A 100,819-nucleotide genomic window follows, 5' to 3' on the forward strand; every position below is an offset into this window, starting at 1 on the left:
TAGAGGATGAACGCCTCGTGGCCCACGGCTCCCAGGTCGTCCTGGTCGACCACGAGATCGGCGCCGCCACCGCCGCCCGGGTCGGCGGCCAGTTGGTTCAGCCGCATGTGCGTCGTGCTCCGCCGGGCCGCGTCGGCCTTCAGCTTCTCCCACTCGTCCCAGGCCATGCGACCCGCACCCTCCCGCGTTCCCTGCTGTCCCCGTGATCCCCGTGATCCCTGCACCGCGGTGGCCGGTCACGGCCCATGAGCGGCCGTCCCCCTTACCGCGTCCTTACCGTAGCAACGGTGCCGTGAACGTCGATCACTCGAAGGACACCTCACATCAATGCTTCACACTTGCCCCGCCGGCACTCGCTCGTACCGCAGGAGTACGACGCCGTTGCCGAAGGTGCGGGTCTCCGTGAGCCGGAGCGCGGTCAGGGCGTCCGTCTGTGGGAACAGGGGTTTGCCGGCGCCGATCAGCACCGGATGGACGTAGATCCGGAACTCGTCGACCAGGTCGTGCCGCAGGAACGCGGCGGCGAGGTCGGCGCCGCCCAGGCCCAGGTCCCCGCCCGGCTGCTCCTTGAGCGCCCGGACCTCCTCCGGTACGACGTCCCGTACCACGGTGGTGTTCCAGTCGGCCCGCTCCAGCGTCCGTGAGTACACGATCTTCGGAATGTCCCGCCAGATCCCGGCGAACTCGGCCTCGGTGGGGGTGCTCGCGGGGTCCTGGTCGGCGGTCGGCCAGTAGGCGGCCATCAGCTCGTGCGTCACCCGGCCGTCCAGCAGGGCGCCGAAGCGGCTGATCTCCTCGTTGAAGTGCCGGTGCAGTTCCGCGTCGACCCGGTGCCAGTCGATCTCGCGGTGCGGTCCTTCGATGTACCCGTCGAGGGACACCGACATCATGAGCACGATCTTTCTCATGGCAGCACGCTCTCAGCTCTGGGTCCCCGACGAGGTGCCGCTCGAGGCGCCGCGCGGGAAGGTCACCTCTACGCGGCGGTTCTTCCGGCGGCCCTGCTCCGAGGTGTTGTCCGCGATCGGGTAGTCCTCGCTGTAGCCACGCACCTCGAAGGTGACGTCCGTCGAACCGAGCGCCGCCGCCAGCTCGTCGTGGACGATCTCCGCGCGCTTCTTGGAGAGGGTCAGGCCGTGGGCGTACGAGCCGAGGTTGTCGGTGAAGCCGAAGACCCTGACCGTCGTCGCCTTCTGGGCCTTGATCTCGTCCGCGATCGCGTCGATGCGGGCGCGGGCGTCCGGGTTCAGTTTCGAACTGTCCTTGGGGAAGAGGACTTCGGCCTGCAGCGCGAACGTCACGTCCGAGTTGGTGTCCTCACGCCGCTCCTCCCCGCCGAGGTCCTCCACCACCGACTTGATGTCCAGCACCTTGGCGGGGGCGAGGGTGGCGCCGTCGGCGAGTTTGAGGCCGGGGCTGGTGGCGTCCACCGAAGGAGGCGGCGAGGTGGTCACGCTGCCCGGGGGCGCGCTGGGGTCGGTGCCGTCGGCGTACGCCGGGCCGGGGAGCCCGAGGGCGACCAGTACGGCGAGGGCCGTGAACGTCGTCGCGGCGGAGCGGGGCTGGAGGGCCATGGCTACTCGCCCTCGGAGATCTGGATGGAGGCGGGGGGCATGCCGCCGACCTGGAAGTCGACGTCGATGACGCCTGCCGGGGGTGCCGGGAACTGAGCGAACCACTGGGCGCTCGCGCCCGCACGAACACCGCCGGTGAACTGCGTGCACAGGCAGCGGCCCGAGGTGTCCCGAAGGATGAGGTACTTCTTCTTGCCTTTCTGGTCAATCAGACTGGCCCCGGCGATGGATCCGCCGTTCCTCGCCAACTCGCTTTCGTCCCCGCGCCATTCGGCCGCCACCCAAATGGTGCCCGTGTTGTTCGTGACGGTCCCCTCAACGGTGACGAAGTCCCCCGTGTCGCGCTTCGCGGAGGTGACCGTCAGCACCAGACCGTTCTCGCCCTTGACCTCGGCGAGCGGTGGATCGGACTGCGGCGCCTTCGGCTGCGTCGTGCTGCCGCCGCTGCTGCTCTTCGCAGGGGTCGACGAGGACGAGGAACCCTTGTCGGACGCATCGTCACCTCCCCCACCACAACCGGCCACCGTGAGGAGCAGCCCAGTCGTGATCGCCACCGCGCTCAGCGCCCTGCGGCCCTTCATGGTGTGCCGAAAGTCCATCGGTACGGCTTCCTCTCACTCGGCCAGATGCACAGAGAACAGCACGGACGCGTCCGGAAGGTCGACCGGATCGAAATTTCCGGGGTCGATGTTGACGGTCTCGCCGTCGCAGTTCAGCTCGACGGGCTTCTTGGGATCCGCGGCCGGGTCGAAGTCACAGCGCGGCTGGATGACGGCGACGGCGTGCGCGGTCGCGTGCTTGGTCTCGGTGCCGGGAATGATCGACCTGCCGACCGTGTAGTTGGTCTGGATGTCGGCCTCATACCCGGGATAGCCGTTCCTCTCGACAGCCTGCAGACCTCGAAGCGTCGAGTCGTTCTCGGCGGCCAACTGCTGGGCCGCGGCGTCGGCTCCCAATCCGTCGGGACCCTGTATCCCGTCGAGCCAGTCCAGCCAGTTGTCGGCGTGGCCGACGGCAGTCCCCAACTTGTCCATGAGTTCGTCGCGTGCGTCCTGTGCCGCCGCCAACGCGGCAGCGTCCGCCGCGGATTGAGCTCCATTGCGGGCGGACGCTGCTTGAGCGAAGGCAAAGAAGGCGAATGCGGCGAAGAGCAGGATCCCCGTCAGCCAGATGTAGATAGGGAGGGTCTGACCCCGATCACCCAGCGGGTATGGGACGGTCAGCCGCCGATGACGTTGGTGACCGCACGCATGATCGCCCCCGAGATCGCACCGTCGAGACCCAACCCGTCGATCATTGTGAAGATCCCCGCAATGATGATCATCAGGCCCGCGTACTCCACGAACCCGGCCCCCGCGTCCCGCCGCTCGCCCCGCATCCGAGAGACGACAGTCCGCTTCCAGCTGTCGAACTTGCCCATCGTCACTGCCCTCTCCTGCGACACCAAAGCCAACCCGGGCACCGTACGTGAGAACCCGCCTACTCCGAGTGGGCCCAGGGGCCCAACTTCCGTGCCCCGGAGTCATCGGCTCCACCCCCCACGCGCCGTACCCAGCCAGTGCGCGATCGCCTCGCTGCGCGAGGAACTGTGCAGTTTCGCGAAGATGCGGTTGATGTGGTTCTTGACGGTCTTCTCACTGATGAAGCAGGCGGCGGCGATCTGACGGTTGTTCATGCCGGCGGCGATGAGGTCCATCACCTCCACCTCCCTCGAACTCAGGTCGAAGTCGAGCCGGTCGGGCGCGCGTTGGCGAAGCCTTGCTCCCTGGCCGGGGCGATCCCTTGAAGACTGTCCCACAAACGATTGCAGATGCGAAGAGATTTCGTTCGGTTCGTACGAAACACCGAGCGAATCCGGGAGGACGCGTGGACGGCGTCCCACATCCCGTACCGCGGTGAGCAGTTCGGCCGTCGTGAACTCGCCGTGGACGAGATAACCGACCGCGCCCCGGCGTGACGCCTCGGCCACGACCTCGGGTTCGCGGCTGTACGTCAGCATCATCACGGGGGCGAGCCGGGCCAGGTCGGGCAGTGCGGTGAGCCCGTCCGTGCCGGGCATGCGGACGTCGAGGAGGACGACGTCCGGCGGATGGGCGGTCGCCGCGGTCACGGCGTCCTCGCCGTTCACGGCCTGGGCGACGACCTCGATGTCCGGCTGGCCGCCGAGCAGCGCGGCCAGTCCGGCCCGGACGACGGGGTTGTCGTCGGCCACCAGTACACGGAGGGGCGGGCCGATAAGTGCCTGGTCAGGCATGTGCGGCCTCCTCTTGGGGGGTGTGGGGAGGAGTGGGAGCGAGGGGAAGGACCAGATGGACCTCCGCCCCTCCTTGCCCGGTGCGGTCCAGGTCGATGCGGCCGCCCAGGGACGCGGCGCGTTCCGCCATGCCGAGCAGGCCGAAGTGGCCGGTTCTGGTCAGGTCGCCGAGGGTGGCGCCGGGAGGGGGGCCCACTCCGTCGTCCCGCACCCGTACGGCGAACTCGGCTTTGCGGGGGTCCACCTCAACTTCCACCGTCACCGCGTTCGCGTGCGCGTGCCGGTGCGCGTTCTCCAGCGCCTCGGACACGATGGCCAGGACGTGGCGGGCGGTCGCGCAGGGCAGGACCGGGCGCTCCCCCCGGTGGTGGAGTTCTGTGGAGAGGTGGGTACGCGCCTCGAACGCCGCTACCAGGTGCGCGAGTTCGGACAGGAGGTCCGATTCCCGGGTGGTGAGATTCGTATGGCGGCGCAGGTCCGACAGCAGGTCGCGCGACTCCGCCGCCGCCCGGCGGGCCGCCCCCGCGACCGTCGTCGCCTGAAGCCTCAGCGTGCCCGGGTCCGCGCCGTCCGCCGAGGCCGAGGCGGCGAGCGCCTCCGCCGCCAGGGCGAGCCCGTGCAGCGTCTTCGCCACCGAGTCGTGCATCTCGCGTGCCAGTCGCGCCCGTTCCGACTCGACGGCCTCGGCGACGGCCAGGCGGGAGTTCGCCTCGGACAGTGCCTGGCTCGCCGTGCCGAAGCGGAACATCAGGTTGCGCAGGGTGACGCCGATGATGCCCGCGCCGACGCAGAACCCCGCGATCAGGAAGGTGTTGGCGCCTGCTCCCGGATGGTGCTGCCAGGCTCGGTACACCGTCACCAGGACGATCAGCTGCAGACCCGTGAAGACGCCCGAGCCGCGCCAGCCGTACAGCAGGCCCGCCAGCAGCGGGGTGCAGACCGTCGCGTACGCGAGGGGGGACGCGGGGGACGCCGTCAGGAGCAGCACCGCGCCGAAGGTCAGGTCCACGGCCATCAGGGTGGGGTGCGCGAGGAGGCGGGGGCCGAAGCGGTCCCAGTCCCTGAGCATGGCGTACGAGCCCATGACGCCGAGGACGGCGGCGGCCAGGACCGTGTAACGGGACAGGCCGTCGGTCGCGTTGGCCATCGCGAAGGGGGCGCCGATCGCGATCGCGGCGAGGCGGACGGCGAAGGCCTGGCGGCACAGCGCCTGGAGGGCGTTGAGCTGGAGCCGGACGTTGCCGGGGGCGGGGGCGTCGTCGGCCAGATAACCGGGGCCCGCGCCACCGGGCCAGCTCGACGCCGCCGTCTCCCCGGCTTCCCCCGTCCGCTCCCGTTGTCCCGACGACGCGGCCTCCCCCGTCCGCGCCGCGGCGCCGGCTCCGCGTGACTGCGGGTGCTCGGCGGGGCTCGTGGAGTGCTCCGCCGTCCACGGCCGGACCAGCCGGGTCCACAGCCGGCCCGGCGGGGCCCACGGGCGGCCGGGCAGGGCCACGGGGAGACCTCGCCGCGCACCCGGCCGGGAGAGTCGGGGCGCATGAGGCGACAGCCAGGGCGGGGGCGTACGGCGGGTGTTCATCAGCGGCCCAGGATCGAGCCGAAGTTCGTGCCCGACCCCAGGAACATTCCCGTGGCGATCAGGATCATCGTCGCCGGGAGCATGAAGACGAGGGTGACCATCGTCGCCTTGGGGATGGTCTTGGCCGCGCGGCGGCGGGCGTTCTGGGCGTCCGTGCGGCGCATGTCCGTGGCGAGCTGGATCAGGGTCTCGGCGATCGGGGAGCCCAGTTCCTCGCCCTGCTGAAGCGCCGACACGAACTGGGCGACCTGCTCGGAGGAGTTGCGCCTGCGCAGCTCGTCGAAGGCTTGGCGACGGCTGATGCCCATGTCCATCTGGCGCAGAGTGATGCGCAGTTCGTCCGCCCACGGCCCTTCGTACTTCTCCGCGACGCGGTCCAGGGCCTGGCGGAAGCCGAGGCCCGCCGAGACGACGACGGCGAGGACGTCGAGGAAGTCGGGGAGGATGCGGTCGATGGCCTCCTTGCGTTCGCGGACGGCCTGCCAGATGAGGGCGTCGGCGGCGACCAGGCCGAAGGTCAGCGAGAGCGCGGCGAACAGGAGCCGGCCGTTGGTGAGGAAGATCAGGCCCAGCAGGACGCCGAAGACGCCGTACACCGCGCGGCGCGCGGCGTAGCGGTTGAGCGTCAGGCCTCCGGGGTTGCCCGCCATGTCTATGCGCCGGCGTTTGGCGTCGACGCGGCGGGGGCCCATCAGGCGCAGCACCGTGGGGGCGAAGCGCATGCCGAGGCGGTCGACGGCGGACTCCGCCTTGGAGACGCGGGTTCCGCCGACCTCCAGGGCGAGCGCGAGGTCGCTGGGCAGTTTGGCGTCGGCGCGGATCATGCGGATGCCCAGCAGGGCGCCCGCGACGGCGGCGGCCGTCAGGAGGGCGAGCAGCAGGGGGAGCAACGTGATCCCTCCTTCCTCAGACTTCGATCTTGCCGAGGCGGCGGATGACGAAGAAGCCGACGGTGTACAGGCCCAGTGAGATCAGGACGAGGGCCTGGCCGAGGCCGGAGCCCGTGACGCGGGCGAGCGCGCCCGCGTTCGAGGAGTTGATCAGGAGCAGCGAGCCGAGGCCGAGCAGCGGGACCGTGAAGGCCGTCGCGTTGACCTCGGAGAGCATGGTGCGGACCTCGCGGCGGGTCTCCTTGCGGTCCTCCAGTGTCTGGGTGAGGTTGCGCAGGGAGCTGACGACCGAGCCGCCCGCCTTGTTGGCGAGGACCAGGGTGGTGACCAGGACGATCAGTTCGCGGGAGGGGAGCCGCTCGGAGAGCTCGCCGAGGGCGTCGTCGATGGTGCGCCCCATCATCAACTGGTCGGCAACGTGGGCGAGTTCTTCGCCCGCCGGATTCTCCAGCTCCTCTGCGGCCATCGCCAGCGCGGTCCGCATGGCAAGGCCGGCGGCGGTCGCGTTGGCCAGCAGTCTTGCCACGTCGGGGAGTTGTCCGATGAATGCCTCGATGCGTTTCTGTCGCTGCCAGTTGAGGAATATGACCGCGCTCCACACCCCGACCAGGGCGGCGATCGGGCCGAAGAAGGGGGCCAGCGTCGAGGCGGCGATCAGCCACAGCGCGACGACGACGGCGGTGACGTAGGTGGCGAACTCGCCCGCCGTCACGTCGAGGCCCGTCGCCGACAGACGCAGGTGGATGGTGCGGCCGAGACGGGTGCGGCGCAGCCGCCGGTCGACGGCGGCGAAGCGGCGTACGCGGCCGGCGGCCGTGCGCAGCGGGCCGCCGCCGGCGAGGCGGTCCACGAGGGCCTGGCGCTGGGCGCGCCCGGAGGCGTACGTGTGCACGCCCGCGACGGCGAGGGTGCCGCACAGGACGGTGGCGCCGAGGGCCAGGACGGCGGGGTCGTTCACGGCTCGCTCCGCTCGGTCGTGGGGGTCATCCGATGGCCTGCCTGGGGTCGAGTGCGTCCAGTACCTCGACGACGCCGAAGGCGGGCGGCAGCGGTTCGTTGGCGACGTACAGCTTCTCCGCGACCGGGCGGGGCAGCGGGAGGTGTTCGAAGCGGCCGTGGACGACCCGGTCGGGGCCGACGGGGCGCGGGACGAAGCGGGTGACGGGGACGACCCGGAACTGTTCGCGGCCGTGCGAGACCAGCAGGGCGATCTCCGTGATCCTGCGGGAGCCGTCGGCGTGCCGGGACAGCTGGACGACCACGTCGACGGCCGAGTTGATCTGGTCCTTCAGCGCCTCGAAGGGGATCAGGACCTCGGACATCGAGCCGAGGGTCTGGAGCCTCATGAGGGCGTCCTCCGCGGAGTTCGCGTGGACCGTCGCGAGCGAGCCGTCGTGGCCGGTCGACATGGCCTGCAGCATGTCGAGGGTCTCTCCGCCGCGGACCTCACCGACGATGATGCGGTCGGGGCGCATGCGCAGCGAGTTGCGGACCAGGTCGCGGATGGTGATCTGGCCCTTGCCCTCGACGTTCGGGGGCCGGGACTCCAGGCGGATGACGTGTTCCTGCTGGAGCTGGAGCTCGGCGGAGTCCTCGATGGTGATGATGCGTTCGTGGGACGGGATGAGTCCGGAGAGCGCGTTGAGGAGGGTGGTCTTCCCGCTGCCCGTGCCGCCGCTGACGATCACGTTGAACCGGGCGCGCACGAACGCCGCGAGGAGCATCAGCATCTGCTCGTCGAGCGAGCCGAGGCCGATGAGCTCGGGGAGTGTGTACGCGCGGGGGAAGCGGCGGATGGTGAGGGTGGGGCCGGTGAGGGCGAGCGGCGGGATGATGACGTTGACGCGTTCGCCGGTGGGGAGGCGGGCGTCGACCATCGGGTTGGACTCGTCGACGCGGCGGTTGACCGTGGAGACGATGCGTTCGATGGTCTGCATGAGCTGTTCGGTGGAGGCGAAGCGGAGCGGGAGCTGTTCGACCCGGCCCGCCCGTTCCACGAAGATCGAGTCCGGTCCGTTGACCATGATCTCGGTGATCGACGCGTCGGCGAGCAGGGGTTCGAGGACGCCGAGCCCGAGGGCCTCGTCGACGACCCGGCGGATCAGCTGGGAGCGTTCGGCGGAGGAGAGGACGGGGCCTTCGCGGCTGATGATGTGGCCGAGCACGCGCTCCAGGCGCACCCGTCGTTCGGCTGCCGCCAGGCTCGACATCTCGGCGAGGTCGATCTCCTCGAGGAGCTTGGCGCGGTAGACGGCGACGAGGTGTCCGTCCTCGCGGGCGGGGCCTTTCTCGTCGGGGGTGGCCAGTCGCGATCGCAGGCTCATGGGTTCAGCTCCTCCCGGTCGGTCGTGGGTTCAGTCGTCGGTGGGCATGGTGGCGCGGCGGGTGACGGTGTAGGGGCCGAAGAGGGGGATGACCCCGGGGACCCGGACGGTGACGGTGGCGGTGGTGAGGTCGGGGCCCGGTGCGGGGTCGACGCGCGGGTCCAGCCAGCCGCTCACCGCGGCCTGTCCCGCCGCCCCGCCGTCGCCGCCCTGGGAGGCGACCCGGGCGGCGGCCCGCGCTCCGGAACCGGCCTGGTTGATCCCGTATCCGATGAGGCCGAGCTGGATGGTGGCCATTCCGATCACCAGCAGGATGGGCAGGAATCCGGCGAACTCCAGCATGGAGACGCCCCGGTCGTCACGGAGGCGACGCCGCGGCCGCCGCTTCGACGCGGGCCACCGCTTCCGCGTCCGCGTCAGTTCCACCAGGACCGTCATCCGGCGTCCCCCTCCAGCGCCGCACCCGCCGCCCCTCTCACGTGCCACCCGGCGTCGAAGCCCGGGAAGAAGAGCGGGACGTCGACGTCGACGGTGGCCCTCATCACCGAGCCCGCGGGAGCGCAGCCGATGTCCGCGCCGCTCCAGGAGCCCGGCAGATGCCTGCTCCCGGCCGTCCGGCACGCGCCGCCGACGTCACCGTCGACCGCGTACGCCGCCGTGGCCGCGCGCGCCGCCTCGTCCGCCGCGTTCCCGGCCAGCGAGTACGAGTAGCCGTACAGCACGCACTGCCACAGGATCGTCATCACGACCAGCAGGATCGGGAACATGCCGGCGAATTCCAGGGTCACCGCGCCCCGGTCGCCGCCCCTCCTGCGCAGCGCCGACGCTCCCCGGTCCGGGGATGCCTTGCGGCGCCGGCCGCCGCCCCCGCCCTCCTGGGCGACCACCAGTCCCAGTTCCGCCGCAAGTGACCACAGCGCCTGTTTGACGGTGGAGCGGGCGTCCAGGTCCTGGAGGCGGCCCGCGTCCACGACGGACTGGAGCTCCTTGAAGGCGGCGGGGACCGCCGCGCTCGCGACTTTGGTGCCGGTGACGCGTTGGACCAGCGAGGGCTGGATCTCCGTACCGCGGGCGAACCGGTTGACGACCGTGGTCGTCTCCTCCGCCTTGCGGATCTGGAGACGGTCCCACATACGGACCATGCGTTTGGCCGCGCGGACGGCGACGACGTCCGGGGTGACGAGGAGCAGCGCCTGGTCGGCCATCTCCACGGCCGCCGCGGTCGCGGAGTTCATCTGGGAGCCGCAGTCGACGATCACGACGTCGTGGCGGGAGCGCAGAACCGACAGCACCTGGCGGGTCACCCGGTCCGTGACCTCCTCGCCGCGTTCGCCCTCGGCGGGGGCGAGCAGCAGGCCGACGCCACTGTCGTGGAGGTAGACGGCGTCCTGGAGGACGCGCGGGTTGATGTCGCTGATCCCGGCGAGGTCGGCGACCGACCGGCGGAACTGCACGTCGAGGTACGAGGCGACGTCGCCGGACTGGAGGTCGAGGTCCACCAGGGCCACGTCCCGCCCCGACGCCTTCGACGCCAGGGCGATCTGGACCGCCGTCACGGTCGTGCCGACGCCGCCCTTCGCGCCGGTGACCGTGACGACGGTGCCACCGGGGCCCGTATACAGCTCGGGCGTACCGCTGCCGAGGTGGCGCCGCATGCCGAGCGACCATCCGGCGGCGGCCTGGACGCGTTCGGCGAGGGCGTCGTAGCCGAGCGGCAGGCCGATGATCCCGCGGGCGCCGGAGTCCATGGCGGCGGTGAGGACGCCGGTGCCGGGGTCGGCCGTGATGAGGACGACGCCGACCGCGGGGAAGCGCAGCACCAGATCGCGGATGAGGTCCAACGCCGGTACGGGGCCGATGCGTTCGTGGACGAGGACGACCTCGGGCAGCTCGTCGAGCGACTCCGCCGCGAGCCGGGCGAGGGTGTCGAGGAGGGCGGTGGAGTCGGCGACGGGCGGGGCGGGTTCGGCGTCGGCGAGCTGGCTGAGCAGGGTGGTGAGTGCTCGGGCGGAGTCGATGTCGCCGACGGCCGGGAGGATACGGATGGTCATCGGCACGGCCCCGGGGGCGTGGACCTCATGCGCGGCCTCCTACTTGTCCTGGTCGAGGGTGTACGTACGCTCGCCGGGGGCGACGGTGGTGTCGGAGCCGCCCGCGACCAGGGCGAGCCGGACGTGGGTCGCGAAGGACTCGGCGTACGCGACGCGTTGGGCGTCGGCGGTGTCGAGCGCGAAGGTGATGGGGACGGCCTGGGTGGCGGTGCGGCTGCGTTCGGCGCTGGACTGGCCGGGGTCGAGGGCGGTGAGTCTGCCGACGTCGATGACGCGCGCGTTCGCCACGATGACCTTGGACTGGTCCTTCTGCTTGTCGTTCTCGGCCTTGAAGGTGGCGTAGATGTTGACCCGCGCTCCCGGATCGATCTTTCCGGCCACGCCGGTCGCGGCGTCGATCATGATGGCGATCTCCTGCTGGCCGGCTTCCAGCGCGGGCCGGTCCACGATCATGTCGCTCTGGAGCAGTGAGCCCTTCTCCAGTTTGGTGACGGCGATCTTCCCTCGTATCCGGGAGAGGTCGGTGACGGCCGTGGAGGACAGCCAGCGCTCGGGCATCGAGATCTTCTGGAACTGGTCGGCCGTCAGTTCCTTGTAGGGCGCGATGTCGTCCTTCAGGCGGTACGCCGAGACCTCCGGGCCGACCTTGGAGTTCACGTCGCGGATCACCGAGAGCACTCCGGCGAAGGCGCCCAGGGCGCACAGGACCGAGAGGACCAGCAGGATGACGCCGCGGCGCTGGCGTGAGTTCATGACGCGGACAACCTCGATCGTGGGGCGGGGACGGCGGGGTCGAGCGGTCGTGCCTGGTGCTGTTCAGTTGCTGTTGAGATGTCGTCGTGGAGCCGTGGAGCCCTGGTGCTGCGGAGCGGTGCCGCTGCGGAACCGTGAGCCTGTTCCGTGCGGCCGACGCGTCCGATGTGACCTATGTGGCTTATGTCATGCCCCGGGGCAGGGCACGCACTGGAGAGGATGCCCGCACCGCGGCGGCCGGAAGCTCCGAGGGCGGTGGCAGCGGCGCGGCACAGAACCCGCAGCGGTCACCGATGAGTTCGAGTCCGCACCAGTGGCACTCCTCCCGCCGGACGGACGACACGAGCTGGTAGAGCACGGAGACGTCGTACAGACCGGCGGCGAACTCGGCGAGCTTGGTGGTGCCCCACCAGCGCCCCGACTCCTCCGGCAGCGGCACGGTCGCCACGCCCTGCACGCGCCAGGCGGGCGCGAGGGTCGCCGTGACCCAGTCCGAGGGCGGCTGCCCGGCGGCCACGAGCAGCCGGGTGCCGAACTCGGGCCCGGTGATGTCGTCCTGGCCGATCCGCGCGAGCTGGGGCCGCGGCGTGGCCAGCACGGCGAACTGGGCCCCGGGCACCCATGACTTGGCGTGCGACTTGAGGGTCACCGGCACCCGGTCGAGCTTGGCGACCGAGCCGAGCAGGGCACCGGCGTAGATGTAGTGGGCGAGCAGCCGGGCGGCGGAGGCGAGCACGCCCGGACTGAAGTCACAGCCGGACAGCTGGCGCAACTGCTGCGCGAGCAGGGCGAGTCCGAGCGGCGGCAGGTCGATGCCGAGCAGCGCGATCCGGTCGCTCTCCAGGACGGAGCGGACGGTGTGCAGGCGCCGGATCACGGCCGCGTCGACCGAGGCCGGGTAGAGCGCGATGACGTACCCGTGCTGCTCGATGAGCGCGTGCATTCCCGTGAGGGAGTCTTCGAGGGTGTCGAGGGGCTGGACGACCGCGGGCGGAGTCTGCCGGTCGTGCGGCGGCAGCACCAGGTCGGAACTGGTGACGGCTATCGCGGTCGGCACGCTGCACACACCCCGTTCGCCGCGGCGAGGTGGTCAACCACCGCCACGGATCGCCCCTGTTTCGTCATGGACCGCCACAGTCGGCCGCAGTTCGTCACTGTGACGCCCCCTCGCATCTCGCATCAGCACCATATCCACGGCATGCCCCGCTCAACACCGAATCCGCCAGATCATCTCACCGAAGGTGCGGGCATGATCAACGGAGAGTAAGGCGAATACGCGACAAGTCGCCCGCTCCGCACGGGGGTTGGGAATTCCGGCCGTTCCCCGAGGTCTTGACAACAGGATTGGTCTGGACCAACTTGTAATCCAGCGGTGGCCACCGTTCCGTATCCCTCCCCATCCCTCCCCCACCTCCCCGGAGGACCCAGTGGACCGCGTCACACGCATGCCCGCACGGAGATGGGCGGTCGGCCTCGCCACCGCAGTCACCGCCTCCGTCCTCTCCCTCACCGGCCTGGCGGGCCAGGCCCAGGCCGCCGACGTCAACAACGCCAGGAACGGCGGTTACGAGTCGGGCCTGAGCAACTGGACCTGTTCCGCGGGCAGCGGTACGACGGTCTCCTCACCGGTGCACGGCGGGTCGGCGGCGCTCAAGGCGACGCCGGCCGGGCAGGACAACGCCCAGTGCACCCAGTCCGTCGCGGTCAAGCCCAACTCGACGTACACGCTGAGCGCGTGGGTGCAGGGCGGGTACTCCTATCTCGGTGTGACCGGTACGGGCACCACGGACGTGTCGACCTGGACCCCGGACTCCGCCTCCTGGAAGCAGCTGTCCACCACCTTCACCACCGGCGGGTCGACGACCTCGGTGACGGTCTACACCCACGGGTGGTACGCGCAGGCCGCGTACTACGCCGACGACCTCTCGGTCTTCGGCCCCGACGGCGGCGGAGGCGGCGACCCGGCCCCCACGGTCCCCGCGACGCCCGCCGGCCTGGCCGTCTCCTCCACCACGTCCTCGTCCGTCTCCCTGACCTGGAACACCGTCTCGGGCGCGACGGGCTACAACGTCTACCGGTCCGGCACGAAGGTGACGGCGGTGACCGGGACCTCGGCGACGGTGACCGGACTGACGGCGTCTACCTCGTACCCCTTCCAGGTCACGGCGACCAACTCGGCCGGTGAGTCGGCCAGGTCGGCCACGGTGACGGGCACGACGAACGCGTCCTCGGGCGGCGGGGGCACCACGCTGCCGAAGCACGCCGTCACGGGCTACTGGCAGAACTTCAACAACGGCGCGACGGTCCAGAAGATCTCCGCCGTCCAGTCCCAGTACGACATCATCGCGGTGGCCTTCGCGGACGCGACCGGCACACCGGGCGCGGTGAGCTTCAACCTGGACTCCGCCGGCCTCGGCGGCTACACGGTCGACCAGTTCAAGGCGGACATCAAGGCCAAGCAGGCCGCGGGCAAGAAGGTCGTCATCTCCATCGGCGGCCAGAACGGCACGGTGTCCATCAACGACCCGACGTCCGCCGCGAACTTCGCCAACTCCGTCTACTCCCTCATGCAGACGTACGGCTTCGACGGCGTCGACATCGACCTGGAGAACGGCCTCAACGCGACGTACATGACGCAGGCGCTGCGCTCCCTGGCGTCCAAGGCGGGTTCGTCCCTGATCATCACGATGGCCCCGCAGACGATCGACATGCAGTCCACCTCGAACGCCTACTTCCAGACCGCCCTGAACATCAAGGACATCCTCACGGTCGTCAACATGCAGTACTACAACAGCGGTTCGATGCTGGGCTGCGACGGCAAGGTGTACTCCCAGGGCTCCGTCGACTTCCTGACCGCCCTCGCCTGCATCCAGCTGCAGGGCGGCCTCGCCCCCTCGCAGGTCGGCCTGGGCCTGCCGGCCTCGACGAGCGGCGCGGGCAGCGGTTACGTCTCCCCGACCGTCGTCAACAACGCCCTTGACTGCCTGGCGAAGGGCACCAACTGCGGTTCCTTCAAGCCCTCCAAGACCTATCCGGACCTGCGCGGCGCGATGACCTGGTCGACGAACTGGGACGCCTCCGCGGGCAACGCGTGGTCCAACTCGGTGGGAGCACACGTGCACGGGCTCGGCTGACGCGCCTGCCTCCACGCCCCCTGAGCACGGCCCGCCCCGCCCGGAACTGTCATCGCCTCCCGGCTCGTTGCCAGGTGCGAACGGTTTCGGCGGTGGCGGGCCGCGGGGTTGTTTCGGCGACCTGCCCTGGGTCGGCGGAGCCGTAGCCGGTGAGGTATTCCGCAGGGCTCCGACGACTCGTCGAAGGGGCCCTGCGGAACGAAAGCGTCACCATCAGGTCGCGGGCGGCGTCGCGGACCTGGGAATGTGTTCGCTATGGATTCCGAGCCGGGTGACGCTCCGGCGCGCCACTACGACCCAGGGGGCTGGTCGGCCCAGTACGCGGGCCGAATGCTAGTGGTCTGCCCGCAGTGCGCGCGGGCCGAATGCCTGTGGTCTGCCCGCAGTGCGACGGCTGCGCGCTCGTGGTGCCCCGACCCGGGCTTCCTGCACCCAGGTACTTCGGCGAGCTTTTGTTCCAGCCGCGCCGTCTGGCTTGCGGAGGATGCGGTGCCGTCGCCGAATGGGAACCCGAGGTGCGGGGCACCGGCCTGGTCGGCGCGGTACCCAGCTGCCTCCGCCTCGGCACCGACCCCGACGGCAACGCCTACATCGCCATGGCCGGCGCCGAGGACACCTACCTCACCGACACCCGCGAAGCGCTCCGCACCATGATTCTCGACATCGAGGCGGGCAGGGCCGACCACCTTCTCTGAGCCGCCGGACGGCTATCCCGTCGGCCGGTAGTACCCCAGCACCCACGCCAGCTGTGCGAACCACCCGCGCAACAACTCCCGCGGCTTCGCGGTCACCACGCACTCGTAGACCCTGCCGTCCAGGTGGACCACGGCGACCATCAGGGCCTTGCCATTGGGGCTCGCCTTGTAGTGGACGCTGCGGATCTCGGCCCAGGGGAAGTCGACCGTGATGTCGTACATCTCGAAGGCCACACCCGACACGTCGACAACGACCGAGTTGTGCTTGTCGACCGCCAGGAACTCCGGGCCGGGCGCCGCGGGCCGTGACGGCTGCGGGGCGTACTGCGGCGGGGGCGGGCCGAAGCCGGGTGGGGTGGAAGCGGGCGGCTGGTCTGTCACTCCGGCAACCTACCCCGGCGTACGCAGACCCCCTCCGAGGAGGGCTCCCCGTGGGCTCCCAGCGGCATCCACGTGGGCTCCCTCTGGACCTTCTTTCCGTCCACTGAAACATTTCCGGGGGGCCGGCGCATCAATGAGGTGAAGGCGGCGGTACGAGAGACACGGGAGCGGAATGAGACAGACCCGGGGGGACGACTACGCCGAGTTCGCGGCGGCGCGGGCGGGGCACCTCTACCGCTCCGCCTGTCTGCTCACCGGCGGGGACACCCATCTCGCCGAGGACCTGGTCCAGGAGACCCTCGGTCGCCTGTACGTCCGCTGGTACCGGGTCTCCCGCGTCGGCAACCCCGCCGGATACGCGCAGACCGTCCTCACCCGTACCTTCCTCGCCCACCGGCGGCGCCGCAGCAGCCGGGAACGCGCCACGGAGAAGTTCCCCGACCTTCCCGACCCCCGCGCGGCGGACACCGACACGCCCCTGCGGCTGACCCTGGTCGAGGCACTCGGCCGGCTGTCCGCCAAGGACCGGGCCGTGGTCGTGTTGCGGTACTGGGAGGACCGCAGCGTCGAGGAGACCGCCGAAGCCATGAACGTCAGCTCGGCCGCCGTACGCACCCGCTGCACCCGCGCGCTCGCCCGGCTGCGGCTGCTGCTCGGGGACGCCCTCGGCGAGCACGCCAGCCCCTGACGCCGACCCTGACGCCGACGACCGTACCGAGACTTCCGACCCACAGCTCCGACCCACAGCCCTTACGGAGAGCAGAGAGGGTGATTCGCCATGCCCGTTGACGACCGCAATCACGACCACGACCGGTACCACGACCACCACTGGGACACCGACCACGAGGACCGTTTCGAGGAACGGCTCGGCGAGGCCCTGCACCAGGCCGGCGGGGCCTACGAGACCGACCGGCGCGCCCTGGTCGCCGCCGGCGAGACGCGTGGCCACAGACTGCTGCTGCGGCGCAGGGCCGCCGTCGTGGCGGGCGTCGCCTCGGTCGCGCTCGTGGGCCTCGGCGCGGCACTCCTCGTACCGGGCGGCGACGGGCGGCAGTCCGTGGCCACCGGTGCGAAGACCCCCGTCGCTTCGGCCACCCCCAAGGCGTCGTACACCGGCGACCAACTCATCGGCATCCTCGAGAGGCTGCTCCCCCGGGGCGAGTTCGGCTCGGCGGAAGCACGCGGCACGGACGAGCGGCTGCCGCCTTACGCGCAGGTCGTCTACAACGACGGCAAGGGCAAGGCGGCCATCGCCGTCGGCTTCAACCGGGTCCTGCCCGGCAGCGAGCAGGCCCGCCAGACCATCGCGTGCCCGGACAAAACCCTGACCCCGTTCGACAGCTGCGCCGTGACCAGGCTGTCCGACGGCTCGGCGCTCAAGATCTTCCAGGGTTACGAGTACCCGGACCGCCGCGCGGACACGAAGCTGTGGACGGCGAACCTCGTCACCCCCAAGGGGCAGCAGGTCAGCGTGAGCGAATGGAACGCCGCGGCCGAGAAGGGCGCGCCGGTCAGCAGAGCCGAACCCCCGCTGTCCCCGGCGCGGTTGAGGACACTCGCCACAGCCGGTGCGTGGCTGGGCGTCGTCGACGCGATCCCGGTGGACCCCAGGGCCCCGACGGCGGCACCCGCACAGCCCTCGGGCATCGACGGCGGCTCGGTCGCCTCCACGCTCGTCTCACTGCTCCCCAAGGGCGTCAAGGTGGTCGCCAGGAGCGGCCCGGACAGCGGGTACGCCTATGTCGTCGTCGACGACGGCAAGGGCAGGAGCCTGGTCCAGATCAACGTGCAGCCGAACATGTCGGACGTCGAGGGCCAGCTCTTCGGGGCGGGCGCCGAGACGCTGGCCGACGGCACGAAGGTCGTCACGCACGAGGGACCGGGCGAGAAGGGCGGCGCCGGCGTCGTCATGTGGACCGCCGACACCATCAGGACCGACGGGTTCCGTGTGGTGGTCAGTGCCTTCAACTCCGGCAGCCAGGTGACGGCCGCGACCCGCACCGCCCCCATGCTCACGGCGAAGCAGCTCCGGGCGATCGCCCTCAGTGCGAAGTGGCGCGGTCTGGGCTGAGTTCCCTCACCGCTCTCACGCGTCGGGCCCCGTCGGGCGGAACTGCCGGCGGGGTCCGACGCATGACTGGTTTCTGCCACCGGCCCTTTGTCATCTCTTGACCTGCGCATGCCACACACTCACCATGAGCGCCACACCCGCACTCCGTACGTCGCACTGGTTCCACCCCCCACACTCCGCCAAGGAGACTTCATGCGACCTCACAGACGCGGCAGGCGCACCGTCACCCTCGCGACCCTGCTCGCGCTCGCCCTCGCCGCCCCGATCACCGCCACCGCCACCCACGCCACGGCGACCGGGGCGAAGGCCCCCGCACCCTCGGCCGACGACATCCGCCAGTACGAGATCCACCAGAGCACCACCCCGGTGACCCGCACCGCCATCCAGCAGACCGGCGTCACCGTGGACGAGGCGGACGAGGAGACCGTCGTCGTCTCGGGCCGCGCCGACCAGGCCAGGGAGCTGCGCCGGCTCGGCTACGAGGTCTCGCCGCTGGGTTCGGCACCGAACCGTTCGAACGGGCCCGGCGATCTCCGCCTCCTCGACTTCCCCTCGGCCGACTCGAAGTACCACAACTACGCCGAGGCGAACGCGGAGATCGACCAGCGGCTCGCGGCGTACCCCGGCATCATGAGCAAGCGAGTGATCGGGAAGTCCTACCAGGGCCGGGACATCATCGCCGTCAAGGTCAGCGACAACGTGGCGGCCGACGAGAACGAGCCCGAGGTCCTGCTCACCTTCCACCAGCACGCCCGTGAGCACCTGACCGTCGAGATGGCGCTGTACCTGCTGCGCGAACTGGGAGCCGGTTACGGCAGTGACTCCCGGGTCACCAGCATGGTGAACAACCGCGAGATCTGGATCGTCCCGGACCTCAACCCGGACGGCGGCGAGTACGACATCGCGACCGGGTCGTACCGCTCCTGGCGCAAGAACCGGCAGCCCAACAGCGGGAGTTCGTACGTCGGCACCGACCTCAACCGCAACTGGAACTACCGGTGGGGCTGCTGCGGCGGCTCGTCCGGGTCGACGTCCTCCGAGACCTACCGCGGCGCGTCCGCCGAGTCGGCGCCCGAGGTGAAGGTGGTGGCCGACTTCGTACGCGGCCGTGTCGTCGGCGGCAAACAGCAGATCAGGGCCGGGATCGACTTCCACACGTACAGCGAACTCGTGCTGTGGCCCTTCGGGTACACCACCGCCGACACCGCGACCGGCATGACCGCGGACGACGCCGCCGCGTTCAGGACCGTCGGACGGAAGATGGCCGCCGGCAACGGGTACACGCCGGAGCAGTCCAGCGACCTGTACATCACCGACGGTTCGATCGACGACTACCTCTGGGGCTCCCAGAAGATCTTCGACTTCACCTTCGAGATGTACCCGACGACCAGTTCGGGCGGCGGGTTCTACCCGCCCGACGAGGTGATCGAGCGGGAGACCTCACGCAACCGGGACGCGGTGCTCCAATTGCTGGAGAACGCGGACTGCATGTACCGGTCCATCGGCAAGGAGGCACAGTACTGCGCCTGACCGGGGCGGTCCTTGACAGGGGGGAACCGCGCGGCCGCGTACGGCCGGCCGCGCGGTTCCCCCGCGCCTACGGGGTGTCCTCGGCCGGGGTGTCCTCGCCCTTGACGCCCTTGTCGCCCTCGGCGGACGCCTCCTTGGCTGAGGCGTCCCCGACGGAGGCGTCCTCGACGGGGATGTCCCCGTCCGGGGCGTCCTCTTCCGGGGCCCCCTCCTCGAAGTAGGCGTCCAGCACGGCGTCGAGCTGTTCCTCCCACTCCTTGAAACGGGACCGAGCCGTCGCCTCGATCTCGATCGGGTACCAACGGCGTTCCGGCGTGTGCACCGTGACGGTGAACCGCTTCCCGAACCGGGGCGACTCCGTCTCCACGGCCCCGATCTCGTCCCAGCGGAACTCCGCCTCCTGGTCGTCCAGACGAAGGCGTACGCCGCCGTGGTCGGCCTTGATCGAGGCACGCCGGTCGGATGCCTCGAAAACCGGTCCGTCGGGAACGGGTTCGGGGTCGGACTCGGATTCGGTCTCGGAGTCGGTCTCCTCCTCGGACTCGGTGGAGGTCTCGGCGGAGACCTCCTCTTCGGGGGCGACGTCCTCGACAGCCGCCTCCTCGGACACGGCCTCCTCGACGACCGCGTCCTTCGGCTCCGCCGTGGCGGGTGACGTGAGCCCGGGGATGTACGCCGGGTTCACCGCGGCGGCGTCCAGGGGCTGGCTCTTCGAACCTATGCGCTGCTCCACAGCGGGCAGTATGGTCGAAGATCCTGTGCCGGGCACAGCCAGCCCCTGCTTAGCTACGCGGCTGTTATACGAACACACTCACCACGGCGGCCACGGCGAACCCGGCGACGGACAGCACCGACTCCAGGACGGTCCAGGTCTTCAGCGTGTCCCGCTCGCTGATGCCGAAGTACTTGGCGACCATCCAGAAGCCGCCGTCGTTGACGTGCGAGGCGAAGATGGAGCCCGCCGAGATGGCCATGATGACCAGCGCGACGAACGCCTGGGAGTGGTCGCCCTCGGTCAGCAGCGGGGCCACGATGCCCGCCGTGGTGACGATGGCGACCGTGGCCGAGCCCTGGGCGACGCGCAGGACCAGGGAGATCAGGTAGGCGAGGACGACCACCGGCAGGCCGACGTCGTTGAAGGTGTCGGAAAGTGCCTGGGCGACCCCGCTGCCCTTGAGGACCGCGCCGAAGACCCCGCCCGCGCCGACCACGAGCAGGATGTTGCCGACCGGCTTGAGGGAGGCGGTGGACACCGTCTCCAGCGACTTGCGGGACCAGCCACGACGGATGCCGAGCAGGTAGTACGCCAGCAGCAGCGCGATCGTCAGGGCGACGAAGGGGTGGCCGAAGAACTCGATGACCGAACGGCCGGTGGAGGGGTCGAAGGCGATCGAGGAGAAGGTCGCGAGCAGGATCAGCACCAGCGGCGTACCGATGATGGCCAGCACCGTGCCGAGCGGCACCGGGGCCTCCCGCGGCGTGACGCCGGCGGTCCGCTGCTCCTCGACCAGCGCGGCCTTCGCCTCGTCGGCTGCCTCGACCATGTCCTGCGGTACGGGGACGAAGATCCGCTTGCCGACCCAGGCGGCCCAGGCCCAGGCGGCGAGCACGGCGGGGATGCCGCAGACGATGCCCATCAGGATGACCCAGCCGAGGTCGACGTGGAGCAGACCGGCGGCGGCCACCGGGCCCGGGTGCGGCGGCAGGAACGCGTGGGTCATGGACAGGCCGGCGAGCAGCGGCAGGCAGTACAGCAGGATCGACTTGCCGCCGCGCTTGGCGGCCGCGTACACGATCGGCGCGAGGACGAAGATGCCGACGTCGAAGAAGACCGGGATGCCGAAGATCAGGCCGGTGAGGCCCATGGCGAGCGGGGCGCGCTTCTCTCCGAAGAGCTGGAGCAGCCGGGAGGCCAACACCTCTGCTCCGCCGGAGACTTCGAGCACGGCGCCGAGCATGGTGCCGAGCCCGATGATGATCGCGATGTGACCGAGGGTGCCGCCCATGCCGGACTCGATGAGCGAGACGGCGTCGGATCGCTGGACGGTGCCGAAGAGTTCGGTGACCGAGAGACCGGCCGCGAGGCCGACGGCTATGGAGACCGCGAGCAGCGCGACGAACGGCTGCAGTCTGACCTTGATGATCAGGAAGAGGAGCAGCAGGATGCCGAGCGCGGCGACCGTGAGGAGGCCGGCGGTGCCGTGGACGATGGCGATGAGTCCACCGGTGTGGGGTGGGGTCTCGGGCGCGGCGGCGGCGAGCAGGGACATCACGGGGGACCTCGTAATTCCACGAGTCTTTCGGGGCAGGGGGAATCGCGGTGCGGCGCCCCGGGAACGGGCGCCGCACCGTGATGACGTACGGAGTGCGGGGGAAGAGCGGAAGAGCGTAAGAGAGCGGAGCCCGGCGTCAGCTCAGGACGGCCAGCGCGTCGATCTCGATGAGGAGGCCCACGGGCAGACCGACGTAGACGGTCGTACGGGCGGCGGGGGGCGCGGTGAGGCCCTGCTCCTCGAAGTACGTGTTGTAGATCTGGTTCATCTCGGCGAAGTGGTCGACGTCGGTGAGGTAGACGCGGATCATCATCGCGTCGTCCCAGGTGGCGCCGCCCTCTTCGAGGATGGCCCGGACGTTGGCGAGGGTCTGGAGGGTCTGCTCGCGCAGGGTCGGGCCCGCGGGAGTCGGCGGCTCGCCCTCGACGGCGGGCAGGAAGCCGACCTGCCCGGCGACCTGGAGGATGTTCCCCTTCCTGACTCCGTGCGAGAACTTGGCGGGCGGGGTGGTGTGGGTCTTCGGGGTGAGGGCGGTCTTCTCGGTCATGGGGGTCCTTAGCTGGGGTCCTTCGGGGGTCTTCCGGAGTAGTCGCGGCTGATGGCGTCCGCCGTACGGCGCACCAGCGGGAGCAGGGTGAGGAGTTCCTCGGCGGTGACGACGACGTTGGGCGCGGAGACCGACATCGCGGCGGCGACCCGCCCGTCGGCACCCCGGATGGGCGCGGCGACGCAGTTGATGGACTCCTCGTGGCCACCGAGGTCGGTGGCCCAGCCCTGTTCGCGCACCGCCGCCAGTTCTTTGAGGAAGGCGGGGGCGTTGGGGGTCGAACGGGCCGTGTACAGGGGGTAGTCGAGCTTCTCCGTGAAGGCGCGGCGTTCGGCGTCGGGCAGGTCGGCGAGGAGGAGTTTGGCGACCGCGGCGACGGTGATGGCGACGGGCTTGCCGATCCGGGAGTACATGCGCACCGGGTAGCGGCTCTCCACCTTGTCGATGTAGAGGACCTCGTTGTCCTCGTGGACCGCGAGGTGGACGGTGTGCCCGCACTGCTCGTTGAGGCGTACGAGGTGGGGGTGGGCGATCTCCCGGACGTCGAGGTTCTCGACGGCCTCCTGGGCGAGGGCGAAGAGGCGGGCGCCGAGGCGGTAGCGCTGGTCGGACTGGCGGTGGACGAGGCCGTGCTCGTGCAGCGTGCGCAGGAGCCGGAGCGCCGTGGACTTGTGGACGCCGAGACGGTCGGCGACCTGGCCGAGGTCGGCGGGTCCCTCGGCGAGCAGCGGCAGGATGCTCAGCGCCCGGTCGACGGTCTGGCTCATGGGGTACGTACCTCCTCGTCGGCCCGCGTGACGGCTTCGGTCCAGCCGGGGCCGAGTCGAAGTGTCCCCCACGCCTCGTCGTCCAGGGCGGCCAGCCGGTCGGCGTGGTCGCGGGACGGCGGCGTGGCGAGGTCGCCGGGGACGGTGAGGGCGGCGGCGGCCGTGAGGTGGCCGTGCCGCAGCCGGTCCCGGGCGGGCAGTCCGCGCAGCGTGGCGGACAGGAACCCGGCGGCGAAGGCGTCCCCGGCGCCGACGGGCGCGACGACGTCGACCCGGAGGGCGGGAACGCGGGTGACGGTGTCCGCGCGGGGCCCGCCGTCGCGGACACCGCCGGGCTCGGCACCGCGGACACCGCCGGGCTCGCCACCGCTGCCGCGTTCGAACAGCGTCGCGCCCCCCGCGCCCTGTTTCACCACCAGTGCCCGGGGTTCGGGAAGAGCGGCGCGGACCGCGTCGGGGCCGCCGGTGACGCCCCACGCCTCCTCCGCCTCGTCCTCGCCCACGAAGACGAGGTCGCTGCGGCGGGCCAGTTCCAGCAGGACGGTCCGGCCCGTCTCCGGGTGGGGCCAGAGGTGGGCCCGGTGGTTGACGTCGAACGAGACGAGCGGGCGGGAGGGACGGGGGGCGGTCAGTTCGCGGAGCAGGGCCAGGCAGTCGGCGGAGAGCGCGGCGGTGATGCCGGAGAGGTGCAGGACGTGTCCGGAGTCCAGCTCCGCGCGGGGCGTGTTGTCCGGGGACATCGCGGAGGCGGCGGAGCCGGCCCGGTAGTAGAGGACTTCGTGGTCGTCCGTGGCCCGGTCGCCCGCGGTGCGGAAGTAGATTCCGGTGGGGCGGTGCGGGTCACGGCGCACGGCGGAGGTGTCGACGCCGTACCCGGTGATGGCCTCGACGAGATGGTCGCCGAACCCGTCGTCCCCGACCCGTCCGATCCACTTCACGCGGTGCCCCGCGGCCGCGAGGACGCACGCCACGTTGGACTCGGCGCCGCCGATCCCCCGGTCGAAGGAGGGCACGTCGGCGAGCCGCCCCGGCCGGGAGGGCAGGAACGTGACCATGGACTCGCCGAGCGCGACCACGTCGACGGGGCGGGCGCCGCCGACGCGACGGGACTCGGCAGCTGCGGGTCCGGTGGGGGTCACGATGACGGGGGCTCCTCGCTCGCGCGGCTCTGGCGGTCGACGGCGCCCGGCGGCACCGTTGACCCTGCGTTGGCTGGGATGTTAGACAGCACTGAGCGACATACGCAATGACCGTTGCAACCTATGCAACGCACCTCATCAGGGAGGCCCCATGGGCGCCGACACCGCCGCAGCACGCCTCGCCGCTCTCGCGGCGGACCGTGTGGACCACCGCTTCAAGGGGCTGCCCCCGGACGCCCGGGGTCTGACCGTCGGTGAGCTGACCGCCCAGCGCCGCAACCTCTTCGACGACGGCTTCACCACGCCCGTGCTCGCCCTCTCCGCCGAGCGCCTCACCCACAACCTCGCCCTGATGGAGTCGTACGCCGCCCGCCACGGCCTCGCCTTCGCGCCGCACGGCAAGACCTCGATGGCCCCGCAGCTCTTCCACCGGCAGATCGAGCACGGCGCCTGGGGCATCACCCTCGCCGTGCCCCACCAGGTCTGGGTGGCCCGGGAGTTCGGCGTCCAGCGGGTCTTCCTCGCCAACGAGCTCGTCGACGCGGCGGCCCTGCGCCGGATCGCGGCCGAGCTCGCCGCCGACCCGGACTTCCGCTTCGTCTGCTACGTCGACTCGGTGCGCGGTGTCGAGCTGATGGCCGCCGCGCTGCACGGCTCCACCCGTCCGGTGGACGTGGTCGTCGAGCTCGCCGCCGGCGAGGGGGCCCGTACCGGCGTGCGGACGGAGGCGGAGTGCGCGGCGGTCGCGGACGCGGTGGCGGCGACGACGACGCTGCGGCTGGTCGGCGTGGCGGGGTACGAGGGCGAGGTGCCGCAGGCCGACGCCGACCGCGTGCACACGTGGCTGCGCCGGCTCACCGCGCTCGCGGTGGACTTCGACAAGGCGGGCCGGTTCGCCGGGGTGCCGGAGATCGTCGTCAGCGCGGGCGGCAGCGCCTGGTTCGACGCGGTGGCCGACGTCTTCGCGGAGATCCCCGAACTCTCCCGTCCCGTCCTGAAGTTGCTGCGCTCGGGCGCGTACGTCTCGCACGACGACGGTCACTACCGCCGGCTGACGCCGTTCGCCCGGGTCCCCGACGAGGGTGCCCTGCACCCGGCGTTCCGGCTCTGGTCCCAGGTCGTCTCGCGGCCCTCCCCCGAGCAGGCCTTCGTCAACGCGGGCAAGCGGGACGCGGCCTACGACCTCGATCTGCCCGAGGCCCAGGCGGTCCGGCGGGACGGCCGCGAGCGCCCCGCCACCGGTGTCGCCGTCACCGGCCTCTCGGACCAGCACGGGTGGCTGACCACCTCCCCGGAGGCGGACCTGGAGGTCGGGGACTGGGTGGGGCTGGGGCTGTCGCACCCGTGCACGTCCTTCGACAAGTGGCAGCTGATCCCCGTGGTGGAGGCGGACGGGACGGTCGTGGACTACGTACGGACCTTCTTCTAGAACCGGCACGGGAAAGGACGCACGCCATGATGGATCTCGTCATCCGTGACGCGGAGGTCGTCGACGGCACCGCGGGCCCCTCGTACCGCGCCGACGTGGGGATCGAGGGCGGCAGGATCACCACCGTGGTCAAGGAGGGCGCGGCGGCCGGCTGTCTGCGACCGGTCGCCCGCCGCGTGCTGGACGCCGAGGGCCTGGCCCTGGCGCCCGGCTTCATCGACATGCACGCCCACAGCGACCTGGCTCTGCTCCGCGACCCGGAGCACACCGCGAAGGCGGCCCAGGGGGTGACCCTGGAGGTCATCGGCCAGGACGGGCTGTCGTACGCGCCGGTGGACGACCGCACGCTCGCCGAGGTCCGCAGGGCGATCACCGGCTGGAACGGGTACGGCGACGACATCGACTTCAGCTGGCGCTCGGTCGGCGAGTATCTGGACCGGCTCGACCACGGCTTCGACGGCGAGGGCATCGCGGTGAACGCCGCGTACCTCGTCCCGCAGGGCACCGTCCGGATGCTCGCCGTCGGCTGGGAGGACCGCCCGGCGACGGAGCGGGAGCTGGACCGCATGCGACGGCTGGTCGCCGACGGTCTGCGGGAGGGCGCCGTCGGCATGTCCTCCGGCCTCACCTACACCCCCGGCATGTACGCCCCGGACGCCGAACTCACCGAACTGTGCCGGGTGGTGGCCGGACACGGCGGCTACTACTGCCCGCACCACCGCTCGTACGGGGCGGGCGCCCTGGAGGCGTACGAGGAGATGGTGGCCCTCACCCGCGAGGCCGGCTGCCCGCTCCATCTCGCCCACGCCACCATGAACTTCGGGGTGAACGAGGGCCGCGCGCCCGAACTGCTCGCGCTCCTGGACCGCGCGCTCGCCGAGGGCGCGGACATCAGCCTCGACACCTATCCCTACACCCCCGGCTGCACCACCCTCGTGGCGATGCTGCCGAGCTGGGCGAGCGAGGGCGGCCCCGAGGCGGTGCTCGCGCGCCTGGCGGACGACGGGAGCGCCGAGCGCATCCGGCATCACATGGAGGTCGTCGGCGCGGACGGCTGCCACGGCGTCCCCATCGAGTGGGACACGATCGAGATCTCCGGCGTCACCGAGCCGGCGCTCGCGCAGTACGTCGGCAGCACGGTCCGGCAGTCAGCCGACCGGCTCGGCGAGGACCCCTGGACCACCGCCCGCCGCATCCTCCTCGACGACCGGCTCGGCGCCACGATCCTCCAGCACGTCGGCCACGAGGAGAACGTGCGCGCCATCATGCGGCACCGTGTGCACACCGGCGGCTCCGACGGCATCCTGCGCGGCGACAAGCCGCACCCGCGCGCCTACGGCACGTTCCCGCAGTATCTCGGCCGGTACGTGCGGGAGTTGGGTGTCCTCTCGCTCGAGGAGTGCGTCGCCCACCTCACCGGCCGTCCGGCCGCCCGGCTGCGGCTGCCGGACCGCGGCCTGGTCCGCGAGGGCTACCGCGCCGACCTCGTCCTGTTCGACCCGGCCACGGTCGCGGCCGGGTCGACGTTCGAGGCGCCGCGCACGCTCCCGACGGGCATTCCGTACGTGCTGGTCGACGGCCGCTTCGTGATCGAGGACGGACGGCGCACGGACGTCCTGGCGGGGCGGGCGGTCCGCCGTACGGCCTGACCGCCCGCCCCGCCGGGCGTCACGGCTTGGGCAGGACACACCCGGTGGCGCTCAGATCGAGCTTGTTGCCGGTCCCGAAGCACGGGACGATCTGGTAGGTCTCCTCGGCGTAGTTGATGCCCTGGTGGATGGTGACGTTGCCGCCCGCGTCGACCTCGCACGGGTTGTTCACCGTGCAGCGCTCGCCGTCCTCGTTGCCGGTGTTGTTGACGGCGACGACCTTGCCGGTGGCGTTGTCGATGACGGGCGAGCCCGAGGTGCCGCCGATGGTGTTGCAGGCGGAGGTGTAGCGGACCGAGTCCTTCCAGGTCCAGTCACCCTCCTTCAGGCGGTACACGAACCCGTCGACGTTGCAGCTGTAGATCCGCTTCCAGTAACCGGAGACGACCTTGATGGCCGTCCCCGCGGTGGGGTGGGTGTCGCTGAGGGTGAGCGCGCTGATCCCGTACGAGCTCCTGATCTGCGCGTAGGTGCGGGTGAGCTGGTAGATCGTGATGTCGGTGTCGGTCATCGTCGAGTACGCGACCTTGCTCGCGCGCAGCGTCGCGACGCCCGTCCCCGCGGAGTTGAGCAGGGTGAAGGAGCGCGTGGAGGTCTGGCCGACGATGACCTCACCCGGTTCCGGGAAGCCCGTCTCCAGGCAGTGCCCGTTGGAGAGCACGAGCGCGGGGTCGCTGTCGGCGGAGTTGGGCATCCGGATGACGGAGCCGGAGCAGTTGCTGAGCGCGACGGTGCCCGCGTAGTTCACGGCCTGGACGGCCGGCGCCCGGACGGCCGACGTGCTCCCGGCCGGCGACTCGGCGGCCGACGACCGCGCGGCCGGTGCGGACGCGGGTGCGGGGGCGTGTGCGGGGGCGTGTGCGGGGGTGGCTGTGTGTGCGGGTGCCGCGACCGCGGGTGCCACGCCCGCCCCGGTGATCACCAGGGCGAACAGCGCGGCGACGAGAGGCTTTCTCATGTGGGGGTCCCCTCTTGCGACTTGGGCGGCCGGAGGTCTTCCGGCCACGGCCAGTCTTGTCATGCGCATTGTGAAGCGAGGGGACGTGACGGACAAGGAGTCGTTTCCGGCCTCGGGCGACCTCCGCGGGAACCGTGTGGTCGCGGTCACCGACCCGTTCGGGGGAATCCCGCCCGTGACGGGAATCGACCCTTCCCCGGGCCCGGCTCGCGCACCGGTCCGGCCGTTGTGCCAGGACACGGGCGCGCACCGCCGGGATCACGGGGCCCGCGGCGCGAGAGAGGACGAAAGTCACCCAAAACACCACGTCTCACGTGGTGGAAAACACGCCCCGCGAGGCGTTACGCGGCCGTAAGCTCACGGACATGCAGGTGATCCAGTCGACCAAGCTCGCCAACGTCTGTTACGAGATCCGGGGCCCGGTGCTCGAGGAGGCGATGCGGCTGGAAGCCGCGGGGCACCGGATTCTCAAGCTGAACACCGGCAATCCCGCCGCCTTCGGGTTCGAGTGCCCGCCGGAGATCCTGGAGGACATCCTCCGCAACGTCTCCTCGGCGCACGGCTACGGCGACGCGAAGGGCCTGCTGGCCGCCCGCCGTGCCGTCGTCATGCACAACCAGACCCTCGGCATCGAGACGGACGTCGAGCACGTCTTCATCGGCAACGGCGTGTCCGAGCTGATCGTGATGGCGATGCAGGGCCTGCTCGACGACGGCGACGAGGTGCTCGTACCGGCACCGGACTACCCGCTGTGGACCGCCGCCGTGTCACTGTCCGGCGGCACCGCCGTCCACTACCACTGCGACGAGCAGTCCGACTGGATGCCCGACCTCGCGGACGTGGAGCGGAAGGTCACCGACCGCACCAAGGCGATCGTCATCATCAACCCGAACAACCCGACGGGCGCGGTGTACGACGAGGCGATGCTGCGCGGGCTCACCGACATCGCCCGCCGCCACAACCTGCTCGTCTGCTCGGACGAGATCTACGACAAGATCCTGTACGACGACGCGACGCACACCCCCACCTCCGCGGTCGCCCCCGACCTGCTCACCCTCACCTTCAACGGCATGTCGAAGGCGTACCGGGTGGCCGGTTACCGCGTCGGCTGGATGTCGATCTCGGGCCCCCGCGCCCACGCCGACTCCTACATCGAGGGCCTGACGATCCTCGCGAACATGCGGCTGTGCGCGAACATGCCGGGCCAGCACGGCGTGGTCGCCGCGCTCAGCGGCCGGCAGACCATCGGCGAGCTCGTCCTGCCCGGCGGGCGCCTGAAGGAGCAGCGGGACGTCGCGTACGAGCTGCTGACCCGGATCCCGGGCGTGAGCTGCGTGAAACCGAAGGGCGCGCTCTACCTCTTCCCCCGGCTCGACCCGAAGGTCTTCAAGATCAAGGACGACCGGCAGATGGTGCTCGACCTGCTGCGCCGCGAGAAGATCATGGTCGTCCAGGGGACGGGCTTCAACTGGCCGGAGCCGGACCACTTCCGGGTGGTCACGCTGCCGACCGTGGCTGATCTGACCGACGCGGTGACCCGGATCGGCACCTTCCTGGACGGTTACGGCCAGCCGTGACCCTCACCCTGCGTGGCCGTTGGATCCAGATGCGCGACCTGGCTCAACTTTAGACGAAATCCAAGCTAGGATGGTTTCCTGCGAGCGCACAGGAGGCCGTCCCATGTACGAACCGATCCGCACCAAGTCGGTCCACACCGCGCCCGGCACGCCCTCGGACTTCCCCCACCGGTCGCGCGAGGACGAGCTGGACATCCAGCTCGCCGGGCACCTCGCGGCCCTCCTCGCGGTGACGGACGAGATCCGCGCGCTCGCCCCCTCCCCCGACCTGGACACCGCGGCCGGGCGGCTCGCCGAACAGGTCGCGCGGCTCCGGGGAGGCATGGCGCCTGTCCGCGCGTCCGCGGCCGCCCCCGAGCCGCGCGCCACCGCCCTCCACCAGCGCGCCCACTCCCTCGCCGGACGCGCCCTCGTCGTCGCCGCCTCCCGCGCGGACACGGCCGCCGCGATCCTGGCCGCCGAGCGCATGGACGCCCACGCGCTGGCCACCGACCCCCGCACCCTCGCCTCCCACTGAGCCCAGCGCTCTCCCCTTACGGCCCCGGTCCGCGTGCACCCGCAGCGACGCGCGGACCGGGTGCCACACACACCCGGTCAGCCGGGGGTCACGGCAGTCGTCCACGGCCCCACCGCCACGACCGGCGCCGGCCGCTCCGCCGCCTCCGTGCCCGGCGCCGCCGAACGGACCGTGATCCGCGGATCTGCGCCGGGCACCGTGAGGGTGCCGCAGTCCACGACGATCGTCCACGACCCGGGACGCCGGACCGTCTTGGTGTCAGCGGTCCTCGCCACGGCCGCCGCCGGAGCCGGCGCGCCCGCCCGTGTGTTCGTCGAGGCGTCGGGCCCCGCGCCCTGGTGACGGGCCGCACCGCAGGAGGGATCCGTTCCGGTTGCATACCGGGATAGGTCGGTCACTCCCCGTTCACCCGGTGCCTCCGGGAACGTTGGATTCCGGGAGCATTCTCCTCGGTGTGAGACGCATCGTGGGAATCGTCCTGGCGGCCTTGCTGATCGGCGGCGTGGCAGCAGCCGTCGTAGCGGGCCGCGAAGGTCAGGACACGGGCACGGCAACGAAGACCGTGCACGGAGTGATCGGTTCGGAGAAGGCGGAGTTCTTCGCCGACCCCGACGTGGTGAAGGCCCTCGCCGCCAAGGGCTACACCGTGAAGACGGAGACCTCCGGGTCCTGGGCCATGGAGGGCCTGGACCTAAAGGGGTACGACTTCGCCTTCCCCTCGAGCCAGGCCCCGGCCGACGAGCTCGCCGCCAAGTACCACGCGCGGCAGCCGCTGCCGCGCCCCTTCTACTCGCCCCTCGTGGTCGTCGCCCACCGCAGCGCCGCCGAGGTGCTGGCGGCGAACGGGCTCGCGACCCTCGGCAAGCGCTCCGGCACGCTCAGGATGGCCGCGTACCTCAAGGCCGCCGAGCACGACCGGACCTGGCAGCAGCTCAAGGGGGCCGGGGCGCACGGGGAGCTGACGGGCACGCTGTACATCGCCACCACCGACCCCGCCACCTCCAACTCCGGCGCGCTCTACCTCGCCGCCGCCTCGTACGTCGCCGACGGCGGCCGGGTCGCCGCGGACACCGCCGCCGTCAACCGCACCGCGCCCCTCATGCGCAAGCTCATCAGCGTCCAGGGAGCCCAGCAGACCAGCACGGACGCCGCGTTCCGGGACTTCGTCAGCGGGGCCGGAAACCCGCTCGTGCTCGTGTACGAGTCACAGGTCGCCTCGCTGCTCGCCCAGGGCGACGACGTCGGTGACCTCACGGTCCTGTACCCGGACACCACCGCGAACAGCGACCACACCGTCGTACCGCTGACGGAGGCCGGCCGTGCGCTCGGTGAACTCCTCAGCAGCGACCCTGTTCTGCGCAGGCTGGCCGTCAAGCACGGGTTCCGTCCGCAGGGCGCGAGCGCGGAGTTCACGGCGGCGACCGCCGCCCACGCCACCTACCTCAACCAGAAACTGACCGGCGTCCGGCAGGCGCCCGTGCCCGCCTCCGCGGTGCTGCACGAGATGGCCCGCCGGGCGAAGGGCCAGGGGGGAAGCACATCATGAGCATCGAGGACACGTTCACCCTCACGCCGCCCGAGGCCGTCGCGCCCGTGCCGCGTGAGAAGGCCGGCGGGCTCGTTCCCGTCGACCCGTCCGTGCAGGACGAGATGGCGCGCCGGGCCGCCGAGTACATCGGCGGGCTCGCCTCCCTGGACGCCCGTTCACCCGAGTTCGCGGGCAAGGTCGGGGAGATCGCGGGACTGGGCGCGAGCGAGATGCGGGGGGCCGCCGCGCAGTCCAACCGGATGCTGGAGCGCACCCTGCGCAGCCTGCCTTCGAAGGGCGAGGACGCGCAGTCGCACGTCGCGGGCTCGCTCGTCGAACTCCGGCGCGTGGTGGAGGACCTGGACCCGCGCGACGTGCCCGCGAGCAAGGGGCGCAAGTTCCTGTCGCGACTGCCGGGCGGAAACAAGCTGCGCGACCACGTCGCCAAGTACGCCTCCTCGCAGGCCACCCTGAACAAGATCGTGGGCTCCTTGCGCGGCGGTCAGGACGAACTGCGGCGCGACAACGCGGCGTTGCAGACCGAGCGGGTCCGGCTCTGGGAGACGATGGGCAAGCTCCAGGAGTACGTGGTGCTGACCCAGGCCCTGGACACGGCCGTCGAGCAGCACATCGCGGGCGTCGACACCGCCGACCCCACGCAGGCCGACACCCTCCGCTCCGACGTCCTCTTCCCGGTGCGCCAGAAGCACCAGGACCTGCTGACCCAGCTCGCGGTGTGCGCGCAGGGCTATCTGGCCATGGACGTGGTCCGGCGCAACAACGACGAACTCATCAAGGGCGTCGACCGCGCCGCCACCACCACGGTCTCGGCGCTGCGCATCTCCGTGATGCTCGCCTCCGCGCTCGACAACCAGCGCAAGGTCGTCGACCAGGTCAACGCGTTGCGCGGTACCACGGAGGAACTGATCCGCGGCAACGCCGAGATGCTCGCCACGCAGAGCGGCGAGATCCAGCGCATCGCCGCCGACCCGGCCGTCGGCGCGGAGACCCTCCGTACCGCCTTCCAGCAGATCTACCGCACCCTCGACGCCATCGACACCTACAAGGTCCAGGCCACCGAGTCGATGGCGGCGACCGTGGAGTCCCTCACCTCGGAACTCCAGCAGGCGAGCGTCTACCTGGAGCGCAGCCGGTCGCGCGGCGCCCTGGACGGAGGGTCCGCGTGAGACCACGACTGACCGCTCTCGCCGTCCTCGCGCTGCTGACGGCGTGCACCTCGCACCCGCGGCAGGAGCAGCGGCCCGGGCAGAACGCACCCGAACCCGGCACCCTGCGCGTCCTCGCCTCCAGCGAACTCGGCGACATGCGGCCGGTGCTGGAGCAGGTCCGCAAGGACACCGGCATCACGGTCCGCCCCACCTACCTGGGCACCCTCGCCGCCGTGGACCTCCTCGCCCGCGGCAAGGTCGACGGCTCCTACGACGCGCTGTGGCTGTCGTCCAACGACTATCTGCGGCTGCGGCCCGACGCGGCGAAGAAGGTCGTCTCGGAGACGCCGGTCATGTCGAGTCCGGTCGCCATCGGGGTGAAGCCGGCGACCGTGAAGGCCTTGGGCTGGAAGCCGGACGACGTCACCTGGCCACAGGTGGAGAAAGCGGTGGCGGAGGGCCGGCTGACGTACGGCATGACCGACCCCGCCCGCTCCAACTCCGGGTTCTCCACCCTGATCTCGGTCGCCTCGGGCCTGTCCGGAGCGCAGTCGGCGCTCACCGAGGGGGACGTGGTCAAGGCGACTCCACGCCTCAAGGAGTTCTTCAAGGGCCAGAAGCTGACCTCGGGGTCCTCCGGCTGGCTGGCGAGCGCGTACCGGCGCCGCGGCACCGTGGACGCCCTGCTCAACTACGAGTCCGTCCTCAAAGGGATGAAGGACCTGACGGTCATCCGGCCGCGCGACGGCGTCGTGACCGCCGACTATCCGCTCTCCTCGCTCGCCGCCACGGACAAGAACACCCGGGAGACCGTCCGCCGTCTCACCGAGGCGCTGCGCACCCCGGCCGTCCAGCGGCTCATCACCGAGCGCACCCTGCGCCGTCCGGTGGTCGCCTCCGTCGCCCCGGCGGCCGGTCTCGACACGAGCAGACGGCGCGAACTCCCCTTCCCCGGCAGCCGGTCCGTCGCCGACCGGCTCCTCGACTCGTACGAGAACCAACTCCGCCGGCCCTCCCGCACCGTGTACGTGCTGGACACCTCCGGCTCGATGCGCGGCAGCAGGCTCGACCGGCTGAAGAAGGCACTCACCTCCCTGACGGGCGACTTCCGTGAACGCGAGGAGGTGACGCTGATGCCGTTCGGATCGAACGTCAAGAGCGTCCGCACGCACCTGGTGCGGCCCGCCGACCCGGGGGCCGGACTGGACGGCATCCGGGCGGACACCCGGGCGCTCAGTGCCTCCGGCGACACCGCGATCTACACCTCGCTGGAGAAGGCGTACGAGCATCTGGGTGCCGACGACGACTCGTTCACGTCGATCGTGCTGATGACCGACGGCGAGAACACGACGGGCTCGGGTCCCGGGCACTTCGACGGCTTCTACCGCGAACTGCCCGGCGCGCAGCGGGAGATCCCCGTCTTCCCGATCCTTTTCGGCGACTCCGACCGCAGCGAGCTCGGGCACATCGCCGACCTGACCGGCGGCCGTCTCTTCGACGCCCGCAAGGGTTCGCTCGACGGCGCCTTCGAGGAGATCCGTGGCTACCAATAGGTTCGTGGGCTATCTGGAGTCCCGCAAGAACCTGGCCGGGAGCGCCTGCGGGCTCGGCGGGCTGGCGCTGACCTTCACGGGGCTGGCGGGCGTGTACTGGCCCGTCGTCGTCGCGGGTCTGTACGGCGCGGGCGCGCTGATCGCGCCGCCGGAGCGCCCGCCGCTCCCGGACTTCCCGGACCCCTCCGCACAACTGGAGGAACTGCGGGCCGACTTCGCCACGCTGCGCGGGTACCTGGACGGCGTCGAGCTGCCTCCGGCGGCCGCGGGCCGGCTCACCGAGCTGAGCGAGCTCCTGGCCGCGCTGCTGGACCCCGGGTGGGTCGCCGAGGTCCTCGTGCGCGACCCGGAGGGCGTGCACGCGCTGTCCCGTGCCGTACGGCAGGACATTCCCGAGGCCGTCGACACCTTCGTACGGACCCGGTGGTGGACCAGGCTGACGCCCGGCACGGAGCCGCCGGAACGGCATCTGGAACGGCAGCTCACCCTGCTGCACGAGGAGGCCGACCGGCTGGCGGGAGCCCTGCGGGAGGCGGAGGCGCGGCGTCAGGAGACGCACACGCGCTATCTGGAGGACCGCGGCCGCTCGCAGTGACCGGCCGGGGCTCCGGGCCCGGTGCGGTGATGACGGCCGCCGGGGCCCCGCACACGGTCGTGCGGAGCCCCGGCGGGGTGCTGTCACCGCGGCCGGCCCTGGCGACGTCGCAGGTCAGGGCAAGTCCGGCCGGCCGCGGAGCGGGTGGGGCGCGGAGGGCGCGTCGGCCTCTCCCCGCCGGGCGGCGGGCGCCCGGCGGGAAGGGACGGACACGACCTAGCCCAGACGCTGCACCAGCGCCCGGTATTCGTCCCACAGCTCCTTCGGGGTGTGCTCGCCGAAGGTGTTGAGGTGCTCGGGCACGAGCGCGGCCTCCTCGCGCCACACCTCCTTGTCGACGGTGAGCAGGAAGTCGAGGTCCGACTCGGACAGGTCGAGTCCCTTGGTGTCCAGGGCGCCCTTGGCGGGCAGGACGCCGATGGGGGTCTCGACGCCCTCGGCACGGCCGTCGAGACGGTCCACGATCCACTTCAGGACACGGCTGTTCTCGCCGAAGCCCGGCCACACGAACTTGCCCGCGTCGTTCTTGCGGAACCAGTTCACGTAGTAGATCTTCGGGAGTTTCGCCTGGTCCTTGTCCTTGGCGACGTCGATCCAGTGCCCCATGTAGTCGCCCATGTTGTAGCCGCAGAACGGCAGCATCGCGAACGGGTCGCGGCGCAGTTCACCGACCTTGCCCTCGGCGGCGGCGGTCTTCTCGGAGGCGACGTTCGCGCCGAGGAAGACACCGTGGTTCCAGTCGAAGGACTCCGTCACCAGCGGTACGGCCGTGGCGCGGCGCCCGCCGAAGAGGATCGCCGAGATCGGCACGCCCTTGGGGTCCTCCCACTCGGGCGCGATGATCGGGCACTGGTCGGCGGGGACGGTGAAGCGGGCGTTGGGGTGGGCGGCCGGGGTACCGGACTCCGGCGTCCAGTCGTTGCCCTTCCAGTCGGTGAGGTGGGCGGGAGTCTCCTCCGTCATCCCCTCCCACCAGATGTCGTCGTCGTCGGTCAGCGCGACGTTGGTGAAGACCGAGTTGCCCCAGAGCGTCTTCATCGCGTTGGCGTTGGTGTGCTCACCGGTGCCGGGCGCGACGCCGAAGAAACCGGCCTCGGGGTTGATCGCGTACAGCCGGCCGTCCTCGCCGAACCGCATCCACGCGATGTCGTCACCGATGGTCTCGACCGTCCACCCGGAGACGGTGGGCTCCAGCATGGCGAGGTTGGTCTTGCCGCACGCGCTCGGGAAGGCCGCGGCGACGTACTTGGACCCGCCCTGCGGCGGGGTCAGCTTCAGGATGAGCATGTGCTCGGCGAGCCAGCCCTCGTCCCGTGCCATGACGGAGGCTATGCGCAGGGCGTAGCACTTCTTGCCGAGCAGCGCGTTGCCGCCGTAGCCCGAGCCGTACGACCAGATCTCGCGGGTCTCCGGGAAGTGCGAGATGTACTTCGTGGAGTTGCACGGCCACGGCACGTCGGCCTCGCCCTCGGCGAGCGGCGCCCCGAGCGTGTGCACGGCACGCACGAAGAAGCCGTCGGTGCCGAGCTCGTCCAGGACGGGCTGTCCCATGCGGGTCATGGTGCGCATGGAGACGGCGACGTAGGCGGAGTCGGTGATCTCGACGCCGATCGCGGAGAGGTCGGAGCCGAGGGGGCCCATGCAGAACGGGACGACGTACATCGTCCGGCCCTTCATCGAGCCGCGGAAGACTCCCTGCTCGCCGGTGAAGATCTCCCGCATCTCAGCGGGCGCCTTCCAGTGGTTGGTCGGGCCCGCGTCCTGCTCCTTCTCGGAGCAGATGAACGTCCGGTCCTCGACCCGCGCGACATCGGTCGGGTCGGAAGCGGCGTAGTAGGAGTTGGGGCGCTTGATCGGGTCGAGCTTCTTGAAGGTGCCCTTGCGCACGAGCTCGTCGCTCAGCCGCTCGTACTCGGCCTCGGATCCGTCACACCAGACCACGCTGTCCGGCTGCGTCAGTTCGGCGATCTCGTTGACCCACGAGATCAGGTCCTTGTGCTGGGTGGGAACGGTGGAGGGAGCCGCGATGTCGCGCGCCACGATTGCTCCTAGATGAGGGGTTTTGTTTGTTGTGCCCCTTGGGGGCTGCGACCCGGATGCTTCACGGTGAGGGAACCCTGGCGCTCATCCGGTGCCGACCGCACTCATTTGATCATCCGACGCATCCGCCCATATGTCCAGAGGGCCTCACACCTGAGCGGAGTGAGCATCGCCACGTGTACCCGCGCTTCTTTGCGTCCACACGGGGTTCAGCTGAAGGATTTTTTGCCTGAGCGGTGCGGCGCGGCAGCAGCGTGAGAAGATGGCCGTTCTTGACCGGTCGGCGCGGCGTACTGATACGTAACTTACGGTTCCGTAGGTACGATTCGGCGTATGACTGCGCCCGTCCCCGACGCGCCCACGGACTCGCCGGCCACAGGCCGCGGCCCCGCAGCGCCACCCCTGTCGCAGCCGGAATCACATCCGGTCAAGCCCAAACTCCGCGGCTGGCTGCATCTCGGCATGTTCCCGGCCGTCCTGATCTCCGGCCTGGTGCTCACCGCCCTCGCGAGCTCGACCCGCGCCCGCATCGCCTGCGGGATCTTCGTCCTGACCGCCTGCCTGCTGTTCGGGGTCAGCGCGCTCTACCACCGCGGCGACTGGAGCCCGCGCATGGACGGCGTCCTGCGCAGGCTCGACCACGCCAACATCTTCCTGATCATCGCGGGCACCTACACGCCGCTGACGATGCTGCTGCTCCCGGAGGCCAAGGGGCAGTGGCTCCTGTGGAGCATCTGGGGCGCGGCGGCGGCCGGCATCGCGTTCCGGGTCTTCTGGGTCGGCGCCCCCCGCTGGCTCTACACCCCCTGCTACATCGCGATGGGCTGGGCCGCCGTCTTCTTCCTCCCGGACTTCATGCGCACGGGCGGGATCGCCGTCCTCGTCCTGGTGATCGTCGGGGGTCTGCTCTACAGCGCGGGCGGAGTGATCTACGGGATCAAGCGCCCCAACCCCTCCCCCCGCTGGTTCGGCTTCCACGAGGTCTTCCACTCCCTCACCCTCGCGGCGTTCGTCGTGCACTACGTGGGCATCTCACTGGTGGCCTACCAGCACGGCTGACCCCGCCGGCCGGCCTCTTCCCGGCACCCTTTTCCGGCCACCCCAGGGCCGCGGCTCGCAAGCCGCGGCCCTTTGCCGTGCCCAAAAACACCCCGGCGGGCACCGGCCGACACCCACAGGCGCACCGGCAGGCTGCGGCAGACACCCGGCAGACACACCGTACCGACAGACACACCCCATTGACAGTCGACATCTTTTGAGAGTTACTTTCATTTCATGGTGACTCTCACTCAGAATGACACCGTGGGGCGCGATCCCCGCCGCTGGTGGGCCCTGGGGGCCCTGGTCGCGAGCATGCTCGTGCTCGGCTTCGACATGACGATCCTCAACGTGGCGCTGCCGACGATGGCCCGTGACCTGGACGCGAGCACCGGCGAACAGCAGTGGATGGCGGACGCCTACGTCGTCGTCTTCGCCGCGCTGATGCTCCCGGCCGGCCTGCTGGGCGACCGCTTCGGGCGGCGCCGGATGCTCATCACCGGCCTCGGCGTCTTCCTGGCCGGCTCCCTGGTGGGCGCGCTGGTCGACGACGTCACCCCGCTGATCGTCGCCCGCGCGCTGATGGGTGTCGGCGGCGCGCTCGTGATGCCGCTCGCGATGGCCGTCCTGCCGTCGCTGTTCGGACCCGAGGAGCGCACCAAGGCGGTCGGCGCGGTCTCCGCCGCCTCCGCGCTGGGCCTGCCGCTCGGACCGATCCTCGGCGGCTGGCTGCTCGACCACTTCTGGTGGGGCTCGGTCTTCCTGGTCAACGTGCCCATGGCCGCGATCGGCATCGCCGCCTGCGTCTTCCTGCTCCCCGAGACCCGCGACCCCGCCTCGCCCAAGGTCGACATCGTCTCCACGGCGCTCACCGCGGCCGGCCTCAGCCTCCTCATCTACGCGATCATCGAGGCCCCGCAGCGCGGCTGGGGCGATCCGCTGATCCTCGGCCTCTTCGCCGCCTCCCTCGTCCTGATCGCGCTGCTCGTCCTCCGCGAGCGCCGCAGCCCCCGCCCGATGCTGGACCTCTCCCTTCTCACCCGGCGCGGCTTCCTGCTCAACACGCTCGCGGCGACCCTCGTGATGTTCGTGCTGTCCGGGCTGATGTTCGTGCTGCCGCAGTATCTGCAGGCGGTGCTCGGACACGACGCGTTCGCCACCGGGGTGCGGATGCTGCCGATGATGGGCGGACTGCTCATCGCCTCCAGGGGCGCCCAGCCGCTGCTGGCGCGGTTCGGCCCGCGGGCGGTGATCAGCGGGGGCCTGGTCACCCTCGCCTTCGCCGCGGTCCTCGGCAGCCGTACGGCCGTCGACGACGGCTACGGCTTCACCGCCCTGTGGCTGTCGATCGCCGGACTCGGCTTCGGCTTCGCCGTGGTGCCCGCGATGTCCGCCGCCCTCGGCGCGCTGCCCCGCGACCGCGCCGGCAGCGGCTCGGGACTGCTGATGACCGTGCGCCAGGTGGGCAGTGCGATCGGTATCGCGCTGCTCGGCTCACTGATGGCGAGCACGTACGGCGACCGGCTCGACACCTCCGGTCTGCCGCACGCGGCCGCGGACACCGCCGCGGACTCGGTGGTCGGCGCCCACGTGGTCGCGGCTCGGCTCGGCGACCACGCGCTCGCCGCCTCCGCGGACGCCTCCTACATCCACGGCATGGACCTGGTCCTGCTGGTCAGCGGGATCGCGGCACTCGCCACCGCGCTGCTCGCCGCGGCCCTGCTGCCCAACCCCGCGCCCACCCCCGCCCCCGCCGCCGAGGAGGACACCGGCATGGCTCCGACGACCGCCGATGCCCGACAATGAGCGTCATGGCCGCCACCGCACACAGCTCCCCTCCCGCCCCGGGCACCCAGCCGGGGCTCAGGGAGCGGAAGAAGATGAAGACCCGGATCGCGATCCGTGAGGCGACGTACCGGCTGATCCAGGAGCAGGGGTACGACGCGACGACCGTCGAGCAGATCGCGGAGGCGGCCGAGGTCTCCCCGTCCACCGTCTTCCGCTACTTCCCGGCCAAGGAGGACATCGTCCTCACGGACGAGTACGACACGCTCCTCGAGGAGGAACTGCGGGCACGGCCCGCGGACGAGCCGTGGTTCGACTCCCTGCGGTACGTGCTGCGCAAGGCCATCGGCCTCGGGAGCTCCGAGGAGCCCGAGGTGACCCGGCTGCGGGCCCGGCTGATGGTCGAGATCCCCGCGGTCCGCTCCCGGATGATGGAGAGCATGTCCGTCACGGGCCGACTGCTGTGCCGGGCGATCGGCGAACGCGTCGGCCGGGATCCCGACAGTCTCGAAGTGCGCGTCTTCGCGATGTCGCTGATCGGAGGCCTGATGGAGACCTCGCTGTACTGGGCCGAGGGCGGCCACCGGGAGGACTTCGCCGACGTCGTCGAGCGCGCGGTGGACGTCCTGGAACACGGCCTGCCGGTGGCAAAGGGCTCATGACATCCTGACCGGGTGAACGGACCGGAGATCCTCGTCGCCTTCGCCCCGGAGCTGGGCCTGTTCGTCCCCCACGCGCGGCGTTCCGGCGCCACCGCCGTCGCCACCGACGGCTCCTCGACCCTCGGCCATGTCGTCGAGTCGCTCGGCGTCCCGCTGACCGAGGTCGGCGCCCTGGTCGTGGACGGCCGGGACGTCCCGGTGTCGCACGTCCCGGCGGCCGGCGAGTCCGTGCACGTCCGAGCGGTCGAACGCCCTCAGCGGGTCCCCGGCGCCCCGCTCCGCTTCCTCCTCGACGTCCACCTCGGCACCCTCGCCCGCCGCCTGCGCCTCCTCGGCGTCGACACCGCCTACGAGTCCACGGACATCGGTGACCCGGCCCTCGCCACCCGCTCTGCGGCCGAGCGGCGCGTCATGCTCAGCCGCGACCGGGGGCTGTTGCGCCGCCGCGAGCTGTGGGCGGGCGCGTTCGTCTACAGCACCCGGCCGGACGACCAACTCCGGGACGTCCTGGGCCGGTTCGCACCCGAGCTGCGGCCCTGGACGCGCTGCACCGCCTGCAACGGTCTCCTCCGGGAGGCCGCCAAGGACCAGGTCGCCGGCCAGCTGGAGGACGGCACCGAGCGGTCGTACGACGTGTTCGCGCAGTGCCGGGAGTGCGGGCGCGCCTACTGGAGGGGCGCGCACCACGAGAACCTGGAGGCCATCGTGGGGCGCGCCCTCGCCGAGTTCGGACGGGTGCTGTAGACGAACGCGCCCGTCCACGCTCGACTGGTCGCGCTCGTCCATGCTCCGCGGCCCCGGGATCGCCGTCACCGTGTTCGCGTCGCAGTCGTAGATCGCCGACCCGGTACCCGGGGTGCCGTTGCCGAAGACGTGAGTGTCCGAGCAGAAGAGCCGCCTGTCCCGCATCAGGATCATCGGCGTACCCCTCGCAGCCGTGCCCGCCCCCGACCGGGAACGCCTGTCGCCGCTCATCACCGGCACCCACCCGTCGGCGAGCTGGACGTGCCCCGAGCAGAACATGTCCTTCGGCGTGGGGATCACCTTCTACGTGCCGTTCGCCGGGTCGTGGACCGCGCTGGTGGAGGTGCCCGCGACGACGTTCTCCTCGCTGTTGCCGGACCCGGCGATCAGCAGCACCTTGCCGTCGGAAAAGGGCCGGCGAAACGGCAGCGATGAAGGCAGACGTGAGCAACAGATCCCCCCAGATCCCCGAATCCCCCGGGCACGACGGTGTGTCACATCCGCCGTGTCCGGGGGCCAGCCGTTTCAGCCGCTCAGAGCCGTGCGGAGACGGTCGGGATCGGTCGTCGGAGCGTCACAGGTGAAGTTGCGGCAGACGTACGCGGCCGGTTCCCCGTCCACCGTCGGGCGGTCGGCGAGCAGCGGCAGCTCGTCACTTCCCGCGGCGCCCACGGCGACGACGGCACCCGGCGCGGTGCCCAGCAGCGCCGTCCGGTGCAGCGCCCGGGTCATGGCGTCACCGGCCGGTCCCACGACCGCGACCTCGCGCGGCCCGTCGAGCAGTGCCTCCGCGACCGCCAGCCCCCAGCCGACGAAACGGGGAGCACGCGGCCCGAGCGCCTTCACGACACCCAACGCCCGCTCGGCGGCGGCGCGATGAGGCTCGGAACCGGTGTGCGCGGCGTACGAGAGCAGGGCGCCGGCCGCCGCGCTCCAGCCGGAGGGTGTGGCGTTGTCGGTCGGGTCCTGGGGGCGGCGGATGAGCTGCTCCGCGTCGGCCGCGGTGTCGTACAGGCCGCCCGACCCGGGGTCGGTGAACTGCGCGAGCACATGGTCGAGGAGGAACCCCGCGAATTCCAGCCAGACGCCCTCGCCGGTCACGGAGGCCAGCGCGAGGAATCCCTCGGCGACGTCGGCGTAGTCCTCCAGCACCCCCGCGTTCGCGCCCGCCCGGCCGTCCCGGCTGGTACGGGCCAGCCGCGCGCGGTCGTCCATGTGCAGACGGACGAGGAGGTCGGCGGCGCCGATCGCGGCGTCCACCAGGTCCGGGCGGTCGAAGTACGCGCCGGTCTCCGCGAGCGCGGCGACGGCCAGCCCGTTCCACGCGGCGACGACCTTGTCGTCACGGCCGGGCGCCGGGCGCTCCGACCGGGCGGCCAGCAGCAGCCGTCGCACACCTGCCACTTTCTCGCCGTCGAACACCCCTTCCTGCTGGGGGAGTTGCAGCACGGAGGACCCCTCCTCGAAAGTGCCCTCCGCGGTCACCCCGAAGTACTCGGCGGCGAGTTCGGCGTCGTCCCCCAGGACCTCGCGCAGCTGCCCGGGCGTCCACACGTAGTACGCGCCCTCGACGTGCCGGCCGCTCCCGTCGTCGCTGTCGGCGTCGAGCGCGGAGGCGAAACCGCCCTCGGCGGTGCGCAGTTCACGCACCATGAAGTCGGCGGTCTCCAGGGCGATCCGGCGGGCGAGCTCGGACCCGGTGGCGCGCCAGAGGTGCGCGTAGACACGGCACAGCAGCGCGTTGTCGTACAGCATCTTCTCGAAGTGGGGAACCACCCACTCACGGTCGACGGAGTACCGGGCGAACCCTCCGCCGAGCTGGTCGTAGATGCCGCCGCGCGCCATCCGTTCACAGGTGTCCCGCGCCATCTGGAGGGCGCCCTCGGAGCCGGTGCGGGCGTGGTGGCGGAGCAGGAACTCCACGACCATGGACGGCGGGAACTTGGGCGCCCCGCCGAATCCGCCGAGGCTCGCGTCGTACTCCCGGGTGAGCCCGAGCAGGGCCCCGGCCAGCTCCTCCTCGCCGGGCACTTGGTCGTCCCCGAAGCTCATCTCGCGCCCGGCGAGGTCCCGCGTGATCTTCTCCGCGACCTCGGCGACCTCCTCGCGCCGCTCGGTCCAGGCGCCGTGCACGCCCTCCAGGATCTGGCGGAAGCCGGGCATGCCGTGGCGGGGAGCGGGCGGGAAGTACGTCCCGAAGTAGAAGGGCTCGGCCTCGGGCGTCAGGAAGACGGTCATGGGCCAGCCGCCCTGGCCGGTGGCCGCCTGCACGGCCTCCATGTAGACCGCGTCGACGTCCGGGCGCTCCTCGCGGTCCACCTTGACGCTCACGAAGTGCTCGTTCAGATACGCGGCCGTCGTCTCGTCCTCGAAGGACTCGTGTGCCATGACGTGACACCAGTGACATGCCGAGTAGCCGACCGACAGCAGAACGGGTACGTCACGCCGCCGCGCTTCCTCGAAAGCCTCCGGCGTCCAGGGCCACCAGTCGACCGGATTGTCAGCGTGCTGAAGGAGATAAGGCGAGGTCACACCAGCCAACCGGTTCATACGGCCCAGCCTCTCACAACGGCCGGCCCCGTCGGCGAGGCCCGCATGGACTCCGCCTCGCCCGGCCGAACCGCACTCGTGTGCCCGCACGTGGGGGACGAGGCGGGCACGGTGGCCTCCCGCGGTCTGGCGTTCTCGCGCATCGGGCGCCCCGGCACCACAGGACAGTAGGCCGGGCCCGGCAGCGCCGGACCCGTCGGGGCTCCTCGAAGGAAGTACACCGTGACCGCCGGGACGGTGGCGCCCGCGTGGATGCGTACGCAGATCAGCGCGGAGCGGTACGGCTCCTGGTCGCCGAGGTCGTGCCGCCCGGCTCGGAGACCATCGACCGGATCGTGAAGGTGGACCGGTACGCCAAGGCCGGCGTCCCCTTCCACCGGCGTGCCGAACAGGCCGCCGCGCCCTTCTCCGGCACCGTCGGCCTGGGAGCCGTCCGACAGCGCTGGAAGATCGTCCCGGCCCCGCGCTCCCTTCGGCATCCCACCCCCTTCTCGATCTCCGGGGCGGGGTTCACGCTTCCGCGCTTCCCCGCCGTCCGGCACGGCGGGGAAGCGCCACTTCACCGGGCGCGTCCCGCCCTCCGGTGATCGCGGCCCTCTCGCGCTCACGGCTCCTACCAACGACACTGGGCCGCAAAGGAGTTGCCGCCGGAGGGGGACGTTACATGCGGGACAGCCACCGGGCGGAGGCCGAGCGGCTGCTGGCCCGGGCCGTCGAGGAAGAGGTACGGCGCTCGGGCGGACGTACGGACGGGACCGTGCTCCTGTCACGGGCCCGCGCCGAGCTCGACACCCTGGGCCGGGCCGCCGATGAGGAGTACGGGGCCTACACCCGCGCCCTCGACGCGGCGGACGCCGGCCGGCTGACGTTCGCACAGCGCTACGCCCGGGAGGGCGCCGGAACTCCGCTGCTGGTGGCGGCCGTCGCCGCGGTCGCCGCCTGCGCGGCCGACCTGGCGCTGGGCACCGGCGCGGGCATCGCGCTCGGCGCGGGAGCGACGGTCGCGGTGGTGGCCGCGGCGACCACCGTGCTCAAGGTGACGGCCTCCCACGTGCCCGCCGCGAGCCGCCGGGCCGGAGCGCTGGGCCGGCCCGGCGGTCCCGAGCAGCTGCGCCTGCAGTGGCTGACCGCCCTGGACGTCCGCGGCATCCGCCCCTTCCTCGACCAGCAGCGGGTGGTCAGCGCCTCCGCGGGCGCCAAACAGGGTGCGCCGCAACTGCGCCGCACGGACAAGAGCGCGGCCGCGCGCCGGCGCAGCGTGCTGGAGCAGTCGTTCGGGCAACTGCCCGAGCCGGCCGGTCCGTTCGCGGGGCGCCGGACCGAGCTGGCGCGGGTCGCCCAGTGGGTGCACGCGGCACGCGCCGGCACGGAGTCGAAACCGACGGTGGTGGTGCTGCACGGCGCGCCCGGCTCCGGCCGCAGCACCCTCGCGATCCGGGCGGCGCACAGCCTGCGGGACCAGTTCCGGGGCGCGTGCGTGGTGGACCTGCGCGGCGACAGCACCGACGAGGCGCCCCTGACCACCCGCGACGCCCTCCTCCACCTCCTCAACCGGCTCGGCGCACCCCGGGAGCAGCTCCTCTTCCGTGAGCGTTCCTCACCGGACCAGCAGGTCAGACGCCTCGGCGAGCTGTATCACCAGCATCTGACGGGCCTGCCGGTCACGATCGTGCTCGACGACGCCTCCGACGCCGAACAGGTGCGCGCCCTGGTCCCGGAACGCTCGGAGAGCCTGGTCCTGGTCACCGCCCGTACGGCACTCGACCTGCCCGCCGACCTCCCCGCCTGGGTGCACCAGCTCCCCGTCGAGGCGCTCGACGCGGCGGGCGCCGAGGAGCTGCTGAACGCGGCGTCCCAGGACGCGTCGGACCCGTACGACGCCGAAGCCTCCGACCAGGTGCGGGAGCTGTGCGGCGGTCTCCCGCTGGCGCTGCGACTCGCCGGCTCCTCGCTCGGCCCCCGCACTTCGCGCGGGCTGGCCGCCGACCTCGGGGCGTACGGTCCCGTGGAGCCCGTCGAGCGGGCGCTGTGGCTGCGTTACACGGACCAGACCGACGCGGCACGACGGCTGCTGCGCCGCCTCGCGCTGGCCGGCCGGGCCTCGCTGGGCACCGCGGCGGCCGCGTCCCTGCTGGCGACGGACGAACCGGAGGCCACCCGGCACCTGACGGCGCTGGCGCGGGCGGGCCTGATCGACCATGTCCGCGGCAGCCGCTACCGCCTGCACGGCCTCGTCCGTGCCTTCGCCCAGGCACGGCTGCTGGACGAGGAGGAACCCTCCGAGCGGACGGCCGCGCAGGAACGCCTGATCGTGAACTACGCCGAGCTGGCGGACTCCGTGATCCGGCTGGTGGACGGCAAGACGTCCACCCGGGCCGACCAGTTCGGCCCGCACGGGTTCACCTCCCTCGACGCGGCCCTGCGCTGGCTGGACGACGAGTCGAGCTTCATCACGGCGGCGCTGCGGCACGCGGAGGGCGTGGACCAGGCGGCCGTACTGCACCTGCTGGGCGCGCTGTGCGACTACTGCCTGCTGCGCGGCGACCTCTACCGCCTGGGCGAGATCAGCGAGCTGACGCAGGCGGTCGACCAGGGGCTGCTGGTCCGCTCGGTCCAGTGGCGCACCGGCATCGCGGCCCGCCAGCTCGGCGAACTGGACAAGGCCCACACCACCCTGTCGTCCGTGGTGAACCTCTACTTCGAGGCGCACCACGACGCGGGCGCGGCCCGCGCCCTGTGCTCGCTCGGTATCACCCTGCACCACCAGGGCAACCTCACCGAGGCCGCGGCCAGACTCCAGGAGGCCATGGACCTGCAGGTCTCCCCCGACCTCGCGGCGGACCGCGCCTGGACCATGCACGCGCTGGCCGCGGTGGAACGCGACCGCGGCCGGATCGCCACGGCCCTGACCCTGCTCACCGAGGCCCTGGTCCTGCACCGCGAGGGCGAGTCCGTGCACGGCGAGGCCTGGGCCCACTTCCAGCTCGGCCAGCTGGGCCTGCGCATGGGCGACGTACCGCGCGCGGAGCGGGAGCTGCGCGAGGCCCTCGATCTGTACGGACGCACCCGCGACGCCCGCGGCGAGGCCTGGGCGCTGACCCAGCTGGCCCGCGCCCGCCTCGTCGACGGCGACCCGTCCACCGCGGTCACGGGCCTGCGCCAGGCGGCGTCCCGGCACCGGGAGAACGAGGACGCGCGCGGGGAGGCCTGGACGGTGTACTACCTGGGCCAGGCGCTGGAGGAAACCGGCGACCTGGACCGGGCGGTCCGTGAACTGGAGCGCTCCCGCTCGATGTTCTCCCGGATGCGGGACGTCTACGGGCTTGCGTGCGCGCGCCACCACTCGGCCCGCGTCACCCGCGACCAGCGCGCCGCCCAGACCGGCTCGCTGCGCAACTCGGGCTTCGCCCGCCAGCTGCTGGTGGACGCGCGGGCCGACTTCCACCGCATCGGCGTGGCGCACGGCGAGGCGTGGACGTGCCTGGAGCTGGCGGTGGTCGACGCCGGCAACGCCCGTACGCCGCAGGCCCTCGCGCTGTGCGACGAGGCGGCCGGCCTCTTCGCCTCCTACGGCGACCGGCGGGGCGAGGACTGGGCGAGGTTCCTGAGGTGCACGCTGCTGCCGTACGCGTCCGCGGGCGGCCTGGAGGTGGGCAGCGCCGTCGCCCTGGAGGAACTGGCCCAGCTCGCGCGCTCCGGCCACCCCTCCCGCGACGGGAAGCTCGACGACTACGTCGAGGCGTACCAGCTCCTGCTGGAGCGGGGGGCCGACCTGGACGCGGGATGGCAGGCCTGGCGTCTGCGGATGGTGCCCAGCCGGCACGCCCGGGAGGTCATGGGGGTGTCGGTCGGGCGGGTCTCTTAGGGCCGGGTGCCGATCGGGGGCGGGGAAGAACGTCCGTCGCGCGGTCCGTTCGGGGAGAGGCCCGGGGCACGGGGAGTACGGGGTACGGGTCATCGTCTCGGCGACGGTGTCCACGCGTGCGGACGTCCTCGTCCGCGGGAGCGGCCGCGCGGGTGCGCACCCCGGCCTTCCGTGGCCGGAGTACGCCCCTCCGCCGCCGTCCCCGCGGACCGCTCGCGACGGGGGTTCAGCCCTTCGCGGGGGTGGCCTTCCCGCCCACCGGGCCGCCGGTCCCCTTGCCGGTGGCCGCGGTGTCCTTGGCCACGTCCTCCTCGAAGGTGACCTTGCCGAGTCGGCGGTTCATGGACTTCATCAGACCCCACACGGCCAGGGCCATCACCGCGAAGACGATGAAGCCGAGGACGCCGGGGGTGACCTTGTTCTCGTCGACCTCCTTGGCGAGGGGGACGAGGTGCGTCAGTGCCAGGCTTGCGCTCATGTCAGGCATTGTCGCGGATGCCCGCAAAGAGGTCGTCCTCGGGGAGGGAGGTATCGACGAGGGACGTCGCGAGCTCGTACTCCTCGGTCGGCCAGACCTCCTTCTGGATCTCCATGGGGACCTTGAACCAGCCGCCGTCGGGGTCGATCTGGGTGGCGTGCGCGATCAGCGCCTTGTCCCGGATCTCGAAGAACTCGGCACACGGGACATGCGTGGTCAGCGTGCGCTCGGTGCGCTCGAACTCGCTCCAGCGCTTCAGCCAGTCCGCGTACGGCGACTCCAGGCCACGGTCGAGCAGCGCGTTGTGCAGCGCCTCGGTGCGCGGGCGGTTGAAGCCCTGGTTGTAGTAGAGCTTCCGCGGCTGGAAGGCCGGGCCGTACTCGGACTCCGGGTACTTCTCGGTGTCCGCCGCGCCCTCGAACGCCACCATCGAGATCTTGTGCGTCATGATGTGGTCGGGGTGCGGGTACCCGCCGTTCTCGTCGTAGGTGGTGATCACCTGGGGACGGAACGTGCGGATCTGCTTGACGAGCTCGCCGGCCGCCTTGTCCACGTCCTCGAGCGCGAAACAGCCCTCGGGCAGCGGCGGCAGCGGGTCGCCCTCGGGCAGGCCCGAGTCGACGAAGCCGAGCCATTCCTGCTTGACGCCGAGGATCTCGCGGGCCTCGTCCATCTCCTTCTTGCGTACCTCGTGGATGTGCTCCTCGATGTACGTGTCGCCCTGGAGCTTCGGGTTCAGGATGGAGCCGCGCTCCCCGCCCGTGCAGGTCACGACCAGCACGTCCACCCCCTCGGACACGTACTTCGCCATGGTGGCCGCGCCCTTGCTCGACTCGTCGTCGGGGTGGGCGTGCACGGCCATCAGTCGCAGCTGGTCAGTCAAGACTCAATCCTCGGTCAGTCGGCTGTCGCCTGGGTCGGCTGTCGGCGCCCGGCGTGAATCAGCGCGATGGGCGGCTTCTATAGTGACGGAATCGGGGGGCGAATAATTCCGGGGCCCGGTCCCCGGGCCCCTCCCAGGACCTCGGCCATGCCCCGGTCCCGGCCCTGCCGAGAGGACGATCATGAGTACGGCGCGCACGCAGCTGCCCGAGGGCCGGTACGGCCGCTCCGCGGACGAGCGGGCCGACCGGAAACTCCGGATCCTCGGCAGCGTACTGGGGGTCGCCCTGCTCGCCCTGATCGGCTGGTTCGCGTACTACTACGTCGGCGAGAACAAGATCAGCGCCCAGGTGATCACCTTCGACGCCTCGGCCGACTCGGTCCAGGTGCACCTGGAGGTGCACAAGGACGCGAAGGCCCACGGCTACTGCACCCTCCGCTCGCAGAGCGCCGACGGCGCGGAGGTGGGCCGCGCGGACTTCCGCTTCGACCAGGACGCCTCCCGCATCGACAAGGTCGTCACGCTCCGTACGACCTCCCGCGGCAGCACGGCGGAGCTCCTCGGCTGCCACGCCGGCTGACATCGCCGGTCAGCTCAGCCGCGATACCGGCCCTGACCTGGCTTGACGTAATTCTGATGTCTTATGTCCTCCCCCTTGAGCCGCTGAATTGTTAGGCTCGTGGTTTCGCCCACCCGTGAAAGAACATGCTTCTGGGTAGGGCGATGCTTTGTATTCCCAGTACCTACGAGGAGCACCTGTGACCCAGACCAGCGAGAACGTCACCTGGCTGACCCAGGAGGCGTACAACCAGCTCAGGGCCGAGCTGGAGTACCTGTCTGGTCCCGCGCGCACGGAGATCGCCGGCAAGATCGCGGCCGCGCGCGAGGAGGGCGACCTGCGGGAGAACGGCGGGTACCACGCGGCCAAGGAGGAGCAGGGCAAGCAGGAGCTCCGTGTGCGCCAGCTGACCCAGCTCCTGGAGAACGCCAAGGTGGGCGAGGCCCCCGCGGCGGACGGTGTGGTCGCCCCCGGCATGGTCGTCACCATCGCCTTCGACGGCGACGAGGACGACACGCTGGACTTCCTGCTCGCCTCGCGCGAGTACGCCAGCGCCGACATCGAGACGTACTCGCCGCAGTCCCCCCTGGGCTCCGGCGTGAACGGCAAGAAGGTCGGCGAGGACGCCCGGTACGAGCTGCCGAACGGCAAGCCCGCCTCGGTGAAGATCCTCAAGGCCGTGCCCTACCAGGGCTGAGCCCCCCACCGGGCACGGCCGAACCCCGGTCCCGGAACCTTCGCTCCGACGGTGCCCCCGGCCCACGCCGGGGGCACCCTCATGTCCGGTCCCCTGTCACCAGGGCCCCGGTCGCCGACCCGCCGACCCGGTCCGCCGGTTCGGTCACGCCGTGGCGGACCGGTACTTGCGTACGGCCAGCGTCCGGAAGACCAGGATGATCAGGACCGAGTAGATCAGCGAGGCCCAGACGGGATGCTGCATGGGCCACGCGTCCGACGGGGACAGCCCCGGATTCCCGAAGAGCTGGCGGCATGCCTGCACCGTGGCGCTGAACGGGTTCCAGTCCGCGACATGGCGCAGCCAGGGGGTCATCCTGCTGGAGTCCACGAACGCGTTCGAGACGAACGTGATCGGGAAGAGCCAGATGAGCCCGCCGGACGTGGCCGCCTCGGGGGTGCGCACGGAGAGGCCGATGAGCGCGCCGATCCAGGTGAACGCGTACCCGGTCAGGAGCAGCAGGGCGAAGGCGCCGAGCACCTCCCCGACGTTGGTGTGGGTGCGCCAGCCGACCAGCAGGGCGACGACGGCGAGCACGAACAGGGTGAGGGCCGTCTGCACCAGGTCGGCGAGCGTACGGCCGGTCAGGACCGCGCCGCGCGCCATCGGCAGGGAGCGGAACCGGTCGATGAGGCCCTTGTGCATGTCGTCGGCGATGCCCGCGCCGGCGCCCGCGGTGGCGAAGGTGACGGTCTGCGCGAAGATGCCCGCCATCAGGAACTCGCGGTAGGTGGAGGGGTCCGTGCTGCCGCCGATGTTCATGGAACCGCCGAACACGTACGAGAACAGCACCACGAACATGATCGGCTGGATGAGCCCGAAGATCAGCATCTCGGGGATCCGGGACATACGGATCAGGTTGCGCTGGGCGATGACCAGGGAGTCGCGCACGGACTGGCCGAGGATTCCCTTGGGGACCGCCACGGGGGCGGCGTCTGTCACGGCACTCACTTCACGGACTCCTTCTTCGCCTTGCGGCCCTTCGCGTCCGCGGCCTCGTCGTGCTCCTCTTCCTTCACCTCGGCCACATGGCCCGTGAGGGAGAGGAAGACGTCGTCGAGCGTGGGCCGGCGCAGGCCGATGTCGTCGATCTCGATACCGCGGGTGTCCAGCTCGCGGATGACCTCCGCGAGGAGCTTCGCGCCACCGGTGACGGGGACGGTGAGCTTGCGGGTGTGCTCCTCGACGGTGCTCTCGCCCTTGCCGAAGCCGCGCAGCACCCCGGCGGCGGTCGCCATGTGCTCGCGCTCGTGCACGACGACCTCGACGCGCTCGCCGCCGGTCCGCGCCTTGAGCTCGTCGGCGGTGCCGCGCGCGATGACACGGCCCTGGTCCACCACGCAGATGTCGTGCGCGAGGTGGTCGGCCTCCTCCAGGTACTGGGTGGTCAGCAGGAGCGTCGTACCGCCGGAGACGAGCTGCTTGATGACCTCCCACAGCTGCTGGCGGTTGCGCGGGTCGAGGCCCGTCGTCGGCTCGTCCATGAACATCACGGGCGGCGAGACGACCAGCGCGGCGGCCAGGTCGAGCCGGCGGCGCATGCCGCCCGAGTAGGTCTTCGCGGGGCGGTCGGCCGCGTCCGTCAGATGGAACTGTTCGAGCAGCTCGACGGCCCGCCCCTTCGCGGCCCTGGACCTCATCTGGTAGAGCCTGCCGACCATCTGGAGGTTCTCGCGGCCGGTCAGGTACTCGTCGACCGCGGCGAACTGTCCGGACAGGCCGACCCTGCGCCGTACCTCGTCGGGGTGTTTGAGCACGTCGACACCGGCGACGATCACCTTGCCGCTGTCGGGTCGCAGCAGGGTCGTCAGGCAGCGGACGGCGGTGGTCTTGCCCGCGCCGTTCGGCCCCAGGAGGCCCAGGACGGTGCCCTCGGGTACATCGAGGTCGACGCCGTCCAGAGCCTTTACGTCACCGAAGGTCTTGACCAGACCCTCGGCGTAGATGGCGCCTGGCATGTGAGTTCTCCACCTCTTTGGGGATTTTCACGCTGAGTTCAGCTGATTTCTTGTTGGATCCAGCGAGATCTTGGGGTTTCTTGTGGCTTCCGCCGATTCATCCGCACAGGCCCGTGCCCGCTACGCTCCGTCGCGCAGGGCGGACGGAAGACACACCGTAACGCGATGTATCGCGTTGCTCAACAGTTTTTTCCGGGGGACGACGAGAGGGTGTCCGACCCGGCCCGGGACCTGCCTTCGACCTCAGTCGATGACCGTGTAGCCCGCCTCGCGCAGGGCGCGGCCGACCTCGGCGCAGTGCTCCGGACCCTTCGTCTCCAGGTGCAGCTCGACCTCCACCTCCGTGAGCCCGAGCCGGGGATCGGTTCGCACGTGGCTCACGTCGAGGACGTTAGCGTCCGCCACTGACAACACCCCGAGAAGTGTGGCGAGGGCTCCGGGACGGTCCGTCAGCCGCAGCGTGACCGCCAGGTAGCGGCCGCTCGCCGCCATGCCGTGCCGCAGGATGCGCTGCATCAGCAGCGGGTCCACGTTTCCGCCGGACAGCAGTGCCACGACCGGCCCCTCGAAGGTGTCCGGCTCCTGCAACAGCGCCGCCACCGGGCTCGCGCCGGCCGGTTCGACGACCAGCTTCGCCCGCTCCAGACACAGCAGCAGCGCGCTGGAGAGGCTGTTCTCGGAGACGGTGCGCACCTCGTCCACGAGGTCACGGATGATCTCGAACGGCACGTCTCCCGGCCGTCCGACCTTGATGCCGTCGGCCATCGTCGCCGGGTTCGCGACCGGCACCGGCCGACCCGCCGCCAGCGAGAGCGGGTACGCCGCGGCGCCCGCCGCCTGCACTCCGACGATCCGCACGTCGGGGCGGATCGACTTCACCGCGACCGCGACACCCGCGGCCAGCCCGCCGCCACCGATCCCGACGACAATGGTGCGCACCTCCGGGCACTGCTCCAGGATCTCCAGACCCACCGTGCCCTGGCCCGCGATGATGTCGGGGTGGTCGAAGGGGTGGATGAACACCGCTCCCGTGGCGGCCGCGTACTCCTGGGCGGCGGCCAGCGTCTCGTCGACCACCTGACCGTGCAGCCTCACCTCCGCGCCGTAGTCGCGGGTGGCCGCGACCTTCGGCAGCGGGGCCCCGGTCGGCATGAAGACCGTCGAACGCACGCCCAGCAGCGAGGACGCGAGGGCCACCCCCTGCGCGTGGTTCCCGGCGCTCGCCGCGACCACACCGGCCGCGCGCTCCTCCGGCAGGAGCCCCGCGATCCGCACGTACGCGCCACGCAATTTGAACGAACCGGTGCGCTGGAGGTTCTCGCACTTGAGGTGCACGGGGGCGCCGACCAGCTGGGACAGGTACCTGCTGCCCTCCATCGCGGTCATCCGCGCCACGCCCGACAGCATCTTCTGGGCACCGCGTACGTCGTCCGACGTCACCCTGGGCAAGGAGTCAGTCGTGCTGTAGCTCATGACCACCAGTCTCGCAGTTCACGCATGGGGGCTCCTTGTGTGACCACCCTCCGAGACTGGTTTCCGCAGCGCCGGTACGACCCGCCTCCCAGCCGCGTACCCTGTCCCCCAACCCAGCTCCCCACGCATGAATTGAGCCCCCGGCCATGCCCACAACACCAGAGATGTCGATGGACATGACGACCGTCGGTGACACCGGTCTTCTCGAAACGCTGCAGCACGAGGTCGCGGTGTTCGCGCGCCGTGCCGAACAGACCCGGCTCGGCGGGGTGGGGCAGGTGCGCAACTCCATGGACCGCGCCGCGTACCTGCTGCTCAACCGCCTCGACAAGGAAGGCCCGATGGGCGTCAAGGCGCTCGCCGCGAGCATGGGCATCGACTCCTCGACGGTCACCCGGCAGGTGGCGCCGCTGGTCGACACCGGCCTCGTCAAGCGCACCTCGCACCCGGAGGACGGTCGCGCCGTGGTGCTCCAGCTGTCGCCGCGCGGGCACGCCCGCCTCGAGGAAGTGCGCTCCTCCAGGCGCCAGTTGATGGCCGAACTGACGGACGACTGGGAGCCGCAGGAGCGCGAGGTCTTCTGCGCGCTCCTCATGCGCTTCAATGGCGCGCTCTCGGCCCGGATGGCCACCACGGGAGTGGCGTCGCCGGACCGGCCGACGTCCTGACGCCTTCCCCTCACCCGCCGCCTCCCCCTGGGCGTCCCCTCCCCCGGCTCCCCGGCATCCGCGCCTCGTCCCGGTCTCCCGGGACTCCGCGAACCTTCCGGAGTCGCGCCGGCACCCGGAGTCCCGCGCCCGCGCCGCCCCCGCACGCGCGTACCGCGCGCCGCGCACGCGCGCGTGATGTGCGCCGGGCTCTTGACCGGAAGGCCACGTCTGGCCTCATATGAGACCGGGCTCCTGTCGCACACGGTGCGGGCTGTCGTACGTGGCCGGAGCCACATTCCCCTCAGGGTCGCCCTCGGGCGGGAGGCGTGTTGCGAGAACGGCGTGCGTCCCAAGGCGCCCGCCGGGCCCGGGAGTTCGAGGCATTCGTCACGGGCGCGGCAGGGCGGCTGCTGCATGCCGCCACGCTGCTCACGGCGGAACCTCCGGAGGCCAACCCGCGCGCGCGGCGCCTGCTGACGCTGGCGCTGGCCCACACGTACGCCTCCTGGGACCGGCTGCGTGGCGAGGACCCGTACGACCGGGCCCGCCAGCACCTCGCCGTGCGCTTCGCACGCGGCGCCTGGCACCAGTACGGAGGCTTCGGGCGGACCCGCCCCGCCCCCGGCGGGGCCCTGGCGCGGCTGACACCCCAGGAACGGCTGATCCTGGTCCTCAGGCTGTACGAGGGTATCGCCGAGGAACAGGCGGCGGCCCTGCTCGGGCTGCCCACGGAACGCGTGAGAGCGGTCTGCGCCCGCGCGACGGCGACCCTGCTCCACCCGCCGCGCGGGCCGGCCCCGGCGGTGGTGGAGGTGGCGCCCTCGTGACCCTGCACGAGCGAGAGACGGCCGTACGGCGGCTGCTGGAGCGAACGCCGCCCAGGGTGCCGCCCGATCTGTACACGGAGGCCGTGCGCCTCGGGAGTCGCATGCTGCGCCGCAGGACGCTGGCGCGGCGCCTGATGTGGCTGCTGCTGTTCGCGGCGACCGTGGCCTTCGTCGTCTGGGCTGCGACGGCCCGGCCCTGGGTGGAGCCGCCGTCCCAGACGACCCCACCGCTGACGGACTGGTGACCGGCGCGGGACGGACGGTGATCCGGCCGTCCCGCCGTTGACCGGCCGGCTCCTAACCGAGGGCCTGCTGCAGGTCCTGGAGCAGGTCGTCGACGTTCTCGATGCCCACGGAGAGCCGGACGAGGTCGCCCGGTACCTCCAGGGCCGAGCCCACCACGGACGCGTGCGTCATCCGCCCCGGGTGCTCGATCAGGGATTCGACGCCCCCCAGGGACTCGCCGAGCGTGAACACCTTGGCGCGGTTGCAGACCTCGACCGCCGCCTCCTCGCCGCCCTCGACCTGGAAGGAGACCATGCCGCCGAACGCCCGCATCTGCTTGGCCGCGACCTCATGACCGGGGTGGTCCGGCAGGCCCGGGTACAGCACCCGCGTCACGCGCGCGTGCCGGGTGAGCATGTCGGCGACCTTCGTGGCGTTCTCGCTGTGCCGGTCCATGCGCACCGAGAGCGTCTTGGCGCCGCGCAGCACCAGCCAGGAGTCGAAGGGCCCGGCGACCGCGCCCATCGCGTTCTGGTGGTAAGCCAGCTCCTCGCCGAGTTCCTGGTCGCCGGTGATCAGCGCGCCGCCGACGACGTCCGAGTGTCCGCCCATGTACTTGGTGAGGGAGTGCACGACGACGTCCGCGCCGAGCGCGAGCGGCTGCTGGAGATAGGGGGTGGCGAACGTGTTGTCGACGACGAGACGGGCGCCCGCCTCGCGCGCGATCTGCGCCACCGCGGTGATGTCGGTGATGCCGAGGAGGGGGTTGGAGGGGGTCTCGACCCAGATCGCCTTGGTCTTCGGGGTGAGGGCGGCCCGTACGGAGTCGGCGTCGCTGGTGTCCGCCACGGACCATTCCACGCCCCAGCGCGAGACGACCTTCGCGAAGAGGCGGAAGGTGCCGCCGTAGGCGTCGTCGGGGATCACCACGTGGTCGCCGGGGCTCAGCAGCGTACGCAACAGGCAGTCCTCGGCCGCCAGTCCGGACGCGAACGCGAGGCCGCGGCGACCGCCCTCCAGGGCGGCGAGGTTCTCTTCCAGGGCGGTCCTGGTGGGGTTGGCGCTGCGGCTGTACTCGTAGCCGCCGCGCAGCCCGCCGACGCCGTCCTGCTTGTAGGTCGAGACCTGGTAGATCGGCGGGACGACCGCGCCGGTCAGGGGATCGGCGGTGTTGCCCGCGTGGATCGCGAGGGTCTCGAAGTGCTGACTGATGTGCCTGTCGCTCATGGGTCCCGAGCGTAGTGCGCCCGCGGGACTGGTGAGGGCCCACGCCTCCGCACGGTCGCCACGCGCCGACCCGGAGGCCCGCGCGGGGCAGCCGGCCGGGCCCCCTTCCGACCGGGTTGGCCAATTGTCGGACCCGTCTGGTTCGCTTGAGACATGCAAATTCTCTGGGTCCTGATGGCACTGGCCCTGTTCAGCCTGGTCCTGCTGCCGGTCCTCAGGCGTCGGCGCGCCGGTATTCAGCTGGTCTCGCCCGGCGACCCGGACGCCGCGGACCCGGCGAACTACGGATTCCTGCGCCAGGAGGAGCTGGACATCCGCATGCCGGGCCCGGACGCGGATCTCCTCGACGTCCTGGACGTGGTGCAGCACACGCAGGACTACCGCGCCGCCGCGCAGCTCCTGGCCGGCACGGAGACCGCGGGCGAGACGCGCTGGCAGCGGGTGCAGGCCTTCGCGGGCGCCGCGTCGCTGGAGCTGCAGCAGCGCCCCGGCGGGGTCAGTGAGACGCCGGGCGGGCAGTGGCTTCGCGTGTGGCGGGCCGAGACCCCCAAGGACGCGGGCGGCGCGGCGGTGCACGCGGAGTTCCTGGTGCAGCAGGCGTGGCGGACGTCGACGCCGGGCACGGACGAGTTCCGGATCATCATGGAGGAGGCGAGGTCGGCCTGCGGCGAGGCGGCGCTGCTCACCCCCGGTGACCCGATCCCGTACATCATCGAGCTGTCGGTGGCCCGGGGTCTCGCCTATCCCCAGGCGGAGTTCGAGAAGCTGTGGCTGAAGATCCTGGACCGCGCGCCCTCCCACATGGGCGCGCACCTGGCGGCCCTCCACTACTGGTGCGAGAAGTGGCACGGCTCGCGTGAGGTGGCGTACTCGTTCGCGGAGGCCGCCGCCGCCCGCGCCCCGCACGGCTCCCTGCTCGCGGCCATGCCGCTCTTCGCGGTCTTCGAGCACCTGCCCGAGGTGAACCTGGTCCGCAGCTTCTATCAGAGCGAGGTCGTCACCAAGGCGGTCCACGGCGCGCTCTTCGCGGTGCACGCGGCCCGCCCGGACGACCCGATGCTCGCGCACGTCCGCCACCTCCTGGTGCTCTTCCTGGTCCGCGGTGAGCGGTGGGCGGAGGCCATGAACCAGCTGGTGCACGTCGACGGCCACGTCGGCGCACTCCCCTGGACCCTCACATCCGACCCGGCGGCGGACTACGCGGTGTACCGCGCGCTGGCGGTGGCCGGGTACGAGGCGAACGGGGGCAGTCCCGCGTCCCTCCCCCGCTGAGCGGGGCACCACGCGAGCGCCGGGAGCCCCGGCCGGAACGGAATGCCGGCCGGGGCTCCCGCGTTGTAGGCGGCGGACCCCACCCCCCTCGGCCTCGTGCCCCCGTGACCCGTGGAGACCGCATGTTCCCGTACAGCCGCACCCCTCAGCTCCCGACCGCCGAGCAGGCCCTGTCCGGCCGGTCCGAGCCGATCTTCACGGTCCCCGGCCGGCACACGGTCCTCGGCACCACCCTCCTCGGCCCCTACCCCGAGGGCCTGGAGATCGCCGACTTCGGCCTGGGCTGTTTCTGGGGCGCCGAGCGCAAGTTCTGGCAGTTGCCGAAGGGTGTGTACACGACGCTCGTCGGCTACCAGGGCGGCTTCACCGAGAACCCCACGTACGAGGAGGTCTGCTCGGGCCTGACCGGCCACACGGAGGCCGTCCGCGTGGTCCACGACCCGGCCGAGGTCTCGTACGAGGAGCTCCTGAAACTCTTCTGGGAGTCCCACGACCCGACCCAGGGCTTCCGCCAGGGCAACGACTCCGGCACGCAGTACCGCTCCGCCGTCTACACCCACACCCCCGCCCAGGCAGCCGCCGCGCGAGCCTCCCGCGATGCCTACCAGAAGGCCCTCACCCGCTCGGGCCACGGCACGATCACCACGGAACTCCTCCCGGCGGAGGGCCGCACCTTCTATCCGGCGGAGGCGTACCACCAGCAGTATCTTCACCGCAACATAGACGGTTACTGCGGGATCGACGGGACGGGGGTCAAGCTCGGTGACCCGTTCGGGACGAACCGGGGGGCGTCCTGCCCGACGGGGATCGCTCCTGTCCAAGAGGCCACAGAACGGTAGGTCTGCAAGCTCGCGCCGACTGGTCCGGCTGTACGGGGTGTTCAGTCCCGGGCGATGGATAGGCTCATGGACCCGTGCAGAGATCTTCACCCCCGGGCCGGTCCGTGCGAAAGCTGAATCGCTTCTGCCTCACTCGTTCGAGCGGAGCGAAAATGCTCGTGCCCGATAGGCTGAGGCGTGGGACAGAATCGCGCCCATGGGAGCATCCATGACCACCCCAGCCGCTGAGCAACCCCTCATCCCCCAGCCGCCCGCGACGGTCGCCACGCTGAGGCAGGCCGTCAGTCAGATCGCGCCCGCCTCGCTCCCCGCCTTCACGCGGGAACTGGACCAGGCCGCCGACCAGTCCCGGCAGGGGTCCGATCTGGCCCCTCTCCGGCGATTCATCACCCAGTGGGCCATCTATGTCCACATCCAACGCCAGCCCGGCCTGGCTGCGGATTTCCGCCGCTGGGAGGACGCCGCTGAAGCGGGCGACGCCGTGCAGGCACGGCAGGCCGCCGCCGAGATCGGACGGCTTCTCGAGGAAGCCCACGCGGCCGTCGGTCTCTCGACCCGGTGAGTCCGGACTGGCACTGGGAATACGACCCTGATCACGACCACGTGGCGGGCGGCCTCCCGGTCTACGTCGTGGCGGAAGTCGAACGCCTGGCCGACCAGCTCGTCGAGCTCGCCAGTACGGGAGTCGACATCAGTGATCTCGGCAACGGCCCAAGACCGGGCGGTCTACGTCGTATGGACGCGGCCGGCGGATGGTTCTACTTCCTCGTCGCCCCGCGCGCCCCACTCGTCATCATCGTCCGTATCGTGCCCCCGTTCGACGCCTTGTAGCGATTGCGCCAGCGCTCTCTCCCTCAAAGAGCTGTCGGGGACGAGACCGGACAGCGGCTTCCGACGCCGTGGCCGACATGGCCCGACAGTCGCAAGAGGTTCGTGAGCGCGGCTTGGCATGGATCAAGCCGTCCTTTCCGTGGATGACGTATCGCCGCGGGTGGGCGGCGAAGGCCGGTCAGGAGGCTGTCCTGGCCATCGGGATCACCCGCGACGGCTTGCGGGACCGGTGTCTCGTGCCCGACAGGCGTGCCCGAGGCGGACGGCTGAACTCCTCCCGCTGGACGTCGCGACGGCATTGAACGTGCTGACCGGACCCCTCAGGCCCGGGTGACCGGCGCGTGTGGTCGCGGCCGCGTGACGGTCGCCCGGTCCGGCGGCCGTGGCGTCGATCGTCACCGGCGTGGCGCCACGGCCAGGTCGTCCCCCGGGACAACGAACGTGATCACCCCCCGTCGCCCGCACCGTCGCCCGCACCGAGCGTCGCCCTGTCGCTCCTGCCGGACCACCGGCCGAGTCGACGGGAGAGTCGCGAACGGAGACCGCTGGGAGGAACATCGAAGTCACGTAGGCAAGGTGGTGGCCATGGGGATGCCGTCGATGCATTTCAGCGAGAGCCCCGAAGATCCGTTCGCCCTCGAACGCGGCGCCTCGGCCGTGCTCGACCATCGGGGCGCCGTGGTCGGCTGGAGCGCACGTGCCCGGGACCTGCTGGGCTATCCGGCCAAGGAAGTGCTCGGACGGGCGTGGCAGGACCTCCTCGTGGACGCCCGTGACCTGCCGATCGTGCGATCCGTCGTCGTGGAGGCCATGAGGACGGGCGGCTGGTTCGGGGTCCTGCCCGTGCGGCACCGCGACGGGCAACGGGTGGAGATGGGTTTCCGGGCCCGCGCGATCACCCGGGACGGGGACGCTCAGGAGTGGTTCCTGGTCGGCGCCCCCGCCGCGGAGGTCATCGCCTGGCAGCGGGACCGCGCGCTGCTCGACGGCCTGTACCACCGGTCCCCGATCGGCCTGGTGGTCCACGGCACGGACACCAAGGTGATCCGGGTCAACCGCGCGATCGAAAAGGCGAGCGGTGTCCCGGCCGAGGCGCCGGTGGGCCGTCGCCCTCGCGAATTCATGGTCGACGAGGACGCGGGTCCGGCCGAGGAACGGGTACGGCACGTCCTGGAGACCGGCGAGCCGTTGATCTTCACGGAGCAGTCGGCCCGCGCACGCCATGATCCGGGCCGGGAACGGATCGTTTCCGTCTCGGCGTTCCGGATGGAAGACCCCGCGGGCCGGGTTCTCGGCGTGGCCGAGACGATCGAGGACGTGACCGACCGCCACCGGGCCCGGCGCAGGCTCGCCCTGATGAACGAGGCGGGCGCCCGGATCGGAACCTCACTGGACGTGGCGCAGACCGCCCGGGAGCTGGCCGAGGTGGCCGCCGACGGCCTGGCCGACTACTGCTCGGTCGACCTTCTCAAGCCGGTGACACTTGGTGACGAGCCCCGCCCCGGTGTGACAGGCGCCCTGCTCCGCGTAGCCCTGTCGCCCCCGGAACGCCGGGTCCCGTACCAGGAGGGCGAGGTGGTCCCGCTCCTCCCGGGCTCCCCGCAGGCGCGGTGCCTCACCGAGCGTCGCCCGATTCTCGAACGGCTGCTGTCCCTCCGGCCCGAGTGGTACGCCATGGACCGGCGGCGGATCGAGATCGCCATGGGTCTCGGCGTCCACTCGCTGATCGTGGTGCCCCTGGTGGCTCGCGGCCTGGCCCTGGGCGTGGTGAGCCTGTGGCGGGTCCGTCATTCGGAGCCCTTCGAGGACGACGATGCCGCGGTGGCCCACGAGCTTTCCTCGCGTGCGGCCGTCTGCATCGACAACGCCCGCCGCTTCACCCAGCAGCAGAGCGCCGCGCTGACTCTGCAGCGCAGTCTGCTGCCGAGCGCCGCGTCCGACCTGCCGGCTGTCGAGGTGGCCTGCCGGTACCTCCCGGCGAGCGGTGAACCGGGCATCGGCGGTGACTGGTTCGACGTCATCCCGCTGTCAGGGGCCCGCGTCGCACTCGTCGTGGGTGACGTGGTCGGCCACGGGATCCACGCCGCGGCCTCCATGGGCCGCCTGCGCGCCGCCGTGCGCACCCTGGCCAGCCTCGACCTGGAACCGGACGAGGTGGTGGCGCGGCTGGACGACTTGGTCAGTCTGCTGTCCACCGAGCTGGAGGCGAACACCGACGGCGGGTCCGCGGTGGAACAGATACTCGGGGCCACCTGCGTCTACGCGGTCTACGATCCGGTCTCCCGGCGCTGCTCCCTGGCACGCGCCGGTCACCCGGCACCGATGGTGTCCACCCCGGACGGCGAGGTGACCGTGCTCGACCTGCCCGCCGGTCCGCCGCTGGGGCTGGGCGGGCTGCCGTTCGAGACGTACGAGCTCGACCTCCCCGAGGGCAGCCTGCTCACGCTCTACACCAACGGTCTTCTGGAGGCGCGCAACAGCGACATCGACGCCGCGCTGGAACGCCTGCACGAATGTCTCACCCACACCGACGATTCCCTGGACGACACCTGCCGCTCCGTGGTCGAGGCGCTGCTGCCGAAGGAACGCCTCCCCACCGACGACGTCGCGCTGCTCATCGCCCGAACCCGCGTGCTGCCGCCCGGGGATGTCGCCACCTGGCAGTTGCCGGTGGAAGCGACCGCCCCCGCCCGGGCCAGGGAGCTGACCACGGCGAAGCTGACCGAATGGGGGCTCGCGGACATGGCCTTCACCACCGAACTGGTCGTCAGCGAGCTCGTCACCAACACCTACCGTTACGCGGACGGCCCCGTCACCCTGCGCCTCATCCGTACGCACTGCCTGATCTGTGAGGTGTCGGACGCCAGCCACACCTCCCCGCACCTCCGACGGGCCCTCAGCACGGACGAGGGCGGACGCGGGCTCTTCCTGGTCGCGCAGCTCACGGAGCGGTGGGGCACCCGCTACACCCACGACGGCAAGACCGTCTGGACCGAACAGCCTCTGCCTTAGGCGAGGACCCGGGTCCTCGGCTCAGCGTCCACCTCTGAGACAGCTCGGGTGTGCGGACGGGTCCTGTCGTGATCACGGCGCCGGATCTCGCCCGGTGATCACGGATCCGTTAGCCTCTCGGTCCATGTCTGACCTGCGCGATCCTTCCAGTGCGACCATCGACGCGATAGTCGATCACGTCGGCCGCTCGACGCTTCCCTTCCAGCGAGCCCACCGGGAGGAACAGCACGCGACAGCCTTCTGGTTCAACGAACTCGTGGAGAAGACCTCCGAGGGCGAGGTCATCCGGCAGTACCTCGTGACCGCCGGTGAACCGGCGCGAGTGGAGCTGGCGGAGTTCACCCTGCGCCCTGAACTCTGCGCACCCGTGATGAGCGCTCAGAAGCTGATGATGCTCGACTTCGCGGAGGGGTGGACGCATCTCGGTGATCTGGGGGTGGCGGTCATGCCGTCCACCGGGCTGCACGCGCACGGCGCCCGCAAGGGCTGGCACTGGACGACCGACGAGATCACCGACGGCATCGCAGCCACGGAACAGGACATCGCCGGCCTCGGTGAGCCGCCGGTCCCGGCCTACCTGCTGGGTCACGTCACCGACGGGGACACCCCTAGGGAGCAGGCCGTCGTGATCGGGCAGATCACACGCGCGGGCGACGGCGTCATCCGGTGGATCGGGGACCTGCCACAAGGGTGCGTGGGCGCACCGGTGTTCATCGGAGCGCCCCTCGGTGACAACAGTTTCAAGCTGGTCTGCGTCGGAGTGACGCTGCCCTCCGGCGACCATCACACCGTTGCCCCCTTCGACCGCATCCGCGCCGCCCTGGCCGCCGTCCCGCCCAACAGCACGTCGGCTCCGCACGAGGCCGTAGCCACGCCTCGGGCAGCCGAACCGAAGCGGCGCTGGTGGCGGCGCGGCTGACCCGCACCGCGCACCGTCAGGCTCACGACCACGCTCGACCGGCTTGAACACCGCTGAAGGGGAGGGTCGTGAACGTCGACGGGGCCCGCCGGCCAATCCGGGCACCCTTGGTCACAGAGGCCGGGCGCCCTTGGTCACAGAGGCCGGGCACCCGTGGTCACAGGGGCCGGGCGCCCGTGGTCACAGGGGCCGGAGCCGGGTGCGCAGGAGGCAGAATTCGTTGCCCTCCGGGTCGGCCAGGACGTGCCAGCTCTCGGTGCCGCTCTGGCCGACGTCGACGGGCGTGGCGCCGAGCGCGAGCAGCCGCTCCAGCTCGGCGTCCTGGTCGCGGTCGGTGGCGTTGACGTCGATGTGCAGTCGGAGCTTCCCGGTCCGCGGCGCGCTGCTGGGGCTGAGGACGAGGGTGGGCTGCGGGCCGCCGAAGCCGGCGTCGGGCGGCCCGATCTCGACGCTTCCGTCGTCCTCACGGCCGAGTTCGACGTAGCCGAGGACCTCGCTCCAGAAGGCGGCGAGCCGGTCGGGGTCGGCGACGTCGATGACCAACTCGCTGATGCGGCATGCCATGCCGGTCAGTGTACGAAGAGGGGCCCCGCGCGGCGTGCGTCGGGCCGAGTGTCCGCCGCCCGGGAATTCGGTTGCCCCGCCGGGCCGTCGGGGGCTAGAAACCAGGCATGGCCGACATCCAGGGCTCGTACGACGACCTGTTCACCGCCGTGCCCAGCGCGCTGTCCGCGTTGCTGGACGAAGGGGACGCCGGCGCCTCGGTGGCCGTCTTCGTGGACGGCGAACCGGTGGTGGACGTCTGGGGCGGGTTCGCCGACTCGGAGCGCACGATTCCGTGGCAGCGGGACACGATCACCAATGTCTGGTCCGTCACCAAGACCATGACCGCGCTCTGCGCGCTGGTCCTGGCCGACCGTGGCGACCTCGACCTGGCCGCGCCGGTCGGCCGGTACTGGCCCGGATTCGCCAGGGCGGGCAAGGAGAAGGTGCTGGTACGGCACCTGCTCGGGCACACCGCGGGCCTGCCCGACTGGGACGGGCCGGTCGAGGACCTCTACGACTGGCCGTCCGCCACGGCACGGCTGGCCGCACAGACTCCGCAATGGGAGCCGGGAAGCACGGCCGGGTACCACTCGCTCACCCAGGGGTTTCTCGTGGGCGAGGTCGTGCGCCGGATCACCGGCCGCAGCCTGGGCGAGTTCTTCGCGGAGGAGGTGGCCGGGCCGCTGGGCGCCGACTTCCACATCGGGCTGCCGGCCGAGCACGACCACCGGGTCGCGCTCGCGATCCCGCCGGCTTCCCGGGACGAGGACTACGTCGCGGGCTCGTCCAGCGGCAAGGCGCCTCCCACCACCGCCACCCGTGTACGCCTCCGTGACGGCAACAGTGTGGCCTGGCGTCGTGCGGAGATCCCCGCGGCGAACGGAGTCGGCAACGCCCGCTCGGTCGGCCTCGTGCAGTCGGTGATGGCCTGCGGAGGAACGGTGCGCGGGACGCGACTGCTGTCGCGGGCGGGCTGTGACCGTGCGAGGCAGGAGCAGTTCAGCGGCGAGGACCGCGTCCTGGGCATGCCCATCCGGTGGGGTCTGGGCTACGGGTTGTTCGACCAGACCTACGGATGGGGCGGTTGGGGTGGCTCACTGGTCGTGATCGACCCCGAGGCCCGTATGACGGTGGCCTACGTGACGCATCAGATGCGCGAGCCCGCGGAGGACAACCGGGGGCTGGAGATGGTGATGGCCGCCTACGACGGGCTCAAGGGTCTGCGGGCCTGATCCGACGACGGACGAGGCGCGAACCGGCGGCACGGGCGCACGGCGGAACCACCGGCGGTACCGAGATCTCGCACGAGGTGCCCGTGATACACACCCGCACCTCCGAAGTACGGGCGGACCGGACCCAATTCGATGGCGGCCCGCACGCGGCCGACGCCACGCCCGCCCCGTGGAAGAACCTCCACGTGGAATCCGTGCGGTCCACGGCGAATCCACGGCCACCGTCCACCAGCCGGGTAGACCGGAGATCGGCCTGCCCGCCGCCAGGGAAGGCCGCTTCCCCGCCGCGTGGAAGCGGTACAGGATGACATGAGGTCGTCAAGCCGCGTCCACAGACTTATCGCGGTCTCATGTCCCTGTCCGGTGCCGAGGCAACCGGGCTGAGCCTTGATGTCAGCCGTCGAAGTGGGTCCACTCGACCGCGGCGTCGGCCAGTGGGGCGAGAGCATGGCGGTGGGTGGCGCCGGCCCAGGTGCTGAAGCTGTCGTCACGCTCCTGCGTGATGTGCAGGACAAGCCCCGGGGCGACATAGAAGCGCGTGGGAGGCCCCGGCCAGAAGGGGCGCAGGGGCACAGGGTGAAGTCCCTCGGTGAAGAGCTCCACCTGCTGTGCGGTGAGCCGACCGGACAGCGCCATGTAGTCAGCGCCCATCGCAGCCTCGAAGAGAGAGAACTGGATGAGGAAGCCGCTGAGCGGTTCCTGCTCGGCGACCGGAGGTTCGCCGTACTCGCAGAACCAGACCGTCGGATCGGTTTCGGGGCCGTCGAGCGTCCACAGCAGCGACCAGAAGAACCCTCCCTGGTTCTCCTCGCCGAACACGAGCATCTCCCCGTTGGGATCGGTCCCGCACCTGGAAGCGGGAAAGATCCGGTTCTGCACTCCCAGAGAGCGAGGGCGGTGCTGCGCCAGTCGGTAGAAGCGCCGCAGCCCCTCCGGCAGGCCGAAGGCATGCGCCCATACTGATGGTGGCTCAGGAGATTCGGATGCCGCGGGATACCAGCCGGTGATGAACTGCTCGAGCGCGGCCGCTCGGTCGCCGTTCACGTGTCCGAGCCACTCCAGGCCCGGGAGATCCGGCCGAGGAAGCGGCGGGCGGACGCGGTCGAGGTCGGACTTGTTCAGAGGAGTATCGAGCCGAAGGGTGCAGCGGGTGAGAACGCGCTCGACGTGGCCCGGAAATACTGTCGTGTGGGTCTGAGCCACGGTTCCGGTGCCGAGACGGACGAGGCCCTCCGGGACTCGGGCCATCAGGTGAAGAGGCAACTTCGTGTCGTCCGGCGCCCACGCCCAAGGTGCGAGTCTCTCCTTGACCGGCGTCGGTGCGGGACCGATGAGACGGACCTCCTCGGCGTTCCACACACTGCTCCTGTCGAGCGCGTCCCCCGCTTCGACGATGATCACTGTCCCGGTGTCTCCGACGACGACGGTGGCACTGCCGAAGGTGAAGCTCTCCGCGGCCGTCGTGTCACCGCAGAGCGCGTACGCCTGCACGTCGTTCACGAGGGACATCAGAGACATCGCGGGAGAGTGATCAGCCATGTGCACATCTTCCTGGACGGCCGGACAGCGGCTTCCGACAAGGGGGTTGTCACGTACCACCAGTCCCGCCAGAGGTCTGCGAACGCGCCTTGCCATGGATCACCAAGCAGCGTTCGCAGACCTTTGCCGTGAGTGGCCCGTGGGTGGTCCCGGCGGTCGTGCCCCTGTTGCCGGTCAGGAACTCAGGTGGGCCAGGAGCTCTTCGCCGGCGGGGTATGCCTGCTCTTGGGGGAGCAGTCGGGTCGCTGTGTCCAGTTCGCCGTCCTTGACGAGGGCGTGGACCTCGTGGGCGAGCGGGGTCACGTCGCGGATGGACACGATCCACTCGTCCGCGTAACGCGCCGATGCCTCGCCCGAGAGCCCCAGTTGGAGCGAGCGGTGTGGCAGGGGACGCAGGTGCAGATCGCGTTCGGGATCCCACTGGACGCGGGCTGGTGCGCGCTTGAGGTCGCGCTGCCAGGCGCTGCGATCCGGGTGCAGGCCGCGGACGTAGTGCGACAGGCAGGCATGGCGCAGCGCCCAGTCGAAGCCGTCGCGAGTGATCTCGACGGCGAGGACGGTCTCCTGACCCTCCTTCGTGCCCCAGCCGGAGCGGTACATCATCCACATGAAGCTGGGTTTGATCCACGTCATGCGGTCAGGCTTCCACGCGGCGGGGAAACGGCCCTTGCGGGCGGCGGGTCCGCCGATCTCCGGGCGGTACGCCTGGTAGACGGTGATCGTGGACGCCGTGTGGAGCGCGCGGATCCCGCGGAGCGGTTCTTCCATGGCGTACAGCGTGCGCCCGGTCAACTCAGATGACCATCGATTTTCGACCCGCTGCCCGATCCGACGGAGCAGGCCGAACGCGGGCAGAAGGCAGCCGCCCGTGCCAGCAACATCGCGTCAGGGACAGTCGGTCTCGTCATATAGCGGCCGAAGATCTGTGGCAGCCACCCACGGCTCGCCGTCGTAGTAGTCGGTACGAGTGCCCGGACGGCGAAACTCGATGCCGCCGTGGATGTCCGTGCTCACGGCAGCGCCACCTGACAGCGCCCGGATGGACGGATCGAGCATCGCAGGTCAGCGACGGAGGCGCGCTCTGTCCCCGTAGATGCGCAAGATGCAGTCCCTGAAGCAGATCAGAGGCGCGCCCCCGTCCGAAGAATGCAGGGTCAGTCCCAGAGCCATCAAGGGGCGGATGGCCTCGGCGTTCCTGCTGCCGTCGAGATCAGGCCCTTGCACGGCTGCCCATGCCTCGAACAGTGCCCTGGCACCCTCCCAACCCGGTCCGGGCACGAAGTGGCACAAGAAAGCCGGCTGGTCGACACCGTACTCGTGAAGCTCACCGACCCGAATGTCTCCGCGCATGAGCCACCACGTCTTCACCCCGTCCCTCCCTCGATCCGCTCCACGAAAGGACGCTAATGCCGTTCGATCGCACTCGGGATGTGAGAACCAGCCGCTCCACATCGGAACAAGGTGGTCGGACCGCCCTTCGTAAAGGTCTGCCAACGCGCCCTGACATGGGTCAAGCCGAGCTTTCTGTGGATGATGTACCGCTGCAACTGGGCCTCTCGGGTGAGGCGGCGCGACGCCACGTGGACGAGTGGACGGTCACCATCCGCGACGTCACCCCGCTCGCCCACGAGGTCCACGGCCTCGTCAGCGCCGGCGACTTGGACTCAAGCCGCCCGGCTGCTGCCCCCGGAAAGCGCCTATGCCGGCCAGGACGAGCTCATCGCCCACCCGCGCGGATGAGCGGGGTTCCGGTCTTGCCCCTCTCCGGCGATTCGTCACCCGGTGGGCCGTGCAGGCCGCCCGGTCCTGGGCCGTGCCGACATCCATGACGTCGGTTCCGGTACCGGCGAGTTCGACGACCTGTCTGGACAAGTACGCGACATCCATGACCTGCGCCTTTACCTGCCACTGAAGATCTCGTCGTGTACTGGCCATCTGTTCTTGGTCAACCTCCCCCCAAAGAACCTTATGTTCACGGTCAAATGATGGGCAAGAACAGCAATGGAGGACGTTGTGTCCCTGGATGCCCGTAGCGCTCGGCGATTCGCCGCTCCCGCAGCCGCCGCCGTCGCCGCCGCCGTCGTGACGATGGTGGTCAACCCGTCGCTGGGCGCGTCGGCCTCGGCTCCGCAGGCCGCGGCGAAGGCCAAGGCCCCGACCGCCAAGAACGTCATCTTCATCAACGGCGACGGCATGGGCGCGGCACTGCGCCAGGCCGCCCGTCTGCACTTCACGGGCCTGAACGGCCAGCTCGCCATGGACAAGCTCCCCGTCTCGGGCCAGCTGACCACGGAGCCGGACGACCCGAAGGCCGTCGTCACCGACTCGGCCGCCGCGGCGACCGCGTGGGCCACCGGCGAGAAGACCTACAACGGCGCCGTCAGCGTCGACGTGGACGGCAACCCGCTGGCCACCCTCGGCCAGCAGGCCAAGGCGGCCGGCAAGGCCACCGGCCTGGTCACCACCGCGCAGGTCACCGACGCCTCGCCGGCGGCGTTCTTCTCGAACACCGCCAACCGTTCGGCGCAGGACGAGATCGCCCGCCAGTACATCGAGGTCAGCAAGCCCGACGTCATCCTGGGCGGTGGCGAGGACTGGTGGCTGCCCGCGGGCAGCGCCGGCGCGTTCAAGGACCAGCCCGCCGAGGACCCGTCCGAGGCGAGCAAGGGCACCAAGGGCGACCTCATCAAGAAGGCCAAGAAGGCCGGTTACTCCTACGTCAACAGCGCGGACCAGCTCAGCCGCGCCAAGGGCGGCAAGCTCCTCGGTCTCTTCGCCAACGAGGAGATGTTCCAGCAGCGCCCCGAGGGCCAGGGCGACGTGTACAGCCCGGTGGTCGGTCTCTCCACCATGACCAGCAAGGCCCTGGGCACGCTGGACAAGAACAAGAAGGGCTTCTTCCTCATGGTCGAGGAGGAGGGCACCGACGAGTTCGCGCACTCCAACAACGCCGCCCGCACCCTGCAGTCCATGCAGGAGCTGGAGAAGGCCGTGGCCGTGGCCCGCGCGTACGTCGCCACGCACTCCGACACCCTGCTGGTCATCACCGGCGACCACGAGACCGGTGGCCTGGCCGTCGAGGAGTCGGACGCCGCCGACGAGTCCGGCACCGGCGTCTCCGCCGAGGACGGGCCGTTCAGCATCCGCGGCAGCGACAAGAGCTTCTACGTCGACTGGACCACGTCCGGCCACACCGGTGTGGACGTGCCGGTGACCGCGGCGGGCCCGCTGTCCGACCGATTCACCGGCAAGCACGCCAACACCCATGTGTACGACGTGCTGCGCGAGGCCCTCACGCGTCGCTGAGCCACACACTGACAGCGGGGCCCCGGAGCGTGATCGCTCCGGGGCCCCGCTGCTGTCACGGCACGCCGCGCACTTCGTGGCCGTCGGCCGACGGCCACGAAGTGCGCGGCACGCGGTGCGGGGTGCGGGGTGCGGGGTGCGGGGTGCGCGGCGCTCTTCGTGGCACCTCGCCCTTCGCGGCACCTCGCCCTTCGTGGCACCTCGCCCTTCGCGGGCTCAGCTCTGCTCGACGTGCAGATGGACAGGACCCCGCAGGACGGGGCTGGGCCGGTACGGCGGTGGATCGACGACCAGCCTGGGCTGTTCGAGGCGGCGTACCAGCTCGGTCAGTGCGATCTGGGTCTCCAGCCGGGCCATCGGTCCGCCGAAGCACAGGTGGATACCACTGCCGAATCCCAGGTGCTGGTTGTCCTGCCGACCGGGGTCGAAGCGGTCGGGGTCCTCGAACCGGTCCGGGTCCCGGCTGCCCGAGGCGAGCATGAGCATGATCTGCGAGCCCTTGGGGATGACGGTGTCGCCGATGGTGATGTCGCTGTACGCGGCCCGCCAGGGAATGATCTGCACCGGGGGCTCGTAGCGCAGCAGTTCCTCCACCATCGGTACGACCAGCTCCGGTTCGGCGCGCAGACGCCGCAGCATCTCGGGGTGGCGCAGCAGAGTCAGCATGCCGTTGGCGATGAGGTTGACCGTGGTCTCGTGGCCGGCGATGAGCAGCAGGTTGGCGGTGCTGATGATCTCCTCGTCGGTCATCCGGCCCTCGGGCCCGTCGTCGTTGGCCAGCCGGGTCAGCAGGTCGTCACCGGGGCGGCCGTGGCGTTCCTCCAGCAGTCCGCCGAGGTACTGGCGCAGGTCCTTGGTGGCCTGCACCCCGTTGTCCAGTTTCTCCGGGGGGTCGGTGCCGGGGTCGTAGTCGATCGACTCGATGATGGCGTTCACCCACACGTGGAAACGGGGTTCGTCCTCGCGCGGCACGCCGAGCAGGTGGCAGATCACGGTGACCGGGAACGGGTAGGCGAAGTCGTCGACGATGTCGATCCGCTGTTCGCCCGCGAACCCGTCGATCAGGCCGCTGACGGTGGCGGCCAGGTCGGGTTCCATGCCGGAGACCAGTCCCGGGGTGTGCGGCGGCCCGAAGTGACGCATCGCCAGGCGTCGCAGGCGGTCGTGCTCGGGCGGGTCCAGGTTGATGAACGACGGCGTGGCGCGTCCCTCGACCGCCGCCATCGGCCGGGTCAGGTTGCGTACGTCGGAACTCAGACGCGGGTCGTGGAGTATGCCGGTGAGCTCACGGTAGGTGCTGATGACGTAGCTGCCGTCCTCCTGCAGGGCCACCGGGGTCCTGCGCAGTTCGGCGTAGAGCGGGTAGGGGTCGGCCCGGGAGGAGTAGTCGAGGATCCGGCGCAGGGTGTCGGGTGTCTCGGTCGTGGTCATGTCGGTTCCCTCCTGATTCCCTGTACCGGACTTCGTCCTCCCACCGGGGCTTGGCCCACCGGGGCTTGTCCCACCGGGCTTGTCCCGCCGGCCTCGTCCCAACGGGACTTCTCCCGCCGGGGCCTGTCCCGCCAGGACTTGTCCCACCGGGACTTGTCCCACCGGGACTTGTGCCACCAGCCTCGTCCGCCGGGCTTCGTCCCGCTACCGGCCCTGCCGCATGGCGGTGACGCGCCGTTCGCCCGGGTCGTGCCCGGTGACGACGACGGTGGCGCCCTGGGCGAGCAGCGTGGGGCCGGGGAAGTCGACGGGCACCGGTTTCGCGTCCACGGGCTGGTCGGGTGTGGGGCAGGGCGGCGGGAAGGGCGCGGCCGTCTCGATCAACTGCCGGTAGTGGTCGAGCCACTTCGCGTTGTTGAAGCTGACCGCCGCGGTGACCCGGCCCTGATAGCCGTACGCGGCGACGAAGCGGCGGTCGGCCACGGATCCCTGGGCGAGGACGACCTCGTCGGCGTAGGTCGGTACACCCACCGACTTGATGTTGACGCCGAACTGGATCGACCAGAACGCCGGGATCGACAGGTGCGGCCAGCGGTCCGCCTGGGTGCTGACCATGTTGTGGGCCGCGATCTCGGCCTGTTCCACGGCGTTGGCCCAGTGCTCCAGGGAGATGAACCGGTACTCGTAGATCGGGTTGGGACTGCGCGCCACGTCTCCGGCGACGAAGATGTCGTCGGTGACCAGGCCGTTGAGGTCGAAGGCGCGGCAGCCCGTGTCGCAGGCGACTCCCCACACGCCCACCGCGAGGCCCGAGTCCCGCAGCCACTCGGTGTTGCGGATGCCGCCGAGCGCCACCACCGCCACGTCCGCGTCGGCCGTGCCGCCGTCGGAGAAGTGGGCGCGGCGCAACCGCCCTTGCGCGTCGCCCTCCAACCGGGTGACCCTGACCCCGCAGCGCAGGTCGACGCCGTGGGCGCGCTGCATGTCGGCGGCGACCTCACCGATCATCGCGCCGAGTCCTCCGACGAGCGGGGCCGGCCCGAGCTCGGCGACGGTCACCGGGAGGCCGCGCTCGCGGCAGACGGAGGCGATCTCGGAACCGGTGAAGCCCGCACCGATGATCAGGACACGGGAGGGCCCGGCGGCGATCGCCCGCTGCAGACCTTCCGCGTCCTCACGGGTACGGACGACGAACACGCCGTCCAGGGCCGCTTCGGCCTCGACGGGCCAGGGCCGGGCCCGTACCCCGGTGGCGATCAGCATGCGGTCGAAGGGGATCCTGCGGCCGTCGGCGAGCCGCACCTGATCGGCCGCCAGGTCCAGGCCGTCGGCGGGGACGCCCAGGAGCCACTCCGCGTCGATGGCGCGACGCCGCGGCAGGGTGGTGCCCCCGGCCGGCACCCATCCGGTCAGTACCTGTTTGGACAGCGGAGGACGGTCGTAGGGCTCACCCAGTTCGTCACCGATCATGGTCAACGAGCCGGCGAAACCCTCGCCGCGCAAGGCCTCCGCCGCGCGCAGTCCCGCCAGTGACGCCCCGACGATCACGATGCGGCCGTCGCGCTTGAACCTCCGCAGGGTGTGGGCGCTGCTCATGACGGCGACGTCCCCACCGACGCGTCCCGCCCGTCCACCCGGTCGACCAGAATGGCCTGGAGCGGGCAGGCCGCCGCGGCGCGCAGTACCTGCTCACGCTGGGCGTCGTCGGGGTTCGGGACGTACATCAGCGCTTCCTCGCCATGCATCCGGAACGCGTCCGGGGCCAGGAACGCGCACTGTGCGTACCCCTGGCAGCGGGAAAGATCGACGACAACTCTCATCCCGACCTCCATTTCGCGGGGCCGCACGGCGGCGGACCCCGGGGCGGCACCCTCAGGGCGCCCACGCGGCACCGCCATGGCGCCCAGAAGCGAGAGTCTTGCCTTCGAAGAAGGGACACGGCTGTCGCCCACCCGCGTACCGGTGGAGGAGCACCACGCTCGTCGAAGGTCTCGGTTGAGGAACTGGTCATCACGACTGGGGCTCCGGCGTCTGGAACACCGCCCGGAGAACCTGACCTTGCCGTCGAAAAGCGTATCCCGCACGCAACTGGCCCGCACCTGGGACCGGGGTCCGCGGGAGGGTGCCAGAGGTCGGAAGGTAAGGAGGCCGCGCGGTCGGCCGGTCACGGGGTCAGGCCGACACGCGGACACCGCGGACACGCGGACACCGCGGACACGCGGACACCGCGGACACGCGGTCACGCGGTCACGCGGTCAGGACGGCGATGCCGTCACCGAGCAGCTTCAGCCCCATCACGAAGAACAGGACCGCCATCACGGCGACGTTGTGCCGGGCGGCCCGGTCCTTCCAGCCGCCGAGCGTGCTCCTCGCCCGGTCTCCCCCGACCAGGAAGACTCCCAGCGGGGCCAGCAGTCCGACGGTGCCGATCAGCACGAAGACGGCCAGCGACGCGATCTGCTGTCCGGCCGGAAGCCCGGCCGCGGCGATCGTGGCGCCCGCGGCGATGGTCAGCGGGGCGTTCTTGGCGTTGAGCGCGGCCAGTGCCAGGCCGAGTCCGAAGACCTTCGGCGGCGTGAGCCGGTCGATCGTGGCCATCCACTTCGGCAGCTTCGCCTCCGAGACGTCCGACGGGCGCCGGCGCCACAGCCGGGCGCCGAAGAGGGCGAGCAGCACTCCGAGGGCGAGTTTGAGGCAGCCCACCCAGGTGGCCGGCCGGCCACCGGACGAGGCGCCCTCCGGTCCGACGATCGCGAGCACCACCCCGCCCACCACACAGAGCCCGACGACCCAGCCGGCCGCGAACAACAGGCCGTTGAGCCGTCCGCGCGGTGTGGCGAGTACGAGGATCATCGCGATGATCGGGAGCGGGCTGACGGCGACGGCGGCCGCGAAACCCAGGATGTCTCCGAGCACTTGCCCCATGACGGCCTCCGGCAGGGGATGAGGATGATCGCACCGGGAAGGGCCGGCGAACCGACCCGGCGGCCCGAGCGAGGAGGGCCCGAGCGAGGAGGGCCCGTGCGCCGCGGACCGGGCACCGGGCACCGGGCACCGGGCACCGGGCACCGGGCACCGGGCACCGGGCACCGGGCACCGGGCACGGAACCTCGGGAGCGTCTCCCCCTACATCGTCGGCCGCGCGTCGTCCGCCCGCACGACACGGGCCGCGCGGGACGGGAAAGGTAGGGGCGCGGGACGGGAAAGGAGGGCGCCGACCGGTCCTGTGACCGGTCGGCGCCCTCCTCACCCGCGTCAGCCCACTAGATCGTCGCGGTGTCGATCACGAAGCGGTAGCGGACGTCGCTCGACAGCACCCGCTCGTACGCGTCGTTGATCTCGGACGCGCTGATCAGCTCGATCTCCGCGCCGAGGCCGTGCTCGGCGCAGAAGTCGAGCATCTCCTGGGTCTCCTGGATGCCGCCGATACCGGAGCCGGACAGCGACTTGCGGCCTCCGATCACGGAGAAGAGGTTGAGGGAGATCGGCTCCTCGGGGGCGCCGACGTTGACCAGCGCGCCGTCCGTCCGCAGCAGCGAGAGGAAGGCCCCGAAGTCGAGCGGAGCGGACACCGTGGACAGGATGATGTCGAAGGTGCCGCGCAGTTCCTCGAAGGTCCTCGGGTCGCTGGTGGCGTAGTAGTGGTCGGCGCCCAGCTTGAAGCCGTCGTCCTTCTTGCGCAGGGACTGCGACAGCACGGTCACCTCGGCGCCGAGCGCGTGCGCGATCTTGACGCCCATGTGACCGAGGCCGCCCATGCCGAGGACCGCGACCTTCTTGCCGGGGCCGGCGTTCCAGTGCCGGAGCGGGGAGTACGTGGTGATTCCGGCGCAGAGAAGGGGCGCGGCCACGTCGAGGGAGAGGCCGTCGGGAATGCGGACGGTGTAGTTCTCGTCGACGACGACGGCCTGGGAGTAACCGCCGTAGGTGGGTTCGCCGTCCTTGCCGATCGCGTTGTACGTACCGATCATGCCGTCGCCCGTGCAGTACTGCTCCAGGCCCGCCTTGCAGTTCTCGCACTCGCGGCAGGAGTCGACCATGCAGCCGACGCCCACGCGGTCGCCGACCTTGAACCGGGTGACGCCGGGGCCGACCTCGGAGACGATGCCGGCGATCTCGTGACCGGGCACCATCGGGAAGATCGCCTCGCCCCAGCCCTCGCGGACCTGGTGGATGTCCGAGTGGCAGATACCGGCGAACTTGATGTCGATCAGAACGTCGAACTCGCCCACGGGGCGGCGCTCGATGGTGATGCGCTCCAGCGGAGCCTTGGCGGCGGGGGCAGCGTACGCAGCAACAGTGCTCATGCGGGGGGATCTCCTAGGGAATGGTCTGTGGCCGGCTGTCATCTTCCGCCGGGCACGGTCACCAGCCTGCCCCGCCACGCGCCGTTCACCCAGGCCACGGCGTTGCGTACGACCGCTGGTCCTACTACTGGCGGGGTCAGCCTCCACCGCGTAGGACCGTGAATACTGGACGTATGAACGAGCAGCCCTTCCAGGAGATCGCCGGGGAAGCCGGGCAGCCGCTGGACCGGCGGGCCGAGCTCAGTGAGTTCCTGCGCACCCGCCGGGCCCGGCTGAAGCCGGAGGACGTGGGGCTGCCCGACTTCGGACGGCACCGCCGGGTGCCCGGACTGCGGCGCGAGGAGCTGGCGCAGCTGGCCGGGGTGTCCGTGGCGTACTACACACGGCTCGAGCAGGGCAACGGACGGAACGTGTCGGCGGAGGTGCTCGACGCCATCGCCCGCGCCCTGCGCCTGTCGGACGCGGAGCACGCGCACCTGACCCACCTCGCCAAGCCGAAGCAGCACAAGAAGAAGCAGACGGCCCGGCCGCAGCACGTGCGGGTGGCGCTGCGGCACCTGCTGGACATGCTGGACGGGGTGCCCGCGTACGTCACCGGGCGGCGGGCGGACATCCTGGTCTGGAACCGGATGGCGGCGGCCCTGTTCGGTGACTGGGCGGAGCTGGCGCCCGGCGAGCGGAACTGGGCGCGGCTGGTGTTCCTGCGGCCCGAGTACCGCGAGCTGTTCGTGGACTGGGAGCAGAAGGCGATCGACATCGTGTGCATGCTGCGCATGGACGCGGGCTGTCATCCGGACGATCCGAGGCTGTCGGCGCTGGTCGGGGAGCTCTCCGTCAAGAGTCCGGACTTCCGGCGGCTGTGGGCCACGCACGACGTGAAGGAGAAGAACCACGGCGTGAAGGAGCTGCGGCATCCGCTGGTGGGCGACCTGGACCTGCGGTTCGAGTCGTTCCGGATGGCGGACGACAGTGAACAGGCGCTGATCACGTACCACGCGGAGCCGGGGTCCGCCTCGGCGGAGGCGTTGCGGCTGCTGGCCAGCTGGGGCACGGACGCGACCCGTGCGGGGGCCGGCGCCCAGTCGTAGGCGCACCGCCCCTGTGCCCGGCGCCCTGGGAACGGCCGGCGGCCACCCGCCCGGCGCTCACCGGCCCGGCGCTCACCGGCCCGGCCGCCACGCCGTCAGGCCCTCACCCGCCGGGCCGCCCCTGCCGTCACGCCTGGTACGGCGGTGCCGCCCCCCACGTCCACCGCGGTACGGGCTGCTCGGCCGGAGGCACCGCGTCGGGGCCGGAGAAGTACACGGCGAGCCGTGTGCCCCACTCCGCGTAGGCGAGGAACGCGGAGCGGAACTCGGCGTCGGTGGGCAGTTCCGCGTCGTCCGCCGCGTCCTGGAGGACGTTGACCCAGCGCCGGCGCTGGGTCTCGGTGATGTTCCTGCCGAAGTGTTTGGCGACCATGTGGCCGTGGCCGCCCTGGGTCTCGGAGTAGGCGGGCGGTCCGCCGAAGACCTCGCCGAGCCAGAGGGCGACGTGCGCCGCGTGCTCGGGTGCCATGCCGGCGAAGACGGGTCCGAGGACGTCGTCCTTGAGGACCTTGCCGTAGAAGACCTCGGTCAGCCGGACGAAGGCCTCCGCGCCGCCCGCCCACGCGTACAGGGTGGGGACCGCGGCGCCGGTGCCCCGTACCGTCGTCGCCTTGTAGTGGCGCGTCTCCTCGATGTGGGGGATGTAGGGGCGGATCTCGGCGAGGAAGGCGGGGAAGAGCTCCGAGGTGCGGAAGTCCTGTTCGTGGGCCTCGGTGGAGGTCCAGGTGATCCGCAGGACGAAGTGTGCGAAGTCCTCCTCGCAGCGGGCGAGTTCGTAGTCGACGCACTGCGGGGCGGCGGACAGCTGGGCCGCGGCCCGGGTGTAGGCGGCCAGGAACTCCGCGGACCGTTCCTCGGGTATGTGGTACCGGACGTACTCCACGGTGTGGGCGCTCATGGGGACCACGGAAACACGGACGGCCCGCCGGAAGCTGTTCTTCCGGCGGACCGTTCGCTACGGGCTCATCCCACCTGGGTGGGGAGCGGGCTCACTTTCCGTAGTACGCGTTGTAGATCGAGACCGTCGACTTGTTGCCCTGCTTGTCGGTGATCTTCGCGTGGAAGGAGATGCCCTTGCCCTTCGCCGGGTTCTTGACGGTGATCTTCCCGTCCTTGACCTTGAGCATGGTCCAGGTCTGGCCGTAGTCGTACGAGACGTACACGTACAGCGACTTGAGGTTCCTGCCCGCGGCCGAGCCCTGCACGGTGAGCGGGACGGTGACCTTCCTGCCGGCCTCGACACGGCTGTCCAGGCCGGTCGCGGCGTTGAAGCGGACCGTGGAGGCGGGCAGCTTCGCGAAGTCGGCCCTCTTGGACTTGAAGGTCCAGCTCGCGTCGATCCGGGTGGAGGCCGCGGCGACCTTCACGCTGCGCTTGACCGAGGTCGTCAGCCGGTACTCCGCCTGGCCGGCCGGGACCTTGAACTCCTTGTCCCCGAAGAGCGGGTCGTCGTTCGATCCGACCTTCGTCCCGTTGCGGTAGAGCGTCGTGGTGACCGAGCTGAACAGCGAGGACCCGGCGTGGGTGCTTCCGTCGGCGTACAGCGGCAGATAGCCGACGAGGTGGTCGCCGTCCCGGAAGACACCGAAGTCGGCGCTGATCTTCGGGCCGAAGACGGCCGTGTTGAACCGCTTGGTGTAGCTCGTGCCCGCTTTGAAGGTCTGCGGGACGCCGAGCGTGTAGTAGGCGTCGACCACCGGGAACCCGGCGGCGTCCGTGCCGGCGTGCTGTTCGAAGTCGAAGGCCCACTGGATCTTCTCACCGGCCGACAGGTAGAGCGTGCGCGCGCTCGGCAGCTTCTGGTCGACGCCGATGCCGGCGCTGTCGTCGTCGGGCAGATAGCCGTACGCGGTGATCGCGCCCGTCTTGCCGGCGGCCGCGCCGCCCATGTCCGCCCGGACCTTGGCCAGTTCGCCCGCCTTGTAGTGCTTGACGTGCGCGCCCTGGAGCCTGCTGACCTCGGCGCCGGTGAAGGTGTCGTACTCGGCACTGGCGCCCTTGGTCCACTGTCCGGCCCAGCTCTGGAACAGACCGGGGCTGAGCGCCGGGCCGAGGTGTGCCACCCGCACGTTCCGGAAGGAGTCGAGGCCGAGGCCGATCCCGATGCCCGTGGTGTCGTCGAAGTAGTTGACGACCGCCGACAGCGGCTCGGCCCGCGTGTCCGGCACCGTGATGTCGGCGCCCGCGGCGGTGCGGGCGTCCAGCGTCAGCGTGGTGTTCCCGGTGACGTCCAGCCGGGGCCGGACCAGCCAGTCGACCCCGCCCTTCGCCTCCACCAGGTCTTGCACGGAGAGGGAGTTGAGGAGGTACTTGCCCTTGGGCACCCGGAGGGTCACGCTGTCCGCGGTGTTCTGCGACGCGTAGTCCCGCTCGGCGCCGAGCCCGGTGTAGCCCTCCAGGTCGGTGAGGTGCGTGGGCGTCCGGCCGGGGCGGTCGACGTACTTCAGGGTGACGTCGTACGACTCCGGCTCCCGCTCGACCGCGACGGCCGTGCGCACCGACTGGCCGCCGCCCGTCGCCGTCACGTACGCGGCGTACGCGCCGTCGAGGGTGCCGCCGAGCCTGGTGTTCGCGTCGACGCCGACGGACGCCTGGCCGCCGGCCGGGACGGTGAGGGTGGTGGCGGCGAGTGCGAAGAAGCCCGCGGGGGCCGGGTGACCCTTGGGGTCGGTGGCCTTGATCCCGAGGACCAGGGTGACGTCCTTCGTGCCGAGGTTGCGGTACGTCAGCTGCCGTGTCAGCGCCGTGTCGTCGGCGTGCGGCCACCGCGCGACGCCGAAGCTCACCGAGGAGGGGTCGGCGATCAGGGTCTGCTTGATCGCCGCGTCGACGGCGATACGGCCCGCGCCCTGCTCGAACGGCGTGTACGAGCCGCCCTTGGCGGAGCCCGTCAGCGCGCCCTTGAGCTCGGTGTACGTCCAGTCCGGGTGTTCCTGCTTGAGGATGGCGGCGGCGCCAGCGACATGCGGGGTCGCCATCGACGTACCCGAGATGGTCAGGTAGCCCGCGGGCTTCTCGCCGACCTCCGTGTCGATGACGCTGCCCGGGGCGGCGGCGGCGGTGATGTCCACGCCGGGGGCGGTGACGTCCGGCTTGATGGCGCCGTCGCCGAGGCGGGGGCCGGTGCTGGAGAAGTCCGCCAGCCTGTCGTGGTCGTCGACGGCGCCGACGGTGAGCGCGGCGTCCGCGCTGCCCGGCGAGCCGATCGACTCGGGGCCCTCGTTGCCCGCCGCGATCGCGAAGAGGATGCCCTTCTCGGCCGAGAGCTTGTCGACCTCGGCCTCCAGCGGGTCCACGTCGGGGGTGTCCGGGCCGCCGAGGCTCAGGTTGACGACGTCGGCGCCCTGGTCGGCCGCCCACTCCATGCCGGCGAGGATGCCGGAGTCGTCACCGTTTCCGGTGTCGTCGAGGACCTTGCCGTTGAGGATCTTGGCGCCGGGCGCCACGCCCTTGTACTTCCCGTTCGACTTGGCACCGGTGCCCGCCGCGATGGACGCGACGTGCGTCCCGTGGCCGTAGTGGTCGGTGGCGTCCGCGGCGGCGGAGAAGTTCCGGGACGCGATCACCTGGTTCCTGAGGTCCGGGTGGGTCGCGTCGACACCGGTGTCGAGGACGGCGATCTTGACGCCCTTGCCGTCGTATCCGGCGGCCCATGCCTTGGGGGCGCCGATCTGCGGCACGGACTTGTCGAGACTCGCCCTGCGCACGCCGTCCAGCCAGACGTGCGCGATGCCGGAGGCCGCTCGCCCGTGGTCGGTGACCGCGGCCCACAGCTCGGCCGCGTCCCGCTGCGGCGTCCGCACCGCGTCCGCGTTCAGGGACTTCAGGGTCCGGCGGAGCGTGCCCGACTCGCGGACGCCGGCCCGCGCGGCCGTCGCGGTTCCCCTGTAGCCGACGATGACCTTCAGACCCTGCTTCTGGGAGGCGCGGGTCGCGGCCTTGTTCAGCTCGGTGACGTCGAAGAGCCGCCGGTCCACCTTGCCGGCGGCTATCAGCGCCTGCGCGTCGGCCGGCACCACGAGGGTGTGGCCGTGGGCCTTGCGGATCTGAACGGGCACATGCGCACGGCCCTCGGCCCGGTCGAGGCCGACGACGCGCCCCTTGGCGTCGACGACCACGCGGTCGCCGGTGATCAGTGTGATGCGGTGCTTGGCCGTGATCCCGGCCGCGGAAGCGCTCTTGACGTGTCCGGCCTTCGCCGGGACCCTCGCGGACGCCGGGCTGGTCATTCCCGCCGCCAGGGCCACGGCCGCCGCCGTGGCGACGGTCGCCGCGCACGCTCTCTTCACTTGTCTGCGCAAGTCTCCCCCTGGAGATGAGGTCCGGGTGAATTCCCCATTCACCCGGCCGGGGGAAGTCTCGTACGCATGCACGATCACCCCTCGGAAAGCGCAAGTATGCCGGGGGGTGATCGGCCCCTCAAGAGCGGGGCTGCGGCGAAGAGTTGACGGAATTGTTCCGCTAAGCTCCGTAAATTTCCTTTTTGCGCTCGTTCACGCGCCCGCGTTCTCCTTGACGCTGATCTTTCCCTTGCGGATCGTCGCGACGCGCGGGGCCTTCCTCGCGATCGCCGAATCATGGGTGACCATGATGAAAGTGAGCCCGCGCTCCTTCCACATGGTCTCCAGCACGTCCATGATCTCGTCGCGCATGGACTCGTCGAGATTTCCGGTGGGCTCGTCGGCGAGGAGCACCTTCGGCTGCTTGACCAGGGCACGGGCGATGGCGACGCGCTGCTGCTGACCGCCGGAGAGTTCGGCGGGCAGATGTCCGAGCCGCTCGGCGAGCCCCACCGACTCCAGCGCCTCGGCGGCCCGCGCGCGCCGCTCCTTCCCCTTCACCCCGAGGGGTACGAGAGCCGTCTCCACATTCTCCTGGGCGGTGAGTGTGGGAATCAGGTTGAAGCTCTGGAAGACGAATCCGATGTTCTCGCTGCGCACCTTGGTGAGCTTCGCCTCGGACAGCTTCGCCAGATCGACGCCGTCGAGTTCGACGCTGCCTCCGGTGGGCCGGTCGAGTCCGCCGAGCATCTGCAGCAGGGTGGACTTCCCGCCGCCCGTGGGCCCCTGGATGACGAGCCGGTCTCCGTCCGCGATGGTCAGATCGATGCCGGCGAGAGCGTCGACCGTGTCCTTGCCCCGCCGGTAGCGCTTGATGACGCCTCTGAGTTCGTACATGGTGCTGCTCCTGGTTGTGCGTGAGGGGGCGGTCCGTGCGGGTGTGGGCCGCACGGTCCGTGCGGGGGTGTGGGCCGCAGGGTCCGTGCGGGGGTGTGGGCCGCAGAGTCCGTGCGGGGGGCTGGGCCGCAGGGTCCGTGCGGGGCCGGTCTATTCGACGCGGCGCAGGGCATCCGCGGGCCGGAGCCGGGAGGCGCGCCAGCCGCCGAAGGCACCGGCGATCAGGCCGCCGGCGACAGCGAGGGCGACGGCTGCGGCGATGGTGGAGAGGCTGACCGGCGCGGTGAGCGTGACGTCCAGCGCCTTGGACGCGACCCTCCGGCCGGGACCGCCGAAGCCGCCGAAGCCGCCCTGCCCGCCACCGCCGCCCGATCCGCCCACCTGTGCCTGCAGGTGGGGGCTGATCTCGGTGACCACGTACGCGCCCGCCAGACCGAGCGCGATACCGAGAACCCCGCCGACCAGACCGTTGACGATGGCCTCACCGACGACCTGCCGGGTCACCCGGCCCGACTTCCAGCCGAGCGCCTTGAGGGTGCCGAACTCGCGCACACGCCGGGAGACGGCCGAGGAGGTGAGCAGACCGGCGACCAGGAACGCGGCCACGAGCACCGCGATCGACAGCCACTTGCCGACGTTCGAAGCGAGGTCGGAGGCGGTCGACAGGGAGCCGGAGACGGTGTCCGCGAGGTCCGCGGAGGTGGTGACCGTGGTCCCCGAGATGTTCTTCTGGATGGTGCTCTTGACGCTGGAGATCTGCTGCGAGTCGGACGCCTTGACGTAGATCGTGGTGACCTTGTCCTTGGCGCCGGCCAGCGTCTGCGCCTGCTGGAGCGGCATGTAGAGGTTGGCCGCCGCGTCACCGCTGTCCGGAGTCGCGATCCCGATCACCTTGTACTTGACGCCTTTCACGGTGACCGTGCCACCGACCGAGAGCTTCTTCTCCTTGGCGTACGACGTGTCGGCGACGACCACCTCGGCGTTCGTCTCGGACGTCGTGAAGGTACGGCCGCTGGTGATCTTCGAGGAGGTCAGCGGGCCGAGCGCCGGCTTGGTGACGTCGGTGCCGTAGACGGAGTAGTTGTTGACGTCGAAGTCGGCGCCGCCGCCCTCCACTCGGCCCTGCGGGGGCTGCTGGCCGCCCTGGCGCCCGCCCCGGCTGCCGCCGCCGTTCCCGTTCTGCTGGAACCGGCCCCGGGTGAACTGTCCGTTGACCCGGATGACCTGGAGACTGAGGCCGCCGACGGAGTCCGCCACGCCGTGCTGCGAATCGACCTTGGAGACCGTCGAGGCGGCCAGGGTCTGGAATCCCTGGACCAGGACGCGGTCGCTGCTCTGCTCCTTGTCGGAGCCGTTGTCGTTCGCGCCGAAGTTGAAGCGCGGGCGCTGACCGGTGGTCGTCGGTGGCGCGGCGGCCTTGGTGACGGTCATGTCCGTACCCAGCCCGTACAGCGACTGGAGGACCTTGCCCTGGGCCTTCTCCATGCCGGACGACACGGAACTGACCACGATGACCAGGGCGATGCCCAGGGCGAGCCCGGAGGCGACGACGAGCGCCGCCTTCCTGCGGCGGCGCAGTTCGCGCCTCAGGTAGGTGAAGAACATGGCCGCAAGGTAGGTACGGCGCGTGATGAAGCCATAAGGCCGAAATAAGAGAACGATGAGAAGGCTGTGCCGGCACGGAAGTTCACCTGTGCGCGGCCCCGGAAGCCGGGGTTCTCGTGGGTGGCGGGAGCCGGCGTCAGACGGCCGAACCGGCCTTCCACGACGCCCAGTCCAGGTTCCAGCCGTTGAGGCCGTTGTCCGGGGCGATGGTCTTGTCGCCGGTGTTCTTGACGACCACGACGTCACCGATCAGCGAGTGGTCGTAGAACCAGGCCGCGGCCGTGTTCGGGTCGTTGGCGCCCTTGGTGTCGGACAGGCCGACACAGCCGTGACTGGTGTTCACCGAGCCGAAGATGGACTTGGCGCCCCAGTAGTTGCCGTGCACGAAGGTGCCGGAGTTCGACAGCCGCATGGCGTGCGGCACGTCCTTGATGTCGTACTCGCCCTTGCCGTCGGAGTTCGTGAAGCCGACCGTCGAGCCGTTCATCCGGGTCTCCTTGAACTTCTCGGAGATCACCATCTGGCCCTGGTACGTCTTGTGCTCCGGGGATCCCGAGGAGATCGGGATCGTCTTGATCGTCTTGCCGTCCTGCGTGACCTTCATGGTCTTGGTCTGGGCGTCGACGACCGAGACCTGGTTGCGGCCGATCTTGAACGTGACCGTCTTCTGCTGCACGCCGTACACACCGCTCGCGCCCTGGACGCCGTCCAGGTTCAGCTTGAGGGTGACGGTGGAACCGCCCGTCCAGTAGTTCTCGGGACGGAAGTCGAGGCGGTTGGCGCCGAACCAGTGCCCGACGACCTCCTGGCCGCTGCTGGAGGAGACGGTGATCCCCTTCTGCACGGCGGCCTTGTCGGTGATCGCCTTGTTGAAGTTGATCGAGACCGGCATGCCGACGCCGACGGTCGAACCGTCCTCCGGCGTGAAGTTGCCGATGAAGCTGTTCGCCGCGGAGACCGTGGTGAACGACGCGTTCTCGTGGGCCACCAGGCCCGCGGAGTCCGTGGCCTCGGCGGCGATCTTGTACGTGGTGGCACGGTCGAGCTGGGCGGCGGGCTTCCAGCTCTTCTTGTCGGCCGATATCTGGCCGGACACGGCCGTGCCGGCCTCCGTCTTCATGGAGACGGAGGAGAGTGTGCCCTTGGTCACAGTGACCGCGGCGGCGTTGTTGATGGACGCGTTGTCGGAGCCGTCGGCGGGGGTGATTCTGATCTGCGCCTCGGAACTCTTCTGGGCCGCCGCCTCGTCGGCCTGGGCCTGAGAGGACCCGCCGCCGTCCGAGGCATTGGCCTTGCTGCCGCTTCCGCTGCACGCAGAGAGCACCAGCACTCCGCCGAGCAGTGCGGACGCGGCCATCAGGCCCCGGCCCCGCTTACTGTCCGTCATCACACGCTTCTCCATCGTTGCCGAATCACCAAATACCGCAAAAACCCCGTAGGAACCTTCAACGTACGACCGGTTCGTCCCGTTCCACACCCCTCGGGCATGTGGGACACACCACGTAGGTCAACGGCGCCGACCAGGCCGATCGGGGCCCGCGGGACCTCGATCGGGTGGATCGGCGGCCGGACCGAACCCCATGGTGCGGAAGTGGCCGGTGTGTCGTCTGAGACGAATGAACCCCGGGCGGCGGTTGCCACCCGGGGTCACGAATTTCCCAAGGGGCCTCAGCCGACTCCGACTTCTTCGTCGTCGTCCTCGTCGTCATCATCCTCGTCGAGGTCCCATTCCGGCGAATCGGGGTCGTAGTCGATCGGCTCGCTGCTCCAGGACGCCTGGGCGAGCTCGACCCCGGGCACCTCGCTGACCAGGTCGAACGGATCGACGAGATAGGCGAGGGCTTCGGCAGTGTCTTCCGTCACCGCGTTCTCGGCGTGCGCCCGCTCGTCGGCCTGCATACCGGAGTCGTCCGCGATGCGACGCAGCGCGGCCTTGGTGACGGCGTCCGCGTCGTCGACTTCCAGCACCAGCTCCACGCGAAGCCGGACAAATCGTGATGTCTCAGGAGTACTCATGAGACGGAGCGTACGGCCCGAGGTCCCCGCGACTTTCCCACGACCCGCGCCTTTCATTAGCATCGGGCCACACGGCCAATTCGCCAGCGCCACAAGGGGATCGATATTACGTGTCCGCCGCACGTCGCTCGTTGCTGACCGCCACCGCAGCGGGGACCCTCCTGGGAGCCCTGTGGTTCGTCCCGTCCGCCAACGCGACTCCGGAAGCGCCTGCTCAGCACGGGTCGGCACCGACCGCCGACCGGTCGGCCGCCACCACCACGGCCACGACCACGACAGCCGCCACCACCACGGCCACGACGGCCGGAGCGGAGCAGGCCGTCACGGGGCCGAGCGACGACGACCACACCCGGCTCGCCGACACCGGAAGCGTCAACACGACGCCGTACGTCGTCGGCGGCACCCTTTTCCTCGGCCTCGGTGCCGGCTTTGTGACCTACTCGGTGCGCCGGGAACGCATGGCGGCCTTCTGAGCGCAGCGCTCCGGCCCGGAACCCCACGGGATGCCCATGCGAGACCTGACCGAGCTGACCGATGTCGAGGAGCCCGCGTGGCCCCTCCTGTCCGAGGCGATCTCCACCAGCACGGTGTCCCTGGAGGTGCTCCCGGTGGAGCCGGCCCAGGCACGCGCGTCCCTGCTGCAACTACAGGTCACCGCGCGCTCATGGCTCGGCGCCTTCGTCCTCAACTGCGGCGGCGTGTCACTCGACAGCGGCTGGCTGCGCATCTACGGCAGTCCGGGCGACGGATCGCCCAAGGGTCCGCCGGGCATCGCCGACGTCAACGAGTTCCCCGCCCGCTTCGACCCGGCGTGGCGGCCGGACGGCGGGCTCGTCGTCGGCCATGACGTCCTCGGCGGGACCTACGCGCTCAACGGAACCGAGCCGGGCGCGGTGGGCCGCCCCGGGGGGCCCGGCGAGGTGGTCTACTTCGCGCCGGACGCCCTGCGCTGGGAGGCCCTCGGCGTGGGCCACGCGGCCTGGCTCAGCTGGCTCCTGGAAGGCGGCACGGAGGACTTCTACGACAACCTCCGCTGGCCCGGCTGGCGGGCCGAGACCGGGCCGCTCCCCGGCTCCCAGGGCATCACGTTCGACCCGGTGCTGTGGTCCGCGGACGCCCGCCGCGACCTTCCCGCGGCCCGCCGCCGCGCGCTGCACATGACCGAGCTCCTCGACCTCCACCGGGACGTCGGCCTGGAGCTCGACAAGATCGATCCGGGCTTCCTCGGCGACTTCCACCCCTGACAGACCCGACGGGTCCCGGGCTCCCCGAGGAGCCCGGGACCCGTGAAGTCCGCGGCTGCGGCGTGCGGTCGGGAGCCGGCTCGGCCGGCTCCCGACGGAGCGCCTACGCGGCGCGCCGGCCGCCGCCGCCCTGGCCGCCCCGCTCCGTACGGCGCTGCGGAGCACGCCCGCGGGTGCCGCCGCCGGTCCCGTTGCCACCGCCGGTACGACGTCCACCGGTGGCGCCACCGCCGGTGGCACCACCCGTGCCGCGCTGCGGCTGACGCCCCTGCGCCTGCCGGCCCTGCGACTCCGCGCCCGTTCCCGAACCCGTGGAGCGCCGTGCGCCGCCGCCCGTGCGGGGCCGCGACCGGGGGCGCTGCTTCGGCTGCTCGACCGGCTGGGGCACCTCGATGACGACCGGGACCCCGGAGGGCTCACGGGCGCCGGTGAGGCGGGCCAGTTCCTCGTCGCTGGACTTGACCTGCGCCGAACGCGGGGTGATGCCCGCGTCCGCCATCAGACGCGTCATCTCCCGCCGCTGCTCGGGCAGGACGAGGGTGACGACGCTGCCGGACTCGCCGGCCCGCGCGGTACGGCCGCCCCGGTGCAGGTAGTCCTTGTGGTCGGTCGGCGGGTCGACGTTGACGACGAGGTCGAGGTCGTCGATGTGGATGCCGCGGGCGGCCACATTGGTGGCGACCAGCGCGGTGACCTGGCCGTTCTTGAACTGGTCCAGGGTCCGGTTGCGCTGCGGCTGGCTGCGGCCGCCGTGCAGCGCGGAGGCCCGTACGCCGTTGGCCAGCAGCCGCTTGGTGAACCGGTCGGCACCGCGCTTGGTGTCCACGAAGAGGATCACGCGGCCGTCGCGCGCGGCGATCCGCAGGGCCACGGCCTTCTTGTCGGTCTCGTCGGCGACGTGCAGCACGTGGTGCTCCATGGTCGTCACCGCGCCCGCCGACGGGTCGACGGAGTGCACCACGGGGTCCGTCAGGAACATCCGGACGAGCCGGTCGATGTTCTTGTCCAGCGTCGCCGAGAAGAGCAGTCGCTGACCGTCCGGCTCGACCTGCTTGAGCAGCGCGGTGACCTGCGGCATGAAGCCCATGTCGGCCATCTGGTCGGCCTCGTCGAGGACGGTGATCGCGACCTGTCCGAGCGTGCAGTCGCCGCGCTCGATGAGGTCCTTCAGCCGTCCCGGGGTGGCCACCAGCACTTCGGCGCCGCGGCGCAGCGTACCGGCCTGGCGGCCGATCGACATGCCGCCGACCGCGGTGACGACACGCAGGTTGACGGCGGTCGCGTACGGCGTCAGCGCGTCGTCGACCTGCTGGGCCAGCTCGCGCGTGGGCACCAGGACCAGGGCGAGCGGCGCCCTGGGTTCGGCGCGACGGCCGGCGGTGCGGGCCAGCAGCGCGAGCCCGAAGGCGAGCGTCTTGCCGGAGCCGGTGCGGCCCCGGCCCAGGACGTCGCGTCCGGCCAGCGAGTTGGGCAGGGTCGCGCCCTGGATCGGGAACGGGTCGGTGACACCCTGCGCCGCGAGGGTCTTGGTCAGGGCGGCCGGCATGTCCAGCGCGTCGAAGGAGTCGACGGCGGGCAGCGCCGGGGTGATGGTCTCGGGCAGGGAGAACTCCTGCGGTGCCACCGCCTTGCGGGCGGGGCCCTTGCCGGCGCCCCGGCCGCCACCGCGGCCCGCGTTCCTCGCGGAGCCGCCGGTCTGGTCGCCGCCGCGCGCATTCGCCGGCCGCTTACGGACGGGACGTTCGGATCGAGTCATGCTGGATCTGGATTTCCTTCCTGGGCCCCACGGACTGCACGCACAGCGCCCGCCGCCAATATGAACGGCATTCATGAGCACTCACAGCACGAGCCGGGACCCACACCCGAAGGTGCGGGCCCCGGCTCTGGAAAAGCGCGTCCCCGAAATCAGGCGGGGATGATGTTCTCCGCCTGCAGGCCCTTCTGGCCCTGCGCGACGTCGAACGAGACCTTCTGGCCCTCCAGCAGCTCACGGAAGCCGGAGCTGGCGATGTTGGAGTAGTGGGCGAAGACGTCGGGGCCGCCGCCGTCCTGCTCGATGAAGCCGAAGCCCTTTTCCGAGTTGAACCACTTCACGGTGCCGGTAGCCATGTTTCTCTCCTGAACAGGTAGGGCCCCAATCCGGAGATGCACCGGGAAATGCCGGAGATGCCGGTAAAACAAAACGCGCCTGCGGAGGATTCCGATCAGGCGCACAAAGTAAATGGGTACCAAAAACGTATCAATGAGACAGTAGCACACTCTGCGGTCCCGTGAGGGCGCCGCCCTGGTCGGCGGCGCCCTCAGCGGGGTACGGCGGTGGCGCCTACAGCAGCGGACCGGTGACCGCTTCCACCGCGGTCACCACCTGGCCGCCGCGCACGAAGGCGTCGGCCGCCTCCAGGTCCGGGGACAGGAAGCGGTCGGGGCCCGGCCCCTGGACACCGGCGGCGCGGACGGCGTCGATCACGGCCCGCGACGCCGGGGCGGGGGCGAGGCCCTCGCGCAGTTCGATCGCGCGGGTGGCGGCGTACAGCTCGATCGCGACGATGCGGGTCAGGTTGTCCACCGCGGTGCGCAGCTTGCGCGCGGCCGACCAGCCCATGGAGACGTGGTCCTCCTGCATGGCGGAGGACGGGATGGAGTCCACGGACGCCGGTACGGCGAGCCGCTTCATCTCGCTGACCAGTGCGGCCTGCGTGTACTGGGCGATCATCAGACCGGAGTCGACGCCCGCGTCGTCCGCGAGGAACGGCGGCAGTCCGTGCGAGCGGTTCTTGTCGAGCAGCCGGTCGGTGCGGCGTTCGGCGATGGAGCCCAGGTCCGCGGCTGCGATGGCCAGGAAGTCGAGGACGTAGGCGACCGGGGCGCCGTGGAAGTTGCCGTTCGACTCGACCCGCCCGTCGGGCAGCACGAGCGGGTTGTCGACGGCGGCGGCGAGCTCGCGCTCCGCGACCAGCCGGGCGTGCGCGAGGGTGTCGCGGCCGGCGCCCGCGACCTGCGGGGCGCAGCGCACGGAGTAGGCGTCCTGGACGCGCGGGGCGCCGTCCTGGTGGTGGCCGGTGAGCTCCGAACCCTTGAGCACGGCCAGCATGTTGGCGGCCGAGGCGCTCTGTCCGGGGTGCGGGCGGATGGCGTGCAGCTCGGGGGCGAGGACCTTGTCGGTGCCGAGCAGGGCCTCGAGGGAGAGGGCCGCGGTGACGTCCGCGGACTTGTAGAGCGTGTCCAGGTCGGCGAGGGCCATGACCAGCATGCCGAGCATGCCGTCGGTGCCGTTGAGAAGGGCGAGGCCTTCCTTCTCGCGCAGCTCGACGGGTGCGATGCCGTGCTCGGCGAGGAGCTCGCCCGCGGGGCGGACCGTGCCGTCCGGGCCCTCCGCGTCACCCTCGCCCATCAGCGTCAGCGCGCAGTGGGAGAGCGGCGCCAGGTCGCCGGAGCAGCCCAGCGAGCCGTACTCGTGCACGACCGGGGTGATGCCCGCGTTGAGGATGTCGGCCATGGTCCGCGCGACCTCGGGCCGGACGCCGGTGTGCCCCGAGCAGACGGTCTTGAGCCGCAGGAACATCAGCGCGCGCACGACCTCGCGCTCGACGCGCGGGCCCATCCCGGCGGCGTGCGAGCGGACGATGTTGCGCTGCAGCTGGGCGCGGAGTTCCGGGCTGATGTGGCGGCTCGCGAGCGCGCCGAAGCCGGTGGAGACGCCGTAGACGGGCTCCGGCTTGGCGGCCAGCGCGTCCACGATCTCGCGGGCCGCGGCCAGGGCCGCCACCGCCTCGTCGGCGAGCTCGATGCGGGCGCCGCCGCGCGCCACGGCGAGAACGTCGGACGCGGTCACGCCGGACGTCCCCACCACCACAGTATGCATATCCATATTCAGGAGCGTACGCAGTGAATTCTGCGATGTCACTAGTGGTGTCACTAGTGGGTGGCCGGTTCGCCCCTTACTTCGCCGTACGTCCCGACGTCACGGGCGGCGCTGCTCGTGCCGCCCCCGGAAGCGGCGGCGCTCCCCCTCGGCCGGGGGCGGCGCGTCGGCCAGGCGTACGACCGGGTCGTCGGGCCCCTCCCGCCCGGCGACGACGGGCTGTGCGGCGCGAACGGCCTTCGCCCGGTACTGGGCGGCGTCGGCCAGCCGGAAGAGGCGGCGCGCCGAGCGCACCGGCCCGATCGGGTCCCCGGTAGAGGCGACCCCGCACGCGACCCCCTCGCCCATCTCCAACTCGGCGGCGCGGCGGCAGAGTTCACCGGCGATGCGCACGACCTCGCCGGCCGGCGGTCCGACCGCGAGAAGACAGAACTCGTCGCCGCCGAGGCGGGCGGCGAGAGTGCCCGGGAGCATGGCCCCGCACAGCGACAGCACCGACCCGAACCGCTCCAGGAGCCGGTCCCCGACGGCGTGCCCCCGGGTGTCGTTCACGCGCTTGAGCCCGTTGAGATCGCAGACGACGAGACTGACCACGACGCCCTCCGCCCGGTGCCGTGCGATCGCCTCGTCCAGACGCACGTCGACGGCCCGGCGGTTGGCGAGCCCGGTCAGGGCGTCCGTGAACGCCAGCCGCCGGGCCTCCTCCAGCCGCTCGGTCTGGGCGATCCCGGCCGCGACGACGGAGGCGAGGACGGTCGCGAAGTCCGCGTCCGCCCGGTCGAAGAAGGGCTCCGACGCGGGTCGGGCCACGTACAGCTCGCCCCAGGCGCGCCCGTGCAGCACGACCGGGGCGACCACGCAGCAGCCGCGCCCTCGCCTGCGCAGGGCGGCGACCCGCTGGTGGCAGTACCCGGCACGGCCGCCCGCCGGGCCGTCCGCGGTCTCCACCCAGGCGTTCGGGCCGCCGCCGCCGGCCCAGCGCTCGTGCAGGAACTCGGCGATCTCCGGGAACTGGTGCACCGGGTAGGCCTCCCGCTCGGGGAACTCCTCCTCGTCGGGCGCGCGTTCACCGACGTTCACCAGCACGCGGAGCCGGCCGAGTTCGCGCTCCCACACGGAGAGCGCGGCGAAGCTGCCGCTGAGCGCGTGGCAGGCACCGAGCGCCGCGGCCCGCCAGGATTCGCGCGGGGTGTGCGCCGCCGCCATCCCCTGCGCCAGCTCCACCACGGCCCTCAGCCGTCTGTCCTCACCCATCACTACAGGCTAGGGACATTTACCTTCATTTGGGATATCGGTACGGCGGACAGGGGTCCGAGTGGCCGTACCCGGAAGCTACTGGCCGGGCCACTGCGGCTTGCGCTTCTCGTTGAAGGCGGCGACCCCCTCCGCCCGGTCCCCGGAGAAGGCGACCGACCGCCAGGCGGCGTCCTCGACCTCCAGGCCCGCACGGAGGTCGAGCCCCTGCCCGAGCCGCAGCGCCCGCTTGGCCGCCCGCAGGCCGACGGGCGAGTTGGCGGCGACACGGGCGGCGAGCGCCAGTGCCTCCGCACGGTCCCGCCCCGCGTCCACGAGCTCGTCGACAAGCCCCAACTCCCGCGCCTCGGCCGCCTCCAGACGGCGCGCCGAGAAGATCAGCTCGGCCGCGCGGGCCGCACCGACGCGGCGCGGCAGCAACTGCGTACCGCCGCCTCCCGGGATCACCCCGACCGACACCTCGGGCAGCCCGAGCACCGCCGTACGGTCGGCCACGATCAGGTCGCACGAGAGCGCCAGCTCGAACCCGCCGCCGAGCGCGAAGCCGTGCACGGCGGCGACGGTCGGCATCGGCAGCTCCAGAACGCCCGTGTACGCGGCCCGCGCCACGGGGCGCTGCCGCATCAGGTCGGCGTCGGTGAAGGAGTTGCGCTCCTTCAGGTCGGCGCCCACGCAGAAGGCCCGCTCATGGGTCGAGGTCAGCACCACGACCCGCACACCGGGGTCCGCGGCGAGCGCCGCGCAGGCGCCGGCGAGGGAGCGGGCCATCTCCGTGGACACGGCGTTCATGGCCTTCGGCCGGTCGAGGGCGAGCTCCGCGACGTGCTCGTGCCGACGCACGACGACGAACTCCCCGAACCGCCGCTCGCCCTCGGACCGCCCCTCGTCCCCGGACCGCAGCTCGTCCCCTTGCTCCGCCATGACACCCTCCCTGTGAACGGTTAACGCGGGTTAACTTCCGCCTGCCCCGATCATCGCAGCCGACGCCGTCCGACGAAACCCGTCCCTTCGGCCGCGCTTCCACGTTCGGGTGACATCCCACCCAACTCCCGCCCCAGGCCCCCAAAAGACGCATAACCTGCGCACCGCCAAGGACATCGGGGAGCGTCCGCACACCGGGGAGGGATGACCATGACGAACGGCACGACGACGGACGTGGCGAGGGGGCCTTGGGTACGGGTGCCCCTGGTCCCGCCGGGGCCCACGGAGCCCACCACCCGCGTGGCGACGCTCTCCCAGGCACTCGGCCCGGACCGGCCGGGGGGAGTCCCCGCCGCGCCGCCGCCCGCCCGACCGCGCGGCGGGGAACCGCGCCGCCCCGAGCCCGCCAGGGCCTCCACGCCGCCAGGACGGACCCGGGACACGGACACCTCGCCGGCAGCCGCCGGGCGCGCGCCGGAACCGGAGGAGGCCGCCGGGACCGCCCCCCTCGCGTTCCGGCAGCGCACCGGCCGCGGACGGCACCGCAGGCCGCGGTCGCGCCGCGCGCTCCTCGCGGTGGGCGGGCTCGCGCTGGCCGCCGGGGCGCTGAGCCTGGCGCGGATGGCTCCCGACGGGGTCACCGGGGGCGGCAGCGGGGGCGCGGAGGCCGAGCCGAGGCCCGGGGTGGCCGACGACGGGGCGCTCGACGCCTCGCCGACCGTCTGGGCCGTGCCCTCCGCGCATCCCGCGTCCGCCGGTGCGGCCGCAGCGAAGGGCGGGGCGGCCGCGACCCCGACAGCGGGAGCGAGTCCCGGCGCGACGCCATCCGCGGCATCGACGGCGTCCCCGGGGCCCGCCGGAGCCGCCGGGGCGCCCGGGGTGACGGACCCGTCGGCCACGGCACCGCCCGGGGCGCACCGGCCGGGCCGCGCGGACGCGCCCGTGGACGACGCACCGGACGCGACCGGCATCCCCACGGCACCCGTACCGTCGCAGCCGCCGGCCGCGCCCGCGCCGCACCCCACGCCGAGCGCCACCACCCACGCCCCGGCCCCGAAGCCCGGTTCCCCCGGGCTCTGCGTGCCGATCGTGGGGATCTGCGTCAACAGCCTGACGAACCCGCTGGGACACGGGTAGCGGGGGCCGGGCAGGGCGCTGGGAGCGGTGCGCGGGGGAGGGACGGCCCGGCGCACCGCCGGGGCTCGCGGGACAGCCCTCAGGGCGTGTCCGACAGCTCCCGTCGGGCCAGCAGCCACGGTTCGATCACGCCGAGGCCACGGACCGGGCGCTGCCACATCGGCTGGAGGGCGAAGCGGTAGGCGGGCGGCTCCTCGCCCTCCTTCTCCGCGGTGGCCGCCGCCTCGGCGGCCTCGGCCTCGGAGGCGGGGGCGTCCTGGGTGCGCACCAGTTCCTCCGCGAAGGCGCCGTCCACCAGGACGGCGTCCCTCGGCGCTATCGACGTGAGCCGGGAGGCGAGGTTCACCGTCGTGCCGAAGACGTCGCCCATCCGGGTCGTGACGGTGCCGAAGGCGATACCGACACGCAGCTCCGGCATGGTCTCGTCGTTGGCCATCGTCTCGATGAGCCGCAGGGCGATCTCGGCGGCGACGCCCGCGTCGTCCGCGGAGTACAGCACCTCGTCGCCGAGGGTCTTGATGAGCCGGCCCCCGTGTGCGGCCACCAGGTCGGCGGCGGTGGTCTCGAAGGCCTCGACGAGCTCGCCGAGCTCCTCCTCCTCCATGCGGCGGGTCAGCCGGGTGAATCCGACGAGGTCCGCGAAGCCCACGGCGAGGCGGCGGTCGACCATCTCCTCGTCGTCACCGGCCTGGACCACCCGGCCGGTCGCGGCGGCGAGCTGGCGCCGCCAGACGTAGACGATGAACTCCTCCAGCTCGGGCAGGAGCAGCTCGATCAGGGGGTACGTGACCTCGGTGCGCGTCATCCCCGGTTCCGGGGGCTCGGTCAGCCCCTCCAGGAAGGAGTCGATCTGCCACTCGGCCAGCCGCGCGGTGGTCTGGCCGGTGGAGCGGGCGACCTGCACCGCCATCGCCTCGCTGAGCAGGCCCGCCTCGACGAGACCGGCCAGCCGGCGCAGGGCGAGGACGTCGGCCTCGGTCAGCGCCTTGGCCTGGCCTATGTCGGCGAAGCCCATGGCCCGCCAGAAGCGGGAGGCCAGTTCCATGGAGACACCGGCGCTGCGGGCGGCCTGGAATGGGGTGTAGCGGCGCTCGGCGCCCAGGATGAGCCCCTCCAGGCGCAGGGCGAGGGGATCCTCCCCGGAGTCGGCGGCCTGCTCGTCGAGCCGGTTCTGGGCGTCCAGCCGGCCCTGGCCGTCCAGCCGCCCCCGCGGGTCCGGCGGCGGGCTCGGGGTGTCCGACAGATTGCGGTCCGGACGCACGTTCGCATCCGATCGCTCCCGTGGGTCCCCGGCGTCCTCGTCACCGCGCAGGTCCGCGTCGGCGGCCGCGGGCGCCGGGTCGGTGGCCGACCCGGCGGTACGCCCCGGCTCACCGTCGGGAGCGGGATGCGCACCCGTGCCGGAGCCCGTGTCGTCGACGGTCACGCCTGCTGCCTTTCCGATCTGCCACGGTCAGGTATCGACCGCGCTCAACTCTACGGCAGGTGTGCGCTGGCTCACTCCTGACTCGTACGCCTGACCGGGACCCGGAACCACGATCGGCTCCGGTGCCCATCGCTGAGTACGGCCCGCCGGCCTCCAACGCTCAGGCCGGCCGGAGGTGGACGATGTCTCCCGCGCCCACCGGCTGCTGCACCCCCTCCTCCGTGGCCAGGACCAGACGCCCGTCCCCGTCGACGGCCACCGCCTCCCCGGTGATCGACCTGCCGCCCGGCAGTTCGGCCCGCACCACTCGTCCGAGCGTCGCGCACCCGGCGGCATATGTCTCCTGGAGACCGGAGGCGTCGGGGTCGCCGCCGGCGGCACGCCACTTCTCGTACCACTGCTCGAGCGAGCGCAGCACGGCCCGCAGCACGGTGTCACGGTCCGTGGTCGTCGCTCCGGCGAGGGCGAGCGACCCCGCGCCCGGCACCGGGAGCTCGTCCTCGCGCAGGGTGACGTTGATGCCGATGCCGACCACGACCGCGTCGGTCCCGGCACGTTCGGCGAGGATGCCGCCCGCCTTGCGTTCCGCGCCGTCCACCGTCACCAGCAGGTCGTTGGGCCACTTGAGTGCCGTGTCGACACCCGCGACCCGGGACAGGGCCGTCGCCACCGCGACCCCGGTCAGCAGCGGGAGCCAGCCCCAGCGCTCGACCGGGATCCCGGTCGGTTTGAGCAGGACGGAGAAGAACAGGCCCGAGCGGGCCGGTGCCGTCCACCGCCGGTCCAGGCGGCCGCGTCCGGCGTTCTGCTCCTCGGCGACGAGGACGGCTCCCTCGTCCGCCTTCCCGGAGACGGCCAGCCCGACCAGGTCGCTGTTGGTGGAGCCGGTGCCGGCCACGACCTGGAGATCGCTCCAGAGCCCGCCGTCCGCGCCGTCCCGCACCAGCGCCCGGCGCAGGGCGGTGGCGTTGAGGGGCGGACGGTCGAGGTCGGACCATCGGTTGTCGTTCGCGTCTGAGGCATCTCGCGGCGTCATGCAACCCACCCTAGGTGTGGTAAACGCCGCACTGCCGAACCGTATGGGCACCACTACCCTACGAGTCAGTAGCAACCCCCTGAGCACATCACCCTCATGTCCCACTGAGCAGGCAGGGAGCCGCATCCCGATGTCCGAGCCGGAAGAGCTGCACCACCCCGACATCCACACGACCGCGGGCAAACTCGCGGATCTGCGGCGCCGCGTCCAGGAGGCGACGCACGCCGGCTCGGCGCGGGCTGTCGAAAAGCAGCACGCCAAAGGCAAACTGACGGCCCGTGAGCGGATCGACCTGCTGATCGACGAGGGCTCCTTCGTCGAACTCGACGAGTTCGCGCAGCACCGCTCGACCGACTTCGGCATGGAGCAGAACCGGCCGTACGGCGACGGTGTCGTCACCGGGTACGGCATGGTCGACGGCCGTCCGGTCGCCGTCTTCTCGCAGGACTTCACGGTCTTCGGAGGCGCTCTCGGCGAGGTCTTCGGGCAGAAGATCATGAAGGTGATGGACTTCGCGCTGAAGACCGGCTGTCCGGTCATCGGCATCAACGACTCGGGCGGCGCCCGCATCCAGGAGGGCGTCTCGGCCCTCGGCATGTACGGCGAGATCTTCCGCCGCAACACCCACGCCTCGGGCGTCATCCCGCAGATCAGCCTGGTCGTCGGCCCCTGCGCGGGCGGCGCGGTCTACTCCCCCGCGATCACCGACTTCACGATCATGGTCGACCAGACCTCGCACATGTTCATCACGGGTCCGGACGTCATCAAGACGGTGACGGGCGAGGACGTCGGCTTCGAGGAGCTCGGCGGCGCCCGCACGCACAACGCGGTGTCAGGCGTGGCCCACCACATGGCGGGTGACGAGAAGGACGCCATCGAGTACGTCAAGCAGCTGCTGTCGTACCTGCCGTCCAACAACCTCAGCGAGCCCCCGGTGTTCCCGGAGGAGGCGGACCTCGCGATCACCGACGAGGACCGCGAGCTGGACACGATCGTGCCGGACAGCGCGAACCAGCCGTACGACATGCACACGGTGATCGAACACGTCCTGGACGACGCCGAGTTCTTCGAGACGCAGCCGCTGTTCGCGCCGAACATCCTCACCGGCTTCGGCCGGGTCGAGGGCCGGCCGGTGGGAATCGTCGCCAACCAGCCGATGCAGTTCGCCGGCTGCCTGGACATCGACGCCTCGGAGAAGGCCGCCCGCTTCGTCCGCACCTGCGACGCCTTCAACGTCCCGGTCATCACCTTCGTGGACGTCCCCGGCTTCCTCCCGGGCGTCGGCCAGGAGCACACGGGCATCATCCGCCGCGGCGCCAAGCTGATCTACGCGTACGCCGAGGCCACCGTCCCGCTCATCACGGTCATCACCCGCAAGGCGTTCGGCGGCGCGTACGACGTCATGGGCTCCAAGCACCTCGGGGCCGACCTCAACCTCGCCTGGCCGACCGCCCAGATCGCCGTCATGGGCGCCCAGGGCGCGGTGAACATCCTGCACCGCCGCACCATCGCCGCCGTCACGGACCCCACCGAGGCGGAGGCCACCCGGGCCCGGCTGATCCAGGAGTACGAGGACGCGCTCCTCAACCCCTACACGGCGGCCGAGCGCGGCTACATCGATGCGGTGATCATGCCCTCCGACACCCGCTCCCATCTCGTACGGGGTCTGCGTCAGCTGCGCACGAAGCGGGAATCACTTCCCCCGAAGAAGCACGGCAACATCCCCCTGTAGACCCGGGATCCTTGGGAGCGGACATGAACATCAAGGTCGTACGGGGCAATCCGACCCCGGAGGAGCTGGCCGCCGCACTGGCGGTGGTCCAGGTCCGCGCCGCGGCGGCGGCCGGCCCGCCGTCCGGCGCGCCGGGAACCAGGGACGCGTGGGCGGACCCGTCCCGCATCGCCGCCCGCCGCCTGCCGCAGCCGGGCGCGTCGACCTGGTCCCGGACCTACTGGCCCGGCTGACGGGAGCGCCCCGCGGGGACGCGGGGCCTCCTGCGGGCACGGGGCCTCGTGCGGGCGCGCGGCCGAAGAGGTGGCGAACTGCCTACGCGGGCCCCCCGCAGGCGGTTCGCCACCTCTTCGGCCATCGCCGCCGGGTCCGCTAAAGAAACCTCAGACCCGTTTACGGCGTGGAGGGAAAGGTTGAGTACGCGTACTCAGGCGCCCGGCACCCGGGCCGCCGCACGATCGGGGACATGCTGTGGTCCGACCCCGAGAACGAGCCGCCCAAGGAGTTGCGCGACATGCAGGACATGTTGCGTCGGCTCGGCGTTCTCATGGCGCTGGCCATGCTGCTCGCGATGATCGTCCTCGGCGTGATGTGAGCGGCGGACGACACGCCCGCGCCGATACGCTGACCGCATGACCGATCAGCCGCGCCGCCGCCTCGTCCTCGCCTCGCAGTCCCCCGCCAGGCTCAACCTGCTGCGGCAGGCCGGACTCGCCCCCGAGGTGATCGTGAGCGGGGTCGACGAGGACGCCGTCTCCGCCCCGACACCCGCCGAACTCGCGCTCGCCCTGGCCGAGGCCAAGGCCTCCGTCGTGGCCGCGCGGCCGGAGGTGCAGGGCGCCCTGGTGATCGGCTGCGACTCGGTCCTCGACCTGGACGGGCAGGCGCTCGGCAAGCCGGCGGACGCCGAGGAGGCCACCGCGCGCTGGAAGGCGATGCGCGGCCGGGCCGGGACCCTCCAGACGGGGCACTGCGTCCACGACACGGCCACCAAGCGCTACGCGTCGGCGACCGCGTCCACCGTGGTCCGCTTCGGCGAGCCGACCGACGCCGAGATCGCCGCGTACGTCGCCTCGGGCGAACCGCTCCACGTCGCCGGCGCCTTCACGCTCGACGGCCGCTCGGCCCCGTTCATCGAGGGCATCGACGGCGACCACGGGAACGTCATCGGCATCTCCCTGCCCCTGGTCCGCCGACTGCTGGGCGAACTGGGAGTCGGCATCACGGAGTTGTGGACACCGCGGGAGAAGTGACGGCCGCGAGGGCGGTCAGGAGGCGCTGGGCGCCGGAGGGGCCGCGACCGGGGCTCCTCCCTTGCCGCCGTTCGCCCCGTCCACGCCACCGCTGCCGTCTCCCGGCGCGGCGTCCGCGGGACCCGCCGCGGGGCCGAACGCCAGCAGCGTGAACACGATCAGTCCGAGCACCACCATCATGAAGGCGAACGCGCCCCAGCCCACCAGCCCCACCGTGAACGCGCCGAGCAGTCCGTGCACCACGGCGGCGCTGATCAGCAGGACACGCCCGAAGACCCCCGGCGCGCGGTTGCGCACCCCGGCGAGCAGCGCGGCGACCCCGCACAGCGCGAAGTAGAGACCGAAGACCAGTCCCCCGATCTTCGACGAGGCGGACATCATGTCCGAGTCGAGCCCCGCCAGGGACATGTCCTGCCGGTCGACGACCTCGCCGAGGAACCAGTTCAGCAGCGCGATACCGACCGCCTCCACGAAGAGCACGATCGCCGCCACCCACGCCACCGGTCTGCGTACCACCGGTCCCCACCCACTTCCGAGTGCTGTTACCCCAAGTACGTTCGAGCCACCCTGAACGCTACTAACGGGTAAACCACGGGACAAGGGTTCTGCCGAGGGCAAAGAATCGTTGGGCCATTCGTAGGGACTCCACAAAGAAACGATGTGCGGCGCGGCACAGCCGCACAGAGACCTTGACCACACAGGAGAGCTAGGGTTCAACCAAGGATTCCTGCGTACCGCGGTGTGACAAGGGATCTCGCGGGTCGAGCGAGCCTCGAATCACGCTCCGTGTGGGCAAGCTCACCATTGGGGACGGGTCGATAGGCCGTGTCGGCAGTCCCTAAACTCGGCTTGTTTCAAGGAGGGAGCCATCGTGCGCAAGGTGCTCATCGCCAACCGTGGCGAAATCGCTGTCCGCGTGGCCCGGGCGTGCCGGGATGCCGGGATCGCGAGCGTTGCCGTGTATGCGGAACCGGACCGGGACGCTGTGCATGTCCGAGCGGCGGACGAGGCGTTCGCGCTGGGCGGTGACACTCCGGCCACCAGTTATCTGGACATCGCGAAGGTGCTCAGGGCCGCCGGGGACTCGGGGGCGGACGCGGTTCATCCCGGGTACGGCTTCCTGTCGGAGAACGCGGAGTTCGCGCAGGCGGTCCTGGACGCCGGGCTGATCTGGATCGGGCCGCCCCCGCAGGCGAT

The 100,819-nt window shown here is 71.2% G+C and carries 94 protein-coding genes and 3 pseudogenes (1 of these 97 cut by a window edge); 45 read left to right on the forward strand and 52 right to left on the reverse strand.

Annotated features, from left to right (window positions below; translation table 11 throughout):
• From ACFVTC_RS14905 to ACFVTC_RS14975, 15 genes are all read right to left on the reverse strand, one after another.
• A protein-coding gene (locus tag ACFVTC_RS14905) for a hypothetical protein (protein WP_390126968.1) crosses the window boundary here: on the reverse strand, positions 1-167 show its 5' portion. Its footprint begins 307 nt before the window's first position; only the first 167 of its 474 coding nucleotides appear in the window; the start codon lies at positions 165-167; its stop codon lies off the left edge, out of view.
• A 165-nt stretch (positions 168-332) separates the two neighbouring features.
• Complete coding sequence (locus tag ACFVTC_RS14910; protein WP_390126969.1) at positions 333-908, reverse strand: dihydrofolate reductase family protein; 576 nt, start codon at positions 906-908, stop codon at positions 333-335.
• Between the two features lie 12 nt (positions 909-920).
• Complete coding sequence (locus ACFVTC_RS14915; RefSeq protein WP_390126970.1) at positions 921-1,574, reverse strand: OmpA family protein; 654 nt, start codon at positions 1,572-1,574, stop codon at positions 921-923.
• A 2-nt stretch (positions 1,575-1,576) separates the two neighbouring features.
• Positions 1,577-2,173 (reverse strand): hypothetical protein, encoded by a 597-nt coding sequence (locus ACFVTC_RS14920; protein WP_390126971.1) that lies wholly within the window; start codon positions 2,171-2,173, stop codon positions 1,577-1,579.
• A gap of 15 nt (positions 2,174-2,188) precedes the next feature.
• The gene (locus ACFVTC_RS14925; protein ID WP_390127061.1) at positions 2,189-2,797 is read right to left on the reverse strand and encodes a pilus assembly protein TadG-related protein; all 609 of its coding nucleotides are present in this window, start codon (positions 2,795-2,797) and stop codon (positions 2,189-2,191) included.
• Positions 2,794-2,994, reverse strand: a complete 201-nt coding sequence (locus tag ACFVTC_RS14930) for a hypothetical protein (protein WP_153288866.1) — start codon at positions 2,992-2,994, stop codon at positions 2,794-2,796. The genes ACFVTC_RS14925 and ACFVTC_RS14930 overlap by 4 nt, the downstream gene beginning before the upstream one ends.
• Positions 2,995-3,096: 102 nt before the next feature.
• Positions 3,097-3,828 (reverse strand): response regulator, encoded by a 732-nt coding sequence (locus tag ACFVTC_RS14935; protein ID WP_390126972.1) that lies wholly within the window; start codon positions 3,826-3,828, stop codon positions 3,097-3,099.
• Positions 3,821-5,323: a sensor histidine kinase gene (locus tag ACFVTC_RS14940; protein WP_390126973.1), complete on the reverse strand. Its 1,503-nt coding sequence runs from the start codon at positions 5,321-5,323 to the stop codon at positions 3,821-3,823. The genes ACFVTC_RS14935 and ACFVTC_RS14940 overlap by 8 nt, the downstream gene beginning before the upstream one ends.
• An 83-nt stretch (positions 5,324-5,406) precedes the next feature.
• Positions 5,407-6,297 carry a DUF5936 domain-containing protein gene (locus tag ACFVTC_RS14945; RefSeq protein ID WP_390126974.1) on the reverse strand — a complete coding sequence of 297 codons (891 nt, stop codon included), beginning with the start codon at positions 6,295-6,297 and terminating at the stop codon, positions 5,407-5,409.
• A 16-nt stretch (positions 6,298-6,313) separates the two neighbouring features.
• The gene (locus tag ACFVTC_RS14950) at positions 6,314-7,255 is read right to left on the reverse strand and encodes a type II secretion system F family protein (RefSeq protein ID WP_390126975.1); all 942 of its coding nucleotides are present in this window, start codon (positions 7,253-7,255) and stop codon (positions 6,314-6,316) included.
• Positions 7,256-7,280: 25 nt separating this feature from the next.
• Entirely contained in the window at positions 7,281-8,621 is a 1,341-nt protein-coding gene (locus ACFVTC_RS14955) for a CpaF family protein (protein ID WP_390126976.1), read from the reverse strand.
• A 30-nt stretch (positions 8,622-8,651) separates the two neighbouring features.
• Entirely contained in the window at positions 8,652-9,059 is a 408-nt protein-coding gene (locus tag ACFVTC_RS14960) for a TadE family protein (RefSeq protein WP_390126977.1), read from the reverse strand.
• The gene (locus ACFVTC_RS14965) at positions 9,056-10,672 is read right to left on the reverse strand and encodes a CpaE family protein (RefSeq protein ID WP_390126978.1); all 1,617 of its coding nucleotides are present in this window, start codon (positions 10,670-10,672) and stop codon (positions 9,056-9,058) included. The genes ACFVTC_RS14960 and ACFVTC_RS14965 overlap by 4 nt, the downstream gene beginning before the upstream one ends.
• A gap of 39 nt (positions 10,673-10,711) precedes the next feature.
• Positions 10,712-11,425, reverse strand: coding sequence for a Flp pilus assembly protein CpaB (gene cpaB, locus ACFVTC_RS14970; RefSeq protein ID WP_168529987.1), 714 nt, complete (start codon positions 11,423-11,425; stop codon positions 10,712-10,714).
• Positions 11,426-11,606: 181 nt separating this feature from the next.
• A complete protein-coding gene (locus tag ACFVTC_RS14975; RefSeq protein ID WP_390126980.1) occupies positions 11,607-12,482 on the reverse strand; it encodes a hypothetical protein in 876 nt (291 codons plus the stop codon).
• Positions 12,483-12,870: 388 nt separating this feature from the next.
• Here ACFVTC_RS14975 and ACFVTC_RS14980 point away from each other — a divergent pair, with 388 nt between their 5' ends.
• Both ACFVTC_RS14980 and ACFVTC_RS14985 read left to right on the forward strand, forming a co-directional pair.
• Complete coding sequence (locus ACFVTC_RS14980) at positions 12,871-14,559, forward strand: chitinase (RefSeq protein ID WP_390126981.1); 1,689 nt, start codon at positions 12,871-12,873, stop codon at positions 14,557-14,559.
• 515 nt (positions 14,560-15,074) lie between these two features.
• Positions 15,075-15,254 (forward strand): hypothetical protein, encoded by a 180-nt coding sequence (locus tag ACFVTC_RS14985; RefSeq protein ID WP_390126982.1) that lies wholly within the window; start codon positions 15,075-15,077, stop codon positions 15,252-15,254.
• Positions 15,255-15,266: 12 nt separating this feature from the next.
• Here the strand turns inward: ACFVTC_RS14985 and ACFVTC_RS14990 are convergent, their stop codons facing one another.
• Entirely contained in the window at positions 15,267-15,635 is a 369-nt protein-coding gene (locus ACFVTC_RS14990) for a hypothetical protein (protein ID WP_390126984.1), read from the reverse strand.
• A gap of 172 nt (positions 15,636-15,807) precedes the next feature.
• On the opposite strand from ACFVTC_RS14990, the gene ACFVTC_RS14995 reads away from it, so the two are divergent.
• The 3 genes from ACFVTC_RS14995 (at position 15,808) to ACFVTC_RS15005 (ending at position 19,236) form a co-directional block, all read left to right on the forward strand.
• The gene (locus ACFVTC_RS14995) at positions 15,808-16,323 is read left to right on the forward strand and encodes a SigE family RNA polymerase sigma factor (RefSeq protein WP_390126985.1); all 516 of its coding nucleotides are present in this window, start codon (positions 15,808-15,810) and stop codon (positions 16,321-16,323) included.
• A 90-nt stretch (positions 16,324-16,413) separates the two neighbouring features.
• On the forward strand, positions 16,414-17,706 hold the full coding sequence (locus ACFVTC_RS15000; protein WP_390126986.1) for a hypothetical protein: 1,293 nt from the start codon (positions 16,414-16,416) through the stop codon (positions 17,704-17,706).
• A gap of 192 nt (positions 17,707-17,898) precedes the next feature.
• Positions 17,899-19,236, forward strand: a complete 1,338-nt coding sequence (locus ACFVTC_RS15005; protein ID WP_390126987.1) for a M14 family metallopeptidase — start codon at positions 17,899-17,901, stop codon at positions 19,234-19,236.
• A 67-nt stretch (positions 19,237-19,303) separates the two neighbouring features.
• On the opposite strand, the gene ACFVTC_RS15010 is transcribed toward ACFVTC_RS15005, so the two are convergent.
• The 5 genes from ACFVTC_RS15010 to ACFVTC_RS15030 all read right to left on the reverse strand — a co-directional run bounded on the left by ACFVTC_RS15010 (position 19,304) and on the right by ACFVTC_RS15030 (position 23,878).
• Positions 19,304-19,969 carry a hypothetical protein gene (locus ACFVTC_RS15010; RefSeq protein WP_390126988.1) on the reverse strand — a complete coding sequence of 222 codons (666 nt, stop codon included), beginning with the start codon at positions 19,967-19,969 and terminating at the stop codon, positions 19,304-19,306.
• A 64-nt stretch (positions 19,970-20,033) separates the two neighbouring features.
• Complete coding sequence (locus tag ACFVTC_RS15015) at positions 20,034-21,506, reverse strand: GntP family permease (RefSeq protein WP_390126989.1); 1,473 nt, start codon at positions 21,504-21,506, stop codon at positions 20,034-20,036.
• A gap of 139 nt (positions 21,507-21,645) precedes the next feature.
• Complete coding sequence (locus ACFVTC_RS15020) at positions 21,646-22,056, reverse strand: RidA family protein (protein ID WP_390126990.1); 411 nt, start codon at positions 22,054-22,056, stop codon at positions 21,646-21,648.
• An 8-nt stretch (positions 22,057-22,064) separates the two neighbouring features.
• Positions 22,065-22,823 carry an IclR family transcriptional regulator gene (locus tag ACFVTC_RS15025; RefSeq protein WP_390126992.1) on the reverse strand — a complete coding sequence of 253 codons (759 nt, stop codon included), beginning with the start codon at positions 22,821-22,823 and terminating at the stop codon, positions 22,065-22,067.
• Positions 22,820-23,878, reverse strand: a complete 1,059-nt coding sequence (locus ACFVTC_RS15030; RefSeq protein ID WP_390127063.1) for a sugar kinase — start codon at positions 23,876-23,878, stop codon at positions 22,820-22,822. The genes ACFVTC_RS15025 and ACFVTC_RS15030 overlap by 4 nt, the downstream gene beginning before the upstream one ends.
• Positions 23,879-24,113: 235 nt before the next feature.
• Between ACFVTC_RS15030 and ACFVTC_RS15035 the strand changes: the two genes are divergently transcribed.
• Complete coding sequence (locus ACFVTC_RS15035) at positions 24,114-25,391, forward strand: amino acid deaminase (protein ID WP_390126993.1); 1,278 nt, start codon at positions 24,114-24,116, stop codon at positions 25,389-25,391.
• A gap of 26 nt (positions 25,392-25,417) precedes the next feature.
• Positions 25,418-27,040: an amidohydrolase family protein gene (locus ACFVTC_RS15040; protein ID WP_390126994.1), complete on the forward strand. Its 1,623-nt coding sequence runs from the start codon at positions 25,418-25,420 to the stop codon at positions 27,038-27,040.
• Positions 27,041-27,059: 19 nt separating this feature from the next.
• On the opposite strand, the gene ACFVTC_RS15045 is transcribed toward ACFVTC_RS15040, so the two are convergent.
• Entirely contained in the window at positions 27,060-27,998 is a 939-nt protein-coding gene (locus tag ACFVTC_RS15045; RefSeq protein ID WP_390126995.1) for a serine protease, read from the reverse strand.
• A gap of 365 nt (positions 27,999-28,363) precedes the next feature.
• Here ACFVTC_RS15045 and ACFVTC_RS15050 point away from each other — a divergent pair, with 365 nt between their 5' ends.
• The 7 genes from ACFVTC_RS15050 (at position 28,364) to ACFVTC_RS15080 (ending at position 34,937) form a co-directional block, all read left to right on the forward strand.
• Entirely contained in the window at positions 28,364-29,575 is a 1,212-nt protein-coding gene (locus tag ACFVTC_RS15050; RefSeq protein WP_390126996.1) for a pyridoxal phosphate-dependent aminotransferase, read from the forward strand.
• 103 nt (positions 29,576-29,678) lie between these two features.
• Positions 29,679-30,092, forward strand: a complete 414-nt coding sequence (locus ACFVTC_RS15055) for a hypothetical protein (protein WP_390126997.1) — start codon at positions 29,679-29,681, stop codon at positions 30,090-30,092.
• A 60-nt stretch (positions 30,093-30,152) separates the two neighbouring features.
• Positions 30,153-30,434, forward strand: coding sequence for a hypothetical protein (locus tag ACFVTC_RS15060; protein ID WP_390126998.1), 282 nt, complete (start codon positions 30,153-30,155; stop codon positions 30,432-30,434).
• Positions 30,435-30,546: 112 nt separating this feature from the next.
• Entirely contained in the window at positions 30,547-31,638 is a 1,092-nt protein-coding gene (locus ACFVTC_RS15065) for a substrate-binding domain-containing protein (RefSeq protein WP_390126999.1), read from the forward strand.
• Complete coding sequence (locus ACFVTC_RS15070; protein WP_390127000.1) at positions 31,635-32,807, forward strand: toxic anion resistance protein; 1,173 nt, start codon at positions 31,635-31,637, stop codon at positions 32,805-32,807. Before ACFVTC_RS15065 ends, ACFVTC_RS15070 begins: the two co-directional genes overlap by 4 nt.
• Positions 32,804-34,342 carry a substrate-binding domain-containing protein gene (locus ACFVTC_RS15075; RefSeq protein WP_390127001.1) on the forward strand — a complete coding sequence of 513 codons (1,539 nt, stop codon included), beginning with the start codon at positions 32,804-32,806 and terminating at the stop codon, positions 34,340-34,342. Before ACFVTC_RS15070 ends, ACFVTC_RS15075 begins: the two co-directional genes overlap by 4 nt.
• Positions 34,329-34,937: a hypothetical protein gene (locus ACFVTC_RS15080; RefSeq protein WP_390127002.1), complete on the forward strand. Its 609-nt coding sequence runs from the start codon at positions 34,329-34,331 to the stop codon at positions 34,935-34,937. The genes ACFVTC_RS15075 and ACFVTC_RS15080 overlap by 14 nt, the downstream gene beginning before the upstream one ends.
• 216 nt (positions 34,938-35,153) lie before the next feature.
• Here ACFVTC_RS15080 and ACFVTC_RS15085 read toward each other — a convergent pair whose 3' ends face one another.
• Positions 35,154-36,977, reverse strand: coding sequence for a phosphoenolpyruvate carboxykinase (GTP) (locus tag ACFVTC_RS15085; RefSeq protein ID WP_390127003.1), 1,824 nt, complete (start codon positions 36,975-36,977; stop codon positions 35,154-35,156).
• Between the two features lie 333 nt (positions 36,978-37,310).
• On the opposite strand from ACFVTC_RS15085, the gene ACFVTC_RS15090 reads away from it, so the two are divergent.
• The 4 genes from ACFVTC_RS15090 (at position 37,311) to ACFVTC_RS15105 (ending at position 41,206) form a co-directional block, all read left to right on the forward strand.
• The gene (locus ACFVTC_RS15090; protein ID WP_168529964.1) at positions 37,311-38,036 is read left to right on the forward strand and encodes a hemolysin III family protein; all 726 of its coding nucleotides are present in this window, start codon (positions 37,311-37,313) and stop codon (positions 38,034-38,036) included.
• 216 nt (positions 38,037-38,252) lie between these two features.
• Positions 38,253-39,821: an MFS transporter gene (locus ACFVTC_RS15095; RefSeq protein WP_390127004.1), complete on the forward strand. Its 1,569-nt coding sequence runs from the start codon at positions 38,253-38,255 to the stop codon at positions 39,819-39,821.
• Positions 39,818-40,462: a TetR/AcrR family transcriptional regulator gene (locus tag ACFVTC_RS15100; protein ID WP_390127005.1), complete on the forward strand. Its 645-nt coding sequence runs from the start codon at positions 39,818-39,820 to the stop codon at positions 40,460-40,462. The genes ACFVTC_RS15095 and ACFVTC_RS15100 overlap by 4 nt, the downstream gene beginning before the upstream one ends.
• 12 nt (positions 40,463-40,474) lie before the next feature.
• Positions 40,475-41,206 carry a Mut7-C RNAse domain-containing protein gene (locus tag ACFVTC_RS15105; RefSeq protein ID WP_390127006.1) on the forward strand — a complete coding sequence of 244 codons (732 nt, stop codon included), beginning with the start codon at positions 40,475-40,477 and terminating at the stop codon, positions 41,204-41,206.
• A gap of 525 nt (positions 41,207-41,731) precedes the next feature.
• On the opposite strand, the gene ACFVTC_RS15110 is transcribed toward ACFVTC_RS15105, so the two are convergent.
• A complete protein-coding gene (locus ACFVTC_RS15110) occupies positions 41,732-43,756 on the reverse strand; it encodes a thioredoxin domain-containing protein (RefSeq protein ID WP_390127008.1) in 2,025 nt (674 codons plus the stop codon).
• 284 nt (positions 43,757-44,040) lie between these two features.
• Between ACFVTC_RS15110 and ACFVTC_RS15115 the strand changes: the two are divergent.
• Positions 44,041-44,154 (forward strand): annotated as a pseudogene (locus ACFVTC_RS15115) (Uma2 family endonuclease); the annotation flags it as partial.
• Positions 44,155-44,420: 266 nt separating this feature from the next.
• The gene (locus ACFVTC_RS15120) at positions 44,421-47,621 is read left to right on the forward strand and encodes a tetratricopeptide repeat protein (protein ID WP_390127010.1); all 3,201 of its coding nucleotides are present in this window, start codon (positions 44,421-44,423) and stop codon (positions 47,619-47,621) included.
• A gap of 226 nt (positions 47,622-47,847) precedes the next feature.
• Here ACFVTC_RS15120 and ACFVTC_RS15125 read toward each other — a convergent pair whose 3' ends face one another.
• Together ACFVTC_RS15125 and mca are read right to left on the reverse strand one after the other, a co-directional pair.
• Complete coding sequence (locus ACFVTC_RS15125; RefSeq protein WP_390127011.1) at positions 47,848-48,108, reverse strand: hypothetical protein; 261 nt, start codon at positions 48,106-48,108, stop codon at positions 47,848-47,850.
• Entirely contained in the window at positions 48,101-48,961 is an 861-nt protein-coding gene (gene mca / locus ACFVTC_RS15130; RefSeq protein ID WP_390127064.1) for a mycothiol conjugate amidase Mca, read from the reverse strand. The genes ACFVTC_RS15125 and mca overlap by 8 nt, the downstream gene beginning before the upstream one ends.
• Positions 48,962-49,163: 202 nt before the next feature.
• Here mca and ACFVTC_RS15135 point away from each other — a divergent pair, with 202 nt between their 5' ends.
• Positions 49,164-49,562, forward strand: a complete 399-nt coding sequence (locus tag ACFVTC_RS15135) for a DUF4307 domain-containing protein (protein ID WP_168529954.1) — start codon at positions 49,164-49,166, stop codon at positions 49,560-49,562.
• 178 nt (positions 49,563-49,740) lie between these two features.
• Complete coding sequence (greA, locus tag ACFVTC_RS15140; protein WP_356277472.1) at positions 49,741-50,238, forward strand: transcription elongation factor GreA; 498 nt, start codon at positions 49,741-49,743, stop codon at positions 50,236-50,238.
• Between the two features lie 144 nt (positions 50,239-50,382).
• Here the strand turns inward: greA and ACFVTC_RS15145 are convergent, their stop codons facing one another.
• From ACFVTC_RS15145 to ilvA, 3 genes are all read right to left on the reverse strand, one after another.
• Positions 50,383-51,228: an ABC transporter permease gene (locus tag ACFVTC_RS15145; protein ID WP_168529952.1), complete on the reverse strand. Its 846-nt coding sequence runs from the start codon at positions 51,226-51,228 to the stop codon at positions 50,383-50,385.
• Positions 51,225-52,235: an ATP-binding cassette domain-containing protein gene (locus ACFVTC_RS15150; protein ID WP_390127012.1), complete on the reverse strand. Its 1,011-nt coding sequence runs from the start codon at positions 52,233-52,235 to the stop codon at positions 51,225-51,227. Before ACFVTC_RS15150 ends, ACFVTC_RS15145 begins: the two co-directional genes overlap by 4 nt.
• Positions 52,236-52,478: 243 nt before the next feature.
• A complete protein-coding gene (gene ilvA, locus ACFVTC_RS15155; RefSeq protein ID WP_390127013.1) occupies positions 52,479-53,708 on the reverse strand; it encodes a threonine ammonia-lyase in 1,230 nt (409 codons plus the stop codon).
• Positions 53,709-53,872: 164 nt separating this feature from the next.
• Between ilvA and ACFVTC_RS15160 the strand changes: the two genes are divergently transcribed.
• The 3 genes from ACFVTC_RS15160 (at position 53,873) to ACFVTC_RS15170 (ending at position 55,430) form a co-directional block, all read left to right on the forward strand.
• Entirely contained in the window at positions 53,873-54,376 is a 504-nt protein-coding gene (locus ACFVTC_RS15160) for a MarR family winged helix-turn-helix transcriptional regulator (protein ID WP_168533999.1), read from the forward strand.
• A 311-nt stretch (positions 54,377-54,687) separates the two neighbouring features.
• Positions 54,688-55,185 (forward strand): sigma factor-like helix-turn-helix DNA-binding protein, encoded by a 498-nt coding sequence (locus tag ACFVTC_RS15165; protein ID WP_390127014.1) that lies wholly within the window; start codon positions 54,688-54,690, stop codon positions 55,183-55,185.
• Positions 55,182-55,430 (forward strand): hypothetical protein, encoded by a 249-nt coding sequence (locus ACFVTC_RS15170; RefSeq protein ID WP_211118057.1) that lies wholly within the window; start codon positions 55,182-55,184, stop codon positions 55,428-55,430. Before ACFVTC_RS15165 ends, ACFVTC_RS15170 begins: the two co-directional genes overlap by 4 nt.
• Before the next feature lie 52 nt (positions 55,431-55,482).
• Here ACFVTC_RS15170 and ACFVTC_RS15175 read toward each other — a convergent pair whose 3' ends face one another.
• Positions 55,483-56,637: a cystathionine gamma-synthase gene (locus ACFVTC_RS15175; RefSeq protein ID WP_390127015.1), complete on the reverse strand. Its 1,155-nt coding sequence runs from the start codon at positions 56,635-56,637 to the stop codon at positions 55,483-55,485.
• 153 nt (positions 56,638-56,790) lie between these two features.
• On the opposite strand from ACFVTC_RS15175, the gene ACFVTC_RS15180 reads away from it, so the two are divergent.
• The 7 genes from ACFVTC_RS15180 to ACFVTC_RS15210 all read left to right on the forward strand — a co-directional run bounded on the left by ACFVTC_RS15180 (position 56,791) and on the right by ACFVTC_RS15210 (position 63,510).
• Entirely contained in the window at positions 56,791-57,909 is a 1,119-nt protein-coding gene (locus tag ACFVTC_RS15180) for a hypothetical protein (protein WP_390127016.1), read from the forward strand.
• Between the two features lie 122 nt (positions 57,910-58,031).
• Positions 58,032-58,748 (forward strand): peptide-methionine (S)-S-oxide reductase MsrA, encoded by a 717-nt coding sequence (gene msrA, locus ACFVTC_RS15185; RefSeq protein WP_390127017.1) that lies wholly within the window; start codon positions 58,032-58,034, stop codon positions 58,746-58,748.
• Positions 58,749-58,956: 208 nt separating this feature from the next.
• Entirely contained in the window at positions 58,957-59,310 is a 354-nt protein-coding gene (locus ACFVTC_RS15190) for a DUF6247 family protein (RefSeq protein ID WP_390127018.1), read from the forward strand.
• Positions 59,307-59,579, forward strand: coding sequence for a hypothetical protein (locus ACFVTC_RS15195; protein ID WP_390127019.1), 273 nt, complete (start codon positions 59,307-59,309; stop codon positions 59,577-59,579). The genes ACFVTC_RS15190 and ACFVTC_RS15195 overlap by 4 nt, the downstream gene beginning before the upstream one ends.
• On the forward strand, positions 59,501-59,881 hold the full coding sequence (locus tag ACFVTC_RS15200; RefSeq protein WP_390127020.1) for a DUF4291 family protein: 381 nt from the start codon (positions 59,501-59,503) through the stop codon (positions 59,879-59,881). The genes ACFVTC_RS15195 and ACFVTC_RS15200 overlap by 79 nt, the downstream gene beginning before the upstream one ends.
• Positions 59,882-60,164: 283 nt before the next feature.
• Positions 60,165-62,591, forward strand: a complete 2,427-nt coding sequence (locus ACFVTC_RS15205; protein WP_390127021.1) for a SpoIIE family protein phosphatase — start codon at positions 60,165-60,167, stop codon at positions 62,589-62,591.
• Positions 62,592-62,715: 124 nt separating this feature from the next.
• On the forward strand, positions 62,716-63,510 hold the full coding sequence (locus tag ACFVTC_RS15210) for a hypothetical protein (protein WP_390127022.1): 795 nt from the start codon (positions 62,716-62,718) through the stop codon (positions 63,508-63,510).
• A gap of 180 nt (positions 63,511-63,690) precedes the next feature.
• Here the strand turns inward: ACFVTC_RS15210 and ACFVTC_RS15215 are convergent, their stop codons facing one another.
• Complete coding sequence (locus ACFVTC_RS15215; RefSeq protein WP_390127023.1) at positions 63,691-64,074, reverse strand: VOC family protein; 384 nt, start codon at positions 64,072-64,074, stop codon at positions 63,691-63,693.
• A 107-nt stretch (positions 64,075-64,181) separates the two neighbouring features.
• On the opposite strand from ACFVTC_RS15215, the gene ACFVTC_RS15220 reads away from it, so the two are divergent.
• Complete coding sequence (locus ACFVTC_RS15220; protein WP_390127024.1) at positions 64,182-65,288, forward strand: serine hydrolase domain-containing protein; 1,107 nt, start codon at positions 64,182-64,184, stop codon at positions 65,286-65,288.
• Between the two features lie 393 nt (positions 65,289-65,681).
• Here the strand turns inward: ACFVTC_RS15220 and ACFVTC_RS15225 are convergent, their stop codons facing one another.
• Positions 65,682-66,806: a hypothetical protein gene (locus tag ACFVTC_RS15225; protein WP_390127025.1), complete on the reverse strand. Its 1,125-nt coding sequence runs from the start codon at positions 66,804-66,806 to the stop codon at positions 65,682-65,684.
• A gap of 195 nt (positions 66,807-67,001) precedes the next feature.
• A complete protein-coding gene (locus tag ACFVTC_RS15230; protein ID WP_390127026.1) occupies positions 67,002-67,595 on the reverse strand; it encodes a DUF4291 domain-containing protein in 594 nt (197 codons plus the stop codon).
• A 693-nt stretch (positions 67,596-68,288) separates the two neighbouring features.
• Between ACFVTC_RS15230 and ACFVTC_RS15235 the strand changes: the two are divergent.
• The 3 genes and pseudogenes from ACFVTC_RS15235 to ACFVTC_RS15245 form a co-directional block, all read left to right on the forward strand.
• Positions 68,289-68,341: pseudogene (locus ACFVTC_RS15235) on the forward strand (hypothetical protein); the annotation flags it as partial.
• A 27-nt stretch (positions 68,342-68,368) separates the two neighbouring features.
• Positions 68,369-68,567: pseudogene (locus ACFVTC_RS15240) on the forward strand (DUF4291 family protein); the annotation flags it as partial.
• A 261-nt stretch (positions 68,568-68,828) separates the two neighbouring features.
• Complete coding sequence (locus ACFVTC_RS15245) at positions 68,829-70,133, forward strand: alkaline phosphatase (RefSeq protein ID WP_390127027.1); 1,305 nt, start codon at positions 68,829-68,831, stop codon at positions 70,131-70,133.
• Between the two features lie 216 nt (positions 70,134-70,349).
• On the opposite strand, the gene ACFVTC_RS15250 is transcribed toward ACFVTC_RS15245, so the two are convergent.
• From ACFVTC_RS15250 to ACFVTC_RS15270, 5 genes are all read right to left on the reverse strand, one after another.
• Entirely contained in the window at positions 70,350-71,564 is a 1,215-nt protein-coding gene (locus ACFVTC_RS15250; RefSeq protein ID WP_390127028.1) for a cytochrome P450, read from the reverse strand.
• 204 nt (positions 71,565-71,768) lie between these two features.
• On the reverse strand, positions 71,769-73,160 hold the full coding sequence (locus tag ACFVTC_RS15255) for an NAD(P)/FAD-dependent oxidoreductase (protein WP_390127029.1): 1,392 nt from the start codon (positions 73,158-73,160) through the stop codon (positions 71,769-71,771).
• On the reverse strand, positions 73,157-73,384 hold the full coding sequence (locus tag ACFVTC_RS15260; protein ID WP_390127030.1) for a ferredoxin: 228 nt from the start codon (positions 73,382-73,384) through the stop codon (positions 73,157-73,159). The genes ACFVTC_RS15255 and ACFVTC_RS15260 overlap by 4 nt, the downstream gene beginning before the upstream one ends.
• 427 nt (positions 73,385-73,811) lie before the next feature.
• Complete coding sequence (locus ACFVTC_RS15265; protein WP_390127031.1) at positions 73,812-74,489, reverse strand: GAP family protein; 678 nt, start codon at positions 74,487-74,489, stop codon at positions 73,812-73,814.
• A gap of 338 nt (positions 74,490-74,827) precedes the next feature.
• Complete coding sequence (locus ACFVTC_RS15270) at positions 74,828-75,871, reverse strand: NAD(P)-dependent alcohol dehydrogenase (protein ID WP_390127032.1); 1,044 nt, start codon at positions 75,869-75,871, stop codon at positions 74,828-74,830.
• 173 nt (positions 75,872-76,044) lie between these two features.
• Between ACFVTC_RS15270 and ACFVTC_RS15275 the strand changes: the two genes are divergently transcribed.
• On the forward strand, positions 76,045-76,959 hold the full coding sequence (locus ACFVTC_RS15275) for a helix-turn-helix domain-containing protein (RefSeq protein WP_390127033.1): 915 nt from the start codon (positions 76,045-76,047) through the stop codon (positions 76,957-76,959).
• A 127-nt stretch (positions 76,960-77,086) separates the two neighbouring features.
• On the opposite strand, the gene ACFVTC_RS15280 is transcribed toward ACFVTC_RS15275, so the two are convergent.
• From ACFVTC_RS15280 to ACFVTC_RS15305, 6 genes are all read right to left on the reverse strand, one after another.
• Complete coding sequence (locus ACFVTC_RS15280) at positions 77,087-77,857, reverse strand: group II truncated hemoglobin (RefSeq protein ID WP_390127035.1); 771 nt, start codon at positions 77,855-77,857, stop codon at positions 77,087-77,089.
• A gap of 91 nt (positions 77,858-77,948) precedes the next feature.
• The gene (locus ACFVTC_RS15285) at positions 77,949-81,260 is read right to left on the reverse strand and encodes a S8 family serine peptidase (protein ID WP_390127036.1); all 3,312 of its coding nucleotides are present in this window, start codon (positions 81,258-81,260) and stop codon (positions 77,949-77,951) included.
• Between the two features lie 192 nt (positions 81,261-81,452).
• Positions 81,453-82,136: an ABC transporter ATP-binding protein gene (locus tag ACFVTC_RS15290; RefSeq protein WP_365219896.1), complete on the reverse strand. Its 684-nt coding sequence runs from the start codon at positions 82,134-82,136 to the stop codon at positions 81,453-81,455.
• Positions 82,137-82,286: 150 nt separating this feature from the next.
• A complete protein-coding gene (locus ACFVTC_RS15295; protein ID WP_390127037.1) occupies positions 82,287-83,741 on the reverse strand; it encodes an ABC transporter permease in 1,455 nt (484 codons plus the stop codon).
• Between the two features lie 136 nt (positions 83,742-83,877).
• Entirely contained in the window at positions 83,878-85,143 is a 1,266-nt protein-coding gene (locus ACFVTC_RS15300) for an Ig-like domain-containing protein (RefSeq protein ID WP_390127038.1), read from the reverse strand.
• A 266-nt stretch (positions 85,144-85,409) separates the two neighbouring features.
• A complete protein-coding gene (locus ACFVTC_RS15305; RefSeq protein WP_351724713.1) occupies positions 85,410-85,757 on the reverse strand; it encodes a hypothetical protein in 348 nt (115 codons plus the stop codon).
• A 110-nt stretch (positions 85,758-85,867) separates the two neighbouring features.
• On the opposite strand from ACFVTC_RS15305, the gene ACFVTC_RS15310 reads away from it, so the two are divergent.
• Together ACFVTC_RS15310 and ACFVTC_RS15315 are read left to right on the forward strand one after the other, a co-directional pair.
• The gene (locus tag ACFVTC_RS15310; protein ID WP_390127039.1) at positions 85,868-86,230 is read left to right on the forward strand and encodes a hypothetical protein; all 363 of its coding nucleotides are present in this window, start codon (positions 85,868-85,870) and stop codon (positions 86,228-86,230) included.
• A 36-nt stretch (positions 86,231-86,266) separates the two neighbouring features.
• Entirely contained in the window at positions 86,267-87,001 is a 735-nt protein-coding gene (locus ACFVTC_RS15315) for a DUF2625 family protein (protein ID WP_390127040.1), read from the forward strand.
• A gap of 103 nt (positions 87,002-87,104) precedes the next feature.
• Here the strand turns inward: ACFVTC_RS15315 and ACFVTC_RS15320 are convergent, their stop codons facing one another.
• From ACFVTC_RS15320 to ACFVTC_RS15340, 5 genes are all read right to left on the reverse strand, one after another.
• Complete coding sequence (locus ACFVTC_RS15320; RefSeq protein WP_390127041.1) at positions 87,105-88,757, reverse strand: DEAD/DEAH box helicase; 1,653 nt, start codon at positions 88,755-88,757, stop codon at positions 87,105-87,107.
• 149 nt (positions 88,758-88,906) lie between these two features.
• Entirely contained in the window at positions 88,907-89,110 is a 204-nt protein-coding gene (locus tag ACFVTC_RS15325; protein WP_028803001.1) for a cold-shock protein, read from the reverse strand.
• Between the two features lie 214 nt (positions 89,111-89,324).
• Positions 89,325-90,863 carry a histidine ammonia-lyase gene (gene hutH, locus ACFVTC_RS15330; RefSeq protein WP_390127065.1) on the reverse strand — a complete coding sequence of 513 codons (1,539 nt, stop codon included), beginning with the start codon at positions 90,861-90,863 and terminating at the stop codon, positions 89,325-89,327.
• A gap of 99 nt (positions 90,864-90,962) precedes the next feature.
• A complete protein-coding gene (locus tag ACFVTC_RS15335) occupies positions 90,963-92,117 on the reverse strand; it encodes a diguanylate cyclase domain-containing protein (RefSeq protein ID WP_390127042.1) in 1,155 nt (384 codons plus the stop codon).
• Between the two features lie 78 nt (positions 92,118-92,195).
• Complete coding sequence (locus tag ACFVTC_RS15340; protein WP_390127043.1) at positions 92,196-93,038, reverse strand: enoyl-CoA hydratase/isomerase family protein; 843 nt, start codon at positions 93,036-93,038, stop codon at positions 92,196-92,198.
• Between the two features lie 210 nt (positions 93,039-93,248).
• Here ACFVTC_RS15340 and ACFVTC_RS15345 point away from each other — a divergent pair, with 210 nt between their 5' ends.
• The gene (locus ACFVTC_RS15345) at positions 93,249-94,175 is read left to right on the forward strand and encodes a hypothetical protein (RefSeq protein WP_390127044.1); all 927 of its coding nucleotides are present in this window, start codon (positions 93,249-93,251) and stop codon (positions 94,173-94,175) included.
• Between the two features lie 79 nt (positions 94,176-94,254).
• Here the strand turns inward: ACFVTC_RS15345 and ACFVTC_RS15350 are convergent, their stop codons facing one another.
• Together ACFVTC_RS15350 and ACFVTC_RS15355 are read right to left on the reverse strand one after the other, a co-directional pair.
• A complete protein-coding gene (locus ACFVTC_RS15350) occupies positions 94,255-95,601 on the reverse strand; it encodes an adenylate/guanylate cyclase domain-containing protein (RefSeq protein ID WP_390127045.1) in 1,347 nt (448 codons plus the stop codon).
• 160 nt (positions 95,602-95,761) lie between these two features.
• Positions 95,762-96,637 carry a biotin--[acetyl-CoA-carboxylase] ligase gene (locus tag ACFVTC_RS15355; protein ID WP_168529920.1) on the reverse strand — a complete coding sequence of 292 codons (876 nt, stop codon included), beginning with the start codon at positions 96,635-96,637 and terminating at the stop codon, positions 95,762-95,764.
• A gap of 130 nt (positions 96,638-96,767) precedes the next feature.
• On the opposite strand from ACFVTC_RS15355, the gene ACFVTC_RS15360 reads away from it, so the two are divergent.
• From ACFVTC_RS15360 to ACFVTC_RS15375, 4 genes are all read left to right on the forward strand, one after another.
• Positions 96,768-98,369, forward strand: a complete 1,602-nt coding sequence (locus ACFVTC_RS15360; protein ID WP_390127046.1) for an acyl-CoA carboxylase subunit beta — start codon at positions 96,768-96,770, stop codon at positions 98,367-98,369.
• A gap of 23 nt (positions 98,370-98,392) precedes the next feature.
• Positions 98,393-98,602 carry an acyl-CoA carboxylase epsilon subunit gene (locus ACFVTC_RS15365; RefSeq protein ID WP_390127047.1) on the forward strand — a complete coding sequence of 70 codons (210 nt, stop codon included), beginning with the start codon at positions 98,393-98,395 and terminating at the stop codon, positions 98,600-98,602.
• A 233-nt stretch (positions 98,603-98,835) separates the two neighbouring features.
• Positions 98,836-98,964 carry a morphogenic membrane protein MmpB gene (mmpB, locus tag ACFVTC_RS15370; RefSeq protein ID WP_266701026.1) on the forward strand — a complete coding sequence of 43 codons (129 nt, stop codon included), beginning with the start codon at positions 98,836-98,838 and terminating at the stop codon, positions 98,962-98,964.
• Positions 98,965-99,001: 37 nt separating this feature from the next.
• The gene (locus tag ACFVTC_RS15375) at positions 99,002-99,622 is read left to right on the forward strand and encodes a nucleoside triphosphate pyrophosphatase (protein ID WP_168529916.1); all 621 of its coding nucleotides are present in this window, start codon (positions 99,002-99,004) and stop codon (positions 99,620-99,622) included.
• A 15-nt stretch (positions 99,623-99,637) separates the two neighbouring features.
• Here the strand turns inward: ACFVTC_RS15375 and ACFVTC_RS15380 are convergent, their stop codons facing one another.
• Positions 99,638-100,138 carry a hypothetical protein gene (locus ACFVTC_RS15380; RefSeq protein ID WP_390127048.1) on the reverse strand — a complete coding sequence of 167 codons (501 nt, stop codon included), beginning with the start codon at positions 100,136-100,138 and terminating at the stop codon, positions 99,638-99,640.
• A 355-nt stretch (positions 100,139-100,493) separates the two neighbouring features.
• Between ACFVTC_RS15380 and ACFVTC_RS15385 the strand changes: the two genes are divergently transcribed.
• A partial coding sequence (locus ACFVTC_RS15385; protein ID WP_390127049.1) for a biotin carboxylase N-terminal domain-containing protein occupies positions 100,494-100,819 on the forward strand: 326 nt, incomplete at its 3' end.

It is taken from the genome of Streptomyces sp. NPDC057950, assembly GCF_042887295.1.
Lineage (GTDB): Bacteria > Actinomycetota > Actinomycetes > Streptomycetales > Streptomycetaceae > Streptomyces > Streptomyces kaempferi.

What these genes read in the sequence shown, in the direction of transcription:
- ACFVTC_RS14910 (WP_390126969.1), bottom strand. Translation starts at nt 908, where the DNA reads ATGAGAAAGATCGTGCTCATGATGTCGGTGTCCCTCGACGGGTACATC.
- ACFVTC_RS14915 (WP_390126970.1), bottom strand. Translation starts at nt 1,574, where the DNA reads ATGGCCCTCCAGCCCCGCTCCGCCGCGACGACGTTCACGGCCCTCGCC.
- ACFVTC_RS14920 (WP_390126971.1), bottom strand. Translation starts at nt 2,173, where the DNA reads ATGGACTTTCGGCACACCATGAAGGGCCGCAGGGCGCTGAGCGCGGTG.
- ACFVTC_RS14930 (WP_153288866.1), bottom strand. Translation starts at nt 2,994, where the DNA reads ATGGGCAAGTTCGACAGCTGGAAGCGGACTGTCGTCTCTCGGATGCGG.
- ACFVTC_RS14935 (WP_390126972.1), bottom strand. Translation starts at nt 3,828, where the DNA reads ATGCCTGACCAGGCACTTATCGGCCCGCCCCTCCGTGTACTGGTGGCC.
- ACFVTC_RS14955 (WP_390126976.1), bottom strand. Translation starts at nt 8,621, where the DNA reads ATGAGCCTGCGATCGCGACTGGCCACCCCCGACGAGAAAGGCCCCGCC.
- ACFVTC_RS14960 (WP_390126977.1), bottom strand. Translation starts at nt 9,059, where the DNA reads ATGACGGTCCTGGTGGAACTGACGCGGACGCGGAAGCGGTGGCCCGCG.
- ACFVTC_RS14965 (WP_390126978.1), bottom strand. Translation starts at nt 10,672, where the DNA reads ATGACCATCCGTATCCTCCCGGCCGTCGGCGACATCGACTCCGCCCGA.
- cpaB (WP_168529987.1), bottom strand. Translation starts at nt 11,425, where the DNA reads ATGAACTCACGCCAGCGCCGCGGCGTCATCCTGCTGGTCCTCTCGGTC.
- ACFVTC_RS14980 (WP_390126981.1), top strand. Translation starts at nt 12,871, where the DNA reads ATGCCCGCACGGAGATGGGCGGTCGGCCTCGCCACCGCAGTCACCGCC.
- ACFVTC_RS14995 (WP_390126985.1), top strand. Translation starts at nt 15,808, where the DNA reads ATGAGACAGACCCGGGGGGACGACTACGCCGAGTTCGCGGCGGCGCGG.
- ACFVTC_RS15000 (WP_390126986.1), top strand. Translation starts at nt 16,414, where the DNA reads ATGCCCGTTGACGACCGCAATCACGACCACGACCGGTACCACGACCAC.
- ACFVTC_RS15005 (WP_390126987.1), top strand. Translation starts at nt 17,899, where the DNA reads ATGCGACCTCACAGACGCGGCAGGCGCACCGTCACCCTCGCGACCCTG.
- ACFVTC_RS15015 (WP_390126989.1), bottom strand. Translation starts at nt 21,506, where the DNA reads ATGTCCCTGCTCGCCGCCGCCGCGCCCGAGACCCCACCCCACACCGGT.
- ACFVTC_RS15020 (WP_390126990.1), bottom strand. Translation starts at nt 22,056, where the DNA reads ATGACCGAGAAGACCGCCCTCACCCCGAAGACCCACACCACCCCGCCC.
- ACFVTC_RS15025 (WP_390126992.1), bottom strand. Translation starts at nt 22,823, where the DNA reads ATGAGCCAGACCGTCGACCGGGCGCTGAGCATCCTGCCGCTGCTCGCC.
- ACFVTC_RS15030 (WP_390127063.1), bottom strand. Translation starts at nt 23,878, where the DNA reads ATGGTCACGTTCCTGCCCTCCCGGCCGGGGCGGCTCGCCGACGTGCCC.
- ACFVTC_RS15035 (WP_390126993.1), top strand. Translation starts at nt 24,114, where the DNA reads ATGGGCGCCGACACCGCCGCAGCACGCCTCGCCGCTCTCGCGGCGGAC.
- ACFVTC_RS15040 (WP_390126994.1), top strand. Translation starts at nt 25,418, where the DNA reads ATGATGGATCTCGTCATCCGTGACGCGGAGGTCGTCGACGGCACCGCG.
- ACFVTC_RS15045 (WP_390126995.1), bottom strand. Translation starts at nt 27,998, where the DNA reads ATGAGAAAGCCTCTCGTCGCCGCGCTGTTCGCCCTGGTGATCACCGGG.
- ACFVTC_RS15050 (WP_390126996.1), top strand. Translation starts at nt 28,364, where the DNA reads ATGCAGGTGATCCAGTCGACCAAGCTCGCCAACGTCTGTTACGAGATC.
- ACFVTC_RS15055 (WP_390126997.1), top strand. Translation starts at nt 29,679, where the DNA reads ATGTACGAACCGATCCGCACCAAGTCGGTCCACACCGCGCCCGGCACG.
- ACFVTC_RS15070 (WP_390127000.1), top strand. Translation starts at nt 31,635, where the DNA reads ATGAGCATCGAGGACACGTTCACCCTCACGCCGCCCGAGGCCGTCGCG.
- ACFVTC_RS15090 (WP_168529964.1), top strand. Translation starts at nt 37,311, where the DNA reads ATGACTGCGCCCGTCCCCGACGCGCCCACGGACTCGCCGGCCACAGGC.
- ACFVTC_RS15095 (WP_390127004.1), top strand. Translation starts at nt 38,253, where the DNA reads ATGGTGACTCTCACTCAGAATGACACCGTGGGGCGCGATCCCCGCCGC.
- ACFVTC_RS15100 (WP_390127005.1), top strand. Translation starts at nt 39,818, where the DNA reads ATGAGCGTCATGGCCGCCACCGCACACAGCTCCCCTCCCGCCCCGGGC.
- ACFVTC_RS15110 (WP_390127008.1), bottom strand. Translation starts at nt 43,756, where the DNA reads ATGAACCGGTTGGCTGGTGTGACCTCGCCTTATCTCCTTCAGCACGCT.
- ACFVTC_RS15120 (WP_390127010.1), top strand. Translation starts at nt 44,421, where the DNA reads ATGCGGGACAGCCACCGGGCGGAGGCCGAGCGGCTGCTGGCCCGGGCC.
- ACFVTC_RS15125 (WP_390127011.1), bottom strand. Translation starts at nt 48,108, where the DNA reads ATGCCTGACATGAGCGCAAGCCTGGCACTGACGCACCTCGTCCCCCTC.
- mca (WP_390127064.1), bottom strand. Translation starts at nt 48,961, where the DNA reads ATGGCCGTGCACGCCCACCCCGACGACGAGTCGAGCAAGGGCGCGGCC.
- ACFVTC_RS15135 (WP_168529954.1), top strand. Translation starts at nt 49,164, where the DNA reads ATGAGTACGGCGCGCACGCAGCTGCCCGAGGGCCGGTACGGCCGCTCC.
- ACFVTC_RS15150 (WP_390127012.1), bottom strand. Translation starts at nt 52,235, where the DNA reads ATGCCAGGCGCCATCTACGCCGAGGGTCTGGTCAAGACCTTCGGTGAC.
- ilvA (WP_390127013.1), bottom strand. Translation starts at nt 53,708, where the DNA reads ATGAGCTACAGCACGACTGACTCCTTGCCCAGGGTGACGTCGGACGAC.
- ACFVTC_RS15160 (WP_168533999.1), top strand. Translation starts at nt 53,873, where the DNA reads ATGTCGATGGACATGACGACCGTCGGTGACACCGGTCTTCTCGAAACG.
- ACFVTC_RS15175 (WP_390127015.1), bottom strand. Translation starts at nt 56,637, where the DNA reads ATGAGCGACAGGCACATCAGTCAGCACTTCGAGACCCTCGCGATCCAC.
- ACFVTC_RS15180 (WP_390127016.1), top strand. Translation starts at nt 56,791, where the DNA reads ATGCAAATTCTCTGGGTCCTGATGGCACTGGCCCTGTTCAGCCTGGTC.
- msrA (WP_390127017.1), top strand. Translation starts at nt 58,032, where the DNA reads ATGTTCCCGTACAGCCGCACCCCTCAGCTCCCGACCGCCGAGCAGGCC.
- ACFVTC_RS15190 (WP_390127018.1), top strand. Translation starts at nt 58,957, where the DNA reads ATGACCACCCCAGCCGCTGAGCAACCCCTCATCCCCCAGCCGCCCGCG.
- ACFVTC_RS15200 (WP_390127020.1), top strand. Translation starts at nt 59,501, where the DNA reads ATGGTTCTACTTCCTCGTCGCCCCGCGCGCCCCACTCGTCATCATCGT.
- ACFVTC_RS15205 (WP_390127021.1), top strand. Translation starts at nt 60,165, where the DNA reads ATGGGGATGCCGTCGATGCATTTCAGCGAGAGCCCCGAAGATCCGTTC.
- ACFVTC_RS15210 (WP_390127022.1), top strand. Translation starts at nt 62,716, where the DNA reads ATGTCTGACCTGCGCGATCCTTCCAGTGCGACCATCGACGCGATAGTC.
- ACFVTC_RS15215 (WP_390127023.1), bottom strand. Translation starts at nt 64,074, where the DNA reads ATGGCATGCCGCATCAGCGAGTTGGTCATCGACGTCGCCGACCCCGAC.
- ACFVTC_RS15220 (WP_390127024.1), top strand. Translation starts at nt 64,182, where the DNA reads ATGGCCGACATCCAGGGCTCGTACGACGACCTGTTCACCGCCGTGCCC.
- ACFVTC_RS15225 (WP_390127025.1), bottom strand. Translation starts at nt 66,806, where the DNA reads ATGTCTCTGATGTCCCTCGTGAACGACGTGCAGGCGTACGCGCTCTGC.
- ACFVTC_RS15230 (WP_390127026.1), bottom strand. Translation starts at nt 67,595, where the DNA reads ATGGAAGAACCGCTCCGCGGGATCCGCGCGCTCCACACGGCGTCCACG.
- ACFVTC_RS15245 (WP_390127027.1), top strand. Translation starts at nt 68,829, where the DNA reads ATGGAGGACGTTGTGTCCCTGGATGCCCGTAGCGCTCGGCGATTCGCC.
- ACFVTC_RS15250 (WP_390127028.1), bottom strand. Translation starts at nt 71,564, where the DNA reads ATGACCACGACCGAGACACCCGACACCCTGCGCCGGATCCTCGACTAC.
- ACFVTC_RS15255 (WP_390127029.1), bottom strand. Translation starts at nt 73,160, where the DNA reads ATGAGCAGCGCCCACACCCTGCGGAGGTTCAAGCGCGACGGCCGCATC.
- ACFVTC_RS15260 (WP_390127030.1), bottom strand. Translation starts at nt 73,384, where the DNA reads ATGAGAGTTGTCGTCGATCTTTCCCGCTGCCAGGGGTACGCACAGTGC.
- ACFVTC_RS15265 (WP_390127031.1), bottom strand. Translation starts at nt 74,489, where the DNA reads ATGGGGCAAGTGCTCGGAGACATCCTGGGTTTCGCGGCCGCCGTCGCC.
- ACFVTC_RS15270 (WP_390127032.1), bottom strand. Translation starts at nt 75,871, where the DNA reads ATGAGCACTGTTGCTGCGTACGCTGCCCCCGCCGCCAAGGCTCCGCTG.
- ACFVTC_RS15275 (WP_390127033.1), top strand. Translation starts at nt 76,045, where the DNA reads ATGAACGAGCAGCCCTTCCAGGAGATCGCCGGGGAAGCCGGGCAGCCG.
- ACFVTC_RS15280 (WP_390127035.1), bottom strand. Translation starts at nt 77,857, where the DNA reads ATGAGCGCCCACACCGTGGAGTACGTCCGGTACCACATACCCGAGGAA.
- ACFVTC_RS15290 (WP_365219896.1), bottom strand. Translation starts at nt 82,136, where the DNA reads ATGTACGAACTCAGAGGCGTCATCAAGCGCTACCGGCGGGGCAAGGAC.
- ACFVTC_RS15295 (WP_390127037.1), bottom strand. Translation starts at nt 83,741, where the DNA reads ATGTTCTTCACCTACCTGAGGCGCGAACTGCGCCGCCGCAGGAAGGCG.
- ACFVTC_RS15300 (WP_390127038.1), bottom strand. Translation starts at nt 85,143, where the DNA reads ATGGAGAAGCGTGTGATGACGGACAGTAAGCGGGGCCGGGGCCTGATG.
- ACFVTC_RS15305 (WP_351724713.1), bottom strand. Translation starts at nt 85,757, where the DNA reads ATGAGTACTCCTGAGACATCACGATTTGTCCGGCTTCGCGTGGAGCTG.
- ACFVTC_RS15315 (WP_390127040.1), top strand. Translation starts at nt 86,267, where the DNA reads ATGCGAGACCTGACCGAGCTGACCGATGTCGAGGAGCCCGCGTGGCCC.
- ACFVTC_RS15320 (WP_390127041.1), bottom strand. Translation starts at nt 88,757, where the DNA reads ATGACTCGATCCGAACGTCCCGTCCGTAAGCGGCCGGCGAATGCGCGC.
- ACFVTC_RS15325 (WP_028803001.1), bottom strand. Translation starts at nt 89,110, where the DNA reads ATGGCTACCGGCACCGTGAAGTGGTTCAACTCGGAAAAGGGCTTCGGC.
- hutH (WP_390127065.1), bottom strand. Translation starts at nt 90,863, where the DNA reads ATGCATACTGTGGTGGTGGGGACGTCCGGCGTGACCGCGTCCGACGTT.
- ACFVTC_RS15335 (WP_390127042.1), bottom strand. Translation starts at nt 92,117, where the DNA reads ATGGGTGAGGACAGACGGCTGAGGGCCGTGGTGGAGCTGGCGCAGGGG.
- ACFVTC_RS15340 (WP_390127043.1), bottom strand. Translation starts at nt 93,038, where the DNA reads ATGGCGGAGCAAGGGGACGAGCTGCGGTCCGGGGACGAGGGGCGGTCC.
- ACFVTC_RS15345 (WP_390127044.1), top strand. Translation starts at nt 93,249, where the DNA reads ATGACGAACGGCACGACGACGGACGTGGCGAGGGGGCCTTGGGTACGG.
- ACFVTC_RS15355 (WP_168529920.1), bottom strand. Translation starts at nt 96,637, where the DNA reads ATGACGCCGCGAGATGCCTCAGACGCGAACGACAACCGATGGTCCGAC.
- ACFVTC_RS15360 (WP_390127046.1), top strand. Translation starts at nt 96,768, where the DNA reads ATGTCCGAGCCGGAAGAGCTGCACCACCCCGACATCCACACGACCGCG.
- ACFVTC_RS15365 (WP_390127047.1), top strand. Translation starts at nt 98,393, where the DNA reads ATGAACATCAAGGTCGTACGGGGCAATCCGACCCCGGAGGAGCTGGCC.
- mmpB (WP_266701026.1), top strand. Translation starts at nt 98,836, where the DNA reads ATGCTGTGGTCCGACCCCGAGAACGAGCCGCCCAAGGAGTTGCGCGAC.
- ACFVTC_RS15375 (WP_168529916.1), top strand. Translation starts at nt 99,002, where the DNA reads ATGACCGATCAGCCGCGCCGCCGCCTCGTCCTCGCCTCGCAGTCCCCC.